Origin of the sequence: Oceanihabitans sediminis (assembly GCF_003337215.1) — a bacterium.
GTDB lineage: Bacteria > Bacteroidota > Bacteroidia > Flavobacteriales > Flavobacteriaceae > Oceanihabitans > Oceanihabitans sediminis.
This window is the reverse complement of sequence record NZ_QPIG01000001.1, coordinates 1,095,755-1,211,097: the sequence shown is the minus strand read 5'-3', so window position 1 is coordinate 1,211,097 and position 115,343 is coordinate 1,095,755. Positions and strand designations below refer to the sequence as shown.

Here is a 115,343-nt window from a genome sequence, read left to right as displayed (position 1 = left end):
TACTGCTTCTTATATCTAATTTACATCTAGTTTTTTCACAACAATATGATGTTCAAGCAATAAAGCTATCTGGAGATGATGATAAGAGAATTAACTTAGTAATAATAAGCGAAGGGTATCAATCGAGTGAGTTTTCGAACTTCGAAACAGACGCTACCAATTTCATGAACGCTATGTTTGGTCAGGAACCTTTTGCTAGCTACGAAAACTATTTTAATGTCTATATTATTAAAGTTCCTTCATTAGAAAGTGGGGCTTCACATCCAGGAACAGCTTATGATGAAAATCAGTATAATGTACCAACGCAAACTGTAGATAATCATTTTGGAACAACTTATGATAGTTATGATATTCATAGATTATTATATACTATGAATCAAGGAGCTATAAGTACTGTTTTGGCTAATAACTTCCCACAATATGATCAGGCCCTTATTTTAGTAAATTCACCTTATTATGGAGGAAGTGGTGGAGAATTCCCTATTACATCTACCGGTCAATATGCAGAGGAAATCGCAATTCATGAACTAGGTCATTCATTTGCAGATTTAAAAGATGAATACTACCCTGGTGACAATCAAGTTGCAGAAGCTGCTAATATGACTCAAGAAACAAATCCTAATTCCGTGAAATGGAAAAACTGGATGGGTGTAAACGGAATTGGAATATATCCGCATGGTACAACAGGAATATCAGCTACTTGGTACAGACCACATCAAACATGCTTAATGCGTTATGTTGGATACAACTATCCCTTTTGTGCTGTATGTAAAGAAAGAATTATTGAAAAAATTCACGACTTAGTTTCTCCTATAGATTCTTATACTCCGGCAGAAAATACTATTAGTGAATTGACTTACCCTATAGAATTTCAACTAAATACCATTCAAACACTTCCAACAAACACATTAGAAACCACTTGGACACTTAATGGCAACTATCTTGCTGAAAATACGGAGACAGTTACTCTTGAGGAAAATGACTTAGTTGAAAATTCAAATAATACCCTAACAGTTGTTGTTCATGATGCTAACACACAAATTAACATAGATAGTCATGAAACTACACATGTTTCAACAGTCACTTGGGTTATAGATAATACTTTAGGAGTCCATGATATTCAAGAAAATGATTACAGTTTAACTATGTACCCTAATCCTTCTAGAGATTTCGTAAATATTACGTTAGAAAACTCTTTAAGTAAAGATGTTGTAGTAGAAATAATTAGCATAGAAGGAAGAAGTATCCAAACTGTCAACTTATTGAACAATCAAAATTCACAAATAGACATTAGTTCTTTAAGTCAGGGAGTATATATTACAAACTTTTACTCAGAAGGTGTTTTAATTGCAACTAAAAAGTTAGTTAAAAACTAGAATCACTTAGCTACCGGAGGGTAGTTTTTCATCACTTTTTCAACTACAGATTGTAAAGCAGCTTCTCGCTTTTCTGGTGTTGCATTAGGGTTAAAACTACCTTCACTTATGGCTTGCCAGAAAAGTTGATTGGTTTTAGCATCCACAAAGTCAAATTTAATTTGTCTAGTAACATTTGCTTGACCTATAGGAATTCCTACAGAAATGCCTCCTCCAACATTTCCACCTCCGCCTCCAACACCTACTCCAACAGTAGAGTTACTTCGGTTATCTTGGTAAGTAGAACTTTCAATATTTATAATGAAATCAGAATCTTCTGCAAGTGAAATTCCTTTTAGAGCCATAGTTTCATCTATAGCTTTAAACAATCGCTTAGCATCTAGTTCGCTTAAGCCTGTATTCATATTTAAAAAATAGCTGTAAGACTGATACTGGGTGAAGTCTGTTGTTTTCTCGTAGTCATAATGCACTCGAACACCACAAGAAAAACATATAAATAGAAATATTACAGGAAGTAACTTTTTCATTTTTATTTTAAAGATAAGGAATCTGTTATAGAATAAAGCCGATTTACTTTTCTTCTTCGTGCGGATCAACAGATTTAGTTAGTGCCGAAGAAATAATTCCTGTAGGAATAGCAACAATACCTAAACCTATTAAAAGGATAAAGAAAGTGAATATCTTTCCTCCTGCCGTAATTGGATAAACATCACCATATCCAACGGTAGTTAATGTAATAATTGCCCACCAAAGACTATCTAGAATAGAAGCAAAATGCTCTGGTTGCGCTTCGTTTTCAAAATAGTAAATACCTACAGCAGAAAAATATATTAAGATTAATGTGATGAATAAAAATAGAAATATTTCTTCTCTAGAAGACTTTATAGCTCTACTAAAATGATTTAACGCTCGATTATAACGAACCAATTTAAACACCCTAAACAGCCTTAAAAAGCGTAAAGCCCTTAGTGCACGTAAATCGAAACCAAAGCTTAAATAGAATGGCAAAATAGCTAGTAGATCAATAATTCCGTAGAAACTAAAAATAAACTTCAACTTTCTTTCTGTTACATAAATACGTAAGAGATATTCTAGCGTAAAAACAAGCACACAAAAAACCTCTATTATATTGATAATAGTATAGGTTCTTGGTTCTAAATTTGGTGTAGTCTCTAAAGTAAAAGTTACAATAGAGATTAGAATAAGTACTTGAATAAAGATAGCAAAGAACTTACTGGCTTTGCTATCATTTATTTCCACAATGTTTTTTATACGTTGCTTCATAACGAACTATTCGTTCAACATATTCCAAAGTCTATCTTTAAGCTCTTTTAAGCCTTGTTGTGCTACAGATGAGATAAACATATAGTCAATTGGCAAATTGTTATCTAATTCTTCTTTTAACTCTGCTTTAAGTTCATCATCTAACATATCACATTTAGTAATTGCGATCATGCGCTCTTTGTCAAGCATTTCTGGATTGTATCGCTTTAATTCGTCTAACAGAATATCATATTGTTTTTTGATGTCTTCTGCATCGGCAGGAATCATAAACAACAATATGGAGTTACGCTCTATATGTCTTAAAAAGTAATACCCTAAGCCTTTTCCTTCTGCAGCTCCTTCAATAATTCCTGGAATATCTGCCATTACAAAAGTTTGAAACTCTCTATGCTTTACAATTCCTAGATTTGGTTTTAAAGTAGTAAACTCATAATCTGCAATTTTAGGTTTTGCAGAAGTTAATACGGAAAGTAAGGTTGATTTTCCTGCGTTAGGAAAACCTACTAAACCTACATCTGCAAGTAATTTAAGTTCTAAAGTAATATCCTTTTCTTCCTTAGGAATTCCAGGTTGTGCGTAACGAGGTGTTTGGTTTGTAGAACTTTTAAAATGCCAGTTACCACGACCACCTTTACCCCCTTCGGCAATTATTCTTTCCTCACCATCTTCGGTGATTTCAAAAATTACTTCATTGGTTTCGGTATCTCTAACTACAGTTCCTAAAGGCACTTCTACATATTGATCTTCTCCGTCTGAACCTGAACTTCTTCCACTAGATCCATTTCCACCATGTTCGGCGCGAATATGCCTCTTAAATTTTAGGTGTAAGAGCGTCCATAAGTTAGCGTTTCCTTTAAGAATTACGTGACCACCACGACCTCCATCTCCACCATCTGGGCCACCTTTTGCCAAATATTTTTCACGATGTAAATGCGATGAACCTTGACCTCCTTTACCAGAAGATACGTGCATTTTTACATAGTCTACAAAATTTCCTTCAGTCATGCTTACTTCCCACAAGCGTGGGGATCTTATTAGTTAAATCTTTATGATTTGGTTATTATTGAAAGCCTATGACATTTAGATATCATAAAATTCCTTTTCAATAATTAAATATATTTCAGGAATTATAGCTTATCAATTACTTTGTTTAATCTTTCTGTTATCTCTTCAATACTACCAACACCATCTACTCCATAATATTTATCTTGTGCAGTATAGTAGTTTTTAAGAATAGCTGTTTTATTATAGTATTGCTTTATTCTGTTTCTAATAATGTCTTCATCTGCATCATCTGGTCTTCCACTAGTTTTTCCGCGTTCTAGTAATCTTTCTACTAAAATTTCGTCATCTACTTCTAAAGCTACCATAGCATTTATTTGAGAATCTTTCTCTTCCATAAAAGCATCTAAAGCTTCTGCTTGTGCGTTTGTACGTGGAAAACCATCAAAAATAAATCCTTTTGCGTCTGCATTTTTCTCTACTTCCGCTTTAAGCATATCTATAGTAACTTCGTCTGGAACTAACTCGCCTTTATCCATATAAGATTTAGCTAACATACCTAATGCAGTTTCGTTTTTGATATTGAATCTAAAAACATCTCCTGTAGAGATATGTACTAAATTATATTTTTCTTTTAAAAAATTAGCTTGTGTTCCTTTTCCAGCTCCTGGAGGTCCAAAGAGTACTATACTTGTCATGTGTTGGGTTGTTTTAATTTGATATACTTCCGGCAAATCTCTTCCTAATCCATTATAATCTAGTCCGTAACCAACTATAAATCTATCTGGAATCTCAATACCTACATAATGTAATTTGAAATCTTTCTTATAAGCTTCTGGTTTATGAAACAGCGTAGCTATTAGTAAAGACTTTACATTTTCGTTCTTAAAAATTCGGTGTACTTCTGCTAATGTTTTTCCTGAATCGATGATATCTTCAAGAATAACAACAGTACGACCCGTTAAATCTTGTGTCAATCCTATTAATCTTTGGATATCTTCGGAAGATTTTATGCCTTCATAAGAAGCTAACTTGATAAAAGTTACCTCACAAGGCTTCGGGTATTTCTTAACAAAATCACTAACAAGCATAAAGGAACCATTTAAAATTCCTACAAATACAGGGATTTCGTCTCCTAAATCTGCAGCAATCTCATCTACCATTCTTTGTATGGCAGCATCAATCTCTTTAGCAGATATAAATGGTTTGAAATATAAATCATCTAACTTTATCATGTAAAAGACTAACTTGTTTTTTGTTAATTGTTTGCAAAGATAATTCTTTTAGATTTAAGTGAGAAGCTAGAAACTAGAAGATTTTAAAACTCATTCTAATTTTAAATGTATTTTTGTACTATAAAACAACTTTAAAATACATTTCACACTAAAAACAAATTGCTGTTTTGACAATAAATACTATGAATTATTTCTCTTCTTCTTTTAAACTCGGAATTCTTGGTGGCGGACAACTAGGTAAAATGCTACTTACAGAAACTAGAAAATACGATATATACACTTGTGTTTTAGATGCAAGCAACGATGCTCCTTGCAAAATAGGAAGCAACGAGTTTCATTTAGGAGACCTTTTAGATTTTGACACTGTATATCAATTTGGAAAAAAAGTAGATGTTCTTACTATTGAAATTGAAAACGTAAATGTAGATGCTCTTGAAAAATTAGAAAAGGAAGGAATTACGGTATATCCTTCTGCAAAAACACTGCGCACTATTCAAAACAAAGCGAAACAGAAACTATTTTATATAGACAACAATTTACCAACAGCACCATTTTCACGATTTGCTTACCTATCTGAAATAGAAGATGCTGTAAACAATGGCGGCTTACATTTTCCATTTGTGTGGAAAGCAGCTCAATTTGGATATGATGGTAATGGGGTGAAAATTGTTAGAACTTTAGAAGATTTAAACGGTTTACCTAAAGGAGAATGCATAACGGAAGAACTTATTCCTTTTAAAAACGAATTAGCTGTTATTGTTTCTAGAAACGCAAAAGGCGAAGTAAAAACTTTCCCTGTAGTAGAAATGGAATTTCATCCAGAAGCAAATCAAGTAGAATATGTAATTTGTCCAGCTAGAATAGATCCTGAAATTGCTAAAAAAGCGGAAGAAGTAGCATTAAAAACTTCACAAGCTTTTAAACACGTTGGTTTATTAGCAGTGGAAATGTTTCAAACAAAAGATGATAAAATATTAATAAACGAAGTAGCGCCAAGACCTCATAATTCTGGGCACCAAACCATTGAAGCAAATTACACTTCACAGTTCGAGCAACATATTAGAGCCATCTTAAACTTACCTCTAGGAAGCACAGCAAACAAAGGCGGTGGTATTATGGTTAATCTAGTTGGAGCTGAAGGTTATACCGGAAACGTTGTTTATAAAAACATAGAAGAAATCATGAGTATGGACGGTGTTACTCCGCATATCTACGGAAAAAAAGAAACTCGCCCTTTTAGAAAAATGGGCCATGTCACCATAGTAAACGAAGACATAAACGAAGCACGTAAAATCGCTGAGAAAGTAAAAAACACCATTAAGGTAATTAGCAAAAACCAATAACACAACAAACAAAAACAAACATAATATGAAAGTAGGCATAATCATGGGAAGCAAAAGCGACCTTCCTGTAATGCAAGAAGCTATAGACATTTTAAAAGGATTTGACATACCTGTAGATGTAGACATTGTTTCTGCTCACAGGACACCAGAAAAAATGTTTGATTATGGTAAAAACGCACATAAAAATGGGATTGCTGTAATTATTGCAGGAGCTGGAGGTGCAGCGCATTTACCTGGTATGATAGCATCCTTGTCTCCTCTACCTGTTATTGGAGTTCCTGTAAAAAGTAGCAACTCTATAGATGGTTGGGATTCAGTTTTATCTATACTTCAAATGCCAGGAGGAGTACCTGTAGCAACTGTTGCTTTAAACGGAGCAAAAAATGCCGGAATTCTTGCAGCGCAAATTATAGGAACATCAGATGCTTGTGTATTAGATAAGATTGTTACTTATAAAGAAGGATTAAAGCTGAAAGTTATAGAGTCTGCAAAAGGGCTATAAAACAAAAACCCCAAGATTTCTCCTGAGGTTTAAGCGCTATTAATCAATTTTCAATTCAGAGATTATATCTCACATGAAAAAACTTTATTCAAAGATTACAATAATTCATCGCATTCGAATAAATTAAAGCAAGCCATTGACTATTATCGATAAAATACAAATAAATCCGTTAAAACAAAATATATGTGAGTTTTTTCCATAAAAAAACCTCGACTTACGTCGAGGTTTTCTAGCTATTAATCAATAATTTTATTAATGAGTAACCAACTCATATGAAAAAAATCATGGCAAATATATAAAACTATTGCTATGCACGCACAACAAAATTTTAATTTAACAAAATTTTAAAACATGGTCAAGAATATACTCACACAACCTTTTAATACAGAATTTCAAACTGCACCTTTTTCAAAGATAAAAAACGAAGATTTTCTTCCTGCTTTTAAACAAACAATCCAGGATGCAAAAGCTGAAATAGAAGCTATTACAGCAAATCCTGAAGCACCTACATTTGAAAATACGATAGAAGCTTTAGATTTCGCCGGAGAACAATTAGACAGAATTTCTAGTATATTTTTCAATTTAAATTCTGCTGAAACAAATGATGAAATTCAAAAAATCGCTCAAGAAGTTTCTCCTTTACTTTCAGAATTCAGTAACGACATTACACTAAATGAAGATTTATTCAAAAGAGTAAAAGCTGTTTATGAAGCAAAAGACGCTTTAACATTAACTACAGAGCAAGCAACGCTTTTAGATAAAAAATATAAAGGTTTCTCTAGAAACGGAGCAAATTTACCGGAGGACAAAAAGCAAGAACTTCGTGAAATAGACAAGCAACTAAGCAAATTGAAATTACAGTTTGGCGAAAATGTTTTAGCCGAAACCAACAAGTTTGAAATGCACCTTACAAACGAAGAGGATCTATCTGGATTACCAGAAGGTGCTAAAGAAGCTGCAAAACAAGTTGCGGAATCTAAAGGAAAAGAAGGTTGGGTAATTACTTTAGATTACCCTAGCTATATTCCGTTTATGACCTATGCAGATAATCGAGAACTAAGAAAAAAACTTGCCCTAGCTTCCGGAAGCAAAGCGTTCAACAATGATGAATTAGACAACCAAGATATCGTTTTACAAATTGCTAACTTACGTCATAAACGTGCTAATTTATTAGGTTATAAAACACATGCTCATTTCGTTTTAGAAGAAAGAATGGCTAAAACTCCTGAAAAAGTAACCGACTTTTTAAACGAGTTATTAGAAAAAGCGAAACCAGCCGCACAGGAAGAATTCAAAAACCTTGAAAAGTTTGCTAAAGAAGTTGATAATATAGATGCGCTTCAAAAATGGGATTCGGCTTATTATTCTGAAAAATTAAAACAAAAACTCTTCAGCTTAGATGACGAACAACTAAAACCATACTTCAAACTAGAAAACGTTATTGATGGGGCATTTACCGTAGCTAACAAATTATTCGGTTTACAATTTGAAGAAATTCATACGATAGACAAATACCATGAAGACGTATTAACCTACCAAGTAAAGGATGAAAAGGGAGAATTAGTTTCTATTTTCTATGCAGATTTTTTCCCTAGAGCAGGAAAAAGAAATGGTGCTTGGATGACTAGTTACAAATCACAAAGTATTAAAAACGGAATCAATGACAGACCGCATGTTTCTATTGTTTGCAATTTCACTAAGCCAACAAAAAGCAAGCCTTCTCTCCTAACCTTTAGCGAGGTAACAACTTTATTCCATGAATTTGGCCATGCGCTGCACGGTATGCTAGCAAATACAAACTACCCAAGCTTATCAGGAACTAGTGTTTATTGGGATTTCGTAGAACTTCCTAGTCAGGTTTTAGAAAACTGGTGCTACGAAAAAGAGGCTTTAGAACTTTTTGCAAAACATTACGAAACAGGCGAAGTAATTCCGATGGAATTAATTCAGAAAATAAAAGAATCTGCTACTTTTCATGAAGGTATGCAAACGCTTCGCCAATTAAGCTTCGGTTTATTAGATATGTCATGGCATGCCCAAGATCCTTCCGGAATAACAAATGTAAAAGCTCACGAAAAAGAATCTTTTTCAAACACAAGGCTTTATCCAGATGTAGCTGAAAACTGTATGAGTACCGCTTTCTCACATATCTTTCAAGGAGGATATTCTTCCGGATATTATAGCTATAAATGGGCAGAAGTTTTAGATGCAGATGCATTTGAATATTTTAAAGAAGAAGGAATTTTTAATAAAACAGTAGCTTCCAAATTCAAAGAAAACGTATTAAGCAAAGGTGGAACAGAAAACCCAATGACCTTATACAAACGTTTTAGAGGACAAGAACCAAAACCAGAAGCACTTTTAAGAAGAGCTGGATTAATTAAATAAAATTTATGAAAATAGACATTCCAAATTGGGTAATTGTTCTTGGCGGAATTGGACAGATTTTCACTGCGCTAATTTATCCGTATATTAGACATAAGGTTTTTGACTGGTATAATGATGTAAAACAACTTAAACCATTAAATCAGGAAATAGCAAAAACCTACGGAAGATATATTCAAGGTTTAAATTTCTCATTTGGAATGATTGCTATTTTAATGCCTGCAGATTTAAAAAACCATACAAACCTAGCAATAGCTCTTACCGGATTAATTGCTGCATATTGGGTAGGAAAAGTTTTAACACAAATTGCTTATTATCCTATGTATGATATTCCGCAGAAAAAGATATTTAAAATAGGAAGCTATTTCATGAATACTTTGTTTGTGTTTTTCGCAGTAGTTTATGCACTTTTATTTACAGTAAACATAACAAACACCTAACTATGAAAACGATACTTATTGCCGGCGGAACTGGTTTTATTGGCCAAACTCTAGAAAAACATTTTACAAACAAAGGCCACCAAGTTAAAATACTTAGTCGCCACCCAAGTCGTGAAAACGAAATATATTGGAATGCAAAAGACCTAGAAGATTCATGGGTTTCGCATCTTGAAAACCTGGATGTTTTAATCAATCTTACCGGAAAAAACATTAATTGTAAGTTTACTGAAAAGAATAAAGAATTAATTACGAAATCCCGTATAGACAGTACAAAGATTCTAGGAAAAGCAATTGACACTTGCCAAAACCCTCCGAAACTTTGGATGAACTCCTCCACCACTTCCTTGTATAAAGATTCTTTCGACACAGAAATGAGTGAAGAAAATCACGAAATTGGAAACGATTTCGAAAAAGAAGTTGCTGAAGTTTGGGAAGAAGCATTTTACGCAAGTGAAAATCCTAAAACCAGGAAAATTATTATTCGTACTTCACTGGTATTCGGTAAAGGTGACGGAGCCTTTGTTCCCCTAAAAAAACTAACACAATTTGGTTTAGGTGGAAAACAAGGTAGCGGAAAACAAAAAGTAAGTTGGATTCACCAAACAGATTTTGCAAGAGCCATAGAGTTTTTAATGAATAAAGAAGATGCAAGTGGTCCATTTAATTTCTGTGTACCAAATCCGATAAGTAATAATTACATGATGGAAGCTTTCCGAAAAGCTATAGGTATTCCTTTTGGACTTCCTAGCCCGGAATTCATTCTGAAAATTGGCGCTTACTTTATACAAACAGAGCCTGAGCTAATTTTAAAAAGCAGAAACGTAATTCCTAAAAAACTTCTTGACAGCGGTTTTGAATTTCAATACTCTACAATAGAAGCAGCATTAAAAGATTTGATAGATTAAAAGCTATTAATTGCTTACTTTTGATAAGAACTAGCAAAACAGATTATGCCAAAGCATAAAATAGACCCTAATAATTGGATTGATTTATATTCCGATTACCTCTTCAATTATACGATTACCCGTGTAAACGATAGAGATTTGGCTAAGGACTTAATTCAAGAAACCTTTTTTGCTGGTTTAAAATCTATGAAAAACTTTAAAGGCGAAGCTAGTGAACGCACTTGGCTTATTTCAATTTTAAAACGTAAGATCATAGATTACTACCGAAAAATCAATTCGAACAAAGCTAAGGCAGAAGTTAGAATAAAATACAATTCTGATACCGAATCTGAAGGCGATTGGTTAGAAGAACGCGTAGCAGATCCATTTGACAAAACTGCTGAAGACACTCTAGAAAACGAAGAACTTGGCGAAGCAATTTACAGCTGCCTAGAAAAACTACCCGAAAAACATGCTGCTGTTTTTAAAATGAAAACCATAGAAGGTATGGACACAGAAACAATTTGTAATGAACTAAATATCACTGCGTCTAATCTTTGGGTGATAATTCACCGAGCAAGAACAGCAATGGCTACCTGCATGGAGAAAAACTGGTTTTAATATGAATACAGAAGATACAAGAAGAAAATCTTGTCAAAAAGCAAGTCTTATTTGTGATAAAGTACAATACCAAGAAGCAACTTTTTTTGAAAAAACGAAGCTTCTTTTTCACGTTTTGATGTGCAGAATGTGTCGTAAATACACACAGCAAAACAAAAAACTTACACAAAGCATAAATAAGGCACAAGTTACTTGTATGCAGAAACAGGAAAAGGAAACATTAAAAGAAACTTTAAGCCGTGCCATACAAGAGCAACAAAGCTAACCATAATATTGGCAAGCCTTCCACCCAAAAAGAACTATAATATTTCCTTTGGTTTTCTTTAGAAAACACAATAAAAAGCATTGTTATAAAAACTACAACAGCCAGTATAAACACCGCATTATAATTCATAGTATCTTTAAAAAACTCTAAAAACAAAAACATACCTAAGAGACAAACTCCTATGGCTTTTGTTTTATAAATCCCTATTTTTTGAGGTAAAGTAGAAAGCTTCAAGCTATCATAACTTAAATCTCTTATTTCAAACGGAAGCATCAAAACTAATACAAACACAAAACGTTGTAACATCATAATAAACACGTCTGCAGAAAATAACACACCATTTTCAACTACCGGAAGCAAGACTGTTGCAACAGACCAAACAAGAGCAATAATATAAATTTTTAGTCCTCCTATCTCCCGAAGATTTTGCTTACTATCCACAAAAATATTTCTTGGTAAAAAAGGAATTGCATACAAAAATGTAATAGTTGCTAAAACTAAAATATAACACCAGGTTACAGCTTCTAATTTAAAAGCAAAATACACTAAAGCAAAAAAACAAATAAAAGAAAAAAGCTGCACAGCCTTTAGCCAATTAGTAAGGCTTCTATGGTGAAATTTCGCTAAGCCAAAATATTTCACGAAATTATATCCCGTAATAGTAGCAAAAAAATTGAACAATAAAACAGAGAAATCGCACGGAATTTCAAGCCGAATGAAGCTAACCCAAGTTAAAGCAAGCACACTTGAAGCCACATGAATACTAGCGTTGATATAAAAATCGAAAAGCTGTTTTAACATTCGCATTCTACAAAAATACACAAACTGTTAATAAAGAGTTTATTTGGTTAAAAACTTTCAATCTAGACAATTAAAAAACCACAACAATTGCGTATTTTTGCACCACAAAACACAACTCATTAAGAATGAATACAAACACATTTGCACTTCGTCATATTGGTCCGAGAGAAGCAGACCAAAAACAAATGCTGAAAACCATTGGTGTGGACAGTTTAGACCAACTTATCTACGAAACAATTCCAGATGATATTCGTCTACAAAAAGAACTTGATTTAAATGAAGCAATGAGTGAGCAGGAATACCTAGATCACTTAAATGAAGTTTCAAATAAAAATAAAGTTTATAAAACATATATTGGTTTAGGATACCACCCAACCATTTTGCCTGCAGTTATTCAACGTAACATTTTAGAAAATCCGGGTTGGTATACAGCTTACACACCTTACCAAGCTGAGATTGCTCAAGGACGTTTAGAAGCACTTTTAAACTTCCAAACCATGATTTCAGACCTTACAGGAATGGAACTTGCTAACGCATCACTTCTAGATGAAAGTACAGCTGCTGCAGAAGCTATGAGCTTACTTTTTGCTGTTAGAGAAAGAGAGCAAAAGAAAAACAAAGTAAACAAGTTTTTTGTTTCAGAAAACATTTTACCACAAACACTTTCTTTATTAGAAACTAGATCTAACCCAATTGGAGTAGAATTAGTTGTAGGTAAAGAAGAGGATTTCGACTTTTCTTCAGAATTCTTCGGAGCTATTTTACAATACCCAGGAAAAGACGGACAAATTACAGACATCGAAACATTTATCGCAAAAGCGAAAGATGCACAAATAAAAGTAGCTGTTGCTGCAGATATTTTAAGCTTAGTAAAACTTGAAGCTCCTGGTAAATTTGGTGCAGATGTAGTAGTTGGAACCACACAACGTTTCGGAATCCCGATGGGTTACGGTGGACCACACGCTGCATATTTTGCAACAAAAGAAGCATACAAGCGTGATATTCCAGGACGTATCATTGGTGTAACCAAAGATGCTAACGGAAACAGAGCTTTACGTATGGCTTTACAAACTAGAGAGCAACATATTAAACGTGACAGAGCAACTTCAAATATTTGTACTGCACAGGTATTACTTGCTGTTATGGCAGGAATGTACGCTGTATACCACGGACCAAAAGGTTTAGAGTTTATTGCTAATAATGTACACAATGCAGCTTCAACTCTTGCAGATGCATTAGAAAAATTAGGATTCAAACAAACGAACACTTCTTACTTCGATACGCTTCAAATTAAAACGAAAGCTAAAAAAGTAAGAAAAGCAGCTTTAAAGAAAAAAGTGAACTTCTTTTACCCAGATAAAGAGACAGTAACTATTTCTTTAAACGAAACAACCACTGTTAAAGATTTAAATCATATCATTTCGATTTTTGTTGAAGTAGCTAAGAAAGAAACTATCACAGTTTCTTCATTTACTGAAGCTAATAATATTCAAAAAGGACTAGAAAGAAAAACAGAGTTCCTAACTTTAGATGTATTTAACACGCACCATTCTGAAACAGAATTAATGCGTTATATCAAAAAGTTAGAGCGTAAAGATTTATCGCTTAACCATTCTATGATTTCACTTGGTTCTTGTACCATGAAATTAAATGCTGCAGCAGAAATGTTACCATTAAGCTGGAATAAGTGGGGTAATATTCACCCATTCGTTCCTTTAAAACAAGCTAAAGGTTACACTACTGTTTTAAGAGAATTAGAAGAACAACTTACAGAAATCACTGGTTTTGCTGCAACTTCATTACAGCCAAATTCTGGTGCACAAGGAGAGTTCGCAGGATTAATGGTTATTAGAGCTTATCATGAATCTCGTGGAGATCACCACAGAAACATTTGCTTAATTCCTAGTTCTGCACACGGAACAAACCCTGCAAGTGCAGTAATGGCAGGAATGAAAGTGGTAGTAACAAAATCTACGGAAGAAGGAAATATAGACGTTGAAGACTTACGTGAAAAAGCAATTTTACACAAAGACAACTTATCTTGTCTAATGGTAACCTATCCTTCTACTCATGGAGTTTACGAAGCTTCTATAAAAGAAATCACTAAAATCATTCACGATAATGGTGGTCAAGTTTATATGGATGGAGCAAACATGAACGCTCAAGTAGGATTAACAAACCCAGGAAATATTGGTGCAGATGTTTGTCACTTAAATTTACATAAAACATTTGCTATTCCTCACGGAGGTGGAGGACCAGGAGTTGGACCAATTTGTGTTGCTAAGCAATTAGCTCCGTTCCTACCTGGAAACCCTGTAGTAAAAACTGGAGGAAAAAATGCAATTTCAGCTATTTCATCAGCACCATTTGGTTCTGCTTTAGTTTGCCTAATTTCTTATGGATATATAAAAATGCTTGGTGCTAAAGGACTAACAAACTCTACAAAAGTAGCTATCTTAAATGCCAACTATATCAAAACAAGATTAGAAGGTCATTTTGATACTTTATATTCTGGAGAACGCGGTCGTGCTGCACACGAAATGATTGTTGATTGCCGCGCTTTTAAAGCAAACGGAATTGAGGTTTCTGATATTGCAAAACGTTTAATGGATTATGGTTTCCATGCTCCAACTGTTTCTTTCCCTGTAGCAGGAACACTAATGATTGAGCCTACAGAAAGTGAAAGTAAACCAGAAATAGACCGTTTCTGTGACGCATTAATTTCTATTAGAAAAGAAATTGACAACGCTACTAAAGAAGACGAAGTTAACGTGCTTAAAAATGCACCACATACATTAGATATGCTAACAGCAAGTGACTGGGATTTCCCTTACTCACGTGAAACTGCAGCTTATCCGCTAGACTTTGTAAAAGACAATAAATTCTGGCCTACAGTAAGACGAGTGGATGATGCTTACGGAGACAGAAACTTAATTTGTACTTGTGCTCCTATTGAAGAATATATGGATGCATAAGACAATGTGAATTTTAATTATAAGAAAGCCTTCAATTTTTGAAGGCTTTTTTTATCATATTTTAAATTTCCTTCTTAAATTTAGGTTTTAGAAAAATAAGCGACTAATAATAGTAAAACATGATTTAGTTAAATTATTATTAACTAATTTCGTATAAGTAGTACAATTAATCAATAAAAGATCATGGCAATAAAAATAACAGGAACTGGAAGCTACGTACCAGACGTTGTTAAAAAAAATGAGGATTTCAACCAAAACGAATTTCTTAATACAGATGGTAGTTCCATCAAACAGAAAAATGAGGTTATTATTCAGAAATTTAAAGCCATTACTGGAATTAAAGAGCGCCGTTATACTGAAGAGCATCTAACAACTTCAGACCTTGCTTTTTATGCCGCAAAGAAAGCCATTGAAGACGCAAATATAAATCCAGAAGAGCTAGACTATATTATTGTAGGGCATAATTATGGAGATATAAAACACAATACTGAACAAAGTGATACGGTACCTAGTATTGGCTCACGAGTAAAGCATTTATTAGGAATAAGAAGCCCTAAATGTGTGGCTTACGATTTACTTTTTGGGTGCCCAGGTTGGAACCAAGGAGTTATTCACGCTAGTGCTTTCATTAAAGCCGGTTTAGCAAAAAAATGTTTAATTATTGGCGCTGAAACCTTATCTCGCGTAGTTGATAAACACGATAGAGACTCCATGATTTATAGTGATGGTGCAGGAGCAGTTATTCTTGAAGAAACAAAGGAAGAAGGAGGAATAATCAACCAAGTAAGTGCTACCCATACAGTAGATGAAGCACATTTTATTTACTTTGGTGAAACAAACAACCCGGAAAGTAAAGACCATCGTAAATACATCAAGATGTATGGTAGAAAGATTTACGAATTCGCTTTAAACCAAGTACCAGCAGCTATGAAAGCTTGTTTAGACAATAGCGGTTATGAGATAAAAGATTTAAAGAAAATACTTATCCACCAAGCCAATGAAAAAATGGATGAAGCTATCGTACAACGATTCTACAAGTTATATGATATGGAAATGCCTCAAGATATCATGCCCATGACCATAAGCATGCTTGGAAATTCTAGCGTTGCTACCGTACCTACCTTATACGATATGATTTTAAAAGGGAAGCTAGAAGGGCAAAGCATTAACAAAGGAGATCTTATTATGTTTGCTAGTGTTGGAGCTGGAATGAATATCAATGCTATCGTTTATAAATATTAATTAGTATGGACATACTAATTTACAGAAACTGAAGATGTACGAAAAAACATACCCCAACAAACGCTTTAAACTAACAGCAGAATTTCTAACCAAACATATTGAACCTCAAGCTAAAATCTTAGACCTAGGAGTTGAAAACCCATTTTCTAAAATCATGAAAGATAATGGATACTCGGTGGAAAACACCAAGGGTGAAGATTTAGATTTAGACACACAAACAATAGAAAAATCGGATGCGACGGTAGTTACAGCTTTTGAAATTTTCGAGCATCTACTTTCACCATTTACTGTCTTACAAAGCATTAAAGCAGACAAATTAGTCGCTAGTGTACCGCTTAAACTCTGGTTTGCTTCTGCATACAGAAGTAAAACCGATATGCGAGACAGACATTTTCACGAGTTTGAAGATTGGCAGTTTGACTGGCTTTTAGAAAAAGCTGGTTGGAAAATCATAGACATGCAAAAATGGACCAATCCTACCAAGAAAATTGGAATTAGACCTATTTTACGTTTCTTCACCCCTAGATATTATATTGTTTATGCTGAAAGAGTAGAAGAATCCAACCTCTAAATGCTAATCAACAATATGGATTTCTATATCGTTATACCTGCACACAATGAAGAAAAGTTTATAGAACAAACGCTAAGCTCTCTAGCGAATCAAACTTTACTTCCTAAGAGATTAGTGGTAGTTAATGATCATTCTACCGACAATACCGAAAAGATTGTATCTGATTTTCAGGAAGAACACAATTGGATTTCTTTAGTAAATAGTAATTCCTCAGATAAACATCTTCCTGGAGCGAAAATCATCAATGCCTTTTATAAGGGCTATGAAACGCTAGATGAGGATTATGATGTGATTTGCAAATTTGATGCGGATTTAATATTCCCTAGCAATTATTTAGAAAAGTTAGCCGATCATTTTAAGGCAAACAAAAGACTTGGCATGGCTTCTGGTTTCTGCTATATTAAAAAAAACAAGGAATGGATTTTAGAAAACCTAACAAGAAAAGACCATATTCGAGGAGCTTTAAAAGCTTATAAAAAAGAGTGTTTTGAACAGATAGGAAAACTAAAACCTTCAATGGGATGGGATACTATTGACGAGCTATTATCTAAATATTACGATTGGGAAATACTTACAGACGAAACCCTACATGTAAAGCATTTAAAACCTACTGGCATTAGCTATAATAAAGCCTCAAAACACCTACAAGGAGAAGCTATGTACAAAATGCACTACGGATTTACAATCACTCTTATTTCCGCTATAAAATTAGCTTATAAAAAAGGAAGCTTCGAACTGTTTAAAGACTATATGGCTGGTTATTTAAAAGCAAAAAGAGAAAAGGTAGATTATTTAGTATCCGAAGAACAAGGAGCATTTATTAGAAAACTCCGATGGAACGGTATGCTAGAAAAATTGAAAAAACAAAAAAGCCCTTTCAGTACTTAACTAAAAGGGCTTTTTATATTTCATTCATATAATTTCTAGAACTTCACAAACTTGATATTATCACTTGCTCCGTTCTTCATTTCTAATTTTAGGATATAGACTCCGTCACTTAAATTAGACACAGACAATACTTTGGAATCAAACACACTATAAGAACTCACCAACTTACCATCTATAGAATATATAGAAGCAGCCTTAAGGTTATTTAAATCTGCTATACCAAGTAACTCAAGTGTATCTGCGTTTTCGTCAAACATTACAGAAACAGACTTGACTTCTTCATGATTATCAATACCTAAATTTTCTTGTTGATATACAATAGCATATTGATCATTATAAGTTCCTGCCTCAAAATGAATAGTTGCATCCCCTTCTTTTAAGTTATAATATACATCCGAATGTAAATCTTTTAAAAAGATTGGAGTGTTTTCTGGGAAGTTTAGGGTGTCATTTAAACCAATAGTATAGGCACCTGGTGTTGTTACTTTAATAGTAAGAGGAATCACGTCTTCTATATTAAAAGAGCTTAACCCTTGAATAACTAAAGCGTGTTCTGGAAGATACCATAACATACTATCCGGATAATCACTATAATCAATAGCATCGTAACCATCATCATATCCACTTGATGCGTTTTCATCATATCCTAAAGCAATTTCTCTAGACCTACCTGCAGGATCCGTGAAAAACAACCAGAATTTGGTTCTAGTGTCTTCAGAGTTTATATTGGTTTCATTTCTATAAAAAACAGATTCGTCTAATGACTCTTTTGCAAAAACACGTATATCGTTATTGAATTTCAATGAACCGACAGGGTTACTTTTAGTATTTACAAAAAATCCTTGCCCCACAGCAATATTATCTGTTGGAGCACCTTTAGATTGACTTCCTAAACCACTTCCATATTCATGAGGACTCGCCGCTGCAGCAACACCTGTTAATAAATTTATGGTAGCATAACCTCCCTGGTACTGCCTCCAAACATGTGTATCATTATTTTCAAACTGTTCATAAAAATACAATGCTCCATTTATTACACCTTTATTCAGTTCTATAAAACGGCTAGCACTTATTGCTGAAGGATATGGGTTACCTACTAAGAAGTCATGATTTGCTGTTATATTAGTATATTCATAATCCCCACTATTTGCTTCTCCTGAAAACACATATTCCTCTTTCTGAGTATGGTCATAAACCTCATCATCTCTAAATCGTTTAGGACCTTTCATAGTATAACCAATTCCAGGTTCTATAGGAGTATTTTCATTTATCCTACTCCAACCTGTTATTCCATTAGCAAGATTTTCAGATGCATTATATGTATACAACCATCTCCTGGTTATTTCTACTGATGTATCAGAAAAAGGTGTGTAGGTAGGATCATGTCCATTTACAAAAACAGCAGACCCGTTATCCTTTGCTAAATCACCAATTTTCCATGTACCATCTGTATTTACTGGTGAACTCCAATAATTATAATTATAATGATTCGTAGTTCCTTGCTGTCTTATTTTAAGCTTTCCAGAACCAGAATTTTGAGACTCCCCTTCATGCTTTTGAATAAGTTGAGCTTCTCCTAGCAAATCAATAGTTCCATTATTTTTAATATGAATTCCATTCTGCACAGTTAATTCAACACCATCTGCAACATTTAAAGTAGCTCCGTTCTTAACTTCTATCTCACAAACGTATGCATTATTAGATAACTCTGCAGGCTGACCACGTTTAATTATTAAGAGTTTATCATAATCCGACTCATTAGGTGCTCCACTAACCCCAGAGCCTCCAGTAAAACTTGTGCCGTCCCAAATTATAACTTTCTTTTTATATCGTAAAGTAAAGTGACTGTTGTTCCCAATATCTAAATCATTAACAGTAGCTAAATGTCCATCTTCGCTAATTTCTAAAACATGATGTGTTGTTTCAGAAAACAAAGAATTATAATCGTAATCAGTTATTGTTGCTGTGTTATAATTATAAGAATCACTACCAATAACTAGTTCTAATCCTTCAAAATAACACTTTTCAAAAATATCTGAAAGGTTAATAATATTTGAAATATCAATTGACATATTGATAGAGCCAAGATTGGTTCCTCCATTACCGTTTCCTCCTCCATTACCGTTTCCTCCTCCATTACCGTTTCCTCCGCCATTATTGTTTCCTCCGCCATTATTGTTTCCGTTGCCTCTACTATTTCTACTAGCACTTTTACTAACCCTCCATATTGTATTTAGGTATGTATAACCATCATCTCCATCAACAGTTTTATCAAACTTATAGTCTTGCTCTTTTCTATTTTGCCCCCAAAAAAAATATTTAGGTTTTCCATTATTATTAATATTTCCATCAGGTCTCTTTACACGTATTATTCCTGTACCCTGAGATTCAAAATGCTCCTCGTTATTAACACTAGCAATACCAGCTACATGATGATCAAAATTTCCGTTTTCATGTTTATCATGTACATACAAATCATTTTCTTCAAGTGGAATATTATATTTTGCTGATAAGTAATTATGTATAATTATGCGTTCTGCATCATTAACATTTCTTTTTAATATTATAGTTTCAGCAATGTCTCCATCTAAATAATGCCCTCCATATGCCCCATCTACCCAACCAAGCCATAACTTTTCACTACTATGATTAATTCGATTAAAATAAACACGGTCATTATCCTCAAAGTTTTCATTTTTAAACAAACGAACATAATCTTTATCGTAGTCTAAATTAAGTATATAGTTCTGCTCATAAGAAACTGCAGTAGTAACTTTATTTAAATTCCAATCTCTCACATAGCCTCCAACTGATGCTTCACCATTATTTCTAACCAAAGCAAAACCATCTAGCCAAGTAGAATTAGAAGTTTTACTCACAAAACCACCCCACTTATCTGTATTACTAGTTAAATTTCCAACAACAAACACCGATATAGTATTTGGCTTTAATGATACAGCATCATTCACTCCTAATCTTTCTGAATTATATTTATCGAAACGAACTTCAGGGTATCCATTAATCTGGTTTGAAATAAACATTGGCCCAGTTCCTAAAGGTGCTCTAGCCGTATTTACATAACCAGAATTATCACTCCAAGTAGTCACTTCAGAATTATCTGCTTGATTAAGTGAATTTGCATCCAACCACAACACTAAATCTGAAGCCCCATCTGTTGAACCAACCCCACCAGGTCCGTTTGGAACTTGGGCTTGAGAAAACAATGGGTTAAATAAAAAGCTAAATAAAGTTAAAGTGAAGATTTTAAGGTACTTGTTCATCATATTTATCAAAAATTTTGGGCCTGCAAAAGTACCAATTAATATATGATGTTAATTGAGAATTAAATCTTTTCGATGAAGCACGGATATTCCCGACAAAACACACAAAAAACTCCCCTAACTCCTTTTAATCAAAGGAATTAAGCTTCATAAAAAGTAAAAAGCATTAGATTTCTACTAAAAACTCCAATGTTTATAATCTGCTGAAGCTTCTAAAGTATTTTCTATAGAGTCCTCTAATTGATGGAAGAAATCAATTCCTGTTAGTTCTTCAATTTTATCTACAGAAACCACGAAGTTGTAGAGTGGTTCATTAGAATCTTTATGAGGTATTAAGAAAGCTAACATTTTCGTTTTCCCGGTATTATTATCTATTAGCACTTTATAGAAATAATTAGGTACCGCTACATTTTCTTCGCCTATGGTTTTCATATCTCCTTTTAAAACTCCGCCAGTAACAACAAATACCCCATCGTACTTACTTGCCCAATAACGAGTTTTCTGTTCCAACCTATTCCATATTCCTGCGTTAAACTCATGCTCTTGCGGAGAGATATTAGATGTTAAAAATGTCTCATCGTGTGCAGCCTTACTATATCTTCTGTCTCCTGCCGGACAAAGATGTCCGCGATCATAACCAGATTGCTTATAATTTCGCCAATGTGCGGCCTTAGTTTTTACTGCTTTATCTACTTCAAAATAAGGTCTTTTAAAATTGGAGTTAGATAGGTGGGATTTTTTCAACTCATAAGCAACCCACTCTGCTTGTTCATGTGCTTCACTATAACTTAAAGAATAACCTTCATGGTGTACTACTTGCCCTGTTGTACTTGTAGGGAGGAAAAACTCGTTTGTATCTGTTTTTACAGCAGCACCACTTTCTATATGTTGAACCTCAATCTTTTTATCAAAATATGCATCATAGGCATAAACTGCAACAAGAATTAATAAGGCTAGTAAGGAGTATAGTTTTCTTTTCATTAAAGTAAAAACCCACAAACTTGAGGTAAGTCTGTGGGTTTGCGTTTTATTTTAAACTAGCTAAACTAGTTTTAAGTGTTTCAATTTTCGCTAAAGCATCCGCTTCTTTTTTACGCTCGTTTGCAATTACTTGCTCTGGAGCTCCTGCAACAAATCTTTCATTAGATAGCTTCTTTTGAACAGATTTCAAGAAGCCTTCGGTATAATTTAATTCTTCTGTTAACTTCTTAATTTCAGCTTCTACATCTATTGCTCCAACCATTGGAATAAAATACTCATTAGATTTTACTCTGAAAGTTAAAGCGCCTTCTACAGCTTCAGAAACATAGTCTACACTTTCTAGGTTTCCTAATTTCTGAATTACAGCATCGAAAGTTGCTTCTGTGTTTTCATTATTTATTACAGAAAAACCAATCGCATCTTTAAAAGCAATATTTTTTTCTTTTCTAATGGTTCTAATTCCTGAAACTACTTCTTGCGTGAATTCAAACTGAGAAATTATAGTTTCGTTAATAGGTTTAGCTTTTGGCCATGTTGCTACAATTAAAGCTTCTTCTGGCGTTCTTTCTGCAATAGTTTGCCAAATTTCTTCAGTAATAAACGGCATAAACGGATGAAGTATTTTTAATATATCTTCAAAATTTGCTATTACAGAATTATATGTTTTCACATCAATTGGCTGTTGGTATGCTGGTTTAACAATTTCTAATAACCAAGATGCAAAATCATCATAAATAAGTTTATAAATAGCCATTAAAGCATCGCTTAAACGATATTTACTAAAGTGATCTTCAATTTCAACAAGTGCTTTTTGGAATTTTGCTTCAAACCACTCTATAGCAATTTTACTGGATTGCGGTTGTTGGATATCTGCTACTTCCCATAAGTTTGTAAGATAGAAAGCAGACCATATTTTGTTTCCTAATCCTTTTCCTTGTTGACAAAGCGCTTCGTCAAACATCAAATCGTTTCCTGCAGCTGAACTCAGTAGTAAACCTACACGAACACCGTCTGCTCCATAATCTTCAATAAGTTTTAAAGCATCTGGTGAATTACCAAGAGACTTACTCATTTTACGTCTTTGCTTATCACGAACCAATCCTGTTAAATACACATTATTAAAAGGTTTTTGGTCTTTATATTCGTAACCTGCAATAATCATACGAGCAACCCAGAAGAAAAGAATGTCTGGTCCTGTTACTAAATCATTAGTAGGGTAGTAATATTTTATTTCTTCGTTTTCGGGATTTCTTATTCCGTCAAAAACCGACATTGGCCATAACCAAGAAGAGAACCAAGTATCTAAAGCATCTGTATCTTGATTTAAGTCCGATGCTTTTAAATCTGGATTATTGGTTGCTTTTTTAGCTTTTTCAAGAGCTAATTCGATGTTTTCTGCAACTACAAAATCTTCTTTTCCTTCGCCGTAGAAATACGCAGGAATTTGTTGCCCCCAAAGTAACTGACGAGAAATATTCCAATCACGGATATTCTCCATCCAGTGACGGTAGGTATTTTCGAATTTCTTTGGAAACAGTTTAATTTCTGCATCTTCCCCTAAAACTGCTTTAATAGCTGGTTTTACAAGATCTTCCATTTTTAAGAACCACTGATCGCTTAACCTAGGCTCGATAACAGCTTTGGTACGTTCTGAAGTTCCTACCTTATTTAAATGTGTTTCGGTTTTTACTAAAACACCTAATGCTTCTAATTCTTTAGCGACATTTTTTCTTGCCACAAAACGATCTTGACCTTCAAATTGTAATCCGAAGCTATTTAAAGTAGCGTCCTCATGAAAAATATCTATAACTTCTAATTGGTGTTTATCCCCAAGGTTTTTATCATTCTCGTCATGCGCTGGAGTAACTTTTAAACAACCAGTACCAAACTCTACATCTACATATTCATCTTCTATAATCGGTATTACACGATTACAAATTGGCACTATTGCTTTCTTTCCACGTAATTGAGCAAAACGTTCGTCTTCCGGATTGATACAAATTGCAGTATCTCCAAAAATAGTTTCTGGTCTTGTAGTCGCAATTGTTAAAGTATCGTCGCTTCCTTCTATTTTATAATTGATATAATATAGGTTACCTTGACGCTCTTCGTGGATTACCTCTTCATCAGAAAGGGTTGTTTTTGCTTCCGGATCCCAGTTTACCATACGGTAACCCCTATAAATCAATCCTTTTTCATACAAATCAACGAACACCTTGATTACTGCTTCAGACATATCGTCATCCATAGTAAATTTCGTTCTATCCCAATCGCAAGAACATCCTAGTTTTTTAAGTTGCTCTAGGATTACACCTCCGTATTCATTTGTCCAATCCCAAGCATGAGATAAAAATTCATCACGAGTTAAATCGTTTTTATCTATTCCTTGTTCTTTTAATTTTGCTACAACTTTTGCTTCTGTAGCAATAGATGCGTGATCTGTTCCCGGTACCCAACAAGCATTTTTACCTAATAATCTAGCACGACGGATTAAAACATCTTGAATAGTATTATTAAGCATATGCCCCATATGTAAGACTCCCGTAACGTTTGGCGGAGGAATTACAATGGTATAAGGTTCTCTTTCGTCTGGTGTAGAATGAAAATATTTATTCTCTAACCAGTAGCTGTACCACTTGCTTTCTACACTATTTGCATCATATTTTGATGGAATGTTCATACTTTGGAATAGTTTTTGAATGATAATATCATACAAAAGTACTTATAATTTATATTTTGAAAAATATTAATAGAGGTTAATGTAACTTCAGCGTAAAAGTTTAGAGAAACTTAATTACTGTAATACTTCTAATAATTTTGTAGAATGTATAAAAAGTAAGTAAATTTACAATCAGATTATAAATCAAAAAATGCAAAACCTTAAATTACAAGACGATGCATTTTATGAAATAACAATTAAATTTAAAATGATGAAACATTTAATTACAATTTTATTTATCGGGATATTCAGTTTATCCATTAACGCTCAAGAAAAAGTAGCTAAGATTGAATTTAAAGAAACTACTGTAGACTACGGTACTATTGAAAAAGGTGCTGACGGCGTTAGAACTTTTGAGTTCACAAACACTGGAGACGCTCCTCTTATTATCTCTAAAGTAAACTCTAGTTGTGGTTGTACGGTTCCTAAAAAACCAGAAGGACCAATTATGCCTGGAGAAACTGGAGAGATTCAAGTAAAATATGACACAAACCGTGTAATGCCAATTAGAAAAACAATTACAGTTCTTTCTAATGCAGAAACACCAACGGTAGCTTTAAAAATCAAGGGGGAAGTAATTAACCCAGATAAAACAAGCGTTTTAGAAAAAAGAAAGAAAAGTGTAATGGAAAAATAATTTTCTATTCTCTATATAAAAAGGGTTGTTTGCTAACATAGTAAACAACCTTTTTTTATTACAATAAACTTTCTAGTTTAAATTCAAAATCTAAGATTTCACCTAAGCGTTCTACTTTTAATCGAATTCTATCACCTTCCTTTCCGTAAAAATAATGCGTTAATTCTTGCAAACTAAACTGAAAGGATTCTTTATTATTTATCTTTAAAATAATATCGCCCACCTCTAAACCTGCTCTTTCTGCTGGTGAATCTTTACGTAATTCTATAATAGTAAATGCAGGTTTAACAGATAGCTTATAATTCGTTTCATAAACCACTCTGGCATCACCTTTTTTCACAACCTCATTGCCGTCATCTAAACTTAGTAATCTACTAATACTATTTTTCTCGGCTACTAACCTTATGCCATTTTGCTCTAATTCAATCCCACTTTTATTATAGCTAAAATGCTCTTTAAAAAACCTATTCTTTTTTAATCGAATTAAGGATTTTTCATAATCTAGAACAACATGAAATCTTTTTAAAATGTTTCCTGCAAGGCTTCCGTTTCTAGCTTCGTGCTGCTTTGCAAATAATATAGAAGCATCTTCAGGAAAGGCTACATTTACATTTTCAAGAACAAAGTTATTAATAGATAAAGACTTTAGTCTTGTTCTTTTTCCGTAAACACTTCCACTTAAACCGTAGCCCAAAAAATCGGTAAAATTATTATCAGATGGTATTAAACCTAATTCGGCATCTTCAAACAACCAAAGAGAATCACTTCCGCCAGAATCAATTAATAATTTCACTGGTATCTCTCGTCCATCTATTGTAACTAAAACAGTTATGTATGGTTTTTTATTATGAAAATCCAACAAAACAGATTCGCACTTTTTACAGTTGGAATATTTATATTTTTCGGGTTCATGGAATTTGAGGCTTTTAGAAGAGTAATATATTTCCACCACAAAATCTTTAAAAAAGTCATAACCTATGATGCCATGAATAGGAATCCCAAGCCTTGGTGCAAAATTTAAATTGGAATTGTACACCACATATAATTCTTGATTTATATTTAAAGCTTCCCCAATTTCAACAATGTTATTTTTAGAATGTAATGCTTCAACCGAAGCTCCTTCACCTAAACCTCGAATTGCGATTTCTTGGGCGTTTTTAATATTTAAAGTTTCTTCTAAATTGAAAATATTAAACAAAATGGTTTTACTAACTCCGGTATCTAAAATAAACGACATCTCTACGCCATTTACTTTCACAGGGATAATCATTAAATTATTAATGAGTTGAAACCTAATCTTATCACTTTTTCGTTTGTTTTGTATGATGAAATTACCCTGAGATAAGATTTCTAAAGGAAGGATAAACAAGCATATAAGAACAAAAACTACTTTTTTCATATATCAAGAAAAAGATTCTTCCTTCAAGGTACGACTCTTTTTTTAAAATCGGTATTTAGTTCTGCTTTTTAAATAAACTTTCATATAATTTTCGCAAATTTGCAGCCTAATACTTATACAATGCCAAGAATTTCAAGAAAAGGGCAAATGATGCCTCAATCGCCAATTAGAAAACTAGTTCCTTTTGCTGAAGAAGCTGCAAAAAAAGGAAAATCTATATATTATTTAAATATTGGTCAACCAGATATTAAGACGCCACAAATAGCATTAGACGCTGTTAAAATTCACTCCCTAGAGGTTTTAGCGTATACTAGATCTGAAGGTTCTGAAGAATACAGAGTAAAGATTGCTAATTACTATCAGAAGAACGATATTTTCGTAAAACACGATGACATTATTGTAACTACAGGTGGTAGTGAAGCTCTACTTTTTGCTTTTGGAAGCATCATGGATGTAGATGACGAAATTATTGTTCCGGAACCTTTTTACGCAAACTATAATGGTTTTTCAACTGCTTCAGGAATAAACATTGTTCCTGTAATATCTAAAATTGAAAACAACTTTGCTTTACCTCCTATTGAAGAGTTTGAGAAATTAATTACACCTAAAACTAAAGCAATTCTTATTTGCAACCCAGGAAACCCTACCGGGTATTTATATTCTAAGGATGAAATAAAAAAGCTTGCTGCTATAGTTAAAAAACACAACCTGTTTTTAATTGCCGATGAAGTATATAGAGAGTTTGCTTATGACGGAGTTACTCATTATTCTATCATGCAAGAAGAAGGTTTAGAAGATCACGCAATCATGATTGATTCTGTTTCTAAACGCTATAGTATGTGTGGAGCAAGAATTGGCTGTTTAGTTTCTAGAAACAAAGAAGTTATTGCTACTGCATTAAAATTTGCTCAAGCGAGATTAAGTCCGCCAACCCTAGCACAAATTGCTAGTGAAGCTGCCTTAGGAACCCCACAAAGTTATTTTGACGATGTTATTGAAGAATATGTTGAAAGAAGAAATATTCTAATTTCAGAATTACAAAAAATTGAAGGTGTACAGGTAGCAACACCAAAAGGTGCTTTTTACTGTATCGTACAACTACCTATTAAAAACAGTGATGATTTTGCACAATGGCTTTTAGAGCATTTTGATGTGAATGGCGAAACAGTAATGGTTGCTCCAGCTGCTGGTTTTTATTCGACTCCTGGAGTTGGTTTAAACCAAATTCGTATTGCTTACGTACTTAAAAAGGAAAGCCTTATCAAAGCAGTAAACATTATTAAAGAAGCATTAAAAGTTTATAAAGACTAGTGCAAATACACCACAACATATCATTAAAAGAATACAACACATTTGGTATAGATGCAAAAGCAAAACACTTTGCATCTATATCTTCAAATGATGATTTAATAAAAACACTTCAACTATCAGAGTATCCTAATAGATTTATACTTGGTGGCGGTAGCAACATGCTTCTCACCAAAGATATTGATGCATTAGTAATGCACATTAATATTAAAGGAATAAATATTATTTCTGAATATGAAAGCTCTGTTTTAGTTAAAGCAAATGCTGGAGAAAACTGGCACGAATTTGTTCTTTGGTGTTTACAAAATAATTTTGGTGGTATTGAAAACCTGTCTTTAATCCCAGGAAATGTTGGTACTGCCCCAATCCAAAATATTGGTGCCTATGGTGTAGAGGTAAAAGACACGATTGTTTCTTGCGAAGCTCTAGAAATAGCTACTTTGAAAACTAAAACATTCACCAATAACGAATGTAATTTCGACTACAGGAATTCTGTTTTCAAACAGGAACTAAAAGGAAAATACATAATTACAAGTGTTACTTTTAAGCTGACAAAAAATAACCATGTACTCCGCACCCAATACGGAGCCATCACTACAGAATTAGAAAATATGCAGGTAGAAGCACCTACTATTCAAGACATTTCTAAAGCTGTAATTGCCATTCGCGAAAGCAAATTACCAAACCCAAAAGAAATTGGTAATTCTGGTAGTTTTTTCAAAAACCCAATTATTCCTATAGAAGATTTCAACAGTCTAAAATTAAATTTCCCTGAAATCCCTAATTATCCTGTTTCCACCGACTCTATAAAAATTCCAGCAGGTTGGCTCATTGAAAAAGCAGGTTTTAAAGGAAAGCGTTTCGGAGATTATGGCGTTCATAAAAACCAAGCCTTAGTTTTAGTTAATTATGGAAATGCTAAAGGCTCAGACATATTAAATCTTTCAAAATTAATTCAAGAAACCATAAAACGAATCTTTAATATTTCTATCGAAGCTGAAGTAAATATTATTTAGCTTTAAAAATAAACACGTAACTTTACTCTACACAAATAAGTTAAACACTAAAACCTAACATCTTTTGAGTACTGCAATTGAAGAACAAATAGTTGGTTTTTTAAAAAATGGCGACAAAAAAGCTATAACGCTGCTGTATGAAAACTATTCAGACTCTCTGTATGGTGTTATACTAAAAATCATTTCAGACCCTGATTTAGCACAAGATGTTTTACAAGAAACATTTATCAAGGTTTGGAAAAAAGGGAAAACATACGACACAAAAAAAGCAAAGCTTTTTACTTGGCTATACCGCATTGCATATAACACGGCAATAGACAAAGTTAGATCGCAAACGAATAAGCGACAAAAAGAAATCCAAATAGAAAGTTCTAACGTATATACATTAAAAGCCAAGGATTTAAATCAAGACGTTATTGATATTAAAACCCATCTAAAAACAATAGATGAAAAATATCAAATAGTTATAAATGCACTCTTTTTTGAGGGCATGACACAACAAGAAGCAAGTGAAGAATTAGATATTCCGCTTGGCACCATTAAATCAAGATTAAAAATAGGATTACGTGAATTAAAAAAGATTTACGACCCAGAAAAGAAAAAGTCATGAATGAAAAAATAACTACATTTTTAAATTCAGATCTATTAGAGAGATATACAATAGGTGCTACCACACCGGCTGAAGCTGAAAAGGTAGAAGCCTATATTTCTAAATACCCTGAAGTTGAAGATGCCTACAACACCTTACAGCAAAACTTAGAGATTGTTGCAAAGAGCAATGCTGTTGAAGCCCCTAAACATATTTTAGACAATATATTAGAGGAGCTAGACGATAAACCCGTAATCGCATTACAAAGTAAGCCAAAACAAAAATTCTGGTATAAGTATGGCGTTGCCGCAAGTATAGCTGCTTTAGTTTTTGCAGGTTCTACGATTATGTTTTACATAAACAATCAAAACTTACTACGTGAAAACAACGTAATTGCAGATGAAGTTTTTGATTTACGTAGCGATATTGAAAAAAACAATCAGTTGTTAAGTGATATTATGTATCAGTTTAAACAACTTAACAACCCAGAAACTCAAAAATATATCATTACAGGAAACGAAAGAGCAAAGAATTTAAAAACCGTTGCTTATATCAATCCTGTTGAAAAAACATCGATGATAGATGTTGTTTCGCTCCCACAATTGCCAGAAGAACAATGCTACCAAATATGGGCAGAAGTTCAAGACAAAATGGTAAGCCTAGGGATTTTAAACGAAACAGATAGCCAGTTGGTTCCAATACCTTATGCTGAAAACGCACTTGGGTTAAGCATAACTATTGAGCCTAAAGGAGGAAACAAAATAGCTTCTGTTGATAAATCTGTAGCAGAAATAAGCTTAAAAAAATAAGTAACACATCCATAACACAGTAAAAGCCACGTTTTAAAACGTGGCTTTTTTATTCTTCAATATCTTAAAAAATCGTATCTTTGCATATATAAACACAAGAAGCATACACACATGAAACTACTAGCAATTACATTAGTACTTTTAGGTTTAGCAATCGCAGGAATAGCAATAAAAATCTGGTCTAAAAAAGACGGCAAATTTGCTGGTACTTGCGCTAGCCAAAACCCAATGTTAAACAAAGACGGAGAAGCTTGTGGATTTTGTGGTAAAACTCCTGAACAATACAAAGACTGTAGCGAACCTCAACATTCTTAGGATTACATGATAGTACTGAATATTATCTTCTACAGTTTTATAATTGTAGTAAGTATTCAAATTGCATATTATCTTTTTATATTTTCAAAATTCGCGTTTTTAAAACCAACCAAAGAAACAGCCAACAACAAACCTGTTTCTGTAATTGTTTGCGCTAAAAACGAAGCAGAAAACTTAAGAACCTTTCTTCCATTTATACTATCTCAAGAATACCCAGGTTTTCAAGTGGTATTAATAAACGACAATTCTCATGACGAAACTTTAGATGTCATGGAGGAGTTTGCCGAAAAGCACAACTGCATTAAAATTGTTAACGTAAGACCTACAGAAGCTTTCTACGGAAACAAAAAGTACGCATTAACACTTGGAATAAAAGCTTCTAAACACGAATTACTACTTTTCACCGATGCCGATTGCAAACCAAGTTCTAAATATTGGTTAGCAGATATGAGTTCGCATTTTAACGATAAAAAAAGTGTTGTATTAGGCTACGGAGCATATGCTAAAGTGAAAAATTCATTTTTAAATAAATTAATCCGATTTGAAACCCTTTTAACTGCCCTGCAATATTTCTCTTTCGCTAAAGCAGGAATCCCATATATGGGAGTTGGAAGAAACTTAGCATACACTAAAGAAGAGTTTTTTAATGCCAATGGTTTTATAGGCCATATTCAAATACGCTCTGGAGACGATGATTTATTCATCAATCAAGTAGCAACAGAAGAAAACACCGCTATTGCTTTTTCTAAAAAAAGCTTTACCATCTCAAGTCCTAAAACAACTTTTTCAGATTGGATTCTGCAAAAGAGAAGACATATTTCTACTGCTAAACATTACAAACCAGCACATAGAGCCATGCTTGTGGCTTTCTATATTTCGCAATTTCTATTTTGGTTTTTATTAATCCCATTACTTATTAGCACCTTCAACTGGGAAATCGTAGTAGTACTAACAGCTTTAAGACTTATATTTTTCTATATTATCTTTGGTAAAACTTCAAAAAAACTAAACGAAAAAGACCTAATATTTTTCCTTCCGTTTTTAGAGATTTTTTTAATTGGAATGCAATTAACTATATTTATAAAAAATCTAATTGCAAAACCTAAGACTTGGAAATAGAAGAAGCCATTCAACAAGCAAAAAAGAACGAGCAAAAGGCATTTAATTTCTTATTAAACACCTTTTGGGATGACGTATACGGTTTTCAGTTAAAACGAATTCAGAATGAAAATGATGCTGAAGACGTAACTATCCAAACTTTTTCTAGAGCTTTTGACAGAATTGAAACCTATAACAGCGACTATAAGTTTAAAACTTGGCTGATTACAATTTCTAAAAACATCCATGTAGATATTCTTCGGAAAGAAAAAAACTCCATAAACACAAGAATTTCTAAAGATGATGAAAACTCTGTTTTTCAAATTCTAGACGAAACACCTTCTGCAGAAGACAAACTAATTACAGAACAGAATTTAGCTAAGCTGCTTCGCGATATAAAAAAACTGAAACCGCATTACCAAGAAGTAATCAACCTTCGCTATTTTCAAGAGTTAAGCTATAAGGAAATCTCCGCCCAACTTAATGAGCCAATAAATAACGTGAAAGTAAAACTATTACGAGCTAAGAAATTATTGGCAGAGATTATTCAAAAGAAGCAGTAACTTCCGCTACGATACAATTAGTTTTATAGAATACTTTGTATCTTTGCCATTAGAAAATGCAAACTAGATGAATACAGATACAGCTTCTAATATATTACCTGGTAAAATACAAAAACCTAAATGGCTTCGTGTAAAACTACCAACAGGAAAGAAATACACAGAACTTCGCGGACTAGTAGATAAGTACAGCTTAAATACTATTTGTACTTCGGGTAGTTGCCCTAATATGGGTGAATGCTGGGGAGAAGGAACTGCAACCTTTATGATTCTTGGTAATGTTTGTACACGTTCTTGCGGATTTTGCGGGGTAAAAACGGGAAGACCAGAAACTGTAGACTGGGATGAACCTGAAAAAGTTGCTCGTTCTATTAAAATCATGAAAATTAAACATGCCGTTTTAACTAGTGTAGATCGTGATGATTTAAAAGACATGGGAAGCATCATGTGGGCAGAAACTGTAAAATCTGTTAGAAGGATGAATCCAGAAACAACTCTAGAAACTCTTATCCCAGATTTTCAAGGTATAGAACAGCATATTGACAGAATAATAGATGTTGCCCCAGAAGTAGTATCTCATAATATTGAAACCGTTAGAAGACTTACTCGTGAAGTACGTATTCAGGCTAAATACGACAGAAGTTTAGGTGTTTTAAAATATTTAAAGCAACAAGGACAAAGACGTACAAAATCTGGAATCATGCTTGGTCTTGGTGAAACAAGAGAAGAAGTAATTGAAACCTTACACGATTTAAGAGACAACGATGTTGATGTTGTTACTATTGGGCAATACTTACAACCAAGTAAAAAACATTTACCAGTAAAACAGTTCATCAACCCAGAGCAATTTGATGAATACAAAGAAATAGGTTTAGGTCTAGGATTCCGTCATGTAGAAAGTAGCGCTTTAGTACGTTCTTCTTACAAAGCACAAAAACACATTAACTAATGGTTAACGTTGCTTTAAACGGATTTGGTAGAATTGGAAGACGCGTTTTTAGATTACTACAAAATAATCCTGAAATTCAAATTGTTGCTATAAATGACTTGGCAGATGCTAAAACATTAAGTCATTTATTAAAATACGATAGTATTCATGGTATTTTTAAGGAAGACATCTCTTCCGATGAAAATCATATTATTGTAAACAACAGGAAAGTTCCACTACTAAACCATACACATCCTAAAGATATCAATTGGAAGCCTTATAAGGTAGATTTCGTTATTGAGGCTTCAGGAAAATTCAAGGATAAAGAAAGCTTAAACTTCCATATAGAAAACGGAGCAAAACGTGTTATTCTTAGTGTTCCTCCAACAGATGATTCTATAAAAACAATTGTTTTAGGTGTCAATGATCATATCCTAGATGGAAGCGAAAAAATAATATCTAATGCTTCCTGTACCACCAATAATGCTGCACCTATGATTGCTATTATGCAGGAACTTTGCGGTATTGAACAAGCATATATTACAACGGTACACTCTTATACTACGGATCAAAGTTTACACGATCAACCGCATAGAGATTTACGTCGTGCAAGAGCCGCAGGACAATCTATTGTACCTACAACAACAGGTGCTGCCAAGGCTTTAACAAAGATTTTTCCAGATCTAGCAGATGTTATTGGTGGTTGCGGAATTAGAGTTCCAGTTGCAAACGGCTCTTTAACAGATATTACTTTGCACGTTAATAAAAACCTAAGCATTGAACAAATTAACGAAGCGTTTAAAAAAGCAGCACAAGGAAAATATAAAGGAATTTTAGAGTACACCGAGGATCCAATTGTTTCCATAGATATAGTAGGAAACACGCATTCTTGCATATTTGATGCTCAAATGACCTCAACCATTGGTGATATGGTAAAAATTATTGGTTGGTATGATAATGAAACCGGTTACTCTAGCAGAATCATAAACCTTATAAGGGATTTAAGCACAAAAATATAGATGCTAGCGAATAAATATTTATATTTGTTTATGTCCTAGTAATATATGTTCCGAATCAAAAGCTTCATATTTGTTATTTTAATGTTTTTGAGTTTCAGTGTTTTCTCCCAAGTTAATACTACTCAAGATGAGCTTACGCTACAAAAAAATGTAAGTGATTATATTCAATTTGCTCAAATAAATCTTGAAAACAAAAACTACTTTGAAGCACAAAAAGATCTAGAAAGTGCACTTGCAATTGCAATTACAATAGGCGACAATAAAAGCATTGGCTTAATACATTCTAAGCTAGGGAAAATCCAATATATATTTGAAGAACTAGACGAAGCTATAAAACATCTCATGCAAGCTGTAGCAAAGCAACGCTACGTAAATGATAGAGTAAACTTAGCGGAAACTTATAAGGTTTTTGGTAATGTATATTATGCAAAAAAAGAGTACCAAACTGCTTTAGAGTACTTTAAATCTTCAAAAGTTATATTCGAACAAGAAGAGTTATTTGAATTTGTTGCTGAAGTAACTTTAAACCAAGGAAAAGCTTATATCGCTCTAGGGGACTTTGAAAACGCTCAGCTATACTTAGAAAAAGCGATTAACGTATCGACTAGATATAACTTAAAAAAAATCCTTTCAAGTGCACAAATTCAGCAAGGTATCGCATTCTCTAAAACAAAGGATTTTGATAGAGCTATAGAAATAGCAGAAATGGGTACCAATGAAGCACAAGCAAACAAATTCTCCAATGTATTAAGTGACGGTTTTTTGGTTTTAAGCGAATTATATCAAGATGTCGAGAATTATAAACAAGCCAATACCTACTTAAAAAAACACATAAAATTATCTGACTCCCTACTAAATGTCAAAAGACAAAGCTTGTCTCCAGAAAAACGTTTGGAATTTCAATTAAAAAATCAGACAGAATACCAAAAAAAACAAGCGGCAGATCTTGTGGAACTACAAGACTCTAAAAACCTAAGTAAACTTACCGCTATACTAAGCGTAGCATTAATCACCATATTATCGCTTTTAACCTTATCGTTTTACAAAAACAACCGAATTAGGTTAAAAACAAACAATATGCTGCAGCTTAAAAACAAAGAACTTCTTCTTGCTAAAGAAAAGGCCGAATTGGCTTCAAAAACTAAAGCAAACTTCCTTTCTACAGTAACACATGAGCTAAGAACTCCTCTGTACGCCGTTACAGGATTAAGCAGTATGCTATTAGATGAAGACCCTAAACCAGAACAAGTACAACACCTTAAATCTTTAAAATTTTCAGGCGATTACCTGTTAACTTTTATTAATGATATTCTTCAAATAAATAAAATTGAAGCAAACAAAGTTGAGATAGAACCTGAGGTTTTTAATTTAAAAATGAAGGTAGCAAATGTTGTTTCTGCGCTTCGCAATTCTGCATTAGACAATAATACTACTATTCATTACGAATACGACGAGGAACTTCCGGATACTTTTAATGCAGATCAACTTAAAATATCTCAAATTCTAATAAACTTAATTGGTAACTCTATTAAATTCACAAAAGACGGAGATATTTGGGTTCGCGTTAAGAAAATTAGTAACACACATAACAACTATTACGTAAAGTTTGAAATTGAAGACAACGGTATTGGAATAAGTTACGAAAAACAAGAGCATATGTTCGAGAGTTTTTCGCAAGGCTCTATTCAAATCAACCGAAAGTACGGAGGAACTGGGCTAGGTCTTTCTATTGTCAAAGGTTTAATTGATATTTTACAAGGAAAAATATATTTAGAAAGTGAATTAGGAAAAGGCTCCACTTTCACTTTTGAACTTCCGTTAAAGCACACAGATGATATTATTGAAGAGAAAAAAGGCAAACAAGAGTTTAAATCTATAGATGAGATAGACTTAGATAAAATTAAAATATTGGTAGTAGAAGACAATAAAATCAACCAAATGATTACTAAAAAGATTTTAAGTAAAATGAATCTTGGTTGTGATATTGTTGATAACGGTGAAAGTGCTGTTGAAAAAGTTCAAGAAATAGATTACGATGTTGTATTAATGGATATCCACATGCCTGGAATAAGCGGACTTGAAGCAACAAAAATGATAAGATCCTTCAATAAAGACCTTACTATTTTTGCATTAACAGCTGTTACTATCGAAGATAGAATGCCAGAATTTGAAGATGCAGGCTTTAACGATATTATCTCAAAACCATTTAAGCAAGAAGATTTTGAAAGCAAATTATTCAAAGCTTTAATGGGGCAAAAAAACAGTATGTTTAAATCGCAACAAAATCAATAACCTTCTTATTAAACACTGCAGGATTATCTAGTTCAATAACTATTGGTAAATAATACACTTTACCTTTCAAATCCGGATATTGAAGTAGCCTTACATAATCTTTTTCTGTAGTAATAATTAAAGATTTCTCCTTAAAAAGCTCAATATCTTCCACTGTATAATCATAATGATCTGAAAAGTTTAAGTGCTCAAACTGCAGATTTTTTGATTTCAAATGATGCACGAAAGGACTTGCATTTGCAATCCCCGTAACTAACGTAAATTCTTCTAAAGAGTCCATTGCCATTTTATTTTCTTCGGAAACAACTTCATTCCCATATTGAATAAAACTAAAGAAAACATCTTGATAAGGCTTGGGATTAATCTTCTTAATTATTCGCGCTTTTTCTGAAGCACTTAAATCCAACGGACATTTAGTTACCACAATAATATTAGCTCTCTTTGCCCCTGCTCTAGGTTCACGTAAATTACCCGTTGGCAACACCCAATCGTCTGTATACAAATCTTGATAGGTACTAAGCAATATATTAAATCCCGCTTTCACTTTTCTATGCTGAAAAGCATCATCTAGCAGCACAAGCTCTGGAGCTTCTTTTTGCTGCATTAAATTAGCAATACCATTTTGTCTATCGGCATCAACAGCAACCTGAATTTCTGTATGGAATTTTCTGTAAAACTGAAATGGCTCATCTCCCAACTCACTTGCATTAGCATTTGCATCGGCCAAATAAAAACCCTTCGAGCTTCGTTTATACCCGCGACTAAGTGTTGCTATACGCTTTTCGTCTTTAAGCAAACGAATTAAATACTCAATCATAGGTGTTTTTCCTGTTCCTCCTACACTTAAATTCCCCACACAAATAACAGGAAAATCATAAGATTTAGACTTCAGTAAACCCTTATCAAAAAACACATTTCGCAACCAAGTAACTATATAGTAAATCGGTACAAAAGGAAACAAAATATATCGTAGTATTTTCATATAATCGAAATCGAAAAGGTTTAGATAACTTTTAAAAATCGAAGATAATATTTTTTTAAACCAATAGACTTTTCAAGGAACATTAAATGAATATAGGCAGAAAAATGAAGCTAAATATTTTATATTTGTTTGAAAACTAAAAATTAAAAAAATGCTTGTTCAAGATGTTATTAATCACTTAGAAGAACTTTCTCCTTTAGCTTACGCTGAAGACTTTGACAATGTTGGTCTCCTAGTAGGCGATAAAAACACTAAAGTAACAGGGGTTTTGGTAACATTAGACACTTTAGAAGAAGTTGTTGATGAGGCAATACAAGAAAATTGCAATATGATTGTTAGTTTTCATCCAATAATCTTCAAAGGATTAAAAAAACTTACAGGTAAAACCTATGTAGAACGTGTGGTATTGAAAGCTATTAAAAACGATATAGCTATTTACTCTATGCACACGGCATTAGATAATTCGTGGCAAGGTGTAAACCATATGATTTGCGAAAAATTAGAATTAAAAAACCAAAATATTTTAATTCCGCAAAAACAAACCATTAAAAAACTCACCACTTTTGCACCTATAAAAGATGCAGAAAATATCCGAGAAGCGCTATTTAATGCTGGCGCAGGAAACATAGGGAATTATAGTAATTGTAGCTTTAATACCGAAGGAATTGGCACCTTTAAAGGCAATGAGCATTCTAATCCTGTAATTGGTGAAAAGGGAAAAATACATCACGAAACCGAAACACAAATCACTGTAACCTTTGCAAAACATGCAGAATCCTCTATCCTAAAAGCACTTTTTAGTGCACATCCGTACGAAGAAGTTGCCTATGAAATTATAAGCCTAGAAAACACCAACCAACATATAGGAATCGGAATGATAGGCGAGTTAGAGAACCCAATAAAGGAGACAGAATTCTTACAATATTTAAAAACGAAAATGCACACCCCTTGCATCAGACATTCAAAATTACGCAACAAAAACATTAAAAAAGTTGCTGTTCTAGGTGGGTCTGGTAGTTTTGCTATTTCTGCTGCAAAAGCCTTAGGAGCAGATATATTAGTAACTTCAGATTTAAAATATCATGACTTTTTTACTGCAGAAAACAGCATTGTTTTAGCAGATATTGGTCATTATGAGAGCGAACAGTACACAAAAAATGGTTTAGTAGCGCATCTTACAAAAAAAATTACTAATTTTGCAATCGTTTTATCAAAGACAAACACCAATCCTGTTCAATATTTTTAAAGTATGGCAAAAAAGAAAGAAGTAACTGTAGAAGAGCGATTAAGAGCATTGTATGATTTACAACTCATAGACTCTCGTATAGACGAAATAAGAAATGTACGTGGAGAGCTTCCACTAGAAGTTCGCGATTTAGAAGATGAAGTTGCTGGTTTAAATACAAGATTAGAAAAACTTGAGTTAAGTTTAGATGCTGTTAATAATGACATCAGTGATAAGAAAAATTTAATTGAAGAAGCAAAAGCTTTAATTAAAAAATACGCTGAACAACAAGAAAATGTTAGAAATAACAGAGAATTCAATTCGTTATCAAAAGAAATTGAATTTCAAGAATTAGAAATCGAATTAGCAGAAAAGCATATTAAAGAATTCAAAGCTCAAATAGAGCAAAAGAAAGAAGTAATTGCTGAAACTAAAGGCCGTTGTAAAGAACGCGAAACACATTTAAAACACAAACAAGGTGAATTAAATGCTATTTTAGCTGAAACGGAAAAAGAAGAAAAAGCGCTAATCAAAAAATCGGAAGAATATAAAAATTCTATCGAAGAGCGTTTAGTTTCTGCCTATACTAGAATTAGAACAAACGTAAAGAATGGTTTAGCGGTTGTACCAATCGAAAGAGGTGCTGCTGGAGGTTCTTACTTTACAATTCCACCACAAGTACAAGTAGAAATAGCTGCTCGTAAAAAAATCATCACAGATGAACATAGTGGTCGTATTTTAGTAGATCCTGCTTTAGCAGATGAACAAAGAGAAAAAATGGAAAAACTGTTTGCTAAACTTTAGTCCAACTTTTTAAATATATTTAAAAGCCTTTACATAACTTGTAAAGGCTTTTTTAGTTCTAAGCCTAAGAAAACCTATTAACCTTTGACTAACTTAATAATTACACCCTATGAGAGTTCATAAAACCTTAATCACAACCTTTGTTCTAGTTTTAATGTTCAGTTGTAAAAACAATGCGCAACCTAATTTAGAGCAAGAATCCATTATACAGTCAGAACCCGTACAGGTTGCTACAGAGAACGGAAAAGCAAAAGCCCACTTCGCTAGCGGATGCTTCTGGTGTGTAGAAGCAATTTACGAAAGCGTAAAAGGCGTAGAAGAGGCCATTTCCGGTTATGCAGGTGGTCACACTAAAAACCCTACATACGAATCAAGCAACACAGGTCAAACCGGACATGCTGAAGCTGTCGAAGTAATTTACAATCCAAAAATCATAAGCTTTAGCACGTTAGTAGATGTGTATTTCGCCTCTCAAAACCCGACCCAATTTAACGGACAAGGACCAGATCACGGATCACAGTATCGCTCTATTATTTTTTATCAAAATGAAAAACAAAAAGAAATCATTTTACAAAAGAAAAAAGCTCTAGCTAATAAGCTAGGCAAGCCGATTGCTGCAGAAGTATATCCTTTTCAGAAATTCTGGGTAGCAGAAGAATATCATCAAAATTATGAAAAGCTACACCCGGAAAACAGCTATATACAAGGAGTATCCATTCCAAGGCTAAAACGTTTCCAAGCCAAAATGCCTGAAGTTCTAAAGGAAAAACATCAAAAATAAGATTATATATAAAAGTTCATTTCAAAACATCCAAAACACCACTTCTATACGTATATATAGTAATCGTCCGCAATACTATAATAGTATTGTGTCTATATATATCAAAAACGCCTTATAAAATTGTTTATAAGGCGTTTTTTTGTTCTCTATTTCTTCCCGTATTCCTAAAATAAAATTCTTATTTTTGTTGGAAACCAAAAAACAAATTCACTTTGACCAACTATACTGAAGGTCTTGATTACGCTAAGGAACAAGACAAAAACGACACTTTATCACACTACAGAAATCAGTTCCATATCCCAAAAGATAAAGATGGAAATGATTGGTTATATTTCACAGGAAACTCCTTAGGCTTACAGCCAAAAGCTACGCAAGATTATATACAACAAGAACTTAATGACTGGGCAAACCTTGGAGTTGAAGGTCATTTTGAAGCAAAAAACCCTTGGATGCCATACCACGAATTCTTAACCGAGTCTATGGCTAAGATTGTTGGGGCAAAACCTATAGAGGTAGTTGTAATGAATACACTTACTACCAACCTGCATTTGTTAATGGTAAGTTTTTACCAACCAACCAAGAAAAAATATAAAATTGTAATTGAAAGCGATGCTTTTCCTAGTGATAGATATGCAGTACAAACACAATTAAATTTTCATGGATTTGATGCTGATGAAGGTTTAATAGAATGGAAACCACGAAAAGGAGAAGATCTTTTAAATATAGAAGACTTAGAGACCATACTAGAAGAACAGGGTGACGAAATTGCCTTACTTCTTATTGGAGGCGTAAATTATTACACCGGACAATATTTAGACTTAAAACGTATTGCTGAAATTGGACATGCAAAAAACTGTATGGTTGGAATAGACCTAGCTCACGGAGCAGGAAATGTACCGTTAGAGTTACATGATTCAGGAATTGACTTTGCTGCATGGTGCACCTATAAATACCTAAACTCTGGACCTGGAAGTTTGGGTGGACTTTTTGTTCATGAAAAACACGCACATAATAAAGAACTAAAGAAATTCGCTGGATGGTGGAGTCATAATAAATCTACACGATTTAATATGCGTCAACCATTAGATATAATTCCTGGTGCAGAAGGATGGCAATTAAGCAACCCTCCTATCCTATCTATGGCAGCAATAAAAGCTTCCTTAGACATGTTTGAAGAAGTTGGTATGAAAGCCCTTCGTGAAAAATCAGAAAAACTAACAGGCTATTTTGAATTCTTGTTAAAAGGTTTAAATAACGATAAAATTAAAATTATCACACCTTCCAATCCAAAAGAGCGAGGTTGCCAATTGTCTATACAAGTTCAAGATTCAGACAAATCTTTACATAAAAAATTAACAGAAGCTCATATTATTACAGACTGGCGTGAACCAGATGTAATACGTTGCGCTCCTGTACCATTATACAATACCTTTGAAGATGTTTATAGAATGGTTGAAAAACTAAAAGAAATACTATCATAAGTCTGAAGAGGTTTCAAAATGAAGAGGTAATAGTTAAAATCAAAAAGAAAACTGAAATTTCATTTTGGGAATATCAAATACTGGGTCTTCTTAGCTTCTTTACAAAAAAATCGAATGACTACTTATTTATAACAGATAAAAGGGTATTAGTTATAATAAATGAAGAAACATAACAGATATAGCATACCAAGATTTCAATAAAATAAGATTCCCCCCTTTAAACGACACATTAAAGGTGTTTACAATTAACAACAAAGAGATAAAAATATCCTTAAAAAAGCTTAGATTATCATACGAAGAAATTCAGCTGCTAAAAACCATATAAAAACAAATGACTAAAAAAGACAACATAATAATTATTGGAGCTGGACTATGCGGTTCTTTATTAGCTTTACGTTTAGCACAACGAGGATACACAATAAACCTTTACGAAAGCAGACCAGACTTACGTACTACAGATATTTCTGCTGGAAGATCTATAAATTTAGCGCTTTCAGACCGTGGTTTAAAAGCTATGAGGTTAGCTGGAGTCGAAGACAAAGTAAAACCACTATGCATTCCTATGTATGGTAGGTTAATGCACGATAACAAAGGAAACACTTTCCCTTCAAACTACTCTGGTCGTGAAGGCGAGTATATTAATTCTATTTCTAGAGGGGACCTAAACGGAATGCTCCTTACCGAAGCCGAAAAACACAAAAACCTGCAAATTCATTTCAATAAAGAATGTGAGCATGTAGATATAGAAAACAACATCGCTACTTTCTACGATCACGAAACGAAAACAAAAATAGAAGCCAAAGGAGATGTTATTTTTGGTACAGACGGAGCAGGTTCTGCATTAAGAAAAAGCTATTATTTAGAGCGCAAGTTTCTTTTTAGCTACGCACAAAACTATTTAACACACGGTTATAAAGAATTAGAAATTCCTGCTTCAAAAGATGGAAAACACCTAATAAGCAAAGATTATTTACATATTTGGCCACGAGGGGAATACATGTTAATTGCGCTTCCAAATTTAGACGGAAGCTTTACCGTTACTTTATTTTTAAGCTATGAAGAAGGAGAATATAATTTCAAAAATCTAACTTCAGAAAAAACAATAAAAGAGTTTTTCCAAGCGCAATTCCCCGACGCATTGACTTTAATTCCAAACATCGTTGAAGAATTCGCAAACAACCCTACTGGTGCCTTAGGTACAGTTAAATGCTCTCCTTGGCATTATCAAAATAAAAATGTTTTAATGGGAGATGCTGCACATGCAATTGTTCCATTCTACGGACAAGGAATGAACGCTTCTTTTGAAGATGTAAGTGTTTTTGATGCTATACTAGACAAACATGAAGGGGATTGGGAAACCGTCTTTAAGGTTTATGAAAAAACGCGTAAAGCAGATGCAGATGCTATTGCTGATTTAGCAATAGACAACTATTACGAAATGCGTGACCACGTAGCAAACCCAATTTTTAAAGAAAAACGCAGTATAGAAATGACTTTAGAAAAACAGTTTCCAAAAGAATATTTTTCTAAATATTCCTTGGTAACTTTCCATGAAGACATTCCTTATTTAGATGCTATGAAAAAAGGAAGAGCGCAGGATAAAGCTATTTTAAATATGTTAGCAGACAAGGAGATTAACCCTCAAGAGGCCCCTGAAGTTTTATTGAAAAAAGTACAACAAGCAACAGAAGCTATTTTAGAAGACGATAGAATTGCAGGACTACAATACTAACAATTCAAAAAAATAATATTTCAATTTTATAGAAATAAAACATTATGGAAAAAAAAGTAACACCTAGAGGAGCATACCCACATACAAAACGCGTAGGCGACTTTATTTTTGTTTCTGGAACAAGTTCTAGAAGATCAGACAATACCATTGCAGGAGTAGATATTATTGATGAAATGGGAACAAAACGTCTGAACGCAGAAGTACAAACAAGAGAAGTTTTAAAAAATATAGATGCCAACTTACAAAAAGAAGGAGCTTCCTTAAAAGACGTGGTAGATGTAACCTCTTTCCTTGTAAATATGAATGACTTTGCTGGATACAACAAAGCATATGCTGAGTTTTTTGATAAAGAAACTGGACCAACAAGAACCACCGTTGCTGTTCACCAATTACCACATCCAGATTTGGTAGTTGAAATTAAAGTAATGGCTTACAAAAAAGCCTAGTTACCTTCCTATATTTACAGGAAGCCAAAACAAATTATAATTAAAAAGCAGGCTCTTGCTTTCGTAAGAATGACAAAATGGAAAACATCAAAAACTTCATAAACGGAAACTTTCAAAGTCCTATTCAAGACAATTGGCTAGACAACTACAACCCTGCTAACGGGGAAGTTTACAGTCGAATACCCAATTCTACTAAAGAAGACGTAGAAAATGCTTATATCGCTGCAAAATCGGCTTTCCCAAGTTGGTCACAAACCACTTTGGAAGAAAGAAGCAGGATTCTCATTAAAATTTCCGAGTTATTAGAAAGTAATTTAGATCGTTTTGCAGAAGCTGAAAGCAAAGACAATGGAAAACCAATAAGTTTAGCAAAAGCTGTAGATATACCTAGAGCAGCAAGCAACTTTAGGTTCTTTGGAAATGCTATTACACAATTCGCTAGCGAAAGCCATGAAAGTGTCGGTCAACAGGCAGTAAACTATACGCTACGCCAACCAATTGGTGTTGTAGGCTGTATTTCCCCTTGGAACCTCCCACTCTATCTTTTTACTTGGAAAATCGCTCCTGCTATTGCTGCAGGAAACTGTGTAGTTGCCAAACCAAGCGAAGTAACACCAATGACCGCCTATTTATTAGGCGAAATCTGTAATCAAGCTGGTTTACCTAAAGGAGTTTTAAATATTGTTCACGGATTAGGAACAACGACCGGTCAAGCCATTATAGAACACGAAGATATAAAGGCAATTAGTTTTACAGGAGGTACATCAACAGGAGCTCATATAGCAAAAGTAGCTGCTCCAATGTTTAAAAAACTATCCTTAGAATTAGGCGGAAAAAACCCAAATATCATATTTGCTGATTGCGATTACGATGATATGTTACAAACAACGGTTCGCTCCTCTTTTGCCAATCAAGGACAAATATGTTTATGTGGAAGTAGAATATTTGTAGAAGCTTCCATTTATGAGAAATTTAAAAAGGATTTTGTCGAAAAGATAAAAGCACTTAAAGTAGGTCATCCTTCGGAAGCAGAAACAAATATAGGAGCTCTAGTTTCTAAACCGCATCTAGAAAAGGTGTTAGAATATATAGATATTGCAAAGGAAGAGAATGGAAAAATTCTTTGTGGCGGAAATAGAGTTACCATAAATGGTTTTGAAAACGGCTACTATTTAGAACCAACGGTCATAGAAGTTCCAAATGATGAGTGTAGAGTAAATCAAGAAGAAATATTTGGTCCTGTAGTTACAATTATGCCTTTTAATAAGGAAGATGATGTTTTGCAAATGGCAAACAAAGTTAAGTATGGTTTATCTGCTACATTATGGACAAATAATTTAAAACGAACCATGCGCATGAGCAACCAACTACAAGCTGGAATTGTTTGGGTTAACACTTGGATGATGCGTGATTTACGAACACCTTTTGGAGGAGTAAAAGCCTCTGGAGTTGGTCGTGAAGGCGGATTTGAAGCATTACGCTTTTTTACAGAAGCTAAAAATGTATGTATAAAATACTAGTTTTCTAATATCTAGAAAACCAAGAAATAAAATAAATATGGACTTAAAAATCAACAATAAATACGCATTAGTTTGCGGAAGCACGGCAGGAATAGGAAAAGCAACAGCTATTGCTCTTGCAGAAGAAGGTGTACAGGTAACATTAATTGCTAGAAATGAAGATAAGTTAAAAGCAACTTTAAAAGAATTACCTCAACAAAGAAATCACGATTATATAGTTGCTGACTTCTCTAACCCAAAGGAGTTAAAAGAAAAAGTAGAAGCTTATATTAAAAAAAATCACGGATTCCATATTCTAGTAAATAATACAGGAGGACCAAAAGGAGGCCCTGTTTTCTCTGCAGAAATTGAAGAATTTGAAGATGCTTTTACACAACACTTAAAATGTAATCATGTATTGGCTCAAGCAATTGTTCCGTTTATGAAAGAAGAAAACTACGGAAGAATAGTGAATGTTATTTCTACTTCTGTAAAACAACCTTTAGACGGATTAGGAGTAAGTAATACAATTCGAGGAGCAGTTGCAAACTGGAGTAAAACATTAGCAAATGAGCTAGGAGCTTTTGGTATTACCGTAAACAATGTGCTTCCTGGAGCAACAGGAACAGAACGCCTTGCGGAAATAATTAAAAACAAATCGGCTAAAACTGGTACTACAGAAGAAGAATCTGCAAATGCTATGAAAAGTGCAGTACCAGCAAAGAGATTTGCTAAACCTGAAGAGTTAGCTAGTGCTATTACCTTTTTAGCTAGTGAACGTGCAGCCTATATAAACGGAATTAATCTACCGGTTGATGGTGGAAGAACAAAAAGTTTGTAACTTTATATTCCGTAATAAAAATCGACAAGCTAAGCAAAGTATCAGCTTTCTTGGATTGGACACAAAACATAACAAAAACCTGCGTTAAGGATTGTAGCGACATCCTTTTTTTGCTTCGATAAATGGCAAAAAAAGATACAGTGAAAAGCCTGACCTGATAAGGTAACGCCCAAAAAATAAAATCATGAGTAAACTAGTTTCGCCTTTAAATTTTAAAGCTTGGATTGAAGAAAACAGACATCTTTTAAAACCACCGGTTGGTAATAAAGTGGTTTGGAAAGATGGTGATTTTATTGTTATGGTTGTTGGCGGACCTAATAGCAGAAAGGATTATCATTATAACGAAACTCCTGAATTTTTCTACCAAGTTGAAGGAGATATGGTTTTAAAAATCATAGATAATGGCACGCCTAAAGATGTACATATTAGAGAAGGTGATATTTATTTATTACCTCCAAAAGTGCCGCATTCACCTCAAAGAAATGCTAATACGGTTGGATTGGTTATTGAGTACAAAAGACCAGAAGGCATGCGAGATGCGTTACTTTGGTTCTGCGAAAATTGTGTCACGAAACTTTATGAAGAAGATTTTACTGTGGAAAATATTGAAACAGATATGCCAAAAATCTTTGATAAATACTACAACGATAAAGACAAAAGAAGTTGCCCTAATTGCGGGGAGGTAATGCAACCACCAAAAAAAGCACAGATAGATTAGAACTGTCATTCCAGCGAAAAAGGAATGCATTATAATTTTAACTAAAAAGTAGATTCCTGCCAAAACAGGAGTGACAAATATGGAAAAACGCAAATTAAGAATAAACGGTCATTCTCACTTACTTCCTTACCCAGAGGAAATTCCTCAATTTATGAAAGACAAAGGTATTTTTTGGGTGGACAAAGACCGAAAATACATGCTTCAGAAAGATTGGAATAGACCAATTACTGATTCTAGTTTCTTTTTAAATGAGAAATTAGCTTGGATGGAGCGTTATAAAATAGATCATGCTGTTGTTTTAAACCTTTCTCAATTATATGGAAATGGGTTGCGTGTAGAAGAAATGAAGAAAGCTTTACGTTTTCAGAATGATTTTAATGCCAAGGTACAGCAGGAACACCCAAGCAAATTTACCTGTGGATTTGTTGTGCATCCAGGCTTTGTTCAAGGTGCTTGTTGGGAAATTGAACGCTGTGTTGAAGAATTAGGTATGCAGTTATTGTGTTTACCAACACATTATATGGATACTATTGGAACTTGGCGTTGTATTTTTGATGAGGAAAATGAGCCTATTTTTGAACTTGCGAGTAAATATAATTTAGCGGTAGAAATTCATCCTTATGATGGTGAAAAATTCATTAAACTAGAAAATACTTCTTGGCGTTTTCACTTGATATGGATGCTTGCACAATGTGCAGATGCCTACCACTTTTTAACCTTAAATGGTTTTCAAGACAAATTCCCAAACATGCGTACTTGTTTTGCCCATGGAGGACAGTTGGCACAAATAAATTTAGGAAGACGTATTCAAGGCTTTGATGGAAGACCAGATTTATTTGAAGGGAAAAGTCACCCAAGAAAAGCTGTAGGACACAAAAACATCTTTTTTGACACACTTGTACACGATACTGGGGGATTAGAACTACTTATCAAAAACCAAGGCTCTAAACAGGTATTAATGGGCTTAGATGACCCTTACCCATTAGGAGAAATGGAAAGCGAAAAGCAATCTTCTTATCCAGGTAAAATTTTAGATTTAGCTATTGATAGAAATATTATTACAGAAACCGAACGAGATAATATCTGGGAAGACAATGTCATACAATGGCTGTGTGGCGATGATCAAGCGGCTAAAGATAAATTGATAAAACGAATATTAGGTTAATATCTACAAGTATAAAAAATGCACTTTCTACCAGAAAAACTAGACGAATACGTTGTTGCTCATTCTGAAGCAGAACCAGAATTACTACAACAACTTACTAGGGAAACCTATCAAAAGATATTACAACCAATTATGCTTTCTGGTCCGTATCAAGGACGCGTTTTAAGCATGATTTCTAAGCTTATTAATCCGAAAACCATATTAGAGCTTGGTACTTTTACGGGTTACGCTACGCTTTGCTTAGCAGAAGGATTACAAGCCGATGGAGAAATTCATACTATTGATGTAAATGAAGAATTGGTAGATTTTCAACGAAAATATTTTGACAAATCTGCTTATGGAAAGCAAATACACCAACATTTAGGGAATGCCTTAGATATAATTCCTGAGTTAGATAAAACTTACGATTTGGTTTTTATTGATGCTGATAAGCCTAACTATGTAAATTATTTTCATTTAATCATAGATAGAATGAATCCCGGGGGAATCATCTTATCGGATAATGTATTATGGCATGGAAAGGTTATTGAACCTTTAAACGAAAAAGACACATCGACTAAAGCGGTATTAGAGTTTAATACGCTTCTTAAAAATGATGATAGAATTGAAACGGTTTTATTACCTATTCGAGATGGCTTGACAATAAGCAGAAAGAAATAGACTAAAGTTTTCTTCTTACAGAACCTGTAAACTCTTCTAGTTCGTCTTTTACCTTTTTAAGCTCTTCGTCTACTCCTTTAGTAATAGAAGTATCTATACCATGATCTTCTGCACTCTTAGATATTTCGTGCTTAATGTCATTGGTTGCGTCTTTAAGTGTACGCATACCTTTCCCTAGACCTCTTGCAATCTCAGGAATTTTATCTGCACCAAATACCATAACCACTATAAATAGGATTAAAGCTATTTCTGGTCCACTAATAAACAAATATGTTGCCTGTATATTCACAATGCAAATATAGTGAGTAGTTTAATACAAATAAAAAAAGCCAACTCAAAAGTTGGCTTTTTTTGAAAATATTTTTCGTTTAGTTCTTAACTCCTTCTTTAAAAGAATCAAATTTACTTTTCACTTCTTCTCTAGGCCAAGAATTATTAGAAGTATCTACGTCTGCAGTTTCTAAATTTGGATCTACTTTAATAGAAACAATTTCTTTTTCTGAAGCTATAGTTTTACTTACTTCAGCATCGTTAAGTCTCCATATTTGCGCTGGATATTTTTCCATTTTAGAGGTTCCGTCTGCGTAAGTATATTCAACTATAATAGGCATAACCAATCCACCTGGCTTTTCAAAAGTAACACTATAGAAATATTTAGGCTCTTTGATTTTCGCTCTTTCTGCCGAAGAGAAATTATCCATTATATACTCGTTTAAAGTAGTAGAGTTTTCTAAAACAGATTTCCCTTTTAAAGACTCATTAAAATCTACACTCCCTTCTTCAACAAAGTATACTAAAGGAGGTAAATCATTTAAATTAATTCCTCTTTGCTTAGCTATTTCTCTAATTTCTGCATTAGGCTCGTCTGATACGTAGTATTTCTTAACGTCTTTAATTCCTATATCTACATAATCTGTTGTATAAAACCATCCTCTCCAAAACCAATCTAAATCGAAGGCAGAAGCATCTTCCATGGTTCTAAAGAAATCCTCTGGTGTTGGGTGTTTAAACTTCCAACGGTTAGAATATTCTTTAAAAGCATAATCAAACAACTCACGTCCCATTACAGATTCTCTTAAAATATTAAGAGCTGTAGCTGGTTTACCGTAAGCATTGTTTCCAAATTGGTAAACGTTTAATCCTTTTGTCATGATAGGAGCAATATAGTTTTGATCTCCTCCCATATAATCTACAATCTTAGCTGCTGGTCCACGACGAGAAGGGTATTTATCATGTCCTTCGGATAAAGCATCTGGATACCACTCTGCAAAATCTTGCTCAGCTACATACTGTGTAAAAGTATTTAAACCTTCGTCCATCCATGTCCATTGACGCTCATCACTATTTACAATCATTGGGAAGAAATTATGCCCTACCTCATGGATAATTACACTAATCATTCCGTATTTTGTTCTATCACTATAGTTACCATCTTTATCAGGACGACCATAATTCCAGCAAATCATAGGATATTCCATCCCTTGGTTTTTAGCATGTACTGAAATTGCTTTATGGTACGGATAATCAAAAGTCATTCTAGAGAAAGTCTTTAAGGTACTAGCAACTGCTTTGGTAGACCATTGTTCCCATAATGGGTTACCTTCTTTAGGATACATAGAAACCGCCATTACATCTTTATCTCCTAACTTTACAGCCATCATATCCCAAATCCAACGTCTTGAAGTTGCAAAACCAAAGTCACGAACGTTTTCCGCATAAAGCTTCCATGTTTTAGTTTCTTTAGATTTTGTTTTTTCTGCAGCTTCAGCTTCTTCTTGTGTTACTATTAAAACTGGTTCGTCATAAGATTTTTTAGCTTTCTCATAACGCTTCATCATTTCTTTAGAAAACACTTCTTTTCTATTCATTAATTTTCCTGTACCATCTAAAATATGATCTGCAGGAACGGTAATATTTACTTCGAAGTTTCCGAAAGGAAGCGCAAACTCATCTCTTCCCCAGAATTGAGAGTTTTGCCAACCTTCAACATCATTGTAAACCGCCATTCTTGGGTGGAATTGAGCTATTACATAAGCTCTATTATCATCTTCTGGAAAATATTCATATCCAGATCTTCCTCTTCCGTTTACGTGGTCGTTAATATTATACCACCATTTTATAGAAAAGGAGAATTTTTCTCCAGTTGCTAATGGTTTTGGCATTTCAACACGCATCATGGTTTGGTTAATCATGTGTGGTAAATCACGCCCATTAGTATCTTTTACTTCTAAAATATTGAATCCTCCATCAAAAGGTTCTGTTAAAAAAGTATCTGCAAAACTACCTGGTGTATCTGCAGGTTGTGCTGCGTCATTTTCAATTAAAGGAGATGGAGAGTCTTTTGCTCTTACGTTTTGATCTAACTGCACCCATAAATAATTTAAAGTATCTGGTGAGTTATTTGTATAGGTAATGGTTTCGGAACCTGAAATTCTTGCATTTTCATCATCTAAAACAATGTCCATCTTATAGTCTGCTTGCTGCTGGTAGTAAGCAGGACCTGGAGCTCCAGATGCAGTTCTAAACATGTTTGGTGTAGAAAACTCATCATAAAGTTGTTTAAATTTATTGTTATTGGTGTGACCTTGCTGTCTTTCTGTTTTTTCTTGGGCTTGAGCAAAAGCTCCTACCGCTACAAAAACTGCCGAAAGCAATACAGACTTAAATTTATTCATGTTGTTTTTTTTAATTAGTAAGCGATGCCTAAAATAATAAAATTTTAAATAATTGGGTTTATTAATTGTAGTTTAACTCTCCTTTATTGTTTCCTTTTCTTAAAATAAAGCTTTTATTTTTTCCGTTAATCTTGGTTCTAATTACGTTTTCCTGTTCTTCAAAAAGGTCTTGAAGCACTTGGTTTTCAATAGCAAAACTTTTAATTTCCTTTACATTTTCTACTTCTAAATAAAAGTAAATAACATCATTTTCATATTCTTTACCTAAATAATTATAAGTAACTGGTTTTCCGTTAATGTGAATTTGTATTTTCTCATTTAAGTATCGCTTTGTATACATTTCTACTGTCGATAGTTCATTTGGAATACTCAAAGTAATATTTTCATCATAACGTTCTCGTAGTAATCTTTCAAAATCATCTACAAAAACGTTGGTAATTATTTGAAGGGATTGTTTTTCTTTCACATATTCTATATGAGTTACACTAACATAATATTTGTGAGCTGCAGTAAATGCGAAAATAGGTAAGAGCAATAGAATAAATGTACGTTTTAATGTTTTCATATGTATTTCCTAAAAGTGGAAGTTTTATTTTTTGATACTAAAGTAATTCTTTTTTATGTTTTCAAAGATTATTCCAATATTGCTTAATCAGTTGGCGGCATATAGTTTGCTTTATATTCTATGAGTTTGTCTTTTAAAAACACTAAAATTTCTAAATCGCTTTTAGTAGTACAAATCTCTTTAAAGTTTTCAGCATCGCTTACAAAATAAAAATAATCCATGATATATTCTTGTTCTAAAGGCGAATCGAAAAACAAGTCTTCAGATAATCTAGTTTTAATAGCAAACATTAGCGTTTTGCGTTTATCTATTTTTACTCTGTTTTTTAATCTTTTAGTTCTTCCTGAAATAGCGTTTAAGATTGGGTTTAATGGAATAAAACCTCCTCCTGTACTTGCTTCGTTTAACAATCTTTCGTTATGTGTTTTTAATACTCCTTGATAACTTTGTATTCCTAGCTTTTGTGCAGTAATTGGCTCTCCATCTGCTTCGATAATATCTTGCATCAAATTACCAGATAGCATTTTACCTATAACAACCTCATCAAGCTCATTAACTTGTTCTTCTAAAGTAATAGTTACACTCTTAGAAAGTGTGTTCTCGATATTAATGACTATGGTTTTCAGTTTACTTTGTACTGAAGAAACCACTAAAGTATCATTTAGTTTCCCGGAAATCATAAATTCACCTTTAGCATTGGTTACGGTAAATTTCTGAAGCGTTTTATTAATGATGTGAATGTTTTCTACATCATTTTCACTTTTAATTATTCCGTGGATTTCAACCGTTTGCGACCAAGAAAATTGGATACAAATCAGTAAAATAGCAAGAAAAAAGAATTTGGTTTTCAATTAGTTGGTTTTGGTTTTATAAAGAACGTATTTCAAATCTTAAAGAAAATGAAATGGGTGTATAAACTTATGTTAAAAGCAATTCTGTATTTTTACAGAAGTTAAATCGAAAAAAAAAAACGTTTACACGAAAAATAAATATGAAAAACATACTTATAGCAAGCACTTCTACCATTCACGGAAGTGGATATTTAGAATATCTTTTAGAGGAATTAGAAACATTTTTTAAAAGCGCTTCTAGCATTTTATTTATTCCTTATGCAAGACCTAGCGGAATTTCACATGATGATTACACTAAAAAGGCAAGCGAAGCTTTTTCGAAAATCAATAAAAAGGTAATAGGAATTCACACTTATGAAAACACTTCAGAGGCAGTAGAAAAAGCGGAAGCTATTTTTGTTGGTGGCGGAAACACTTTTGTATTAGTAAACCAACTATATAAAAACAACCTAATTACAGCACTAAGTGACGCAGTAAGAAACGGCACGCCTTATTTAGGAACAAGCGCAGGAAGTAATATTTGCGGACTAACCATGAATACTACCAACGATATGCCAATTGTGCAACCTCCTAGTTTTAAAACTTTAGGTTTTGTGCCTTTTAACATCAATCCGCATTATTTAGATCCAGATCTTAATTCCACACATAAAGGAGAAACACGTGAAACTAGAATAAAAGAATTTCATGCATTTAATTCGCAACCAGTTGTTGGTTTACGTGAAGGAAGTTGGTTAGAAGTAAAAGGGAAAACTATTACTTTGAAAGGGAAGCTTACAGCTAGAATCTTTGAGCAGAACAAAAACCCGTTTGAAATGGAGCCTGAAACATTATTAAACGATCTAAAATAAAAAAGCTTCATCCTAACAGATGAAGCTTCTAGAGCGAGAGACCGGGTTCGAACCGGCGACATTCAGCTTGGAAGGCTGACGCTCTACCAACTGAGCTACTCTCGCATTCCGGGCGCAAATATAGAAAATAAGATTACTATTATAAAAATATTTTTGAGATTTTTTTTAAAAAATTTTAATTTGAAATATTAGGCTAGTCTAAACCTAAAACAAAACACTGATTACAAACTAAATACAAATATTCAAAAGAGATAACTTGCAATTAAATCTTCTGAAATAAATTTCAGAATAATAGCTTTATTTAAGCCTATCATATAATTTCAAGCAATAAGGGATTCTTTTTTTATCTTTGATTTCACAAAAATCACACCCATGAACAAGAAAGTTATTTTAATGATTCTTGATGGTTGGGGGAAATCTCCAGACCCAAAAGTTTCAGCAATAGACCACGCAAACACTCCTTTTATAGATTCACTTTACCATACTTATCCAAATGCTACTTTACGTACAGACGGCCTACATGTTGGCTTACCAGAAGGACAAATGGGAAATTCTGAGGTTGGACATATGAATCTTGGAGCAGGGCGAATTGTTTATCAGGATTTAGTAAAAATCAACCTAGCTGTAAAAAACAAAACATTAACGCAAGAAAAAGCGCTAGTAAATGCTTTTAATTATGCTAAAAACAACAATAAGACTGTTCACTTTTTAGGTTTAGTAAGTGATGGCGGCGTACATTCTCACATCAATCATCTATTAGGGTTGGTTGAAGCTGCAGAAGACTTCGGTATTGAAAAATCATATATTCATGCCTTTACAGATGGTAGAGATGTAGACCCAAAATCTGGCTTCGGATTTATTACTGCTTTAGAAGAATTTCTTGAAAGCAAAAAAACGAAAATTGCTTCGATTACGGGAAGGTATTATGCCATGGACAGAGACAAGCGTTGGGAGCGAGTTAAATTGGCTTACGATGCTATTGTTCACGGAAAAGGAAAAGCTTCCAATAACTTATTGAAGTCTATTGAAGAAAGTTACGACGAAGACATTACCGACGAATTTATAAAGCCGATCATCGCAGTAGATAATTCTAACAAAGCTATTGCAACCATTCAAGAAGGGGATGTAGTAATCTTTTTTAATTTCAGAACCGATCGTGGAAGACAATTAACCGATGCCCTAACGCAGAATGATTTTCATGAACAAAATATGCACAAATTAAACCTGCATTATGTTACCATGACAAATTACGACGACTCCTTTTCCGGAATAGAGGTAATTTACGATAAAGACAATCTTACAGAGACTTTAGGAGAGGTTTTAGCAAAGCATAATAAAAAACAAATTCGAATTGCCGAAACGGAAAAGTACCCACATGTCACCTTTTTCTTTTCAGGCGGAAGAGAAGAAGTCTTTAAAGGAGAAAGCAGAATATTAAAAAATTCTCCAAAAGTAGCTACCTACGATTTAAAGCCAGAGATGAGTGCCTACGAACTTACAGATGCATTAATACCTGAAATAGAAAAAGAGGAAACCGACTTTGTATGTTTAAACTTTGCAAACGGAGACATGGTAGGCCATACAGGAGTTATGGAAGCCGCAATAAAAGCTTGTGAAGCTGTAGATACTTGTGTAGAAAAGCTAGCAAACACTGCTTTAAAACACAATTATACGACAATATTAATTGCAGATCATGGTAATTGCGAAACCATGATAAACCCAGACGGAACACCAAACACAGCACATACTACAAATCCAGTACCTATTATTTTAATCGATAAAGATTTAAAACATATTAAAGACGGAATTCTAGGAGATATTGCACCAACGGTCTTAAAATTAATTGGTATTGAGCAACCAGCAGCTATGACAAGAGAATCTCTAGTTTAATTAGCACACTAATATTTTACACATCTCGTTTTCTAATGAAACTATGGCTTATCACGATACCACTTTAAGAACCAAACACAAAACCCTAACGCTTGAAGAATTACATTTAAGCGAAGAGGTTAGAAATAGTATCCACCAGCTTATTGAAGAGTTCACCTATTTAGAAGCTCTTAAAAAGTATGACATTCCGGTAGACAATAAAATTCTATTACACGGAAAAACAGGATGTGGAAAAACAGCAACAGTACACGCCATTGGGAAAGCCTTAAACAAAGAGGTAATCACTCTTAATTTGGGTGGGTTTGTTTCTTCTAAGTTAGGAGAAACCGGAAAAAACATCACCGAACTTTTCAAAAAAACATCCTATAATAATGCTATCTTGTTTATTGATGAATTTGATTTTATAGGAAAACTAAGAGATTACGACAATAAAGATTCTGGAGAAATGCAACGACTAGTAAATACTATCATCCAGCAAATAGATAATATGTCAGATACCGCTTTACTTATAGGTGCAACAAATCACCTAGAAGTAATCGACTCTGCTTTATTAAGAAGGTTTCAAATAAAATTAAAATACAAATTACCAACTAGTGAACAATTAGACAACTATTATGATAGTCTATTAGCTAAATTTCCAAAAGAAATCAATTCCATAAAAAGAGCTTATGACCTATCCTATGCTGAAGCCAAAGACATCGCTTTACAGCAGATAAAAGCAAACGTCATTCAAATTGAAAAACGAAATAAAGCGTAAACGGAAGCTATAACAAAACTTATAGGCTTTAATGTCTTTCTTAAACAACTATATTTATTGTAGATTTGCAATCTATTTTTGTAACTATGAATTTAAAAGACAAACTTATTCTTGCCATCGATTTTGATGGTACCGTAGTAGATGATGCTTACCCTAAAATAGGGAAGCCAAAATTATTTGCAATTGAAACCCTTAAAAAGCTTCAATCAGATGGTCATCGTCTTATTTTATGGACATACAGAAGTGGCAAATACCTAGACGAAGCTGTTGAATTTTGCAAAAGCAAAGGCATTGAGTTTTATGCTATAAACAGCAGTTTTCCTGAAGAAAAATTTGACGAAGCTACAAAGAGTAGAAAAATACACGCAGATTTATTTATAGACGATAGAAATATTGGCGGATTTATAGGTTGGGGTGAAGTTTACCAAAAAATTGCAGACCCAAATGCTAGTCCGATTAACCTTCCTAAAAAGAAGAAGAGTCTCTTCTCCTTTTTAAGAAAGAATCGTTAATTATTAATTAACCTTTAATTAGTTCAAAATACTCTTTATCTATTGCTTCTCTATGATCTGGATGCGCAATATTAACTAATGCTTTTACGCGTTGTTGAATTGTTTTTCCATATAGATTTGCTATACCATATTCTGTCACAATATAATGTACATGAGACCTTGTTGTAACAACACCTGCCCCTGGTTTTAATGTTGAAACTATTCGGCTAATACCGTTTTTAGTAACCGATGGTAAGGCAATAATTGCTTTTCCCCCTTCACTTAAAGAAGCTCCTCTTATAAAATCCATCTGACCCCCTACTCCAGAGTACATATGTGCTCCTATAGAATCTGCACAGACTTGTCCGGTAAGATCCACCTCAATAGCAGAATTTATTGCTACCATATTAGGGTTTTTTCTAATGTTTGAAACATCATTAGTATAATTAGAAACCTGCATTTCAACAAAAGGGTTATCATCTACAAAATCATATAAACGTTTAGACCCCATTAAGAAAGTTGTTAAAGCACGCCCTCTATTTACACCTTTATAATTTCCGTTTATAACATCGCTAAGAATTAAATCTATTACACCATCAGAAAACATTTCGGTATGTAAACCTAAATCTTTATGATTGGTTAGTCTAGTTAATACCGCATTCGGAATACTACCAATACCCATTTGAAGGGTGCTTCTATCTTCAATTAAACTCGCAACATAGTTTCCTATTTTGTTTTCAATTTCTGAAGGTTTCACCATATCATGTGCTGGTAATGGCTGATTGGACTCTACTAATAAATCTATTTCAGAAACATGAATAATACCAACACCATGGGTTCTTGGCATTTGATCATTAACCTGAGCTATAACATATGTTGCATTGTCAATTGCAGCTAAAGTAGCTTCTACCGAAACCCCTAAAGAGCAATACCCGTGTTTATCTGGTACAGAAACTTGAATTAAAGCAACATCTAGATCGATGATATTTCTTTTAAAAAGCAGTGGTAATTCACTTAAAAAAACTGGTGTATAAGAGCCATTCCCTGCTTTTAAGGTATGTCTAACATTTTTTCCGATGAAAAAGGAATTCACATGAAAGCTATCTCTTAATTCTGGATTAGCATAAGGAGCTTCGCCTTCGGTATGTAAATGACAAACCTCTACATTTCTTAATTCTTCATGACGCGCTGTCATTGCCTGTATAAGAGCTTGCGGAGCTGCTGCTGCCGCTTGAATATAAACTCTATTATTAGACTTGATTACTTTTACTGCTTCTTCAGCACTTACTGATTTAAACATATTCTTTTATTTGAAGTGCAAAATTATGAAATTAAAAAAGTATAAAAACTGCTAAATATCATGTTTCATTAAAAAATTACACATTGTTATTTTTAAGTATATTTGCATCATATTTTATTGCATATGATCATTGTAAAAACAAGAGAAGAAATAGAGTTAATGCGCGAAGCAGCATTAGTAGTGTCTAAAACCTTAGGAGAGGTTGCCAAAGCTGTAAAGCCTGGAGTAACATCATTAGAACTAGATAAAATTGCAGAAACTTGTATTAGAGACCAAGGGGCTATCCCTGGTTTTTTAGGTTTATACGACTTTCCTAATACACTATGTATGAGTCCGAACTCACAGGTAGTGCACGGAATTCCTAATAATACACCTTTAGAAGAAGGAGATATTATTTCTGTAGATTGTGGTGCCATCTTAAATGGTTTTTATGGCGATCACGCCTACACTTTTTCTGTAGGTGAAATTGCTCCTGAAACGCAAAAATTATTAGACGTTACCAAAGAATCTCTTTACGTTGGAATAAGAGAACTTAAAGTTGGTAATCGCGTTGGCGATGTTGGTTATGCTATTCAAAAGTATTGTGAAGATCATGGCTACGGAGTAGTAAGAGAGTTAGTAGGTCATGGCATTGGTCGTAAAATGCACGAGGATCCTGAAATGCCTAACTACGGAAAACGTGGTCGTGGAAAGAAATTTGTTGAAGGAATGGTTGTAGCAATTGAGCCTATGATTAACTTAGGAACAAAAAGCATTAAACAACATAGAGATGGGTGGACTATCACTACTTTAGACGGAAAACCTTCTGCTCATTTTGAACATGATGTTGCTATTGTAGACGGAAAACCAGAATTACTTTCAACTTTTGCTTATATATATGAAGCTTTGGGTATTAAAAGTGATGAAGAAAAGGAATTCCGCCAGAAAGCATTGGTGCTTTAATAATGAAACGACTTTTTAAAACGATTCTTAATATTATTCCTAGGCCTATATTAATTAGGCTAAGTTATATAGTACGCCCTGTTTTAGCTTTCTTTTTAAAAGGAAGCAATTTTACAGACCCAATAGACGGTAAAAGTTTCAAATCCTTTTTGCCTTATGGCTATGGTACGCAACGTAATAATGTATTATCGCCTTCTACCCTTTCGTTAGAAAGGCATAGATTATTATGGCTATACCTAAAAAGGGAAACTGATTTTTTTACAGCAAATAAAAGCGTATTGCATTTTGCTCCAGAACAATGTTTCTTGAATCGTTTTAAAAAGTTGAAAAACTTAGACTACACAACAACAGATTTAGAATCTCCTATCGCCGATGTAAAAGCGGATATCTGCAATCTTCCTTTTGCAGACAATAGCTACGATGTTATTTTATGTAATCACGTATTAGAGCATATTCCGGACGACACGAAAGCCGTGCAAGAGCTTTACCGAGTTTTAAAACCTGGAGGCTATGGTATTTTACAAATTCCGCAAGACCTATCTAGAGAAAAAACTTTTGAAGACGATAGTATCACAGATAAAAAAGAACGCGCTAAAATATTTGGACAATACGATCACGTTCGTGTTTATGGAAGAGATTATTTCGATAAACTTAGAAGTATTGGCTTCCAAGTAGCAGAAGTAGATTATACTAGCAATTTTACTAAGGAGGAAATTGAAAAATATTGCTTAGCCAAAGGAGAGATTATTCCAGTAGTTTATAAATAAAACCGAACTAAAAATTATATAAATGACACAGCAAGTTATAATATTTACGGCTACACTCTTAGGAATGCTATCGGTTATTTTTGGTGCCTTTGGAGCACATGCTTTAAAGAAAATTTTATCTTCAGATCAATTACAGAGCTTTGAAGTTGGAGTTAAATACCAAATGTATCACGCAATAGTATTATTAGTTTTAGGTTTTAATAGTGATATGGTAACTTCTGCTACCTATTGGTGCTTCACCTTAGGGGTTTTATTATTCTCTTTTAGTATTTACGGACTCGTTTTATCGGATGCTAAAGGAAAAAAACTTCGATTTTTAGGTCCCGTTACACCTATAGGCGGACTACTTTTAGTGAGTGGTTGGTTCCTATTGTTGCTAAGTGCATTTTAATACATATAACACTTTCTAGTTTCAAAATTATTCAGGAAATCCATTTAAGCTGATGGTTTCTAATTCTTGTTTTTCATTTTCAAAAACTAAAAACACTTTAAGTTCTGGATGGTTTGTTAAAAAAGTTTTTATTTTATCCATTCCCATCGCTTGAAAGGCTGTTGCATAAGCATCTGCCGTCATACAATTAGGAGCTAATACTGAAACTCCCAAAATATTCGTTTTACTAGGATAACCTGTTTTAGCATCAATGATATGTGCATACCTATTACCAGCTTCGTCTATTTGAAACTTTCTGTAAGTACCAGAAGTAGCCATGGCGTTATCTTGTAGAGGAATTGCCTTTAAAATAGACTGAGTTCCATCAAAATTAGGCTTATCTATTCCAACTGTCCATGCCGAATTTTTTTCTATATTGTTTCCTTTAGAACGTATCTCTCCCCCTATTTCAACTAAATAATTTGAAACATTTTTAGATTCTAAAAATTCTGCAACTACATCAACCGCATACCCTTTTGCTATTGCATTAAAATCAATAAAAGTTTCAGGGTGTTTTTTATAAACAGATGTTCCTTCTATATAAATTTTGTCTAAACCCACATACTGCATCAAACTGTCAATCTTAAGACTATCTAAGCTCTTTATTTTCTTTTCTGGACCAAATCCTAGCGCATTAACTATAGTACCTATAGTAGGGTCAAAAACACCTTCAGTTTGCTTGTGAATACGCTTTGCATCCTCTAGAACTTTTATAAAATGTGTATCAACTGTTTTAGATTCATTTCTATTTACTTTTGAAATATTTGAATTAGTCTGATAAGTGGACATCGATTTATTAATGACATAAAACAAACTATCAACTTGCTTTTGATAATTAGTATCTACATCATAAATTAAAGAATAGCTAGTACCAAAAACAGCTCCGGAAAGTCTGGTGTTTTTTGGTTCTTGCTTACAAGAATAAAATAACGCAACAGTTAGTAATAGAAAAGAAAAGTGTTTCATGTAGTATATTTTTCGGTTATTTTATTTGATTGATTCTTCTTTTAAGAATATTAATTAAGGTTCATATCTATTACTTGAATACCGTTATATTCAATTAAATATTCTTCATTTAAATAAACTGGCAATTCTTCTCCTTTAGGGTTTCCCAATCCAACACCGGCATATAAAACTTTAGCATCTTTTTCAAAAGCATGCTTTTTAAAAGATTCCATCCAAATAACATCATAGTTATTAGGGTTTTCTGGTAGAATTACAGCGCGAACTATCACAAAATAGTACTGACTGTTTTTATCTATACATACAAACTGAGGATGTTTTTTTAGTTTGCTATTGATTGCTACAAATTCAAAACCACGTTTCTCAAGATCTTTTCCAACATGATTCATTGCTAAATTATGTAATTCTTGTTCGGTAAGTGCTTTGCTCATAATCTTGATAAATGTTTTAACAGTTTAGATAGTACGTTTAATACTAACTTTCTTGCTAGAAAAAACCGTAAATAACTAGGTCTTTTAAAGTATTGCAAAAATACTATAAATACCATTGAAAATAAAAAAGGCTGCCTTAAAAGACAGCCTTCATATTATATTAAAAAAGCAATTATTTAATAATTAACTTTTTAGTTGTTTTCTTGTTTCCACTTTCAAATTGGATTAAGTATAATCCTGTAGAAACAGTTTCTAAGTTTATAGTTTTATTAAAAGTAGCTTGGTCATTACTAAAATTGTTAGTGTAAACCTCTCTTCCTCTAATATCATATAAAGTTACTTTAACATCTTCGTTAGAGTTTAACTGAACAGTAACCTCTCCTTTTGAAGGATTTGGATATAAAGCAAAATTCTCGAAAGTATTTTCTTTAATACTTAAAGCTTCTGGTGGTCCAAAATAGTAATCTCCATTAGCTCCAGAGAAAGAAGCTTCGAATGTTACATCAGAACCATAAGAACCAACAGTAGCAGCAACGCTTTCTACAGCATTTCCATCTACCTCTCTAATTATTACTATTTCTGAACGGTTTCTACCTGTTGCAGCTTCCCATCCAGCAATTTCTGCTTCTGTAAAGTAAAAAGCTAAAGTTGTATCTCCAGTAACATTTGAATTTGCTGAAGTAACACTAAATGCTTTATCTGCAACATAGTTTGAAGAAGTCGCACTTTCATATACTTGTGCTGCAGTACCATCACGTAATACTGATACGTTTGTACAACCATAATCGAAAGAATCATTATTCTGAACTTTCGCCATTACGTTTCCTGTTGAAGAATCAAAAGCATAAGCAGTACCTGCTCCTTTAAGATTCATACTTGCTGAAGTTGCAGCGTTAACTGTTGTTTGTACTTCGTCTTGACCAAAAGTTGTTACACTAATATCGTCTAACATCAGTACATAAGAATCATTCGATACACAATGAATAGCTACATAAATATTTTGACCATCATAAGCAGATAAATCATATACATACTCAGTCCATTCCGTTGGAGCATCATGATGAGGCGTAGCAGATCCAGACAGCGGCTGAATAGTTGTGAAACTAGATACATTAGTGTTAGTAGTTGAAATTTTTACATTAAAACGATCTGCACCCCACTGATCTGTTAAAGAACGCATCCACAAACGTAGTTCACTGTCTGTACCATTTAGACTAATTTGCTCTGTAAAAATGTGATCATTATTTGGTGGCGTTGTTGCTGCAAAGCAATAGTATCCTTTAGAACCACTATGTGGTGCCCAGTTAGCAGATGCTGCAGGAGTTGTTTGACTTGGATTAAATACAATAAAGGTTCCTGTATAGTATGCATTTGGAAAATCAATATCAGCATCTCCATAGTGAGGTGCACCATCACCATCATTCATAGTCCAACCACCAATATTACCTATGTCGAAATCATCATAAGATTCGAAATCATCACTAAACAAAGTAACGGTTCCTCCTTCTAAAGGTGTAGAATCATCATCTTGAATTGTAAGTATTACTGTATTATTCGCACTTAACTCAGCATCTCCTGTAGTAGATAATGTCATATTTATAACAACTGTTTCATCTGCCTCTACAAAGGAATCTTCATAAACTCTAATTGTTAAGGTTTGACTTGCTGTTGCACCTGCAGAAAAAGTAACATTAGGTGTCATTATTTCATAATCTACCATATTTGTTGCTGTTCCAGATGCTGAAAAAGTAACTGTAGCATCTGCTGAAGGTGCTGCACCTATATTTACAGATACATTTATATCTTTAAAACCACATCCTGTTCCTTCGTACTCGGTAAGAGTAGTAGTTTGAAAAACTATTGTTGGAGAAGAATTTCCTGTTGTAGAGTTTACTAAATTATCAAACCCGTCTGCATTTTCTATAACCGTAATTATACGAGCAACTTGATCAAAGGTAAATGTATCCATACAAGAATCATCAGTATAGTCCATATAGTTTTCCACCATATCATTTCCTAATCCATCAGAAGGACAACTATCTAATGTAGGGCATCCATAATTAGCATCGGTAGCATCTGGAGTATCTGCACAAAAATCATCGTTTGAGCATGAAGAAGAATCTCCCCAAATATGACGTAAGCCTATCCAGTGTCCAAGTTCATGAGTTAGGGTACGTCCCTTATTATAAGGTGCACCCGCTGGATTAGGCATAGCTACGGACCCAACGGTCACAGTACCTATTACAACTCCATCAGTTTGAGCAGAACCCCCATTTGCTGGCATTCCTGGCAAGGTAGAATTAGAAGGAAATTGTGCATAACCTAGTAACCCCCCTGAAAGGTTTGCAACCCATATATTAGCATATTGATTTCTATCCCAAATAGTGGCTTGCTTAACACCACCGTCCATACTTCCTTGGGATTGCGCATTAGGGTACCCATAAACTCGATCTATTCCAGGCTCTGCTAATGGGTTTCCATTTGGATCAACCTGTGCAGGGACAAAGTTGATATCTGCGGAATGAGCTACTGGATACGAACTTCCTGCTTGATTATTAAAATCTAAATTTAATTGATCTATTTGAGCGTAAATAGCTGCAGAATCAATATCATTAGCATCCCCTACAGATCCAGTAATAACATGAAATATAATTGGAATATTATATACTTGCCTAGCTGTAGAACCATTATTAATATCTTGTAACATCTGAACCTTTTTAGCTTCTACTAAAGGTGCCAACCAGTTTTCAAATGCATCCATAGACTGAACCGATGGATCATTTTGCATTCTTAATTCATGTGCTTCAACAGTTGCACATCTCACAACTCCGTGCGCATCATAAAATCTTTGATTTACGTCATTAAGTTGTAGTTCTTGAATAGGGTTTTGTTGTTGGTTTTGCGTTGTTTTTGTTTGTGCATGAAGCCCAAAAAAAGCAAGACTCAAAAAATAAAACCATATTTTCTTATTGTAAATATGTTTCATAAATATATAGGTGTTAAAATTTTCACAATATAAAATATTTTTCGTGTACTTGAAAGGTATTTATTAAATATTACAACTTAAATTAAGTAATTAAGTGATAATAAAACATTATAACTCTCTAAATTATTGATTTTACATAATGCCTATATTTTTTAATGTTCAATTATAAAATAATTTGTAGACAATATACTTTAAGAGTTTTAACAAAAAAAGCCCAACACATATGTGTTGGGCTTTAATTAATCATTTTAAACTAAGAAGTATAATTACATCTTAACAATCTTTTTCGTTGTTTTCTTAGCTCCACTTTCAAATTTAATTAAATATAATCCTGTAGAGAAAGACTCTAAGCTTATTGTTTTATTAAAAGTAGCTTGGTTATTACTAAAAGTATTCATATAAACCTCTCTTCCTCTAATATCATATAAAGTTACTTTAACATCTTCATTAGAGTTTAATTGAACTGTAATTTCTCCTTTTGCAGGATTTGGGTATAAAGCAAAATTCTCAAAGGTATTTTCTGTAATACTTAAAGCTTCTGGTGGTCCAAAATAGAAATCTCCATTAGCTCCAGAGAAAGCAGCTTCTAAGATAACATTTGAATCGTAAGCTCCTAGTGTAGCAGCTACACTTTCTACCACATTACCATCAACTTCTCTAATAATTACTATTTCTGAACGGTTTCTACCTGTTGCAGCTTCCCATCCTGCTATTTCAGCTTCTGTAAAATAGAATCCTAAAGTAACATCACCAGATGTTGTTTGATTATCCGTAGTAATATTAAACGCTTTATCTGCTACATAATTTGAAGAAGTAGCATTTTCATATACTTGCGCTGCAGTACCTGCACGCATAACAGAAACATTAACACAACCGTAGTCAAAAGTATTATTGTTTTCTAATTTTACTACAACATTATTAGTTGCTGCATCATAAGCATAAGAAGTTCCTGCTTCTTTAATGCTCATACTAGAAGGAGAATCTGTACTTACAGCTGTCTGTACTTCAGCAGTAGCATTTGTTGTAACAGATACATCATCAAGCATAAATACAAACTCATCTGCAGATACTACATGAAACACAACATAAACATCCTGTCCATCAAAAGAAGATGGTATTGAATAACTATACTCAGCCCATTCTAAAGTTGGTTGAACATATGGGAAATCTGTTAAATAAGTAATTCCAGTTCCATCGTTTGAGGTAGATACACCTACACGGTAACGCTCACCTCCACCATAATGATTTGTTAAACCTTTAGCCCAATATTTTATCATACTATTGGTACCATCTAGGGTTATTTGCGGAGTAAAAATCATGTCGTCATTTAAAGCTTGTCCACTTACATCTCCAGAAGAGTTGAAACAATAATAACCTTTTGAACCACTATGAGGGTCCCATGCACCTCCTGCAGCAGAAGGTGAGGTCGCACTTGGATTAAATACTATAAAAGTACCTGTATATTGCTGATTAGGAAAAATATAACCATCAGCTCCATAAGTAGAATCACCATCACCATCAATCATTGTCCATCCCCCTATAGCTTCAATGTCAAAGTTTGTATAACTTTCAAAATCGTCTTCAAATAATGTCACTAAAGAACCTGCTTCTGGTGCAACATCATCATTTTTAATTGTAAATGTTAATGTTTCAAATCCATTTGTTGTTAACTCTGCATCACCAGTTGTAGATAATGTCATATTTACAATTACAGTTTCGTCATCTTCTACTAAAGCATCTTCGTAAACTCTTAAGGTAAAAGTTTGACTTGCGTTAGAACCTGCTGCAAAAGTAACAGAAGGTGTTAAAACTTCATAGTCAACCATATCTGTAGCAGTTCCTGATGCAACAAAAGTAACAGTAGCATCTGCTGAAGGTGCTAATCCAATAGAAACAGGAACATCAATATCTCTAAAATCACAACTAGTACCTTCTGATTCCTCAAGGGTAGAAGATTCAAATGCAATTACAGGTCCAGCATTTCCTGTTGGTGAATTAATCAATGTGTCAAAACCATCTGCATTTTCTATAACTGTAATCATACGTGCTACTTGGTCAAAAGTAAAGGTGTTCATACATGCATCATTTGTATAATCCATATAATTCTCAATCATATCAGGCCCTAAACCATCAGCCGGACAGCTGTCTGTAGGAGTACAACCTCCATTAGGTCCATCAGAATCAGGAGTATCTGCACAGAAATCACCAGGTCCACCACAAGATTCTGTATCACCCCATATATGACGCAAGCCAACCCAGTGACCAATTTCATGAGTTAATGTACGTCCTAAACCGCTAGCCCCCCCATAAGGATTTGGATTAGCAACAGAACCAACACTTACTGTAGTTACAACTACACCGTCTGTTGATGCTGAACCTCCATTGGTAGGCATTCCCGGTAAGGTAGAATTGGAAGGAAATTGCGCATATCCTAATAAGCCAGGTTGAAGTCTAGTTACCCAAATATTAGCATACAAACCTCTATCCCATACAGTATAAGGCTTAACATTATTATTGAATGTTGTCATTGTATATGGACCTGAATAACCATATACTCTGTTAATTCCAGGCTCAGCTAAAGGATTCCCATCAGGGTCAACTTGAGCTGGCACAAAAGTGATATCTGCGGAATGCGCAGCTGGCTGCAAACTACCCGCCATGTTATTAAAATCTATATTAAGTTGCTCTATTTGTGCATTAATATATTGAGAATCTAGATCATAAGCATCTCCTACAGACCCAGTAATTACGTGAAAAATTATAGGAATTGTATAAGATACTCTGCTTGTAGAACCATTATTGATATCTTGAATCATTCTAGCTTTCTTAGCTTCTACTAAAGGTGCTAACCAGTTTTCAAAAGAATCCATAGACTGAACTGATGAATCATTTTGCATTCTCATTTCATGAGCTTCATCTGTTACACAAGGCACATAACCATGCTCATCAAAAAACCTTTGGTTCACTTCGTTTAAATACTGTTCTTGAAGTGTGTTTGTTGCTTGCTGCGAAGCAGATTTTGTTTGCGCATGAAGGCTAAAGGCAAACAAAAACAAAAAGTATACTAATACTTTTTTAAGGTAAAATTGTTTCATTGTTTAATTTATTAAAAATTTTCACCGAATATACTTAAAAATGTAAAGTAAGCAAAAGCCTTTGATGATTAAAGAGTGTTACATACAAACTTTTAACATACTGAATGAAATTGCTAGTATAAGTAAAATTATTACAAGATAACAACACTGACTGAAAGAACTATTATAAAACAAAAAACCCAACACTTTCGCGTTGGGTTTTAGCTTTATAATCAAAGGTATATTAACCTCCAAAGTCATCAAATCTAATATGCTCATCTGGGATACCAAAATCCTCTCCCATTTTCTGAACAGCTTTGTTCATTAATGGTGGTCCACAGAAATATAATTCAATATCCTCTGGAGTTTCATGATGATTTAAATAATTTTCAATTACACAATTGTGAATGAATCCTACGAATCCATCACCTGGTGCATCAATATTTTCTTTTACTTTCCAGTTATCTTCTTCTAACGGCTCAGAAAGTGCCATATAGAATTTGAAGTTAGGGAAGTCTCTTTCTAATTCTTTAAAGTGCTCTATATAGAATAACTCACGTTTAGAACGTCCACCATACCAATAAGTTACTTTTCTACCAGTTTTAATGGTTTTGAATAAGTGATATAAGTGAGAACGCATTGGAGCCATACCAGCACCACCACCAACGTACAACATTTCACTTTCAGACTCATTGATGAAGAACTCACCATAAGGACCTGATATAACTACTTTGTCTCCTGGTTTTTGGTTGAAGATATAAGAAGAAGCAATACCTGGATTAACATCTGCCCAACCGTTTTTATTACGGTCCCATGGCGGCGTTGCAATACGAACGTTAAGCATAATCTCACGCCCTTCTGCTGGGTAAGAGGCCATAGAGTATGCACGCTCTGTAGTTTCTGTATTCTTCATTACTAATGGCCATAAATTAAATTTATCCCATTCAGCTTGAAACTTATCTGGAGTGTCATGCTCTTCTGGGTGAGCCGTAATATCTATCTCTGAATATTTAATTTCACATGGCGGAATTTCAATTTGAATATATCCACCCGCTTTATATCCCATATCTTCTGGAATCTCCACAACGAATTCTTTAATGAAAGATGCTACGTTATAGTTACGTACCACTGTTGCTTCCCATTTCTTAATTCCGAAGATTTCTTCTGGAATAGAAATTTCCATATCATGTTTTACTTTTACCTGACAAGATAAACGTGCTCCATCAGCTAACTCTTTCCTTGTAAAGTGAGGAGTTTCTGTTGGAAGTGCTTCACCTCCTCCAGATAATACATGACATTCACATTGAATACATGTTCCACCTCCACCACATGCAGATGGTAAAAATATTTTTTGATTTCCTAAAGTAGATAATAAACTATCTCCTGAAGATACTTCGATTTCACGTTCTCCGTTAATAGTAATTTTAACCGGTCCTGAAGGTGAAAGTTTTTGTTTTACAAATAATAACAGGGCTACTAATAATAAAGTTACTAGTAAAAAAGCTGCTACAGTTACTCCTATGGTTCCTAATGTACTTGCTGCTAATATCATGTTACTCGTTTATTGTTGTGTTGTTAGCTAACTCTTTTGCGCTTTCCGTTTCAACAGCTTCAACTTGAACTGTAGTCTCTTCTTTAGCTTCTTCTTCGTCTCCTCCTGTTAACATTCCACCAAAGCTCATAAAGCCAATTGCCATTAAACCTGTAATGATGAATGTAATTCCTAGTCCTCTAAGTGCTGGAGGTACGTTTGAATATCTAATTTTCTCACGAATTGCTGCAATAGCTAAAATAGCTAAGAACCATCCTATTCCTGAAGAAATACCATAGTTTAATGCCAATCCTAAGCTTGCTATTTCACGAGACTGCATAAATAATGAACCTCCTAAAATCGCACAGTTTACAGCAATTAATGGTAAGAAAATACCAAGTGAGTTATATAGTGAAGGTGAAAATTTTTCAACTATAATTTCTACTAACTGTACCATGGTTGCAATAGTTGCAATAAACATGATAAAAGATAAGAAACTTAAATCATAAGATGCATACTCTGCTCCTAACCATGATAAAGCTCCCGGTTGTAATATATACTGATCTAATAACCAGTTTAAAGGTACCGTAATTGCTAGTACGAAAACTACTGCAGCTCCTAAACCTACTGCTGTACTAACTTTTTTAGATACTGCAAGGTAAGAACACATTCCTAAGAACGTAGCAAATACCATGTTATCTATAAATATCGATTTAAAAAATAATTCTATATGTTCCATATTCTTTTAGTTTTCAGTTTCAACTCCAACAAATAGTAAAACTATGCGTTTGAACTGATTACTGCTTACATATTAGTCTTCGATTAATGCTTTATTTCTAGTACGTTGTACCCAAATAATGATTCCTACCACAATTAAAGCCATTGGTGATAATAACATGAATCCGTTATTTTCATATCCTAATGCATATAATCCAGTTTTTTCAACAGAATCTCCAAGTACTTTATATCCTAATAGAGTACCAGACCCTAAAAGCTCTCTAAAGAAACCTACTAAGATTAAGATAATACCGTAACCTGCTGCGTTTCCAATTCCGTCAAGGAAAGATCTCCATGGTCCATTTCCTAAAGCAAAAGCTTCAAAACGTCCCATAATGATACAGTTTGTAATAATTAATCCAACGAAAGCTCCTAGCGTTTTACTTAATTCATAAGAATACGCTTTTAAAACTTGATCCACTATAATTACTAAAGTTGCAACTACAGTAAGTTGTACAATAATTCTAATTTTTGAAGGAATAATATTTCTCATTAAAGAGATAACTACGTTACCAATTCCTAATACAAAAACCACAGAAATTGCCATTACGATTGACGCTTTTAACTCTGCAGTAATTGCTAAAGCGGAACATATACCAAGTACTTGAATTGTAATTGGGTTATCGTCTGCTAAAGGATCTTTAATTAATGCTACGTCTTTTTTTGATAAAAGTCCCATAAATTAATTCTTTTTTAAATTTTCAAAATAAGGCACATACAACTTTAAGTCGTTTTTAATCATCGCTGCAACACCATCACCTGTAATGGTTGCTCCTGCAATTGCATCTACCGCATTATCTGTTTTGTTTTCGTTCTTAGGGTCGTTGTTGCTTTTAGAAACAGCAACACCTTTGAATTCTCCTGTTGGTGATAATAAGTGCTCTCCAATAAAGTCGTCCATAAAGTAACGCTCTTTAATGTTTGCTCCTAGACCTGGAGTTTCCCCTTGGTGATCAAAATAAGCTCCTTGAATAACCATGTTTTCATCCATAGAAATATAAGCCCAAACTGCGTCCCAAAGTCCTTTTCCTCTAATTGGTGCGATATAATATGTTACACCATCTTTCTCTCCTACAAACAATGGTAATCTTCTAACGTTACCTGCTTTTGCACTTGCTTGTTCTTTTTTAACATCGATTAAGTATGCTTGATCATCTTCAGTGATTTTATCACCTTCAATAACTAACTGTTTTGTAATATGTTTTTCAAACAATTCTGGAGCTTTTGTTGTAGAAACGAAATTTGCAGATGTTCCTTCATTTTCATTAACTCCCATAGCATACAAAATGTTTTGTTGCTTTTCTAATCGTCTATTCTCATCAATTGTTGGTTTCAAACCTGAGGCTAAAGATGCTAACAAGGTTCCAACAACAACTACCATTGCTACAGCAAAAAATAGTGTGTACGAATTTTTATCTGTTCTTTTTTCCATCTTCTTAGGCAGTTTTTGCTTTTAGACGTTTCATTCTTTTCTTTACGTTTCCTTGCACTACATAGTGATCGATAGTTGGAGCGAAAACATTCATTAATAGAATTGCTAACATTACTCCTTCTGGGTATGCAGGGTTGAATACACGAATTAATATAGAAATGAATCCGATTAAGAAACCGTAAATCCATTTTCCTTTATTAGTTTGAGATGCTGTAACTGGATCTGTTGCCATAAAAACAACCCCGAAAGCAAATCCACCAATAATTAAATGATGCCACCATACAGTGCTCATTAATCCGTAGAATTTACTACTTTCTGTAATCCAACCAGAATCTACTGTTAAATTGAAAATTAATCCCATTACGATTGCTCCTAATACAGAAGACAACATAATTCTCCAGCTTCCTATTTTAGTAAAGATTAAGAATAATGCTCCTAATAGAATAATTAATGTAGATGTTTCTCCTACAGACCCCGGAATAAATCCGAAGAACATATCTGCTATTGAATGAGAAACTTCTTGGTTTTGCGCTAGAGTTCCTAAAATGGTTTCTCCTGAAATTGCATCAGGTGTACCAGCTGTTTCTACAGCTCCGTGAACCCATACTTTATCTCCAGACATCCAAGTTGGATATGCAAAGAATAAGAAAGCTCTAATAGTTAATGCAGGATTTAAGATGTTCATCCCTGTTCCTCCAAACACTTCTTTTCCAATTACAACTCCAAAAGCTACTGCTACTGCAAGCATCCATAATGGAATATCAATTGGTACAATAAGTGGCACTAACATACCAGTTACTAAGTATCCTTCTTCTACTTCATGACCTTTAATTACTGCAAAAATGAATTCGATTACTAATCCAACTCCATAAGAAACAATAATAAGTGGTAACACTTTCCAAAGACCAACTACTAAGTTATCTATAGACCAGAATGAATAACTAAAAAATCCTTCTGCTGCTTCTATAGTTCCTGTAGCTAGGTGATGCTGATAACCAGCATTAAACATACCGAATATTAAACATGGTACTAATGCCATGATTACTGTATTCATTGTACGTTTTAAATCATCTGCCGCTTTAATATGAGTCCCGTTGTGCGTAGTCTCATTTGGCAAGTATAAGAAAGTATGAATCGCGTTAAACGCAGGAGCCATCTTGGTTCCTTTATACTTTTCTTTTAAATTATGTAATGTATTTTTTAAACCCATTATCCTATTTCTTTTAGCATTAAGTCTAAACCTTTTCTAATAATCTCTTGATGTGGCTGTTTAGAAACACAAACAAATTCTGTTAAAGCGAAATCTTCAGGTGCAACTTCATACATTCCTAAAGCTTCCATTTCGTCTAAATCCTCATATAAACAAGCTTTTAGAATTTGCATTGGGTAGATATCTAAAGGAAAAACCTCTTCGTACGTTCCCGTTGTTACAAAGTTTCTATGCTCTCCGTTTGTATTTGTTGTCAAGTCGTATTTCTTGTTTGGTGATAACCAAGAGAAAGTTAATGCTCTAGATGTAGAAACTTTATCAAATACTGGCTTATTCCAACCGAAAAACTCGTAATCATTACCTTCAGGAATCACAGTTATTATATTGCTATAATAATCTAAGAATCCGTCTGGTTGTACTTGTTTACCACTTAATACGTTTCCAGAAATAATTCTGATATTATCGTTTTTATCAACACCGTTATCATAAATAACAGAAGCAACCTCAGCACCTAACTTTGTTACAAAGTATCTAGGTTTTTTAACTGAAGAACCTGCTAAAGCAACAACACGCTCTGCGTTAAATTTACCAGTAAGTAATAGCTCACCAATAATCACAAGGTCTTGTGCGTTAACTGTCCAAACCACTTCTCCTTTATTAACAGGATCAATTTTATTGATTTGCGTACCTACATTCCCTGAAGGGTGTGGTCCTGAAACTTTATGAATAGTAGCTCCAGAAACATTAGCTAAAGGTGATTTTCCGTTTTTAGCAACAGAAACGTGTACTTTTCCTTCGGTTAATTTGGTTAATGCAGTAATCGCAGCTTGTAACTCTGCCTCTTTACCTTGAAGGGTAAAATCCAAGTCTGCAGCTAAAGGTGCAGAAGCATAAGCAGAAACAAAAATTGCTTTAGGTGCTTTTTCTGGGTTTGCAATAACATCATAAGGACGTTGTTTAATAAAAGGCCAACATCCTGAAGCTAACAAATGCGCTTTAACGTCTTCTGCTTTCGCAGTATCCACATTAAATTTACCATTGTCTTGGTAAGTTTGCTCTTTGTCTGCCTGAATTTTTACTGCTAAAATTCTTCTCTTTTCTCCACGTGGAATGTCAATAATTTCACCAGAAACTGGAGAAACAAATTTAACCGCTTCATTAGACTTGTCGTAAAAAATAGGCTCCCCTGCTTTTACTTTAGCTCCAACTTTTACTGTTAATTTTGGAATAACACTGTGAAAGTCCTCTGGTCTAACAGAATAAAAGTTGCTGATTATGGCATTTTCTTTTGCCAATTCCGCAACTCCTTTTAGCTTAATCTCTAGACCTTTCTTAATCTTAATGTCGTTTGACATATTTATAAATCTATTTGTTAATAGTTATAGTTCTAATTTTTAAGTGCCTTAAAAATCCGTGCAAATTTAGGAATAACAATTCCTAAATCATAATAATTTCATAAGAATTTTACTCTCAAAGGTTCTACAAGATTTTTAGGCATAAAAATTGTTTATATTTACTCCTTCAATGCAATTGCCATCTAATGAATTTAAAATATATCCTACTAAGCCTTCTTTTCACCTCAACTATTTACAGCCAAGTTGCTACAGAAGTTGCTCCACCCGATTATATAAAAACAATAAATTTTAAAGGAAATACTCCAGAAAGTCAGCTTCCTGTTTTAAGACTTGGCGAATATTTAGAACTAGAATTTGATGCTTTAAACGGCTATGAAGACGACTATTATTATGTAATTGAACATTATAATTACGACTGGACACCTTCGGTTTTATCCAAAATTGAATATATGGAAGGTTTCGATAAACAACGAATAAGAACTTACGAAAACTCCTTTAATACCCTTCAAATTTATTCTAATTACAAACTAAGGATTCCGAATCAACAAACTCGAAAATTAAAAGTTTCAGGAAATTATATGTTGAAGATTTATGATGATTATGACGAATTGATTTTTTCTAGAAAATTCATGGTTTACGAAGAACTTGCCAATGTAGGCGTAAGCATTAAACGTCCTCGCGACATTAAATACATTCAAGAAAAACAAGCAGTTAATATTTCTATATCCTCTAATCGACTTACGTTTAACAACCCAAAACAAACGGTTAAAACTGTAATTATTCAGAATAACAATTTAAAAACAGCCATTTCCGGTATCAAACCCATGTACACTTTAGGAAATGAACTGATTTACAAATACGATACAGAGACTAGTTTTTGGGCTGGAAATGAATTTTTATGGTTTGAAAATAAAGACGTAAGAGCTTCAAATACCGGCATTCAGTTTATAGATCTTAAAGAACTATATCACAATTATTTATACACAAATATTGAAAGACATAACCGACCATACACCTACAATCCTGACATTAACGGAAACTATTTAGTAACCGTTTTAGACGGTGAAGACCCAAGTATTGAAGCTGATTATGTTTGGATGTTTTTCTCTTTAAAAATAGATGAACTACCAGCAGGCAAGGAACTTCATGTATATGGGAATTTTAATAATTACACTACAAACGAAAGCACGCTAATGACTTATAGTAGCGAACATGGGGTTTACAAAAATCAACTACTTCTAAAACAAGGTTTTTACAATTACAAATACGTTGTTGTAGGTGCAGACGGAAGCTTGGACGAAGGCGCTATCAGCGGAAACTTTTGGCAGACAGAAAACAACTACAAAGTTCTAGTTTACTACAGAGACCTAGGCGCTAGATACGACAGAATTATAGGCCTGGGTGAAGCTAGTTCTGTTAATATTTCAAATTAAATAGAATAATTCAGTATCTTTCAATTACTAAAGAAATACTAATAATATAAAGCTATTAATTAATTTTAGTATTTTTAAGCAAACAAACAATTGATTATCAAGAATTAAAATGGTACAGCAAGTTACAAAAGGCATAAAAATCACAGTAGACACTTCTTTTGAAGGCACACTCTATAAAGATTACAAAATACAGTATGCTTTTGGATATCAAGTAACTATTGAAAACCAAAGCAAAGATGCGGTGCAGCTTAACGCTAGACATTGGACAATTCTAGATGCATTAAATCATGTAGAAACTGTTTCTGGAGAAGGTGTCATTGGAAAAAAACCTATAATAAGACCAGGGGAATCTCATGTGTATACTTCAGGGTGTTTACTAAACTCTCCTTTTGGAGCTATGCTTGGTTTTTACGAAATGATAAACTTCAGCAGTTCTAAAAAGTTTTTTGTTGACATCCCTAGATTCAAGCTAAGCGCTCCTTTTGCTATCAACTAAAGCTCTTCCTATTTTATAAATAAAATTATTCTTCAATCGTAGAAATCTAAAAAGTAGTTTCGGTTATATGCGGTTCTAGTAGATTTTCAAAACGCATGGAAACAACATCCTTCTTTTTCTCCACCTGTGTTACACTTGTTGTTTTAACAAAGCCTCTATCTATAATTACACCGTATTCCGTATTGTTACTCTGTGTATTTTTATGAAATTCCAAAACTCTCTCTGCAGACAATTTTTTTCCCTTTTTTAATTCTTCAAACCAACGATATCGTTCCTGCTTCATTTCCTTAGTATACAAAGGAGAAGAAGACCAAATCCTAGGCTCTAAAGGCAAATCACTAAAATGTTTTACTTCACCATCCCAAACAAATTCATAAAACTTTAAAGTAGAATTCCAATCTGCTATAACTAATGTAAATGGCTCTACACCTATAAGATTGTACTCATCTATTGCAACATCTATTTTCTCCGAAGCTAATAAGTCGGTTAAAACAATTCCTCGACTTATTCTGTAGCTTTCTTTTCTTTTATGTCTTTCAAAACCGCCGTTCAACAAACAGATCAACCTATTCTTATCACTCAGCCCAACCCAGGTGCCACCTGCTTTTTTATCTTTAGGAAAAAGCATTTTAGCATGATGAATATTATAAAATTCTGGAGCAAGAGCTACTCTATTAGGAGCTTCGTCTCTATTAGAAGTTAAAATAAAATCACTTCCTCCTTTTGGTATAATAGTAACTGTACACATGAATCTTATAGTCTGTAAGCCTAACAATAAATTACAAAAAAGTATTCCTTTTAACTTGTATTTAGGATATTAAAGAATTTCTAATCTATAAAAATATTGTAACTTTGGTTTCTTAAAATGTCAACCTAGTTTTCCACTAGGATGTTATTCAAAAATATTCAATTTCCGAAATTTTTCGGAACACAAAACTAAAGTAAATATGGGAAAAGGATTTTTTAACGTACCAATCGCTGTCAATGAGCCTGTTAAATCATATGCTCCTGGAACTCCAGAGCGTGAAGCAGTTCTAAAAGCATACAAAGAAATGTATAATAGTCAAGTGGATGTACCAATGTACATTAACGGTAAAGACGTAACTACTGGTAACACCAGAACTATGTCACCTCCACATGATCATAAACACATAGTTGGAACGTACCATCTTGCCGAAAAGAAACATGTTGAAGAAGCAATTGCTACAGCTTTAGAAGCTAGAGAAGCGTGGGCAAACACTCCTTGGGAGCAACGTGCAGGAATCTTTTTAAAAGCAGCTGAATTAATCGCAGGTCCTTACAGAGCTAAGATTAACGCTGCAACTATGATTGCACAGTCTAAAACTGTTCACCAAGCTGAAATTGATTCTGCTTGTGAGCTTATTGACTTCCTACGTTTTAACGTTCAATTCATGGCAGATATTTACCATGAGCAACCAGAAAGTACAAGCGATGCCTGGAACAGAGTTGAATACAGACCATTAGAAGGATTTACATATGCTGTAACACCTTTTAACTTTACAGCAATTGCTGGAAACTTACCATCTTGTATGGCTTTAATGGGGAATGTTGTTGTTTGGAAGCCAAGTAACAACCAAATTTACTCTGCAAAAGTAATTATGGATGTATTTAAAGAAGCTGGTGTACCAGATGGTGTTATTAATGTTGTTTTTGGAAACCCAGGAATGATTACAGATACTGTTATGACTAGTCCGCATTTCTCTGGATTACATTACACAGGTTCTACTCCAGTTTTCCAAGACTTATGGAAACAAATTGGAAACAATATAGCAAACTACAAAACGTACCCAAGAATTGTTGGAGAAACAGGTGGTAAAGACTTTATCGTAGCTCACAAATCTGCAAACGCTAAACAAGTAGCTACTGCAATTTCAAGAGGTGCTTTTGAATTCCAAGGTCAGAAATGTAGTGCTGCTTCTAGAGTATACGTTCCTTCTAACTTATGGGGAGATGTTAAAAAGTATTTAATTGAAGATTTAGAATCTTTCAAAATGGGATCTCCTGAAGATTTAAGCAACTTTATTACTGCTGTTATCAACGAAGGTTCTTTTGATAAATTAGCTTCTTATATAGATCAAGCAAAAACGGATGCAGATGCAGAAATTATTGCTGGAGGAAATTACGATAAATCTAAAGGTTACTTTATTGAACCAACGGTAATCGTAACAACAAATCCTAAATACGAAACTATGTGTACAGAGTTATTTGGACCTGTAGTTACTATTTATGTATATGAAGAAGACAAATTCACTGAAACACTTAAGTTAGTTGACGAAACTAGTGAATACGCTTTAACAGGTGCTATTCTATCTACTTGTCGTTACGCTATAACAGAAGCTACAACTGCATTACAAAACGCTGCAGGTAACTTCTATATTAACGATAAGCCAACTGGAGCTGTTGTTGGACAACAACCATTTGGTGGAGCAAGAGCTTCAGGAACTAACGACAAAGCTGGTTCTGCACAAAACTTAATGCGTTGGATTTCTCCTAGATTAATTAAAGAAACATTTGTAACTCCTACAGATTACAGATACCCTTTCTTAGGATAAGAAATACCAACTAACAAATATTCAAAAAACCGAAGCAGTTGCTTCGGTTTTTTTGTTTTTAATAATTAAAATAGCAGCAACAGCTAAAGAGCAGAACAAGAATACACCTTAGAAGTAACTACTTGGAATTTTTTAATAAACACTGACAACATAAGCTGGAATGCAGATGTTACATTTAACGCAGATGGAACAACAGTATACGACGAACCATCTGAACCTGGTGTTTTCCCAACTTATGGTACTTGATCCTTATCTGGAAACACCTTAAGTTATGATTTAGATGCATCGTAATCAACCAATACTTCTTATCATTTTACAGGAACATTTTCAGGGAAAACTATAAACGGTACCTATACGTTTGGAACAAACCCAGATAGATCATGGAGCGCTGTTAAAATATTAAGGCAATAAAAAAGGCTTCTCAATGAGAAGCCTTTTACTTTTTATACTAATATGATTTAGTCAAAATCTACACTAGAGCCAACATGAGCTTCTTGTACATTATAAATATCATAATGAGGAGAATCTACATGCGTATTTCCGAAAAAGTCTACAAAAGTTTTTGTATATGTATTTCTAACAAATGCAATAACCTTTAATTGGTTTTGGTTATCAATATTTGCCGGTAAATCTAAACCTGTAATGGTTCTTGTGTAAACACCACCAACACCAATATGTGAAGTAGGAATAACATCTCCAAACTGATCTGTGTACACTTCACGTAAAACATCTCTATGAACATAACCTGCTCCTAAACTAGATCCTGCTTGTGGAGAAGAAGTTGTTACATAATCTTCTACTAAATAAATCATAAGTTTGATTTCTTCATTAATAGCATGTGCATAACCTACTTTTACTTCTAAATCTAATTTACCTCCTACGATATTTGCTTCAACAGCTAAACCTACATCTGCCGTTTCAGCTAATTCTGCATTCACCTGACTCATGTTAGGGAAGTCCCATATAGTATCAGGACCATTTATATATACTGTTGGAAAACCTGTTACATTATAATAAGATGACCAATACCCTGTTTCAGGAATCTCCATTGGATCTGGGTAACTAGACATTCCATCATGATAACCAACACCAAAAACATTAGCATTTGCATTTGTAGCAGCATCAATAGCAGCTGAAGCCGGAGGACAGTTAGGACACCAAGTACCAGTAAAATCTTCTAATAAAGCTTTTTTAGTAAAATTTGTTAATGCGCCTGTTGCATCAAAAGTTGATTCATCACTATATGCACTTGGGGCAGCAACAGTAATATCTAAAACATTAGACACTAATCCATTATATGAAGCTTCAACACTAAATACACCACCAGCAGTATCAAAAACAAAAGGATTAGTAGCACTTACACCATCCACAGTATAAGTAGCCATATTTGAAACGTTTCTACCAAGATCATCTACTACGAAAAAAGTAACTGAGTCACCTAAAGTAATATTTGAAGCGGAAGCTGATAATAGAATAGAAGTTGCTACAGCAGGTCCATCATCAGGAGTATCTGCAGGAGTATCAGAACCGTCATCCTCTGAGCCACATGAAGTTAAAGAAAGAGCCATTACAAAGAATGACATGAAGAATAAATTAAAAAGACTTTTTGTTTTCATTATGCTATTAAATTTGATTATTTTGCCGAATATAGCACAATTAAATAAAAGTCTTTTACAATACTTAAAAATTATGAAAAAAATCTCTCTAATTGTTATCTTAATGATAACCTCATTATCATTTTCACAAAGTCAAGCTTTAGAAACTTCTATCAAAACTTTAAAAGGTGAAACCACAAGTTTAAGCGAGTTTACTGCGAAAAACGATTTAGTAATTGTTTCACTTTGGGCAACCTGGTGCGTACCATGTAAAAACGAATTAGATGCCATTAATGAAGTTTACCAAGACTGGCAAGATGAAACAAATGTAAAATTAGTAGCTGTTTCTATAGATGATTCAAGAACAGTAAACAGAGTTAAGCCATTAGTAAACGGTAAGGATTGGGATTATACCATACTACTAGATACAAATAATGATTTAAAAAGAGCTTTAAACACTGCAACAGTGCCTTTAACATTAATCGTGAAAAATGGCGAAATAGTATATAGACATTCTGGCTATACTCCTGGAGCAGAAGATGCTTTATACGAAGAACTAAAAAAGCATATCTAAGCCTCTAAAAAAACCACAAAAACCAACCAAAAATTACAATTCCCAAAATGAAAAGCACTACTAAATTAGTACTAGCTTGCTTACTTCTACCTACATTCTTATTTAGTCAAGAAGAACAAGACTCAACAGCGACTGAAACATCTACTTTTAATAAGTTCATGGACAATCTAACAGGAAGCTTTGAAAGTAATGCACAATGGTATTTAAACGATAAAGAAACTGGTAGATTTGAAGAAGATGAGCACCTTAGAGCTAACAGCTATTTAAAACTAAACTATTACTTCTTAAACAATTTCTCTGCAGGTGTGCAAGTAGAAAGCTATGCACCTCAAGCGCTATTAAACTACGACAAGGAGCTAAACAAAGAAGTAGGCTTAGCCGAATATTATATTAACTATAGAACAGACAAAGTTGATGCTACCCTAGGGCATTTTTACGAGCAGTTTGGTAGCGGATTAATTCTTCGTGCATGGGAAGACAGAGCACTAGGAATGAATAACTCTATTAGAGGTGGTAAAATAAAGTATACACCTTTTAGTTTCTTACAAGTTACAGGTTTATACGGTAGCCAAAGAAGAGGTTTTGATGTATCAGACTCAGAAATCATGGCTTTTAATGCAGAGTTAAACATAAATGAAATAGTAAAATCTAACTTCTTTGATCAAATAAGCTTAGGTTTGAGCTATGTAAACCGAAACGAGGATTTCACAAGCACTAGCACGAATACCGAAAAAATTGAAATCCCAAAAAATGTAGGAGCATACTCTGCAAGATTAGGTCTTAGCTTTAAAGACATTTATACCAATGTAGAATATGTTATGAAGGACAAAGATGTTAGACTAAATAACATCCAACCAAATAAAGTTTCTTTTTCTGAAAATAAACTTTTTGACGGAAGCGCTTTATTATTCAACTTAGGATATTCTGCTAGAGGATTCGGAGTTAATTACACCTTTAGAAGGTTAGAAAACATGAGTTTTTACTCGCAAAGAGAAGACAAAAACTTAATTAATAATCCTACTAATAGAGCAACTCTAAACTATTTACCCGCTTTAACAAAACAACACGACTATACTCTTGCTAATATTTATATATACCAAGCACAACCAGGTTTATATATTGAAAACTATGAGTCTCCACGAGCTAAAGCAGGAGAGATAGGAAACCAAATAGATGTATTTTACAAATTCAAAAGAGGATCTTTACTTGGTGGTAAATACGGGACAAAAGTTTCAGCTAACCTAGCTTATTGGGCTGCACTAAATGTAAAAATTTCAGACCCAGATGGCATCCCATATTTTAGTAGCGATAACCTTACTTACGAAAGTGATTTCTTAAACTTTGACAATAAAATTTATTCGGAATTTAATTTAGAAGTAAACAAAAAATGGACTAAAAACTTTAGCTCTATTTTTACATTCATAGACTTACATTATAATTCTGACTACCTAGTTGAAGCAAATGGAGCAAAAGTAGATGCATGGATTGGTGTGGCAGAAGGAACATACAAATTTGGAAAAGGAAAATCTCTAAGAGTAGAAGCACAACATCTATCTACAGATGATGATGCTAGAAATTGGCTTGGAGGTACCGTAGAGTACTTCTTCAACTCTAATTTTGGAGTTTATTTAAATGACTCGTATAACTATGAAGATAGTCCTATTGAAGAAAATTCAAAAATACATTTCTTTAATTTAGGAGGTAGTTTCACAAAAGGAGCAACTAGAGTTTCATTAAATTACGGAAGACAAAGAGGTGGTTTAATTTGTGTTGGTGGTGTTTGTAGACCTGTAAGTAAAAACACAGGGGTTACCTTAAACCTAGCAACTTCTTTCTAAAACAAATAAACATACTTTTAAAAGCCCTTAAAGAAATTACTTTAAGGGCTTTTTAAGTTTACAACGCTAATTGGAGAGTTCGAAAAAAGAACATCAAGAGGTTTATTATCAATATCTTAACACATAAACTAGATAAAAATCACTAACTTTATTTTCTCTCCCTTTATTAACTAATTTTTAAAAAATAAGATTAGTTCCAATCTAAAAAAGTTGACTTCACCTAATATTACTAATTCTTAAAACCAACAAAATTATGTTGAATATTTTATCAAATGCTATGTTGGGAATAAGCCGAAAAGCCAACTAAATTTTGAAGTAGGTGTCATTTAAAACACCTTAATCATGAAAAATTTTATCTTAAAAGGTATTGCATTGTTTTTGTTTTCTTTTATCACAATCAGCTGTTCTAATGAAGATGATAACGAAAAATTAGCGTTAAACATTACAAGTAATACAACGGAAAAGAATGTGAAAATCACCTTCACATCAATTGAAATCAATGGAAACATCACTTCAAGTGGCAGAGAAGAAATTATATCACGAGGGGTAAGTTGGGGTACAACTCCGCATCCAACTATTAATGAGAACAAAGTAGAGGAATCAAACAACACGTTCACTAGTAAAATAAGAGGATTAGCTCCAAATACGCTTTATTATTTCAGAGTGTATGCTTCATCTAAGGCAGAAACAGTTTATGGCCCTGAATTAGTATTTAGCACTTCTAACTTAGATGGGACAAAGTGGGACTTCTACTTTAACCACGATCCTCCACATCAAACATGGCATGCTGATGTAACTTTTAATATAGACGGCACTACCGTATATCATGATGCAACATCACCATCAGACACATATTTAATTTATGGCACATGGATGATTACTAGAGATAGACTCCTATACGATTTGGAATCTGATATAAAAGACAACAATGACTTTCATTTTACAGGAACATTTACAGGGAACACCTTAAGCGGTACTTATACTTACGGTGTAGAAAATGATAAAGAATGGACAGCTATATTACTTCCAAAATCATAACCTATCTAACACAAAAAAGGCTTCTCACAGAGAAGCCTTTTTTTTTTAAAATTATCCTTTATATTTTAATGGTAAGTGTACCACCTTTTTGGTTTCAAAAAAATCTTCTGAATAAAAATCAGAAATATTATAAATAGTAGCCTTCGGGTAATCCTGTAGTTCTTCTGCTAAATCACCACCTTTTAAATAAACAATACCATTTTTAAGTTCATGATTTTGTTTTTTAGCTACCTTCCCTTTAACCCAATGAACAAAAGTTGGCATAGCCGCTACAGCTCTACTCACAATAAAATCATAAGTATCATGAATCTCTTCTACTCTAGAGTGGGTGGTTTTTACATTTTCTAAACCTAAACCTTCTACAACCTCTCTTACCACATTTAGCTTTTTATTAATGCTATCTACCAAATGAAAAGAGCATTCTGGATATAAAATCGCTAAAGGAATTCCAGGAAAACCTCCACCGGTACCAACATCCATGATTTTAGTGTTCGGTTTGAATTGTATCACTTTTGCAATAGCTAAAGAATGTAATACATGACGCAGGTACAACTCATCAATATCTTTTCTAGAAACTACATTAATCTTCAAGTTCCAATCTTGGTATAGCGCTTCTAGCTTGGTGAATTTTTCTATTTGATCTTCGGTTAAATCCGGAAAATACTTTAAAAGGAGTTCCATTTTACACTTTAATTTACGCAAAAATATGGATTTTAATTTGCATAATTTTATGAAATTTTATATTTAATAAGCAGTTATATTATTTATCTTTGGTATCTATAATATTTAACGCCTTAAAAAACGTTATCTTAAAATTAATCAAATTTAGTATGTCAAAACAAACAGTATCGTTCTCAAGAACAGACTCTGCAAAATTTTTTAGAACTTTAAACAAAAGAGTCAACAATTATTTTAAAGAGAATAATATTAAAAAAACAGGAAACTGGAAATTATACCTTAAAACTATAATAATGTTCACATTATTACTAGGTCCATTAATATTATTATTAACAGTAGATTTACCAACCTGGTTACAAATTATATCTGTAATCGTTATAGGTTTTGGAATAGCCGGTGTAGGAATGAACGTAATGCACGATGCAAACCACGGTTCCTTTTCTAGTAAAAAATGGGTTAACAAATTAATGGGAAGCAGCATTCATATTTTAGCTGGTAACGATTATAATTGGAAAGTACAACACAACGTTTTACACCACACTTATACAAATATTCAAGGTCATGATGAAGATATTGACGCAGGAAGAATCATTCGTTTTTCGAAACATTCTAAATGGTTAAAAATTCATCAATACCAAAAGTACTATGCCTTCCTTTTATATGGTTTACTAACTGTGAACTGGGCTATCACAACCGATTTTAAGCAAACATATGTTTACCTTAAAAGAAAGCTTTCTTATGGCGATTTCCCAAAACCAGCTACACAATGGACCAAGTTAATTATAGGTAAAATAGTTTATTATGCCGTTTGGGTAGTTTTACCTTTATCTTTAGGATACACTTGGTGGCAAGTATTAATAGGCTTTTTAATCATGCATTATACAGCAGGAATTATCTTAAGTGTTATTTTTCAATTAGCACATGTTATGCCTAATACCGAAACACCTTTACCTGATGAAAATGGTAATATGAAAAATACTTGGGCTATCCACCAATTATATACTACCTCTAATTTCTCACCAAAAAGTTGGTTTGTGGAGTTTTATACTGGTGGACTAAACAGACAAGTAGAACATCATTTGTTTCCACATATTAGTCATGTACACTATAAGAATATAGCTAAAATTGTTAAAGAAACTGCAAACGAATTCAGCTTCCCATATAACGAGTACGACTCTATTTGGACAGCAATTGCAGAACATTACGAACAATTAAAAGAACTAGGAAGAAAACCTAGTATGGCTTAATTCCATTCGCTTTACCATAAACATATTTCATAATGAGCCTACTTTCAGATAGAATAGTAAACATGTCCACTTCTGCTACCCTTGCTATGGCAGCAAAAACAAGAGAATTAAAAGCAGAAGGGAAAGATATTATCGGGTTAAGTCTTGGGGAACCTGACTTCAACACACCAGATTACATTAAAGACGCAGCAATTCAAGCTATTAATGATAACTACAATTCTTATACACCAGTAGATGGTTATGTAGAGTTAAAACAAGCAATCATTACTAAGTTTAAGCGCGACAACAATCTAAACTATACCTTACCACAAATTGTAGTATCTACAGGAGCAAAACAATGCTTATCTAATGTTGCTATGGTTTTACTAAACAAAGGTGACGAGGTTATTTTACCTTGTCCGTATTGGGTAAGCTACAGCGATATTGTAAAAGTTGCTGAGGGTACTCCGGTAGAAGTTCAAACTTCTATTGAAAATGATTTTAAAATGACAGCTGAACAGTTAGAAGCTGCCATTACACCAAATACAAAAATGCTTTGGTTCTCATCTCCATGCAATCCTAGCGGATCTGTGTATAGTAGAGAAGAATTAGAAGCTTTAGCTGAAGTTCTAAGAAAACATCCTAATATTTATGTTGTTTCAGATGAAATCTACGAACACATAAACTTTATTGGCGGCCACACAAGTATTGCAGAAATAGACGGAATGTTTGACAGAACTATTACCATTAACGGAGTTTCTAAAGCATTCGCTATGACGGGTTGGAGAATTGGTTATTTAGGTGCACCAGAAGCTATTGCTCGAGCTTGTAACAAAATGCAAGGACAGGTAACTAGTGGCGCAAACTGTATTGCACAACGTGCTGTAATTACTGCATTAAACGAATCTCCTTCTAGAGTTCAATTCATGATAGATGAATTTAAAGTTCGAAGAGATTTAGTTTTAAATCTACTTAATGACATTCCTGGATTCCAAACAAACACTCCAGAAGGAGCGTTTTATGTGTTTCCAAATATCTCAACTTTCTTCGGAAAAACTTTAAGAGGAAAAAAGATAAACAATGCAACAGACTTTTCTTTGTATCTTTTAGAAGAAGCTCTAGTAGCAACAGTTACAGGAGATGCCTTTGGAAACCCTAACTGTATTAGAATCTCTTATGCAGCAAGTCAAGAACAAATTATTGAAGCTATAAAAAGAATCAAAGAAGCAGTTAGCTAGACATATTCTTTTATAAAATATAAAACTCCTTCTCTAAGCAATACTTCGTTAAAAGAGAAGGAGTTTTTTTATTCCAAGAAACTAAGGTTTATCTGTTTCTCCAGAAGAATGGTGTAAACAAAATAAGTACCGTAAACAACTCTAACCTTCCTATTAGCATTAAAAAGCTACTCCACCACTTCCCTATATTTGGTAATGCCGAATAGTTGTCTACAGGTCCAAACTGCCCTAAAGCAGGTCCAACGTTACCTAAACTAGAAGCTGCTAATCCAATAGAAGATTCAAAATCTATTCCCATCATAGAAAAAACTAAAGCTCCAACTATAAAGGATAGCATATAAAGTATGAAAAAAGCCAGTATGTTAAATACAATCTTTTTTGTAATAGCTTTTCTATTATATCGAACTGGTAAAACTGCATTAGGATGTAAAGTTCTTTTAAACTCTAAAAACCCATTTTTAATTAAAATTAAATGTCTCACCACCTTTACTCCCCCAGAAGTAGATCCTGCAGAACCACCAAGAAACATGATCCCAAAAAAGAAAACAACTAAGAATGGTGTCCATAAAGTATAATCTGCAGAAATAAACCCTGTTGTAGTTACTACCGATAATACTTGAAATAATGCATGACGAAAGGCACTTTCACCCTCTCCGTAAATCATTGGGTGCTCTATAGAAGAAATGGATAAATCTGCTTTAAAGTAAATTATAAGCGACACTATTGCTGTAAAAATAGCTATAAACTTAAAGTATAACTTAAACTCGTCATCATGAATGATCTTCTGTACTTTTCCTTTAAAAGCAAAATAACTTAAGACGAAGTTAGTTCCTGCCAAAAACATAAAAGCAATAATAATATATTGAATCATCGGTTGGTCATTCCAATAGGCTACACTAGCGTTTTTGGTTGAAAACCCTCCAGTTGATAAAGTAGATAAAGAATGATTTATTGCATCAAAGAAAGACATTCCTGCTAGTTTTAACAGAATTGTTTCGGCAATAGTATAACCAAAATAGATTAACCAAAGTCGTTTTGCTGTATCTGTAATTCTTGGATGTAGCTTATCGGTACTTGGTCCAGGTGCTTCAGCTGCAAAAAGCTGCATTCCTCCAATTCCTAATAAAGGTAAAATAGCAATAGCAAGAACTATAATTCCCATTCCACCAATCCAATGGGTCAAGCTTCGCCAAAACAATACACCTTCCGGCACAACTTCAATATCATTTAGAATAGTAGCTCCAGTTGTGGTATAACCAGACATGGTTTCGAAAAAAGCATTGGTAAATTGCGGAATGGATCCTGTAAATATATATGGTAGAGTTCCCGAAAGCGCCATGACTATCCATCCAAAGGCAACAACAATATATCCTTCGCGTTTATTCATTTCCTTGCTATGCTTTCTTGTAGAAACCATAAGAAAAACTCCGACTAAAAGAGTGAAAATACCAGAAATGGAAAGCTCATAGGTTACACCATCTTTATAAATAAGACTTATTAGTGCAGATAAAAGCATAAAACCACCATTAAATAATAGTAGTAATCCGAAAAAATGAATTATTATTTTATAATTAAGTCGAACACCTTTCATTTACAGGAAGAATTTTTCAACGCGTTTTATAGATCTAGGCAAACAGCAAACTACCACCTTATCATTCTCTTGAACTCTAAAATCACCCAGCGCAATGATTCCCTCTCCTCCTCTAATAATTCCACCAATAATAGCAGAGCGAGGAAAATCGACATCCTTAATAAGTTTGTTGTTAATTTTAGAAGTTGCTTTCACTTTAAACTCTAATATCTCTGCATTCATATTATTCAGTTTCGTCATAGCAACTACTTCTCCTTTTCGTATGTATCTAAAGATATTATTTGCGGCAAGTAACTTTTTATTAATCAAGGTGTCTATTCCAATAGATTGAGAAAGTTCAAAATAATCCATATTCTCAACAAGCGCTATGGTTTTTTTCACCCCTTTGGATTTTGCTACTAAGCAAGACATGATATTGGTTTCCGAGTTACCTGTTACAGAAATAAAAGCATCCATATCACTAATATTTTCTTCATCTAACAAATCTACATCTCTTCCATCACCACTAATAACAAGTACTTTTTCTAATTCATCAGCCAGGTCAAAAGCTTGATCCTTATCTTTTTCAATTAGTTTCACATAAAAACCATTGTTACTTAAATCGCGCGAAGTTTTATAACCAATCTTACTTCCACCAAGAATCATAACATTTTTTATTTCGGCATTAATCTTACCGGTCATCTTACACAGTTCCTCTCCACCACCTTTACTAGTGATAAAAACAACATTATCTCCCTCTTTAAATCGTGTATCTCCCCTCGGAATAATAGTTAACTGCGTTCCAAAACGCTGAATAGCGATTGGCACAAAGTGAATTTCGTTAAATAACTCTGCAGCCTCTTTAACGGTTTTACCAACAAAGGAAGCAGTTCTTGACAAATTCAACCCAACCATAGTTAAGGCTCCTTCGTCAAACTCATAACTATCTTTAAAAGCAGACTGACTAAGTAATAAGTTAATTTCGGCCGCTGCTAAAGATTCTGGTGAAATCAGCTCGTCAATACCTAATTCGGTAAAACCAACAGTATCTTTATGTTGAATAAATTCTGTGTTAGAAATTCTTGCAATGGTACGCTTTGCTCCTAATCGTTTTGCAAGCACACAAACCGTAATATTGGTAGTTTCTGAAGCTGTTACAGCAATTAACAAATCGGCTGTATCAATTTTAGCTTCCTTTAAAAGCGCAATAGAAGTTGCATCTCCTTTAATAACCTTTATGTCTAAATGATTATCTGCGTATACAAGACTGTCTTTATTTGTGTCTATTAATGTAATTTCTTGCGACTCATAAGACAATAATTTTGCTAAATGAAATCCTACTTCTCCTGCCCCAGCAATAATTATTTTCATCTGTTATTAAATATGGTTTTTAACATTCAGATGGCATACACATTTCATTAATCAACAAAACATTGAAAAGTTTCAACGCATGTTTCATCTGTTTTTTTAATTTAAAAAAGTACGACAAAGATACTTTAAAATATTAAAACATAAATAAGTTGCTGGCATTGATTTGATAGCTACAGAAGTATATAAATAAAAAAAAATATGTAGGTTTGTCAAAAAAATAACTGTGTCGAAAATAAAACCATACAAGGATAGCGATTTAGGTAAGAAAGAACAAGTTACCAAAATGTTTGATACCATTTCAGGAGATTATGATGGCTTAAATAGAGTTATCTCTTTTGGAATTGATATTTCATGGCGAAAAAAAGTAGTTGCAATGGTTAAAGAATCTCAACCAAAAACTATTTTAGATATTGCCACAGGAACAGGAGATCTTGCCATAAATCTAGCACAAACTAAAGCCGAAAAAATAGTAGGATTAGACATAAGTAGTGGGATGTTAGAGATAGGAAAAACCAAGGTGAAAAAACATGGTTTAGAAAATACTATTGAAATGGTTTTAGGCGATAGTGAAAACATGCCTTTTGAAGACAATTCTTTTGACGCTATTACCGTTGCATTTGGAGTAAGAAACTTTGAAACCCTAGAAAAAGGTTTAAAAGAAATTCTTAGAGTTTTGAAACCTGGAGGAACTTTTGTGATCCTAGAAACTTCTATGCCAACAAAAACACCTTACAAACAAGGCTATAACTTTTACACAAAAAATATTTTACCTTTCATAGGAAAGGTTTTTTCTAAAGACAGAAGCGCATACAGATATTTATCAGAATCTGCATCGGCATTTCCTTTTGGAGAAGCTTTAAACAATATTTTAAGAGAAACAGGGTTTACTAATGTGAAAGATTATCCGCAAACCTTTGGTGTTGCAACAATTTATAAATCATCAAAATAATGAAAAATATACTTGCTATATTAATTACACTATTTGTTTTTCAAACAGCTTCTGCTCAATTATTTTCTAAAGAGCGAATAAAAAACAATGAGAATGTAGATAAAGCAAGACTGAGTTATGGCTATTTTCTTGGACTAAACAGCTACGACTTTAATTTTGATTATTATAGAGACAGAAAAGATATTGAAGTAGAAACTACATTAGGTTTCAATGTAGGTTTAATAGGAAACTTAAGAATTAACGATTATATCGATGTTCGATTAGAGCCTGGTTTATATATTACATCCAGAAATTTAATTTATGACGAAAGCTATTTTAACGGAATAGAATTCACAGAACAAGATTTAATTAGAGAGGTTAAATCCACCTATATTCACGTTCCACTTTTATTAAAATTTTCTACAAAACGAATTAATAATATCAAACCTTTTGTGGTTGGTGGAATTTCTACCGCATTAAACCTTTCAAGTAATCAAGACAATCCTGACGATAACTCTTCGGGAGAGTTTAGAATGAAGAAGAACAACTTATTTTACGAAATTGGTTTCGGAATAGACTTCTATCTATACTACTTTAAATTTACCCCTTCTATACGTGGTGTATTCTCTTTAAACGACGAGATGATTCGGGATGTAGATCCAAATAGCCCTTGGACAGGTAATGTTGCAAACATGAAAACTAGAGGTTTGTTTATCAACTTTACTTTTCAATAGGAAGTTACACTTGTTAAGCTAGCTTCTCTTAAACTCACTTAGCAAAATAGCTCCAGCTGTTGCAACATTCAAACTTTCTGTAGCTTGTAAATCTCCAAACCTAGGAATACTAATTCTTTTAGTTACCAAAGCTTCAACCGCTTCCGAAATTCCATTTGCTTCATTTCCTAAAACAAGAATACCCTTTTCTGGCAAAGTACTTTTATAAACATTTTCGCCATCCATAAAAGCACCAAAAACTTCAGTTTTATTTTCTTTCAGAAATTTTTCTAAGTCTAAATACTTCACATTAACCCTAGTTATAGAACCCATAGTTGCCTGAATAACTTTCGGGTTAAAACAATCTACCGTGGTTTCACTACAAACCAAATCGCTAATACCAAACCAATCACAAAGCCTAATGATGGTTCCTAGGTTTCCTGGGTCGCGAACCGCATCTAAAGCAACAATTAGTTTATTAGCCTTTACATCAACTTCTTTAGGTATTTCAAAAACTGCTAAGGCTTTGTTTGGCGTCTTTAGAAAACTTATTTTTTTCAATTCATTTTCTGAAATAATAGTTTCCTGACCCTTATTAAGTTGGAACGACTCTGTACTATATACATGATGCAGGTTTAACGTAGAATTTAAAAGCTCTTTAATGGTTTTTATTCCTTCAGCAACAAACAAGCCTTCTTGCTGTCTGAACTTTTTTTGCTTTAATCTGTTTATTAATTTTATTTGGCTTTTGGTTAACATGTAAATAATGTATTTTTGAAACTAATTAGGGTTTGGCATACTAAAGTTGCACCTTTAAATTCATTTCAACAAAACTAGTATTAATTTATCATATAATATTCTTGAAATTACATCCTTTTAAAATAGTATTTCTTGTTTTTATAGCTGTATTTATTTCTTCTTGTAACACCATTAAAAGAGTTGGCAAGACAGAACACTTATTGGTTAATAATACTATTACTGTAAATGATAAAAAGAACAATACTGAGAGAATTAACAACCTTATAAGCCAAAAACCTAATAGGAAGATTCTTAAAGTACTTCCTCTAAAATTACATATATACAATCTAGCAAGACCGAATATAGATTCTATTGTTAACGAACAAATCAATAGAAATCCTAAAAGAAAGGCTAGAATGGAGCGTTTTTTATCTAAAAAACAATTAGATAAATATATTGAAGCAAAAGTTAGATTTAATGCTTGGTTAAAGAAAACTGGGGAAGCTCCAGTTATAATAAATGATGCTAAAACCGAAAAATCTTTAAGACATCTAGAAGCTTTTTATATTAACAACGGTTGGTTTAACGCAGAAGCTACTGCAAAAATAGATACCCTAGAAAACCAAAGAGCCACTATCAATTATACCGTAAAAACAGGAAAACCTTATTTTGTTGATACCTTAACAACCAGCATCGCATCCCCTGTTTTAGATTCCTTATACAAACTAAGCGAAAAGAACTCTTTCATTAAAAAAGAACAATATAAAACAACCACGTTTGAGCAAGAAAAAGACCGACTAACAGATTACTTTAGAAATTCTGGAGTATATCATTTTAGCCAAGATTATGTCTTTTTTGAAATGGACTCTATTGCGAACGACCATAAGGTAAAAGTAGATTTACAGATTAATAATAGAGTGGTAAGAAAACTAGATTCTAATTACCAAATTCCGTTTACAACCTATAAGGTAAAAGACGTGAATATTTTTACTACTAGCTCCTACGAAAACAGAAACAAAACCATAAGCGATACACTTTCATACAAAAACTACAACCTGTTTAGTATTGGAAAAATGCGTTTTAACCCAAAAGCCTTAACCGATGCTATTTTTATTACCCCAAACAATACTTTTAGAGATATAAATAGAACCAGAACCTATAGACACATAAGTAATTTAAAGACTTTTAAATATCCAGATATTGAGTATATAGAAAACAACGATTCTACGCTTACAGCCAATATTTATTTAACCCCTTTAAAGAAATTCAACCTTAGCTTTAGAGCCGAAGTTTCACAAAGTAACATTCAAACCGTTGGTTTTTCGCTAAACCCAAGTCTGTTAATGCGAAATGTTTTTAGAGGAGCCGAAACCTTAGAGCTTTCAGCTATTGGATCTATTGGATCTTCAAAGGATGCAGCAAACGACAGAGATCATTTCTTTGATATTAATGAAATTGGAGCAAATTTAAGATTAACCATCCCTAGATTACTCTCGCCTTTTAATACAGAGAGAATTATACCTAAGCACATGTTGCCTAGTACTAGAATTACTCTTTCTACTACAAGTCAAACAAATATTGGTCTAGACAAACAAACCCTTTCTGGAGTATTCAACTATAAATGGCTACCTAATAAAACAGCTACTCATAGATATGATGTATTCAACTTACAGTATGTAAGAAACTTGAACATTGCTAATTATTTTCAAGTTTATGAAACATCCTTTAACAACCTAAACAATATAGCTCAAGGCTTAAACTATACAGCAGACGGAAGCGATTTAAGCATCCCTACACAAACCAACCTATTCATTAATGATGTACTAAACGGAAACACTACATTAACTCCAGATGACCCAGACTTCAAATCGGTTTCTGCAATAAACGAAAGAAAAAACAGACTAACCGAAAACAACCTTATTATAGCTTCCAACTATAGTTATACGAAGGACAAACGTGAAAATCTATTTGATGAAACCTTCTCTATCTTTCGTTTTAAATTAGAATTAGCAGGAAACATCTTTTCTGCAGCAGCAAACACGCTTGGTTTAGAAAAAAATAACAACGACCAATACGAACTCTTTAACGTTGCCTTCTCGCAATATGTAAAAACAGAATTCGATTATATACGTCACTGGGACTTAGGAAAGAAAAACGTTCTAGCTGCTCGCGGATTTATAGGTATTGCTATTCCGTACGGAAACTCAAAAAACATCCCCTTCTCAAAGAGTTTCTTTGCAGGAGGAACTAACGACAACCGTGCATGGACAGCCTACAATCTTGGTCCAGGAAGCTCTAAAACTAATAACGAGTTTAACGAAGCCAACTTAAAAATAGCATTCAATTTTGAAAGCAGATTCAATATTTTTGGAGATGTAAACGGTGCTTTGTTCGTAGATGTAGGGAATATATGGAACGTACTTGACGATGTTGAAGACCCAAAAGCAACTTTCAATAATCTTTCTTCGCTTAAAGACATAGCTATAGGAACCGGTTTTGGTATAAGATATGATTTCGGTTTTGCAGTAGCAAGATTAGATTTAGGGTTTAAAACCTACAACCCTGCCCTTGAAGGTAACCGATGGCTAAAAAACTATAGCCTAAGCAAAGCTGTTTATAATATTGGTATAAACTATCCTTTTTGATACAGCTAATTTAAAATTTAGCACACCCCATTTCCCTCAAGAAAGCACAATTTTAATACAGATTATTTAAAAATTACGTACTTTTGAACAATCTAATAAATCAATAAGAAATAACATTTTAAAATGGCACATAATATAAAACCAGGAGTTGCAACAGGACGTGAAGTGCAAGAAATCTTTAAACTAGCTAAAGAAAAAGGATTTGCACTTCCAGCAGTAAACGTAGTTGGATCAAATAGTATTAATGGTGTTTTAGAAACAGCAGCAGCTTTAAACGCTCCAGTTATTATCCAATTCTCAAACGGAGGTGGAGTATTTAACGCAGGAAAAGGACTAAGTAACGACAACCAAAAAGCAGCTATAGCAGGTAGTGTTGCAGGGGCAAAACACGTGCATTTAATGGCGGAAGCTTATGGTGTTCCAGTAATTTTACATACAGATCACTGTGCAAAAAAACTACTTCCTTGGATTGACGGTTTATTAGATGCAAGTGAACAACACTTTAAAGAAACAGGAAAACCACTATACAGTTCTCACATGATTGATTTAAGTGAAGAGCCTATAGAGGAAAACATAGAAATCTGTAAACAATACCTAGCTAGAATGAGCAAAATGGGTATGACTCTAGAAATAGAATTAGGTATTACAGGTGGTGAAGAAGATGGTGTAGACAACTCAGATGTTGATGAGTCTAAACTTTATACGCAACCAGAAGAAGTAGCTTACGCATACGAAGAGCTAATCAAAGTTAGCGACCAATTCACTATTGCAGCAGCATTCGGAAACGTACACGGAGTTTACAAACCAGGAAACGTAAAATTAACTCCAAAAATCTTAAAGAATTCTCAAGAATTCCTTTCAAAAAAACACAATTTACCACACAATCATATTGATTTTGTATTCCACGGTGGTTCCGGTTCTTCTCTAGAAGAAATTAGAGAAGCAATTAGCTACGGAGTTATAAAAATGAATATTGACACAGACATGCAATATGCATTTATGACTGGCGTAAGAGATTATATGGATGAGAAAAAAGACTACCTACAATCACAAATTGGTAATCCAGAAGGTCCAGATTCTCCAAACAAAAAACATTACGACCCACGTGTTTGGTTACGTAAAGGGGAGCAATCGTTTGTGGAGCGTTTAAAACAAGCTTTCGAAGATTTAAACAACGTGAATACTTTATAATATAATAAGGGCGTTACCTAAAGGTCGCGCTTTCGGCAATCGCTTTTTTAATTATTGCCTTTCTTATTGTAAAGGCAATAATTAAAAAGAGCTCCAACAAAGCCTCAATCGCTAACGCAAACTAAAGCTATTCCTTATTTATAGTACAAGCAGAATACTTAGTAGCGTCAATTTTTGAGGGATATTGATAAAAAGATTATTTTTGTCGGCTTCTAGTTTGTAAATTCGTTAAAAGAATTTCAAGCGCAAAGCAAAAAAACATAAAAACAAAACCTATAATAAATGGCTTGGTTTAAAAGAAAAGAAAAAGGTATTACTACCTCAACACAAGAGAAAAAGGACACACCAAAAGGGTTGTGGTACAAATCTCCAACAGGAAAAATAGTAGATGCCAAAGAATTAGAGCAAAACTTCTACGTAAGTCCAGAAGACGGTTATCATGTAAGAATTGGTAGTAATGAATATTTCCAAATTTTATTCGATGACAATAACTTTAAAGAGTTAGATACTAAATTAGAGTCTAAAGACCCTTTAAAATTTGAAGACACTAAAAAATACCCAGAACGTTTAAAAGCTGCTCAAGAAAAAACCAAACTTAAAGATGCTGTTCGTACAGCGGTTGGTAAATCTAAAGGTAAAGACCTAGTTGTAGCTTGTATGGATTTCAGCTTTATTGGTGGATCTATGGGTTCTGTTGTAGGAGAAAAAATTGCACGTGCTGCAGACTATTCTCTAAAGAACAAAATTCCATTCATGATCATATCAAAATCTGGTGGAGCAAGAATGATGGAAGCAGCATTATCATTAATGCAATTAGCTAAAACTTCTGTAAAACTTGCACAATTAGCAGATGCAGGTATTCCATATATTTCATTATGTACAGATCCTACTACAGGAGGAACAACAGCTTCTTTCGCTATGCTAGGTGACATCAACATTAGTGAACCTGGAGCATTAATTGGTTTTGCAGGACCTAGAATTGTAAGAGATACTACAGGAAAAGAACTTCCAGAAGGATTTCAAACATCAGAATTCTTACTTGAACATGGTTTCTTAGACTTTATTACACATCGTAAACACTTAAAAGACAAAGTAAACCAATACATTGATTTAATTACAAATCAGCCAGTAAGAGCGTAAAGATTTAAAATAATTTAGTTTTTAATAATTTTTAATTACTATATTTGCCGATCGGAAGATAATCTTTCGTGTACATAAAAATCATTTACAAAAATATTAGCATGTATTTAGATCAAAAAGCAAAAGAAGAATTATTTAAAAAACACGGTGGTAGTGCAAAAAATACTGGTTCTCCAGAAGGACAAATTGCATTATTTACAGAAAGAATTAACCACTTAACTGAGCACTTAAAAAGAAACCGTAAAGATTTCAACACTGAGCGTTCATTAGTGAAATTAGTAGGTAAACGTCGTGCTTTACTTGATTACTTAACTAAGAAAGATGTCTTAAGATATCGTGCTATAGTGAAAGAATTAGGGTTAAGAAAATAATCACAATATTAAGAGGCTTCGCGCCTCTTTTTTTGTTTTTATAACAACTCATTCGGAAGAGTCTAAAAGCCGTAAAATAAGAAGCTTATTACAGTTTTTCATTGGTCCAAACAACAACTACACAACAACACAACGACCATTGTTTAACATTGTTCTAGTCAGCAATAATGGGCTAGAATTTAGAATTAAAATTATGATTCCAAAAGTATTTAAAGAGGTCATAGACCTTGGTGATGGAAGAGAAATCTCTATCGAAACCGGAAAATTAGCAAAACAAGCGCATGGTAGCGTTGTAGTGCGATCTGGAAAATGTATGTTACTATGTACTGTTGTTTCCAATTACAAACAATCTGATGTTGACTTTTTACCGTTAACTGTAGATTACAGAGAAAAATTTGCTGCCTCAGGGCGTTACCCAGGCGGTTTCTTCAAAAGAGAAGCAAGACCTAGTGATGGTGAAGTATTGACAATGCGTTTAGTAGACAGAGTTCTACGTCCGTTATTCCCAAAAGATTACCACGCAGAAACACAAGTAATGATTCAGTTAATGTCTCATGACGAAGACGTGATGCCAGACGCTATGGCTGGATTAGCTGCTTCTGCTGCAATTCAATTATCAGATTTCCCTTTTGAATGTCCAATCTCTGAAGCAAGAGTTGGTCGTATTAATGGCGAATTCATTATCAACCCAACACGTGCGCAATTGTTAGAGTCTGACATCGATATGATGATTGGAGCTTCTGCCGATTCAGTTATGATGGTTGAAGGTGAAATGGATGAGATTTCTGAAGAAGAAATGGCGGAAGCTATTAAGTTTGCTCACGAAGCAATTAAAGAACAATGTGCTGCTCAAGTAAGATTAGCAGAAGCATTCGGAAAGAAAGAAGTTCGTGAATACGCTCCAGAAAGAACAGACGAAGATTTAGCGAAGAAAATTCGTGATATGGCTTATGATAAAGTGTATGCAATTGCAAAAGCTGGATCTGCTAAACATGAAAGAAGCGCTGCATTCGATGCAATCAAAGAAGAAATTAAAGCTACTTTCAGCGAAGAAGAATTAGAAGACTTCGGTGGAATGGTTTCAAAATATTACTACCAAGCTGAAAAAGAAGCTATTCGAGATCTAACCTTAAACGAAGGTTTACGTTTAGATGGTAGAAAAACTGATGAGATTAGACCAATATGGTGTGAGGTAGATTATTTACCATCTACACACGGTTCTGCAATCTTTACACGTGGAGAAACGCAAGCATTAGCAACAGTTACTCTAGGTACATCAAGAGAAGCAAACCAAATAGATATGCCATCTTACGAAGGTGAAGAGCGTTTCTATTTACATTATAACTTCCCTCCTTTCTCAACAGGTGAGGCAAGACCAATTCGTGGAACATCTCGTCGTGAGATCGGACATGGTAACTTAGCACAACGTGCACTTAAAGGAATGGTTCCAGACGATAGCCCTTACACAGTAAGAGTTGTTTCTGAAATCTTAGAATCTAACGGTTCTTCTTCTATGGCAACAGTTTGTGCAGGTACAATGGCACTTATGGATGCTGGTGTGCAATTAATTAAGCCAGTTTCTGGTATTGCTATGGGATTAATTTCTGATGGTAATTCGGGAAAATACGCGGTATTGTCTGATATCTTAGGTGATGAAGATCATTTAGGTGATATGGACTTTAAAGTAACTGGTACTGCAGATGGTATTACTGCTTGTCAAATGGATATTAAAGTAAAAGGATTGTCTTACGAAATTTTAGTGAATGCACTAAAACAAGCTCGTGACGGTCGTTTACATATCTTAAACAAGATTACAGAAACTATCGATAAGCCAAATGCTGAAGTTAAAGAACACGCTCCTACAATGGTAACTAGACGTATTCCTAACGAATTCATTGGTGCTTTAATCGGACCTGGTGGAAAAGTAATTCAGGAAATGCAAAAAGAAACCGATACAACCATCGTTATTAACGAAGACCCTGTAACGGAAGAAGGTATTGTAGAAATTTTAGGTGTTGGTAAAAAAGGAATTGATGCTGTTTTAGCAAAAATAGATTCTTTATTATTCAAACCAGAAGTGGGTAGCATTTACGAAGTAAAAGTAATTAAAATGTTAGATTTTGGTGCTGTTGTAGAATATACACAAGCTCCAGGAAACGAAGTTTTATTACACGTATCTGAATTAGCTTGGGAACGTACAGAAAATGTATCGGATGTAGTAAACATGGGCGATGTATTTGATGTGAAATACTTCGGTATCGATTCTAGAACTCGTAAAGAAAAAGTTTCTCGTAAAGCTATCTTACCAAAACCAGAAGGTTTTAAAGAAAGAGCTCCAAGAGAAGATAACCGTTCTAACGGACGTGACAACAGAGGTAGAGACAATCGTAACAACAAACGTGACGATAGAAAACCAAGAGAAAATAACTAATTAATTTTCTTTATATAATGAAGACCTCGCAAGAAATTGCGAGGTTTTTTTGTTTCAAGACGCAACCTTTTGAAATTTTACAGACTATAGGTAAATACCTAAAGTCAAAATCATGAAAAACACACTTCCTAAATTCTATTTATTCTTATTAATAACTCTTGCGCTTACAACTTGCAGCACAAATGACGACAACATTGAAGAAGTAAATAATGAAGAATTAAAAGGAAACCTTCAAGATTGTGTAGAAGAACTAGAGTTAATAGAAGCAGAAGAATGCATACAATTAATACAAACTGCATTTAAAAAGTTGGCTTTACACTAAAAACTATCCTTAAATATAGATGCTGTATTCAAATATCAACTAATGAGTTTAGATAATAAAAACAGTAATTACAATCCTTTTATTCTTGGTTTACAATCTGGACTAACGTACAAATTCTAGAAAAACAGATTCTAAAAAAGAATTTATTTTCAAACACAAACATCTTATAATTTATTTAGTATAACTATTTACTTATAAGCAACTTCACTTCTTTAGACTAAAAACCACTGAAAATGAGCACTTTTCAGCAGTTTCCACAAGAATAAGCACTAAATAATCCGCAACAATATTTAGTCATAATTGTTAATCTGTTAAAAATTTGCGCAAAAACACCCATAAATTAGTAATTCTTAAAAATTACCCTGCTTTTATTTAGTAAAATTCAATCTTTTTCTTATAATACTAATAGGATTATTTAAATAATTAAAAAAACACAAGAATGAAAGTATTAGTTATCGGAGCAGGAAATATGGGTTTAACCTATTCAGAAGGAATGGCAACATCCTCCTTTTTAGGAAAACAAAAACTGAAGATATACGATACAGATCCAAAAAAAATCGAACAATTAAAAAAAGAACCACATTTTGAAGTATATGATTCTCTAGATAACTGCTTACCAAAAGCAGATATTATTTTTGTAGCAGTTAAGCCATACCACAGTGAAAGTCTATTTGAAGAAATGGCTCCTAAAATACATGGCCACCAAATTATAGTTTCACTTATGGCCGGAGTAACTATTGAAACAATTAAAGAGCAACTTGGTGCTAAAAAAATAGTTAGAGCAATGCCTAACTTACCAGCAAAAGTTGGAAAAGGAGTTACCTCTTATACCGCATCGGAAGATGTTTCTAAAGTAGAACTTATTATGGTTCGAAATTTATTAGACACTACAGGAACTTCTATTCATGTAGATACCGAAAAATTTATTGACGCTTCTACAGGTATTTCGGGAAGCGGACCAGCTTATGTATTTTACTTCATGCAATCTATGCTAGAAGCTGCATTAAAAATGGGCTTCTCAGACAACGATTCTAAGATACTAGTAGCAAACACCTTCGAAGGAGCAATCGAACTCTTTAATCAGTCTAATATCACGCCAGAATCATGGATAGACCGAGTAGCTTCAAAAGGTGGAACCACACAAGCAGCCATAGACTCTATGGAAGACAATAATGTTAAACAACTCATTCAAGATGCTGCTTATGCCGCATTTGATAGAGCAATAGAATTAGGAAAAGAAAAATAAAATGATGGACGACGACATTAAGCGCGTAGTAGTAAAAGTAGGAACAAACGTATTAACAAATAAAGATAACAGAATATTAGGACCTGTTTTAAGAGAATTAGTCCGCCAAATAGCCGTGTTATACGAACGCGACATCATGGTGGTTTTAGTTTCCTCTGGTTCCTCCATTGCTGGTAAAGAAGTAGTAGGTAAGCTTAATATCACAGACAAATCTATAAGAAGACAAGTCTACTCTGCTGTTGGACAACCTCGAATGATGCGTCACTATTACAGTCTTTTTCATGATTACGGAATGCGATGTGCACAAGTATTGGCAACAAAACGAGATTTTGACCCAGGGAAACATCGTGAAAACATGATTAACTGCTACGAAGGTTTATTATCAGAAGGTATTATTCCTATAGCAAACGAAGATGATGCCGTTTCTGTAACCATGTCTATGTTTACAGACAATGATGAGTTAGCTAGTCTAATTGCTAAATTAATTGATGCAGATAGATTAATCATATTATCAGACACCGATGGTTTATACACTGGGCATCCAGACGACGAAGATTCTGTAAAAATCAAAGAGGTTACCTACGATCAAGATGTAGAACAATATGTTAAAGCTTCTGGTAAAAAAGAAGGAGAAGGTCGTGGAGGCATGGCTTCAAAATTACGTATTGCCAAAGGAACAGCAAAAAAGAATATTCCAACGTACATAGCAAATGGGAAACGTGAAAACGTAATTGTTGACATTATTGACAACAAAGAAGTTGGAACAAAATTTATTCACTAAAAAGAAAAACATGGAATTATTACATACAGATAAAAAAAATAACGTTCTAAATGCAATGATAAATATTATTGACAGAGAACGTAAAAATATAATAAAAGCAAACCAACAGGACTTAGATGCTTTCAATAAAGACGATCAAGCCTTATACGACCGTTTAGTGGTGAATGAAGCCAAAGTAGACGGCATGATTCAGGCTATTAAGGAAGTGCGTGATCAAGAAGATCCTGTTGGAGCAACCATTTCTGATATGACATTAGATAGTGGTTTACAAATTACCAACAAAACAGCTCCTTTTGGAACGATTATGATTATATACGAATCGCGTCCAGATGTTACTATAGAAGCTGCTGTTTTAGCTTTTAAAGCCAACAACAAAATTTTACTAAAAGGAGGAAAAGAAGCTATTAATAGTAACCTTATTTTAGAAAAATGCTGGCACGAAGCGTTAGAAGAAAACGGTTTAACTAAAGATTGGATTAGATTACTACATCTAAAAAGAGAAGAAACTCAAGAATTTTTAAGAAACCCAACCGAAAAAATAGACTTGATTGTACCACGTGGTGGCGAACGTTTAATTAAATTCGTAAAAGATCACGCTAGCTGTGCTGTATTAATTTCTGGTCGTGGAAACAACTTTTTATATGTTTCTAAACTTGCAGATTGGGAAAAAGCAATAAAAGTAATTATTAATGCAAAAACAGATAAAATCTCCGGTTGTAATGCTTTAGACAATGTGCTGATAGATAAAAATATTTCAGATTACGAAGCTAAAGTCGAAGAGCTTCAAAAAACATTAAACCATGTAGGCGTTTCATTAGTAGTAGATAAAAAAATCGGTCAGATTTTAAAAGATGAAACACAAATTCCTAGTGAAGACACTTGGTACGAAGAGTTTCTTGCAATGAAACTTTTAGTTGCAGAAGTAGATGGTTTAGAAGAAGCTATTAAGATGATTAATAAATATTCTGGAGGACACTCCTCTTCTATCTTAACAGAAAACAACGAAGAAGCTGCTACATTTATGGAGCAAATAGATAGTGCTGCAGTTTACCATAATGCCTCAACACGATTTACCGATGGTGGACAAATGGGTGTTGGTGCAGAGTTAGCTATTAGTACCGATAAGTTACACCACCGCGGACCTTTAGGCTTAAAACAACTGGTTACAAATAAATATTATGTTTTTGGTGACGGCCACGTAAGAGTGTAATACAATATTTAAATAATTCACAACCGGCATTGGGTTCTAAGAATCCAATGCCGGTTTTTATTATATACTGTTTATATTGCTAAAAACACATTTATTCAAAACTTTCAATTGTCTCGCAACCAACATATTACACAGCATTCAAAATAAAGTTCATATATTTTGTAACATTTATTGCTATTCCTCCGTATAACTATATAGAACGTTTTATTCACACTTAATTTACACGAGAACTTTAGATGAGACAACTTAAAATTACCAAGCAGGTTACCAACCGTGAGACCGCATCATTAGATAAATATCTACAAGAAATAGGAAAAGTTGACTTAATTACAGCAGACGAAGAAGTAGAATTAGCACAACGTATCAAAGCAGGAGATCAAGTTGCTTTAGAGAAGTTGACAAAGGCTAACTTACGTTTCGTTGTATCTGTAGCTAAGCAATACCAAAACCAAGGTTTAACATTACCTGATTTAATTAACGAAGGTAACTTAGGTCTTATTAAAGCGGCACAACGTTTTGATGAAACTCGTGGTTTTAAATTTATATCCTATGCTGTTTGGTGGATTAGACAATCTATTTTACAAGCATTAGCAGAACAATCTAGAATTGTACGTTTACCATTAAACAAAATTGGTTCTATTAACAAGATTAATAAAACATTCGCATTTTTAGAACAAGCACACGAGCGTCCGCCAAGTGCAGAAGAAATTGCAAAAGAATTAGATATGACTATTAACGATGTTAAGGAGTCTATGAAAAATTCAGGTCGTCACGTAAGTATGGATGCTCCTTTAGTAGAAGGGGAAGATTCTAACCTATATGATGTATTAAACTCTGGTGAGTCTCCAAACCCAGATAAAGATTTATTACACGAATCTTTACGTACAGAAATAGAGCGTGCACTAGAAACTTTAACACCTCGTGAAGCAGATGTTATTCGTTTATACTTTGGTTTAGGAAACCAACACCCAATGACTTTAGAGGAAATTGGTGAAACTTTCGATTTAACTCGTGAGCGTGTAAGACAAATTAAAGAAAAAGCTATTCGTAGATTAAAACATACGTCTAGAAGTAAAATATTAAAAACGTATTTAGGATAGGTTTTTAAACACAACAAACAGTTACAGGTTTTCGCTTTCGCGGAAATTATACTGTTCGTTTTTTGATTGATGAAAGAAGCCAGAGCTGATTACTCTGGCTTCATTCATTTAATAAACTCCCACTTCCAACAGTAGTTTTGTTTTGAAAAACTGAGGGCTCAAAACTTCTTCTTGAAAACAGATGTTTTATCTATCTTTGCAAAAACAAACAACAACACAACAATGAACTCAAAACTAATTGCACCATCCATGTTGGCTGCCGACTTTGGTAACCTACAACGAGATACAGAAATGGTTAATAATAGTGATGCAGATTGGTTTCATATTGATGTAATGGACGGACATTTTGTTCCGAATATATCATACGGAATGCCAGTTATTCAAGCTATAAAAAAACACGCTACCAAACCATTAGATGTACATTTAATGATTGAAAAACCAGAGCGTTATATTGAAGAATTTGCTAAAGTAGGCGCAGACATCATAACCGTGCACTACGAATCTACAGTACATTTACACAGAACGCTTACACAAATTGAAGATGCTGGCTGCAAAGCCGGAGTGGTTTTAAACCTAACAACTCCAGTTTCTGTTTTAGAAGATATTTTACCAAAATGTTATATGGTACTACTTATGTCTATTAATCCTGGATTTGGCGGACAAAAATTTGAAGATATCACTTACGACAGAGTTAAGAAACTTCGTAGAATGATAGACGAAAGAGGTCTAGATACAAGAATAGAAATTGATGGTGGTGTTACCGATAAAAACATTAAACAACTAGTAGAAGCAGGAGCAGATACTTTTGTTGCAGGTAGCCACGTTTTTAAAAGCGAAGATCAAACCAAAACAATTGCTACACTAAAAACATTAGCTAATTCTTAATATAACATAAGAAAGCTTTATATAAAGAAAAGCCATATCTGAATCTTCACAGATATGGCTTTTTTATTGTAGCTAACTTGTATTTATATTTAAGTAACTTATTGAAATTTATAATTGGTTCCAGGAACGGTTGAAAAGGAATTCACCCCTAGGAACTCACAATACGCTCTTCCATCTATTGTAGGAGAAATAGGAGAATGCTTTTGAAGATACTCTTCTACCACTTCATGAATGGTATAATCTTTTACTTCCACATCTTTTACATTTGCCATTCTACATAAATTATCTATTGGGTCTCCAGGACGAACACATGCAGAAATAGTATAATATTCTGCATCTTGCATTGGCTCTCCTTTTACAGTAACAGAAGTAATTCTTTCTCCTTTATTATTCTGACTATTAAACTGTACTTCCATTCCAGAAAATCGAACCAACCAACCACCAAAACGCTCCATTGGATTTTGAGACAAAGCGTTATGCATTTCCTTTTCTAACCAATCTTTAATTTGTTTCCCTGTAGCTTTACCTGTTTTTACTGGCTCATTTACAGGAAGCAAATTCCATAAATTAGCTCTAGTAATAGCTGCTGGTTTTCCATCATGAGGAACTATAGGGTTTCCAAATCTAAATCCATTAGAAATAGATATATCTGCACCTGTTTTCCAACGAGCAGCATCTGTAATCATATTATCCATAGGGTTTTCTACCGTTAAATACCTATAAATAGGAGTCGTTGTATACCCCACTACAGTTTCTAAATATTCTTTATAAGGAGCTTTCGCAGTATCAACTAAGTCTTGAATTTTCTTATCAGCCGGATACACTTCTGGATCTACATCTAAAAGCTCATAATCATCTCCCACAAGCTTTCCCTTAACAAAATGAAGTGTTAGCTTTCCTACAAACGAACCAAAGGCTCCAGGCTCTGTAACCTTTGCGTATTTACCTTGAATAAGTTCGCGAACGCGTTCATGTGTATCGTTTCCTAAAATATAATCTACATTTTCTGCAATTGGATTACTAGCTAGTTCAACCTGTTTAAAAATTCCAATATGAGTAACCAAAAACATAACATCTACATTTTCCTTTACTTTGATATCATCAATCTGCTTCTTTAACGCTGAATCCAGTCCGCTAAAGCGAATCCCTTTACTAAAAATAGGATTTTGTCTTACCGGTACATCAGGATCGTTTACCCCCACAAAACCTAGACGTACTCCTTCTATTTCCTTTACCCAATAAGATGGAAACAAAGGCACTTCATTTTCATCATGATACATGTTCTGTACGATAACTTCTGTATCATAGTCTTTCATTACATCCATCATAATATCTTTTCCATATACTACTTCCCAGTTTCCTGGTATAATAACATCGTAACCCATGTTTTTAATTACTTCTGGCATTACTTTTCCTTCTGATAAAGCAGCATAACCACTACCTTGAATTAAGTCTCCACCATCAACAATTATGGTGCGATTCGGATTTTTATCACGCTCTTCATCAAATAGTGTTTTAATATTTGCTAGTCCGCCACGATCTTTAAAAACCACTTGATCATTCTCCCAAAATAATTCTGGGTGCGTATCTAACTGTCCGTGAATATCTGCTGTTTGCAGAATAGTAATACTTAAAGTATCTTTTTCTGTAATATTACTTTTTTCTGTAGGTGATTTTTCGCTTTTACAAGAAACCGAAACTACTAGAATTCCTAAAAGACAAAAAGCTGCCAGTATATTTTTCTTTATTGTTATCATCTTTATAATGTTATGCTTTTATATCCTTGCTTTTGCAATTGAAGATTATGAAGTATGCCATTTTCTATTATTTTTAATTCCGTTGGCACCTTTGATTTGTCTACATTAAATTTATTTAAAGAAAAACCACAGGCAATTAGCTTCACTCCGACATTTTGAGCACGTTTAATATGCTTTCTCATAATTTCCTTATCTGTTATCGCTCCAATTTCTTTTCCGCAGATAACCACTTGAAAATCGCCAAAGGAATCTCCATCCTCTGCCTTAAGTGCTTCGGCAGCCAAAATTATAGGTTGTAATTGTGGAACCTTCTTTGTTAAAACCACATAATTGTTTTTATTAAAATCTACTTCTTGTGCTTTTAAATTTGCTGATGCAAACAAAGTGATTAAAAATAGAAAGCTAAAAATATATTTTTTCATTGTTATTTATTTTAAAAGTTTTTCGGTATTATTCATTATAAAAAATGTGAGTCCGCCTAATATGGCAATATTTTTAAAAAGTGGCCCAAGGGTTGCTGTTTGCCCTACTTGAATTGTTAAGGTAATAGGTATTAATACGGCAACTAAAACCATTGCTGCCCACTTAGTTTTATAGCCTATTAAAAATAGTAATCCAGCTATGAGCATAACAAGCCCAGACAGAATTACTAATAGCTGAGGATCTCCAAAAAAATATGCTATCCCTTTAAAACTAGCTTTATCTATACGTTGCGCTGTTTTTTCAACATGTAGCAAGTGATTTGCACTAGCTATAAGAAATATACCACTGAGCGCAATACGTAATATATGTATTGAAACTCGGCTTATAGGAACATTTGTTCTCATTATAAGATTATTAAGAATGTGTGATAAAATTAGATGTCTTTACGAAAAAGCAATTTGTTTTAAATATCTATGGAAAACAAAAAGCAACGAAAGCATCTTATAAATTGTCGCGAAGAGTAGATTAAACCAACCTAGGAGGCGGAGAGAGTTTCTCTAAATAAAGAAAACGTAACTCTGAAGTGAGGTAATCATTAAAAGCCGAAAAAGCTTCTATAGAATGAAACTTCCATGAAAACAGTTCGATGGAAAACTGTGAAGTGCATATACTAGCAAATACAATATTTTGTGAATCTGAAAAATTGTCTTGCTGGTAATTTGTTTCGGTATTAGAGTTTTTTAATTTGTTTTTCTTCTTACAATACTTGTTAACGAATGACAGATCATTGGCATTAAAAACAAAACTCAAAGCATTAGCATCTACCACAAGGAATTTCCCCATGAAAACGGTAAGCATTATTATTGCGATGTAAGATTTTAAACTCATACGAAATTCAAAAATAGAATAATTATGTATTTCTATTTGTAACCTTTGTTACTTAAGTTGCTTAACAGCTTTCCATTTAAAGTTATTTTTGTTAATAGCCAGCAAAATAGAAGTTGAGCATTTCTTTTACTTTCTTATAAATTTTTGGAAACTTAGATCGAAATTCACTAGGTGTTTCCACAAAGTTTTCTGCTATGACCGAAATAAATTCAAAATGATTTTCAAATGCATATTCTCTAAAATACCCAGAGCTTATTAGTTTTTCTTTTAAAGCTTCATTATTATCTAACATATGCGTTAGCTCATAAAAAGAGTCTAAAAAGATTGCTGCACTAGTGCTATATCTTCTAGATTTTAAAAAAGTAAAATGTAAAGCGTGAATAAACTCATGAACACCTAAGTTTAAATTATCATCGCTAATTTTGTATCCTTTTAAAAAGTCTTCCCAAGAAAAAACCAAGGCTTTATATGCTGGGTTGAATTCTCCTTTATGTTTTTGTTTATTGATAGTAGAATAATATTCTCTAGGGTATAAAATTACTTTATCAATGCTTTCTATTTTATAATTCCTAAACCCAAAAGTGATTTTTGCAGCAGTTGCAGCGATTAAAACTTTCATTTTTTTAGTAACATCCATATCGTTACCAATAAACTGCCAAGAGTTTAAATAGTAATACAAGCGGTGCTCAAAGTTCTTTTTTTCTGAAGTTGTTAATCTGTTATAAAAATCAAATTCTTTTTTAAGAATAAGTCTTTCTTCTTTAGTTACCGTTTTTCTAATAAGGTAAAAATGCGTGTAAAATTGTTGCTTAGTAAAGTATTCCACGCGAGCCATTTCAAAGAAATTGAAAATGCCTCGAAAGACTACAAAGGCAACAAGAACAGCTGTAATTAAAACTAAAGTAAGCAGAATAATAATAAACACCAAAGGAGGCTCTTGCTCTTGAAGCAAACTTATTGTCTTTAGTGTAATATGAATCATCTAGTAGTTTTATATCTTTTGCTTTGTGTTTGAATGCTCTTTAGATTAAAACAAACCTACAAAGTACTTACATAAAAAAACGCTCAAGAAACCTCGGCGTTTTTTTCTTAATAATTATTTGTGACCGCGAAGGGATTCGAACCCCCAACCCTCAGAGCCGAAATCTGATATTCTATCCAGTTGAACTACGCAGCCATTTATCCTTGAAAAACAAGGATGACAATCTATTTGTATTAAGCTAATTTTGCTTTTACAATAGTTGAAATTGTTTTTCCATCAGCTTGACCAGCTAATTTCTTATTAACCATCCCCATAACTTTTCCCATATCTTTCATTCCTTCTGCTCCAACTGCTTGTATGATATCTACAACAACTTTTTCAATTTCTGCTTCACTTAATTGTGCAGGCAAAAACTGACTAATTACTTCTGCTTGTGCTAATTCTGGTTCTGCTAAATCTTCTCTGTTTTGTTCTGTGAAAATAGCCGCGCTATCCTTACGTTGTTTTACAAGCTTAGATAGAATTTTAATTTCTTGTTCTTCTGAAATTTCTTCTTTAGAACCTGTTTCCGTTTGCGCTAAAAGTAATTCTGATTTTATAGCTCTTAAAGCAGATAATGCTGTTTGATCTTTGGTTTTCATTGCAGCTTTCATTGCTGTCATGATATCTTGTTGTAAGCTCATATTGTATATTTTTTTGTGTTGCGAAGATAAAATAAAAAACCCGAAAAACCTTTTTGTGAGTTCTTCGGGTTTACTAAAGTTTATATCACTAAACTTAATCTACATTATCGTGTAAAAATGAATTATTACTTCGTAATTGTATATCATCATTATCGTCTGTACTTATACTTGTTCCTGAAATACTAGTACTTTGAGAAGAATGTCTTACGTTATCTAAATCTAGACCTTGACGTTTGTATGCTGGAATTTTTTCTATATCATCAATTTTTGAATGATTGAATTTATAGTTAAAATCCTTCATTTTACGTCTGCGCTCATCTGCTCTTTCTTTTAGCATTTCTGAAATAGGATCGTTCATAGGGTCTATCTCCTCTGCAACTTCTTCATTTTTTGGCTCAGGAACAGGAGTTCCTACAACTCTTCTTTCGAAAGAAATACTGTTATCCTCTATTTCTAAAGCAGGCTTTTCTTTTTTGCCTTTACTAATTGTAGACTCAAATTCGTCGTCATAATCTTCAAGGATATAACGCTTTTCGCCATCTTTATTAACTTCTGTTACATTAACAATTTCTACATGTTCTCTAACTGGAATATTTTTAATTTCTTCCTCGTTTAGTTCATGTACTACTTTAGTTTCTTTAACTTCATTTACCGGAGCAGACTCTTGTACTGGCTCTGGTTCTGGCGTAGTTAAAGGTAAATCGAAAGATAGCGTTATTTGTTGCTCTTCTTCGTGAATAACTTGAGGTGCTTCTACTTTTGGAGCAGCATCTGTAATAACAAAATCGTCTTGCTCTTCCTCTTCATAAGAAGCTTCTTGCGAACTTATTGAAACCTCATCATAAACCACGTTTATATTTTTAATAGCTTCTGATGTTGGAATAATTTCCGGTTCATTCGTTATCTTTTTTTTTGGTGGCTCGATGGTATCTAATTCATCCAAATCTAAAGTATGCTTCACTACTGGAGCTTCTTCTTTTTTCTCGAATTCGATAGTTGGAGCGACAGTATTTTGAGGTGCAGCAGGTTTTTTTGGCAATTCCTTATTAGGACTTAATTGTTCTTCTAGTTTATGAATAACTTTTTTAGTTTCTGTATTAGAAATTTCATCTTGTTGTTCCACATCAAATCCAGTAGCAATAATAGTTACAGCAATAGACTCATCTAATGATTCATCTTCACCAACCCCCATAATAATGTTTGCACCATGACCAGCTTCGTTTTGAATGTGGTCATTGATTTCTCCTATCTCATCAATAGTAATTTCTTGTGCGCCAGAAACGATTAGCAACAGTACATTTTTGGCTCCTGTAATTTTATTATCATTAAGCAACGGTGAATCTAAAGCCTTACGAATAGCATCCTGAGCACGGTTTTGGCCAGAAGCTGTAGAAGAACCCATAATGGCAGTTCCGCTATTACTTAAAACCGTTTTAGCATCACGTAAATCTATATTTTGTGTATAGTGATGTGTAATTACCTCTGCTATACCACGTGAAGCAGTAGCTAAAACTTCATCTGCTTTAGAGAATCCAGCTTTAAAACCTAGATTACCATAAACTTCACGAAGTTTGTTGTTATTAATTACAATTAAAGAATCTACAACATTACGTAATTTCTCTATTCCATCTTGCGCTTGTTTGTTACGCATTTTTCCTTCAAACTGGAAAGGCATAGTAACAATACCAACCGTTAAGATATCTAAATCTTTAGCCATTTTAGCGATTATTGGCGCCGCTCCGGTTCCTGTTCCACCACCCATTCCTGCAGTGATAAATACCATTTTTGTGTTGGTATCTAACATGCGTTGTAGGTCGTCAAAACTTTCTATTGCCGATTGCTCTCCTATATCTGGATTTGCACCTGCACCTAAACCTTCTGTTAAGCTAATACCTAACTGAATTTTGTTTGGCACACCGCTATTTTGTAGTGCTTGTGCATCTGTATTACAGATGACGAAGTCTACACCTTTTATTCCTTGTTGGAACATGTGGTTGATGGCGTTACTTCCTCCACCTCCTACTCCTATCACTTTAATTACATTAGATTGATTTTTTGGTAAATCAAATGCAATGTTGGTCTCGAATTCTTTGTTGCTGCTCATGAATTTCGTATTTATTTTCTTACTGTTTACTCTACTTTATCTAAAAAATCTCTTACGCTTTCTGTTAGTTTATCTAAAAACGAACGTCTGCGTTTTGGTTTGGTTGTTTCTGTTACTGTTTCTTGTGGTTGATCTTCACCTTCAACTTCTGTTTCTGTTTCTGCTTCTTCAAGCACTATTTCTTCTTCTTGTAACTCTTCGGTCTTTTTTCTTTCGTTTCTTTTTAAACCGTCCATAACCAAACCTACGGCTGTTGCATATAAGGGACTCGTAATTTCTTCATCACTTCCTCCTGCTAAATGCTCATTAGGAAAACCAATTCTGGTATCCATTCCTGTAATATATTCTACTAACTGCTTTAAATGTTTTAATTGTGCACCACCACCGGTTAAAACAATTCCTGCAATTAGTTTCTTTTTTTGTTCTTCGTGGCCATAATTTTTAATCTCTAAATACACCTGCTCAACAATTTCTACTACACGAGCATGAATTATTTTTGAAAGGTTTTTTAAAGAGATCTCTTTTGGCTCTCTTCCTCTTAAACCTGGAATAGAAACAATCTCATTTTCTTTATTTTCTCCTGGCCAAGCTGAACCGAATTTTGTTTTTAAAAGTTCGGCATGTTTTTCAATGATAGAACAACCTTCTTTTATGTCTTCTGTGATTACATTTCCACCGAAAGGTATAACCGCTGTATGACGAATAATTCCGTCTTTAAAAATCGCTAAATCTGTTGTACCGCCACCTATATCAATTAGGGCAACCCCAGCTTCTTTTTCTTCTTGGCTTAAAACTGCGTTTGCTGAAGCAAGTGGCTCTAAGGTGATGCCTTCTAAATCTAACAAGGCAGTTTTTATACATCTTCCTACATTTCTGATAGAAGCAACCTGACCAACTACAACATGAAAATTCGCCTCTAGTCTGCCACCATACATACCAATTGGTTCCGTAATTTCAGCTTGACCATCTACTTTATATTCCTGTGGTAAAACGTGGATAATCTCTTCACCTGGAAGCATTACCAACTTATGTACTTGGTCAATTAATCTATCGATATCATCTTCATCAATTACCGTTTCAGAGTTTGACCTGGTGATATAATCACTATGTTGCAAACTACGTATGTGTTGGCCTGCAATACCTACGGTTACTCCTTCAATCTTTTCGTTAGCTGCAGCTTCTGCTTCTTGAACTGCAGTTTGAATAGACTTGATGGTTTGCGTAATATTATTTACAACACCACGATGCACACCTAGACTCTTAGATCTACCAATGCCTAATATTTCAACTTTTCCGTATTCATTTTTACGACCAATCATTGCCACTATTTTTGTGGTTCCAATGTCTAGACCTACTGCTATATTATTCTCCATAGTTTACGTTTTGGTGCACACTACTTGGTTATCAAACTGTAAATTAACTTTACTGTAATCATTAAGTGTTTTTTCTTTTAATGCCTTTTGATAAAATACTTTTAGGTTGTTTATCTTTTTATCTAATTGTTTTAAATCCCCCAAATGCACTATAAAAGTGCTCTGTCTTAATTTTAGTTGAATAGTACTATCCTTGCTTTGATTTATTTGGATTACATATTTTTTCAGAAAGCTATCTTCATCTACTTTTTTAGCGATTTTATATATGTTTTCTAAAGCATTTTTATCTACAAATCCTGTTACAAGTGGTACTCTTGCTGCGTGATTTGTTGACAGCGGCATATACCCACCTTCATCATCTAAATAGTAGGAAGTATTTGTGCTTATTCTTGCTATAGGATTTTTCTGTTCTACTTCTGCTTTAAGCTCCCCATTTACGGAAACATACACTTCCGCAGACTTGATCATTGGGTTAGAATTCAGGGCAGATTCCATTTTATTCAAATCTAAAATTTCTTTTGGTGCATTAGAAGCTATTTGTTGACTTTGTATCAACAACTTACTAACATTTGCATGGGTTATAAATAGGTTATTATCGCCCAAAAATTGAATCTCTGGTTCCGAAACTATTCTTTTGCTGTTTTTAGCTGAAGAAAAGGCATACAGAAACACTACTAATACTAGTAGAACAAACATTTTTATGTAGTTCCAATTAATTCGCATTTAATAACGATTCTCTAATTTGTTTAACTTCTACTCCAATATCACCTGCACCCATGGTTAAAACCACCTGTGCATCACTTTCTTTAATTTTAGCAACTATATCTTTTTTTGCAATAAGTTGCTTGTTTTTATTTTCTATTTTTTGCAATAGCCAATTAGAGTCTACTCCTAGAATTGGCAATTCTCTAGCCGGATAAATATCTAGCAATAAAACCTCATCAAATTGCGATAAACTCTTAGCAAATTCATCTGCAAAATCTTTAGTTCTTGAAAACAAATGCGGCTGAAATATTGCTAACACCTTTTTTCCTGGGTACATTTCTCTAACCGCTTGGTGCACCGCGTTGATTTCTTCTGGATGATGTGCATAATCATCTACATATACCAAATCCTCTGTTTTAATTTGATATGTAAACCTACGTTTCACTCCTTTGTATGATGCTAACGCCTCGACAAGCTGTTGGCAAGGGCAACCAAATTCTACAGCCATTGCCAAGGCGATTAAAGCATTCGACAAATTATGTCTACCTGGTAGGTTAAATTGAACATCTTCTAGCGTTGCGTTTGGCATTTTCACATCAAACACATAGGCACCATTTTCTATTTTTATATTTTGTACGGAGTAATCTGAATCATCTTCAATCCCGTATGTTATCCCTTCTAAAGGCAAGCCGTTTCTAACAAACAACTTTCCTCCTGGTTTTA

The 115,343-nt window shown here is 33.7% G+C and carries 103 protein-coding genes and 2 tRNA genes (2 of these 105 running past the window's edge); 62 read left to right on the top strand and 43 right to left on the bottom strand.

Translation table 11 applies throughout. The annotated features are described in order from the left end of the window. Positions 1 to 1,376 carry the 3' portion of a T9SS type A sorting domain-containing protein gene (locus DU428_RS05440; RefSeq protein ID WP_072349834.1) on the top strand. The gene continues 19 nt to the left of window position 1, outside the view, so the window shows 1,376 of its 1,395 coding nt (coding positions 20–1,395); its start codon lies beyond the left edge, outside the window; it ends in the stop codon at positions 1,374 to 1,376. A gap of 2 nt (positions 1,377 to 1,378) precedes the next feature. Here the strand turns inward: DU428_RS05440 and DU428_RS05435 are convergent, their stop codons facing one another. From DU428_RS05435 to DU428_RS05420, 4 genes are all read right to left on the bottom strand, one after another. Then, complete coding sequence (locus DU428_RS05435; RefSeq protein WP_113966277.1) at positions 1,379 to 1,903, bottom strand: DUF4136 domain-containing protein; 525 nt, start codon at positions 1,901 to 1,903, stop codon at positions 1,379 to 1,381. A gap of 43 nt (positions 1,904 to 1,946) precedes the next feature. Further along, positions 1,947 to 2,660, bottom strand: coding sequence for an ion transporter (locus DU428_RS05430; protein ID WP_072349836.1), 714 nt, complete (start codon positions 2,658 to 2,660; stop codon positions 1,947 to 1,949). Between the two features lie 6 nt (positions 2,661 to 2,666). Continuing rightward, positions 2,667 to 3,665: a GTPase ObgE gene (gene obgE / locus DU428_RS05425; RefSeq protein WP_072349837.1), complete on the bottom strand. Its 999-nt coding sequence runs from the start codon at positions 3,663 to 3,665 to the stop codon at positions 2,667 to 2,669. Between the two features lie 122 nt (positions 3,666 to 3,787). Further along, positions 3,788 to 4,897 carry an adenylate kinase gene (locus DU428_RS05420; protein WP_072349838.1) on the bottom strand — a complete coding sequence of 370 codons (1,110 nt, stop codon included), beginning with the start codon at positions 4,895 to 4,897 and terminating at the stop codon, positions 3,788 to 3,790. Between the two features lie 182 nt (positions 4,898 to 5,079). On the opposite strand from DU428_RS05420, the gene DU428_RS05415 reads away from it, so the two are divergent. The 7 genes from DU428_RS05415 to DU428_RS05385 all read left to right on the top strand — a co-directional run bounded on the left by DU428_RS05415 (position 5,080) and on the right by DU428_RS05385 (position 11,337). Continuing rightward, on the top strand, positions 5,080 to 6,240 hold the full coding sequence (locus DU428_RS05415) for a 5-(carboxyamino)imidazole ribonucleotide synthase (protein ID WP_113966276.1): 1,161 nt from the start codon (positions 5,080 to 5,082) through the stop codon (positions 6,238 to 6,240). Positions 6,241 to 6,265: 25 nt separating this feature from the next. After that, positions 6,266 to 6,742, top strand: coding sequence for a 5-(carboxyamino)imidazole ribonucleotide mutase (gene purE / locus DU428_RS05410; RefSeq protein ID WP_113966275.1), 477 nt, complete (start codon positions 6,266 to 6,268; stop codon positions 6,740 to 6,742). A gap of 351 nt (positions 6,743 to 7,093) precedes the next feature. Beyond that, the gene (locus DU428_RS05405) at positions 7,094 to 9,130 is read left to right on the top strand and encodes a M3 family metallopeptidase (RefSeq protein WP_113966274.1); all 2,037 of its coding nucleotides are present in this window, start codon (positions 7,094 to 7,096) and stop codon (positions 9,128 to 9,130) included. 5 nt (positions 9,131 to 9,135) lie between these two features. Then, a complete protein-coding gene (locus DU428_RS05400; protein ID WP_113966273.1) occupies positions 9,136 to 9,567 on the top strand; it encodes a hypothetical protein in 432 nt (143 codons plus the stop codon). A 2-nt stretch (positions 9,568 to 9,569) separates the two neighbouring features. After that, positions 9,570 to 10,472 (top strand): TIGR01777 family oxidoreductase, encoded by a 903-nt coding sequence (locus DU428_RS05395; protein WP_113966272.1) that lies wholly within the window; start codon positions 9,570 to 9,572, stop codon positions 10,470 to 10,472. Positions 10,473 to 10,517: 45 nt separating this feature from the next. Beyond that, positions 10,518 to 11,072, top strand: coding sequence for a sigma-70 family RNA polymerase sigma factor (locus DU428_RS05390; protein WP_072349844.1), 555 nt, complete (start codon positions 10,518 to 10,520; stop codon positions 11,070 to 11,072). Position 11,073: 1 nt separating this feature from the next. Next, positions 11,074 to 11,337, top strand: a complete 264-nt coding sequence (locus DU428_RS05385) for a hypothetical protein (RefSeq protein WP_113966271.1) — start codon at positions 11,074 to 11,076, stop codon at positions 11,335 to 11,337. On the opposite strand, the gene DU428_RS05380 is transcribed toward DU428_RS05385, so the two are convergent. Next, positions 11,305 to 12,138: a UbiA prenyltransferase family protein gene (locus DU428_RS05380; protein ID WP_243633449.1), complete on the bottom strand. Its 834-nt coding sequence runs from the start codon at positions 12,136 to 12,138 to the stop codon at positions 11,305 to 11,307. The genes DU428_RS05385 and DU428_RS05380 overlap by 33 nt on opposite strands. 125 nt (positions 12,139 to 12,263) lie before the next feature. On the opposite strand from DU428_RS05380, the gene gcvP reads away from it, so the two are divergent. From gcvP to DU428_RS05360, 4 genes are all read left to right on the top strand, one after another. After that, positions 12,264 to 15,113, top strand: coding sequence for an aminomethyl-transferring glycine dehydrogenase (gcvP, locus tag DU428_RS05375; RefSeq protein WP_113966269.1), 2,850 nt, complete (start codon positions 12,264 to 12,266; stop codon positions 15,111 to 15,113). A 183-nt stretch (positions 15,114 to 15,296) separates the two neighbouring features. Further along, complete coding sequence (locus DU428_RS05370; protein ID WP_072349848.1) at positions 15,297 to 16,355, top strand: 3-oxoacyl-ACP synthase III family protein; 1,059 nt, start codon at positions 15,297 to 15,299, stop codon at positions 16,353 to 16,355. Positions 16,356 to 16,389: 34 nt separating this feature from the next. Continuing rightward, complete coding sequence (locus DU428_RS05365; protein WP_113966268.1) at positions 16,390 to 16,926, top strand: methyltransferase domain-containing protein; 537 nt, start codon at positions 16,390 to 16,392, stop codon at positions 16,924 to 16,926. Between the two features lie 15 nt (positions 16,927 to 16,941). Continuing rightward, a complete protein-coding gene (locus tag DU428_RS05360) occupies positions 16,942 to 17,814 on the top strand; it encodes a glycosyltransferase family 2 protein (protein WP_072350015.1) in 873 nt (290 codons plus the stop codon). A gap of 35 nt (positions 17,815 to 17,849) precedes the next feature. Here the strand turns inward: DU428_RS05360 and DU428_RS05355 are convergent, their stop codons facing one another. The 3 genes from DU428_RS05355 to DU428_RS05345 form a co-directional block, all read right to left on the bottom strand. Further along, positions 17,850 to 21,098: a T9SS type A sorting domain-containing protein gene (locus DU428_RS05355; RefSeq protein ID WP_113966267.1), complete on the bottom strand. Its 3,249-nt coding sequence runs from the start codon at positions 21,096 to 21,098 to the stop codon at positions 17,850 to 17,852. A 174-nt stretch (positions 21,099 to 21,272) separates the two neighbouring features. Beyond that, complete coding sequence (locus DU428_RS05350) at positions 21,273 to 22,076, bottom strand: DNA/RNA non-specific endonuclease (RefSeq protein ID WP_113966266.1); 804 nt, start codon at positions 22,074 to 22,076, stop codon at positions 21,273 to 21,275. Positions 22,077 to 22,122: 46 nt separating this feature from the next. After that, positions 22,123 to 24,756: a valine--tRNA ligase gene (locus DU428_RS05345; RefSeq protein WP_113966265.1), complete on the bottom strand. Its 2,634-nt coding sequence runs from the start codon at positions 24,754 to 24,756 to the stop codon at positions 22,123 to 22,125. Between the two features lie 250 nt (positions 24,757 to 25,006). Between DU428_RS05345 and DU428_RS05340 the strand changes: the two genes are divergently transcribed. Next, a complete protein-coding gene (locus DU428_RS05340; RefSeq protein ID WP_072350016.1) occupies positions 25,007 to 25,432 on the top strand; it encodes a DUF1573 domain-containing protein in 426 nt (141 codons plus the stop codon). 58 nt (positions 25,433 to 25,490) lie between these two features. Here the strand turns inward: DU428_RS05340 and DU428_RS05335 are convergent, their stop codons facing one another. Further along, positions 25,491 to 26,831 carry an aspartyl protease family protein gene (locus tag DU428_RS05335; protein WP_113966264.1) on the bottom strand — a complete coding sequence of 447 codons (1,341 nt, stop codon included), beginning with the start codon at positions 26,829 to 26,831 and terminating at the stop codon, positions 25,491 to 25,493. A gap of 120 nt (positions 26,832 to 26,951) precedes the next feature. Between DU428_RS05335 and DU428_RS05330 the strand changes: the two genes are divergently transcribed. The 10 genes from DU428_RS05330 to DU428_RS05285 all read left to right on the top strand — a co-directional run bounded on the left by DU428_RS05330 (position 26,952) and on the right by DU428_RS05285 (position 36,765). Continuing rightward, a complete protein-coding gene (locus DU428_RS05330; protein ID WP_072349854.1) occupies positions 26,952 to 28,142 on the top strand; it encodes a pyridoxal phosphate-dependent aminotransferase in 1,191 nt (396 codons plus the stop codon). Beyond that, positions 28,142 to 29,155 (top strand): UDP-N-acetylmuramate dehydrogenase, encoded by a 1,014-nt coding sequence (gene murB / locus DU428_RS05325; RefSeq protein ID WP_072349855.1) that lies wholly within the window; start codon positions 28,142 to 28,144, stop codon positions 29,153 to 29,155. Before DU428_RS05330 ends, murB begins: the two co-directional genes overlap by 1 nt. 64 nt (positions 29,156 to 29,219) lie before the next feature. Continuing rightward, positions 29,220 to 29,765, top strand: a complete 546-nt coding sequence (locus DU428_RS05320) for an RNA polymerase sigma factor (protein WP_072349856.1) — start codon at positions 29,220 to 29,222, stop codon at positions 29,763 to 29,765. Then, positions 29,762 to 30,553, top strand: coding sequence for an anti-sigma factor (locus tag DU428_RS05315; protein ID WP_072349857.1), 792 nt, complete (start codon positions 29,762 to 29,764; stop codon positions 30,551 to 30,553). The genes DU428_RS05320 and DU428_RS05315 overlap by 4 nt, the downstream gene beginning before the upstream one ends. Before the next feature lie 111 nt (positions 30,554 to 30,664). Continuing rightward, the gene (locus DU428_RS05310) at positions 30,665 to 30,868 is read left to right on the top strand and encodes a membrane or secreted protein (RefSeq protein ID WP_072349858.1); all 204 of its coding nucleotides are present in this window, start codon (positions 30,665 to 30,667) and stop codon (positions 30,866 to 30,868) included. 6 nt (positions 30,869 to 30,874) lie between these two features. After that, a complete protein-coding gene (locus DU428_RS05305; protein WP_072349859.1) occupies positions 30,875 to 31,987 on the top strand; it encodes a glycosyltransferase in 1,113 nt (370 codons plus the stop codon). Next, complete coding sequence (locus DU428_RS05300) at positions 31,978 to 32,529, top strand: RNA polymerase sigma factor (RefSeq protein ID WP_072349860.1); 552 nt, start codon at positions 31,978 to 31,980, stop codon at positions 32,527 to 32,529. Before DU428_RS05305 ends, DU428_RS05300 begins: the two co-directional genes overlap by 10 nt. A 67-nt stretch (positions 32,530 to 32,596) precedes the next feature. After that, on the top strand, positions 32,597 to 33,475 hold the full coding sequence (lipA, locus tag DU428_RS05295; RefSeq protein ID WP_072349861.1) for a lipoyl synthase: 879 nt from the start codon (positions 32,597 to 32,599) through the stop codon (positions 33,473 to 33,475). Beyond that, the gene (gene gap, locus DU428_RS05290; protein WP_072349862.1) at positions 33,475 to 34,473 is read left to right on the top strand and encodes a type I glyceraldehyde-3-phosphate dehydrogenase; all 999 of its coding nucleotides are present in this window, start codon (positions 33,475 to 33,477) and stop codon (positions 34,471 to 34,473) included. The genes lipA and gap overlap by 1 nt, the downstream gene beginning before the upstream one ends. A gap of 45 nt (positions 34,474 to 34,518) precedes the next feature. Beyond that, positions 34,519 to 36,765 (top strand): ATP-binding response regulator, encoded by a 2,247-nt coding sequence (locus DU428_RS05285; protein WP_072349863.1) that lies wholly within the window; start codon positions 34,519 to 34,521, stop codon positions 36,763 to 36,765. Here the strand turns inward: DU428_RS05285 and lpxK are convergent. Further along, positions 36,743 to 37,747: a tetraacyldisaccharide 4'-kinase gene (gene lpxK / locus DU428_RS05280; RefSeq protein WP_113966263.1), complete on the bottom strand. Its 1,005-nt coding sequence runs from the start codon at positions 37,745 to 37,747 to the stop codon at positions 36,743 to 36,745. The two genes, DU428_RS05285 and lpxK, sit on opposite strands and share 23 nt — an antisense overlap. 151 nt (positions 37,748 to 37,898) lie before the next feature. Here lpxK and DU428_RS05275 point away from each other — a divergent pair, with 151 nt between their 5' ends. From DU428_RS05275 to DU428_RS05225, 11 genes are all read left to right on the top strand, one after another. Beyond that, positions 37,899 to 38,993, top strand: coding sequence for a Nif3-like dinuclear metal center hexameric protein (locus DU428_RS05275; protein WP_113966262.1), 1,095 nt, complete (start codon positions 37,899 to 37,901; stop codon positions 38,991 to 38,993). Positions 38,994 to 38,996: 3 nt separating this feature from the next. Beyond that, positions 38,997 to 39,776 carry a zinc ribbon domain-containing protein gene (locus DU428_RS05270; RefSeq protein WP_072349866.1) on the top strand — a complete coding sequence of 260 codons (780 nt, stop codon included), beginning with the start codon at positions 38,997 to 38,999 and terminating at the stop codon, positions 39,774 to 39,776. 109 nt (positions 39,777 to 39,885) lie between these two features. Then, the gene (gene msrA, locus DU428_RS05265; protein WP_113966261.1) at positions 39,886 to 40,557 is read left to right on the top strand and encodes a peptide-methionine (S)-S-oxide reductase MsrA; all 672 of its coding nucleotides are present in this window, start codon (positions 39,886 to 39,888) and stop codon (positions 40,555 to 40,557) included. A 212-nt stretch (positions 40,558 to 40,769) separates the two neighbouring features. Next, positions 40,770 to 42,038 carry a kynureninase gene (gene kynU / locus DU428_RS05260; RefSeq protein WP_113966260.1) on the top strand — a complete coding sequence of 423 codons (1,269 nt, stop codon included), beginning with the start codon at positions 40,770 to 40,772 and terminating at the stop codon, positions 42,036 to 42,038. A gap of 331 nt (positions 42,039 to 42,369) precedes the next feature. Further along, a complete protein-coding gene (locus DU428_RS05255) occupies positions 42,370 to 43,770 on the top strand; it encodes an FAD-dependent oxidoreductase (RefSeq protein ID WP_072349869.1) in 1,401 nt (466 codons plus the stop codon). 44 nt (positions 43,771 to 43,814) lie between these two features. Continuing rightward, a complete protein-coding gene (locus DU428_RS05250) occupies positions 43,815 to 44,216 on the top strand; it encodes a RidA family protein (RefSeq protein WP_207802359.1) in 402 nt (133 codons plus the stop codon). Positions 44,217 to 44,293: 77 nt separating this feature from the next. Next, entirely contained in the window at positions 44,294 to 45,736 is a 1,443-nt protein-coding gene (locus DU428_RS05245) for an aldehyde dehydrogenase (RefSeq protein WP_072349871.1), read from the top strand. Positions 45,737 to 45,773: 37 nt separating this feature from the next. Continuing rightward, a complete protein-coding gene (locus DU428_RS05240) occupies positions 45,774 to 46,556 on the top strand; it encodes an SDR family oxidoreductase (RefSeq protein WP_113966259.1) in 783 nt (260 codons plus the stop codon). Between the two features lie 184 nt (positions 46,557 to 46,740). Beyond that, entirely contained in the window at positions 46,741 to 47,274 is a 534-nt protein-coding gene (locus tag DU428_RS05235; protein WP_072349873.1) for a 3-hydroxyanthranilate 3,4-dioxygenase, read from the top strand. A gap of 79 nt (positions 47,275 to 47,353) precedes the next feature. Beyond that, positions 47,354 to 48,439, top strand: a complete 1,086-nt coding sequence (locus DU428_RS05230; RefSeq protein ID WP_072349874.1) for an amidohydrolase family protein — start codon at positions 47,354 to 47,356, stop codon at positions 48,437 to 48,439. A gap of 18 nt (positions 48,440 to 48,457) precedes the next feature. After that, positions 48,458 to 49,099 (top strand): O-methyltransferase, encoded by a 642-nt coding sequence (locus DU428_RS05225; protein ID WP_072349875.1) that lies wholly within the window; start codon positions 48,458 to 48,460, stop codon positions 49,097 to 49,099. A gap of 1 nt (position 49,100) precedes the next feature. Here DU428_RS05225 and DU428_RS05220 read toward each other — a convergent pair whose 3' ends face one another. The 4 genes from DU428_RS05220 to DU428_RS05205 all read right to left on the bottom strand — a co-directional run bounded on the left by DU428_RS05220 (position 49,101) and on the right by DU428_RS05205 (position 53,190). Continuing rightward, complete coding sequence (locus tag DU428_RS05220) at positions 49,101 to 49,388, bottom strand: Sec-independent protein translocase subunit TatA/TatB (protein WP_072349876.1); 288 nt, start codon at positions 49,386 to 49,388, stop codon at positions 49,101 to 49,103. A gap of 79 nt (positions 49,389 to 49,467) precedes the next feature. Further along, on the bottom strand, positions 49,468 to 51,774 hold the full coding sequence (locus DU428_RS05215; protein ID WP_113966258.1) for a M1 family metallopeptidase: 2,307 nt from the start codon (positions 51,772 to 51,774) through the stop codon (positions 49,468 to 49,470). A 61-nt stretch (positions 51,775 to 51,835) separates the two neighbouring features. Further along, the gene (locus tag DU428_RS05210; RefSeq protein ID WP_072349878.1) at positions 51,836 to 52,339 is read right to left on the bottom strand and encodes a DUF6702 family protein; all 504 of its coding nucleotides are present in this window, start codon (positions 52,337 to 52,339) and stop codon (positions 51,836 to 51,838) included. 83 nt (positions 52,340 to 52,422) lie between these two features. Further along, a complete protein-coding gene (locus tag DU428_RS05205; protein WP_113966257.1) occupies positions 52,423 to 53,190 on the bottom strand; it encodes a carboxypeptidase-like regulatory domain-containing protein in 768 nt (255 codons plus the stop codon). Positions 53,191 to 53,330: 140 nt separating this feature from the next. Between DU428_RS05205 and pepE the strand changes: the two genes are divergently transcribed. Beyond that, positions 53,331 to 54,038 carry a dipeptidase PepE gene (gene pepE / locus DU428_RS05200; RefSeq protein WP_072349880.1) on the top strand — a complete coding sequence of 236 codons (708 nt, stop codon included), beginning with the start codon at positions 53,331 to 53,333 and terminating at the stop codon, positions 54,036 to 54,038. A 32-nt stretch (positions 54,039 to 54,070) separates the two neighbouring features. On the opposite strand, the gene DU428_RS05195 is transcribed toward pepE, so the two are convergent. Then, positions 54,071 to 54,143, bottom strand: a tRNA-Gly gene (locus DU428_RS05195). Between the two features lie 267 nt (positions 54,144 to 54,410). Between DU428_RS05195 and gpmI the strand changes: the two genes are divergently transcribed. The 3 genes from gpmI to DU428_RS05180 all read left to right on the top strand — a co-directional run bounded on the left by gpmI (position 54,411) and on the right by DU428_RS05180 (position 57,197). Further along, positions 54,411 to 55,928 (top strand): 2,3-bisphosphoglycerate-independent phosphoglycerate mutase, encoded by a 1,518-nt coding sequence (gpmI, locus tag DU428_RS05190; RefSeq protein WP_113966256.1) that lies wholly within the window; start codon positions 54,411 to 54,413, stop codon positions 55,926 to 55,928. Positions 55,929 to 55,971: 43 nt separating this feature from the next. Then, positions 55,972 to 56,685: an AAA family ATPase gene (locus tag DU428_RS05185; RefSeq protein ID WP_113966255.1), complete on the top strand. Its 714-nt coding sequence runs from the start codon at positions 55,972 to 55,974 to the stop codon at positions 56,683 to 56,685. A gap of 86 nt (positions 56,686 to 56,771) precedes the next feature. Next, a complete protein-coding gene (locus DU428_RS05180; protein WP_072349883.1) occupies positions 56,772 to 57,197 on the top strand; it encodes a BT0820 family HAD-type phosphatase in 426 nt (141 codons plus the stop codon). 7 nt (positions 57,198 to 57,204) lie between these two features. Here the strand turns inward: DU428_RS05180 and DU428_RS05175 are convergent, their stop codons facing one another. Further along, a complete protein-coding gene (locus DU428_RS05175; protein ID WP_072349884.1) occupies positions 57,205 to 58,476 on the bottom strand; it encodes an acetyl-CoA hydrolase/transferase family protein in 1,272 nt (423 codons plus the stop codon). A gap of 123 nt (positions 58,477 to 58,599) precedes the next feature. On the opposite strand from DU428_RS05175, the gene map reads away from it, so the two are divergent. Genes map through DU428_RS05160 form a run of 3 tightly spaced genes read left to right on the top strand, consistent with a single transcriptional unit; the run spans position 58,600 to position 60,576 of the window. Next, on the top strand, positions 58,600 to 59,418 hold the full coding sequence (gene map / locus DU428_RS05170) for a type I methionyl aminopeptidase (protein ID WP_072349885.1): 819 nt from the start codon (positions 58,600 to 58,602) through the stop codon (positions 59,416 to 59,418). Positions 59,419 to 59,420: 2 nt separating this feature from the next. After that, positions 59,421 to 60,185 (top strand): class I SAM-dependent methyltransferase, encoded by a 765-nt coding sequence (locus DU428_RS05165; RefSeq protein WP_113966254.1) that lies wholly within the window; start codon positions 59,421 to 59,423, stop codon positions 60,183 to 60,185. A gap of 22 nt (positions 60,186 to 60,207) precedes the next feature. Then, a complete protein-coding gene (locus DU428_RS05160; protein WP_113966253.1) occupies positions 60,208 to 60,576 on the top strand; it encodes a DUF423 domain-containing protein in 369 nt (122 codons plus the stop codon). Positions 60,577 to 60,603: 27 nt separating this feature from the next. Here DU428_RS05160 and DU428_RS05155 read toward each other — a convergent pair whose 3' ends face one another. From DU428_RS05155 to DU428_RS05110, 10 genes are all read right to left on the bottom strand, one after another. After that, the gene (locus DU428_RS05155; RefSeq protein ID WP_113966252.1) at positions 60,604 to 61,581 is read right to left on the bottom strand and encodes an FAD:protein FMN transferase; all 978 of its coding nucleotides are present in this window, start codon (positions 61,579 to 61,581) and stop codon (positions 60,604 to 60,606) included. Between the two features lie 50 nt (positions 61,582 to 61,631). Continuing rightward, a complete protein-coding gene (locus DU428_RS05150) occupies positions 61,632 to 62,009 on the bottom strand; it encodes a Na(+)-translocating NADH-quinone reductase subunit F (RefSeq protein WP_072349889.1) in 378 nt (125 codons plus the stop codon). A gap of 172 nt (positions 62,010 to 62,181) precedes the next feature. Beyond that, positions 62,182 to 64,995 (bottom strand): T9SS-dependent choice-of-anchor J family protein, encoded by a 2,814-nt coding sequence (locus DU428_RS05145; RefSeq protein ID WP_113966251.1) that lies wholly within the window; start codon positions 64,993 to 64,995, stop codon positions 62,182 to 62,184. 266 nt (positions 64,996 to 65,261) lie between these two features. Continuing rightward, on the bottom strand, positions 65,262 to 68,090 hold the full coding sequence (locus DU428_RS05140; RefSeq protein WP_113966250.1) for a T9SS-dependent choice-of-anchor J family protein: 2,829 nt from the start codon (positions 68,088 to 68,090) through the stop codon (positions 65,262 to 65,264). 223 nt (positions 68,091 to 68,313) lie between these two features. Beyond that, positions 68,314 to 69,621 (bottom strand): NADH:ubiquinone reductase (Na(+)-transporting) subunit F, encoded by a 1,308-nt coding sequence (nqrF, locus tag DU428_RS05135; protein ID WP_072349892.1) that lies wholly within the window; start codon positions 69,619 to 69,621, stop codon positions 68,314 to 68,316. A 1-nt stretch (position 69,622) separates the two neighbouring features. After that, the gene (nqrE, locus tag DU428_RS05130; RefSeq protein ID WP_072349893.1) at positions 69,623 to 70,339 is read right to left on the bottom strand and encodes an NADH:ubiquinone reductase (Na(+)-transporting) subunit E; all 717 of its coding nucleotides are present in this window, start codon (positions 70,337 to 70,339) and stop codon (positions 69,623 to 69,625) included. A 72-nt stretch (positions 70,340 to 70,411) separates the two neighbouring features. Beyond that, positions 70,412 to 71,056 carry an NADH:ubiquinone reductase (Na(+)-transporting) subunit D gene (locus tag DU428_RS05125; protein ID WP_072349894.1) on the bottom strand — a complete coding sequence of 215 codons (645 nt, stop codon included), beginning with the start codon at positions 71,054 to 71,056 and terminating at the stop codon, positions 70,412 to 70,414. 3 nt (positions 71,057 to 71,059) lie between these two features. Next, a complete protein-coding gene (locus DU428_RS05120; RefSeq protein ID WP_113966249.1) occupies positions 71,060 to 71,809 on the bottom strand; it encodes a Na(+)-translocating NADH-quinone reductase subunit C in 750 nt (249 codons plus the stop codon). Positions 71,810 to 71,813: 4 nt separating this feature from the next. After that, the gene (locus tag DU428_RS05115) at positions 71,814 to 73,019 is read right to left on the bottom strand and encodes an NADH:ubiquinone reductase (Na(+)-transporting) subunit B (RefSeq protein ID WP_072349896.1); all 1,206 of its coding nucleotides are present in this window, start codon (positions 73,017 to 73,019) and stop codon (positions 71,814 to 71,816) included. Beyond that, positions 73,019 to 74,374, bottom strand: coding sequence for a Na(+)-translocating NADH-quinone reductase subunit A (locus DU428_RS05110; RefSeq protein ID WP_072349897.1), 1,356 nt, complete (start codon positions 74,372 to 74,374; stop codon positions 73,019 to 73,021). Before DU428_RS05110 ends, DU428_RS05115 begins: the two co-directional genes overlap by 1 nt. Positions 74,375 to 74,559: 185 nt before the next feature. Between DU428_RS05110 and DU428_RS05105 the strand changes: the two genes are divergently transcribed. Then, complete coding sequence (locus tag DU428_RS05105; protein ID WP_113966248.1) at positions 74,560 to 75,807, top strand: type IX secretion system plug protein; 1,248 nt, start codon at positions 74,560 to 74,562, stop codon at positions 75,805 to 75,807. Positions 75,808 to 75,916: 109 nt separating this feature from the next. Beyond that, positions 75,917 to 76,303 (top strand): Co2+/Mg2+ efflux protein ApaG, encoded by a 387-nt coding sequence (apaG, locus tag DU428_RS05100; RefSeq protein WP_072349899.1) that lies wholly within the window; start codon positions 75,917 to 75,919, stop codon positions 76,301 to 76,303. 46 nt (positions 76,304 to 76,349) lie between these two features. Here the strand turns inward: apaG and DU428_RS05095 are convergent, their stop codons facing one another. Continuing rightward, complete coding sequence (locus DU428_RS05095; protein WP_113966247.1) at positions 76,350 to 77,051, bottom strand: NRDE family protein; 702 nt, start codon at positions 77,049 to 77,051, stop codon at positions 76,350 to 76,352. Between the two features lie 199 nt (positions 77,052 to 77,250). Here DU428_RS05095 and pruA point away from each other — a divergent pair, with 199 nt between their 5' ends. After that, positions 77,251 to 78,876: an L-glutamate gamma-semialdehyde dehydrogenase gene (gene pruA / locus DU428_RS05090; protein WP_113966246.1), complete on the top strand. Its 1,626-nt coding sequence runs from the start codon at positions 77,251 to 77,253 to the stop codon at positions 78,874 to 78,876. A gap of 458 nt (positions 78,877 to 79,334) precedes the next feature. Here pruA and DU428_RS05085 read toward each other — a convergent pair whose 3' ends face one another. Further along, entirely contained in the window at positions 79,335 to 80,459 is a 1,125-nt protein-coding gene (locus DU428_RS05085; RefSeq protein WP_207802358.1) for an Omp28-related outer membrane protein, read from the bottom strand. A 106-nt stretch (positions 80,460 to 80,565) separates the two neighbouring features. Between DU428_RS05085 and DU428_RS05080 the strand changes: the two genes are divergently transcribed. The 3 genes from DU428_RS05080 (at position 80,566) to DU428_RS05070 (ending at position 83,921) form a co-directional block, all read left to right on the top strand. After that, on the top strand, positions 80,566 to 81,045 hold the full coding sequence (locus DU428_RS05080; RefSeq protein WP_113966302.1) for a TlpA family protein disulfide reductase: 480 nt from the start codon (positions 80,566 to 80,568) through the stop codon (positions 81,043 to 81,045). Positions 81,046 to 81,092: 47 nt separating this feature from the next. Next, the gene (locus tag DU428_RS05075; protein WP_113966244.1) at positions 81,093 to 82,883 is read left to right on the top strand and encodes a DUF6029 family protein; all 1,791 of its coding nucleotides are present in this window, start codon (positions 81,093 to 81,095) and stop codon (positions 82,881 to 82,883) included. Between the two features lie 342 nt (positions 82,884 to 83,225). Beyond that, a complete protein-coding gene (locus DU428_RS05070; protein ID WP_113966243.1) occupies positions 83,226 to 83,921 on the top strand; it encodes a hypothetical protein in 696 nt (231 codons plus the stop codon). A 51-nt stretch (positions 83,922 to 83,972) separates the two neighbouring features. Here the strand turns inward: DU428_RS05070 and rsmG are convergent, their stop codons facing one another. Continuing rightward, on the bottom strand, positions 83,973 to 84,602 hold the full coding sequence (gene rsmG / locus DU428_RS05065) for a 16S rRNA (guanine(527)-N(7))-methyltransferase RsmG (protein WP_072349902.1): 630 nt from the start codon (positions 84,600 to 84,602) through the stop codon (positions 83,973 to 83,975). Positions 84,603 to 84,751: 149 nt separating this feature from the next. Between rsmG and DU428_RS05060 the strand changes: the two genes are divergently transcribed. Then, the gene (locus DU428_RS05060; protein WP_072349903.1) at positions 84,752 to 85,846 is read left to right on the top strand and encodes a fatty acid desaturase family protein; all 1,095 of its coding nucleotides are present in this window, start codon (positions 84,752 to 84,754) and stop codon (positions 85,844 to 85,846) included. A gap of 32 nt (positions 85,847 to 85,878) precedes the next feature. Beyond that, complete coding sequence (locus DU428_RS05055; RefSeq protein ID WP_113966242.1) at positions 85,879 to 87,063, top strand: pyridoxal phosphate-dependent aminotransferase; 1,185 nt, start codon at positions 85,879 to 85,881, stop codon at positions 87,061 to 87,063. Between the two features lie 88 nt (positions 87,064 to 87,151). On the opposite strand, the gene DU428_RS05050 is transcribed toward DU428_RS05055, so the two are convergent. Continuing rightward, a complete protein-coding gene (locus tag DU428_RS05050; RefSeq protein WP_072349905.1) occupies positions 87,152 to 88,654 on the bottom strand; it encodes a TrkH family potassium uptake protein in 1,503 nt (500 codons plus the stop codon). Next, entirely contained in the window at positions 88,655 to 90,004 is a 1,350-nt protein-coding gene (gene trkA, locus DU428_RS05045; RefSeq protein ID WP_072349906.1) for a Trk system potassium transporter TrkA, read from the bottom strand. It lies immediately after the preceding gene. 223 nt (positions 90,005 to 90,227) lie between these two features. Here trkA and ubiE point away from each other — a divergent pair, with 223 nt between their 5' ends. Beyond that, the gene (gene ubiE / locus DU428_RS05040) at positions 90,228 to 90,953 is read left to right on the top strand and encodes a bifunctional demethylmenaquinone methyltransferase/2-methoxy-6-polyprenyl-1,4-benzoquinol methylase UbiE (RefSeq protein WP_072349907.1); all 726 of its coding nucleotides are present in this window, start codon (positions 90,228 to 90,230) and stop codon (positions 90,951 to 90,953) included. After that, positions 90,953 to 91,666, top strand: a complete 714-nt coding sequence (gene porT / locus DU428_RS05035) for a type IX secretion/gliding motility protein PorT/SprT (protein ID WP_072349908.1) — start codon at positions 90,953 to 90,955, stop codon at positions 91,664 to 91,666. The genes ubiE and porT overlap by 1 nt, the downstream gene beginning before the upstream one ends. Positions 91,667 to 91,684: 18 nt before the next feature. Here the strand turns inward: porT and DU428_RS05030 are convergent, their stop codons facing one another. After that, entirely contained in the window at positions 91,685 to 92,404 is a 720-nt protein-coding gene (locus DU428_RS05030; RefSeq protein WP_072349909.1) for a TrmH family RNA methyltransferase, read from the bottom strand. 101 nt (positions 92,405 to 92,505) lie between these two features. Between DU428_RS05030 and tamL the strand changes: the two genes are divergently transcribed. The 11 genes from tamL (at position 92,506) to rpe (ending at position 105,705) form a co-directional block, all read left to right on the top strand. Further along, the gene (gene tamL / locus DU428_RS05025; protein ID WP_072349910.1) at positions 92,506 to 95,028 is read left to right on the top strand and encodes a translocation and assembly module lipoprotein TamL; all 2,523 of its coding nucleotides are present in this window, start codon (positions 92,506 to 92,508) and stop codon (positions 95,026 to 95,028) included. A gap of 123 nt (positions 95,029 to 95,151) precedes the next feature. After that, entirely contained in the window at positions 95,152 to 96,219 is a 1,068-nt protein-coding gene (fbaA, locus tag DU428_RS05020; protein WP_072349911.1) for a class II fructose-bisphosphate aldolase, read from the top strand. A 282-nt stretch (positions 96,220 to 96,501) separates the two neighbouring features. After that, positions 96,502 to 97,359, top strand: coding sequence for an acetyl-CoA carboxylase, carboxyltransferase subunit beta (accD, locus tag DU428_RS05015; protein WP_113966241.1), 858 nt, complete (start codon positions 96,502 to 96,504; stop codon positions 97,357 to 97,359). A gap of 101 nt (positions 97,360 to 97,460) precedes the next feature. After that, positions 97,461 to 97,730: a 30S ribosomal protein S15 gene (rpsO, locus tag DU428_RS05010; protein WP_072349913.1), complete on the top strand. Its 270-nt coding sequence runs from the start codon at positions 97,461 to 97,463 to the stop codon at positions 97,728 to 97,730. 193 nt (positions 97,731 to 97,923) lie between these two features. Further along, complete coding sequence (locus DU428_RS05005) at positions 97,924 to 100,161, top strand: polyribonucleotide nucleotidyltransferase (RefSeq protein ID WP_113966240.1); 2,238 nt, start codon at positions 97,924 to 97,926, stop codon at positions 100,159 to 100,161. A 112-nt stretch (positions 100,162 to 100,273) separates the two neighbouring features. Then, complete coding sequence (locus DU428_RS05000) at positions 100,274 to 100,483, top strand: hypothetical protein (protein ID WP_072349915.1); 210 nt, start codon at positions 100,274 to 100,276, stop codon at positions 100,481 to 100,483. Positions 100,484 to 100,922: 439 nt separating this feature from the next. Further along, the gene (gene proC, locus DU428_RS04995; protein WP_113966239.1) at positions 100,923 to 101,729 is read left to right on the top strand and encodes a pyrroline-5-carboxylate reductase; all 807 of its coding nucleotides are present in this window, start codon (positions 100,923 to 100,925) and stop codon (positions 101,727 to 101,729) included. Positions 101,730 to 101,733: 4 nt separating this feature from the next. Further along, positions 101,734 to 102,510 carry a glutamate 5-kinase gene (gene proB, locus DU428_RS04990; protein WP_072350018.1) on the top strand — a complete coding sequence of 259 codons (777 nt, stop codon included), beginning with the start codon at positions 101,734 to 101,736 and terminating at the stop codon, positions 102,508 to 102,510. A gap of 10 nt (positions 102,511 to 102,520) precedes the next feature. After that, entirely contained in the window at positions 102,521 to 103,720 is a 1,200-nt protein-coding gene (locus DU428_RS04985) for a glutamate-5-semialdehyde dehydrogenase (protein ID WP_113966301.1), read from the top strand. A 236-nt stretch (positions 103,721 to 103,956) separates the two neighbouring features. Then, complete coding sequence (locus DU428_RS04980; RefSeq protein WP_072349917.1) at positions 103,957 to 104,820, top strand: sigma-70 family RNA polymerase sigma factor; 864 nt, start codon at positions 103,957 to 103,959, stop codon at positions 104,818 to 104,820. Between the two features lie 222 nt (positions 104,821 to 105,042). Then, positions 105,043 to 105,705 carry a ribulose-phosphate 3-epimerase gene (gene rpe / locus DU428_RS04975; protein ID WP_072350019.1) on the top strand — a complete coding sequence of 221 codons (663 nt, stop codon included), beginning with the start codon at positions 105,043 to 105,045 and terminating at the stop codon, positions 105,703 to 105,705. Positions 105,706 to 105,803: 98 nt separating this feature from the next. On the opposite strand, the gene DU428_RS04970 is transcribed toward rpe, so the two are convergent. The 11 genes from DU428_RS04970 to murC all read right to left on the bottom strand — a co-directional run. Beyond that, the gene (locus DU428_RS04970; RefSeq protein WP_113966238.1) at positions 105,804 to 107,462 is read right to left on the bottom strand and encodes a bifunctional metallophosphatase/5'-nucleotidase; all 1,659 of its coding nucleotides are present in this window, start codon (positions 107,460 to 107,462) and stop codon (positions 105,804 to 105,806) included. A gap of 2 nt (positions 107,463 to 107,464) precedes the next feature. Then, positions 107,465 to 107,884, bottom strand: coding sequence for a DsrE family protein (locus DU428_RS04965; RefSeq protein WP_113966237.1), 420 nt, complete (start codon positions 107,882 to 107,884; stop codon positions 107,465 to 107,467). A 6-nt stretch (positions 107,885 to 107,890) separates the two neighbouring features. Next, a complete protein-coding gene (locus DU428_RS04960; RefSeq protein ID WP_113966236.1) occupies positions 107,891 to 108,289 on the bottom strand; it encodes a DoxX family protein in 399 nt (132 codons plus the stop codon). A gap of 121 nt (positions 108,290 to 108,410) precedes the next feature. Continuing rightward, positions 108,411 to 108,773, bottom strand: a complete 363-nt coding sequence (locus DU428_RS04955; RefSeq protein WP_123796485.1) for a hypothetical protein — start codon at positions 108,771 to 108,773, stop codon at positions 108,411 to 108,413. Between the two features lie 91 nt (positions 108,774 to 108,864). Continuing rightward, the gene (locus DU428_RS04950; protein ID WP_113966234.1) at positions 108,865 to 109,755 is read right to left on the bottom strand and encodes a zinc-dependent peptidase; all 891 of its coding nucleotides are present in this window, start codon (positions 109,753 to 109,755) and stop codon (positions 108,865 to 108,867) included. 121 nt (positions 109,756 to 109,876) lie between these two features. Further along, a tRNA-Arg gene (locus tag DU428_RS04945) sits at positions 109,877 to 109,950 on the bottom strand. Between the two features lie 38 nt (positions 109,951 to 109,988). Then, the gene (locus DU428_RS04940; protein ID WP_072349921.1) at positions 109,989 to 110,438 is read right to left on the bottom strand and encodes a GatB/YqeY domain-containing protein; all 450 of its coding nucleotides are present in this window, start codon (positions 110,436 to 110,438) and stop codon (positions 109,989 to 109,991) included. A gap of 94 nt (positions 110,439 to 110,532) precedes the next feature. Next, positions 110,533 to 112,542, bottom strand: coding sequence for a cell division protein FtsZ (ftsZ, locus tag DU428_RS04935; RefSeq protein ID WP_113966233.1), 2,010 nt, complete (start codon positions 112,540 to 112,542; stop codon positions 110,533 to 110,535). A gap of 26 nt (positions 112,543 to 112,568) precedes the next feature. Continuing rightward, positions 112,569 to 113,915 carry a cell division protein FtsA gene (gene ftsA, locus DU428_RS04930; RefSeq protein ID WP_113966232.1) on the bottom strand — a complete coding sequence of 449 codons (1,347 nt, stop codon included), beginning with the start codon at positions 113,913 to 113,915 and terminating at the stop codon, positions 112,569 to 112,571. Positions 113,916 to 113,918: 3 nt separating this feature from the next. After that, positions 113,919 to 114,611: a cell division protein FtsQ/DivIB gene (locus DU428_RS04925; RefSeq protein ID WP_317047506.1), complete on the bottom strand. Its 693-nt coding sequence runs from the start codon at positions 114,609 to 114,611 to the stop codon at positions 113,919 to 113,921. Between the two features lie 16 nt (positions 114,612 to 114,627). Continuing rightward, on the bottom strand, positions 114,628 to 115,343 hold the 3' portion of the coding sequence (gene murC, locus DU428_RS04920; protein WP_113966230.1) for a UDP-N-acetylmuramate--L-alanine ligase. It continues 640 nt past the right edge of the window; 716 of the gene's 1,356 nt are visible here — the last part of the coding sequence; the start codon falls outside the window, past its right edge; it ends in the stop codon at positions 114,628 to 114,630.

What these genes read in the sequence shown, in the direction of transcription:
- DU428_RS05110 (WP_072349897.1), bottom strand. Translation starts at nt 74,374, where the DNA reads ATGTCAAACGACATTAAGATTAAGAAAGGTCTAGAGATTAAGCTAAAA.
- DU428_RS05400 (WP_113966273.1), top strand. Translation starts at nt 9,136, where the DNA reads ATGAAAATAGACATTCCAAATTGGGTAATTGTTCTTGGCGGAATTGGA.
- nqrF (WP_072349892.1), bottom strand. Translation starts at nt 69,621, where the DNA reads ATGATATTAGCAGCAAGTACATTAGGAACCATAGGAGTAACTGTAGCA.
- DU428_RS05185 (WP_113966255.1), top strand. Translation starts at nt 55,972, where the DNA reads ATGGCTTATCACGATACCACTTTAAGAACCAAACACAAAACCCTAACG.
- DU428_RS05120 (WP_113966249.1), bottom strand. Translation starts at nt 71,809, where the DNA reads ATGGAAAAAAGAACAGATAAAAATTCGTACACACTATTTTTTGCTGTA.
- DU428_RS05050 (WP_072349905.1), bottom strand. Translation starts at nt 88,654, where the DNA reads ATGAAAGGTGTTCGACTTAATTATAAAATAATAATTCATTTTTTCGGA.
- DU428_RS05085 (WP_207802358.1), bottom strand. Translation starts at nt 80,459, where the DNA reads ATGTCATTCTTTGTAATGGCTCTTTCTTTAACTTCATGTGGCTCAGAG.
- DU428_RS05115 (WP_072349896.1), bottom strand. Translation starts at nt 73,019, where the DNA reads ATGGGTTTAAAAAATACATTACATAATTTAAAAGAAAAGTATAAAGGA.
- DU428_RS05235 (WP_072349873.1), top strand. Translation starts at nt 46,741, where the DNA reads ATGAGTAAACTAGTTTCGCCTTTAAATTTTAAAGCTTGGATTGAAGAA.
- DU428_RS05215 (WP_113966258.1), bottom strand. Translation starts at nt 51,774, where the DNA reads ATGAATAAATTTAAGTCTGTATTGCTTTCGGCAGTTTTTGTAGCGGTA.
- DU428_RS05285 (WP_072349863.1), top strand. Translation starts at nt 34,519, where the DNA reads ATGTTCCGAATCAAAAGCTTCATATTTGTTATTTTAATGTTTTTGAGT.
- DU428_RS05350 (WP_113966266.1), bottom strand. Translation starts at nt 22,076, where the DNA reads ATGAAAAGAAAACTATACTCCTTACTAGCCTTATTAATTCTTGTTGCA.
- DU428_RS05270 (WP_072349866.1), top strand. Translation starts at nt 38,997, where the DNA reads ATGGCAAAAAAGAAAGAAGTAACTGTAGAAGAGCGATTAAGAGCATTG.
- rpsO (WP_072349913.1), top strand. Translation starts at nt 97,461, where the DNA reads ATGTATTTAGATCAAAAAGCAAAAGAAGAATTATTTAAAAAACACGGT.
- DU428_RS05315 (WP_072349857.1), top strand. Translation starts at nt 29,762, where the DNA reads ATGAATGAAAAAATAACTACATTTTTAAATTCAGATCTATTAGAGAGA.
- DU428_RS05430 (WP_072349836.1), bottom strand. Translation starts at nt 2,660, where the DNA reads ATGAAGCAACGTATAAAAAACATTGTGGAAATAAATGATAGCAAAGCC.
- rpe (WP_072350019.1), top strand. Translation starts at nt 105,043, where the DNA reads ATGAACTCAAAACTAATTGCACCATCCATGTTGGCTGCCGACTTTGGT.
- gap (WP_072349862.1), top strand. Translation starts at nt 33,475, where the DNA reads ATGGTTAACGTTGCTTTAAACGGATTTGGTAGAATTGGAAGACGCGTT.
- DU428_RS05405 (WP_113966274.1), top strand. Translation starts at nt 7,094, where the DNA reads ATGGTCAAGAATATACTCACACAACCTTTTAATACAGAATTTCAAACT.
- DU428_RS05310 (WP_072349858.1), top strand. Translation starts at nt 30,665, where the DNA reads ATGAAACTACTAGCAATTACATTAGTACTTTTAGGTTTAGCAATCGCA.
- DU428_RS05340 (WP_072350016.1), top strand. Translation starts at nt 25,007, where the DNA reads ATGAAACATTTAATTACAATTTTATTTATCGGGATATTCAGTTTATCC.
- DU428_RS04955 (WP_123796485.1), bottom strand. Translation starts at nt 108,773, where the DNA reads ATGAGTTTAAAATCTTACATCGCAATAATAATGCTTACCGTTTTCATG.
- DU428_RS05365 (WP_113966268.1), top strand. Translation starts at nt 16,390, where the DNA reads ATGTACGAAAAAACATACCCCAACAAACGCTTTAAACTAACAGCAGAA.
- DU428_RS04980 (WP_072349917.1), top strand. Translation starts at nt 103,957, where the DNA reads ATGAGACAACTTAAAATTACCAAGCAGGTTACCAACCGTGAGACCGCA.
- DU428_RS05240 (WP_113966259.1), top strand. Translation starts at nt 45,774, where the DNA reads ATGGACTTAAAAATCAACAATAAATACGCATTAGTTTGCGGAAGCACG.
- proB (WP_072350018.1), top strand. Translation starts at nt 101,734, where the DNA reads ATGGACGACGACATTAAGCGCGTAGTAGTAAAAGTAGGAACAAACGTA.
- ftsA (WP_113966232.1), bottom strand. Translation starts at nt 113,915, where the DNA reads ATGGAGAATAATATAGCAGTAGGTCTAGACATTGGAACCACAAAAATA.
- DU428_RS05230 (WP_072349874.1), top strand. Translation starts at nt 47,354, where the DNA reads ATGGAAAAACGCAAATTAAGAATAAACGGTCATTCTCACTTACTTCCT.
- DU428_RS05180 (WP_072349883.1), top strand. Translation starts at nt 56,772, where the DNA reads ATGAATTTAAAAGACAAACTTATTCTTGCCATCGATTTTGATGGTACC.
- DU428_RS05335 (WP_113966264.1), bottom strand. Translation starts at nt 26,831, where the DNA reads ATGAAAAAAGTAGTTTTTGTTCTTATATGCTTGTTTATCCTTCCTTTA.
- DU428_RS05160 (WP_113966253.1), top strand. Translation starts at nt 60,208, where the DNA reads ATGACACAGCAAGTTATAATATTTACGGCTACACTCTTAGGAATGCTA.
- DU428_RS05370 (WP_072349848.1), top strand. Translation starts at nt 15,297, where the DNA reads ATGGCAATAAAAATAACAGGAACTGGAAGCTACGTACCAGACGTTGTT.
- DU428_RS05245 (WP_072349871.1), top strand. Translation starts at nt 44,294, where the DNA reads ATGGAAAACATCAAAAACTTCATAAACGGAAACTTTCAAAGTCCTATT.
- trkA (WP_072349906.1), bottom strand. Translation starts at nt 90,004, where the DNA reads ATGAAAATAATTATTGCTGGGGCAGGAGAAGTAGGATTTCATTTAGCA.
- DU428_RS05380 (WP_243633449.1), bottom strand. Translation starts at nt 12,138, where the DNA reads ATGTTAAAACAGCTTTTCGATTTTTATATCAACGCTAGTATTCATGTG.
- DU428_RS05165 (WP_113966254.1), top strand. Translation starts at nt 59,421, where the DNA reads ATGAAACGACTTTTTAAAACGATTCTTAATATTATTCCTAGGCCTATA.
- apaG (WP_072349899.1), top strand. Translation starts at nt 75,917, where the DNA reads ATGGTACAGCAAGTTACAAAAGGCATAAAAATCACAGTAGACACTTCT.
- DU428_RS05105 (WP_113966248.1), top strand. Translation starts at nt 74,560, where the DNA reads ATGAATTTAAAATATATCCTACTAAGCCTTCTTTTCACCTCAACTATT.
- msrA (WP_113966261.1), top strand. Translation starts at nt 39,886, where the DNA reads ATGAGAGTTCATAAAACCTTAATCACAACCTTTGTTCTAGTTTTAATG.
- lipA (WP_072349861.1), top strand. Translation starts at nt 32,597, where the DNA reads ATGAATACAGATACAGCTTCTAATATATTACCTGGTAAAATACAAAAA.
- porT (WP_072349908.1), top strand. Translation starts at nt 90,953, where the DNA reads ATGAAAAATATACTTGCTATATTAATTACACTATTTGTTTTTCAAACA.
- DU428_RS05255 (WP_072349869.1), top strand. Translation starts at nt 42,370, where the DNA reads ATGACTAAAAAAGACAACATAATAATTATTGGAGCTGGACTATGCGGT.
- DU428_RS05150 (WP_072349889.1), bottom strand. Translation starts at nt 62,009, where the DNA reads ATGAGCAAAGCACTTACCGAACAAGAATTACATAATTTAGCAATGAAT.
- DU428_RS04970 (WP_113966238.1), bottom strand. Translation starts at nt 107,462, where the DNA reads ATGATAACAATAAAGAAAAATATACTGGCAGCTTTTTGTCTTTTAGGA.
- gpmI (WP_113966256.1), top strand. Translation starts at nt 54,411, where the DNA reads ATGAACAAGAAAGTTATTTTAATGATTCTTGATGGTTGGGGGAAATCT.
- nqrE (WP_072349893.1), bottom strand. Translation starts at nt 70,339, where the DNA reads ATGGAACATATAGAATTATTTTTTAAATCGATATTTATAGATAACATG.
- DU428_RS05435 (WP_113966277.1), bottom strand. Translation starts at nt 1,903, where the DNA reads ATGAAAAAGTTACTTCCTGTAATATTTCTATTTATATGTTTTTCTTGT.
- purE (WP_113966275.1), top strand. Translation starts at nt 6,266, where the DNA reads ATGAAAGTAGGCATAATCATGGGAAGCAAAAGCGACCTTCCTGTAATG.
- DU428_RS05175 (WP_072349884.1), bottom strand. Translation starts at nt 58,476, where the DNA reads ATGTTTAAATCAGTAAGTGCTGAAGAAGCAGTAAAAGTAATCAAGTCT.
- DU428_RS05030 (WP_072349909.1), bottom strand. Translation starts at nt 92,404, where the DNA reads ATGTTAACCAAAAGCCAAATAAAATTAATAAACAGATTAAAGCAAAAA.
- DU428_RS05125 (WP_072349894.1), bottom strand. Translation starts at nt 71,056, where the DNA reads ATGGGACTTTTATCAAAAAAAGACGTAGCATTAATTAAAGATCCTTTA.
- fbaA (WP_072349911.1), top strand. Translation starts at nt 95,152, where the DNA reads ATGGCACATAATATAAAACCAGGAGTTGCAACAGGACGTGAAGTGCAA.
- DU428_RS05060 (WP_072349903.1), top strand. Translation starts at nt 84,752, where the DNA reads ATGTCAAAACAAACAGTATCGTTCTCAAGAACAGACTCTGCAAAATTT.
- DU428_RS04965 (WP_113966237.1), bottom strand. Translation starts at nt 107,884, where the DNA reads ATGAAAAAATATATTTTTAGCTTTCTATTTTTAATCACTTTGTTTGCA.
- lpxK (WP_113966263.1), bottom strand. Translation starts at nt 37,747, where the DNA reads ATGAAAATACTACGATATATTTTGTTTCCTTTTGTACCGATTTACTAT.
- map (WP_072349885.1), top strand. Translation starts at nt 58,600, where the DNA reads ATGATCATTGTAAAAACAAGAGAAGAAATAGAGTTAATGCGCGAAGCA.
- DU428_RS05000 (WP_072349915.1), top strand. Translation starts at nt 100,274, where the DNA reads ATGAAAAACACACTTCCTAAATTCTATTTATTCTTATTAATAACTCTT.
- DU428_RS05145 (WP_113966251.1), bottom strand. Translation starts at nt 64,995, where the DNA reads ATGAAACATATTTACAATAAGAAAATATGGTTTTATTTTTTGAGTCTT.
- DU428_RS05095 (WP_113966247.1), bottom strand. Translation starts at nt 77,051, where the DNA reads ATGTGTACAGTTACTATTATACCAAAAGGAGGAAGTGATTTTATTTTA.
- DU428_RS05345 (WP_113966265.1), bottom strand. Translation starts at nt 24,756, where the DNA reads ATGAACATTCCATCAAAATATGATGCAAATAGTGTAGAAAGCAAGTGG.
- DU428_RS04985 (WP_113966301.1), top strand. Translation starts at nt 102,521, where the DNA reads ATGGAATTATTACATACAGATAAAAAAAATAACGTTCTAAATGCAATG.
- DU428_RS05005 (WP_113966240.1), top strand. Translation starts at nt 97,924, where the DNA reads ATGATTCCAAAAGTATTTAAAGAGGTCATAGACCTTGGTGATGGAAGA.
- DU428_RS05075 (WP_113966244.1), top strand. Translation starts at nt 81,093, where the DNA reads ATGAAAAGCACTACTAAATTAGTACTAGCTTGCTTACTTCTACCTACA.
- DU428_RS04940 (WP_072349921.1), bottom strand. Translation starts at nt 110,438, where the DNA reads ATGAGCTTACAACAAGATATCATGACAGCAATGAAAGCTGCAATGAAA.
- proC (WP_113966239.1), top strand. Translation starts at nt 100,923, where the DNA reads ATGAAAGTATTAGTTATCGGAGCAGGAAATATGGGTTTAACCTATTCA.
- DU428_RS05420 (WP_072349838.1), bottom strand. Translation starts at nt 4,897, where the DNA reads ATGATAAAGTTAGATGATTTATATTTCAAACCATTTATATCTGCTAAA.
- DU428_RS05070 (WP_113966243.1), top strand. Translation starts at nt 83,226, where the DNA reads ATGAAAAATTTTATCTTAAAAGGTATTGCATTGTTTTTGTTTTCTTTT.
- DU428_RS05395 (WP_113966272.1), top strand. Translation starts at nt 9,570, where the DNA reads ATGAAAACGATACTTATTGCCGGCGGAACTGGTTTTATTGGCCAAACT.
- DU428_RS05055 (WP_113966242.1), top strand. Translation starts at nt 85,879, where the DNA reads ATGAGCCTACTTTCAGATAGAATAGTAAACATGTCCACTTCTGCTACC.
- DU428_RS05250 (WP_207802359.1), top strand. Translation starts at nt 43,815, where the DNA reads ATGGAAAAAAAAGTAACACCTAGAGGAGCATACCCACATACAAAACGC.
- DU428_RS05355 (WP_113966267.1), bottom strand. Translation starts at nt 21,098, where the DNA reads ATGATGAACAAGTACCTTAAAATCTTCACTTTAACTTTATTTAGCTTT.
- DU428_RS05360 (WP_072350015.1), top strand. Translation starts at nt 16,942, where the DNA reads ATGGATTTCTATATCGTTATACCTGCACACAATGAAGAAAAGTTTATA.
- DU428_RS05210 (WP_072349878.1), bottom strand. Translation starts at nt 52,339, where the DNA reads ATGAAAACATTAAAACGTACATTTATTCTATTGCTCTTACCTATTTTC.
- gcvP (WP_113966269.1), top strand. Translation starts at nt 12,264, where the DNA reads ATGAATACAAACACATTTGCACTTCGTCATATTGGTCCGAGAGAAGCA.
- DU428_RS05225 (WP_072349875.1), top strand. Translation starts at nt 48,458, where the DNA reads ATGCACTTTCTACCAGAAAAACTAGACGAATACGTTGTTGCTCATTCT.
- DU428_RS05390 (WP_072349844.1), top strand. Translation starts at nt 10,518, where the DNA reads ATGCCAAAGCATAAAATAGACCCTAATAATTGGATTGATTTATATTCC.
- DU428_RS05140 (WP_113966250.1), bottom strand. Translation starts at nt 68,090, where the DNA reads ATGAAACAATTTTACCTTAAAAAAGTATTAGTATACTTTTTGTTTTTG.
- DU428_RS04925 (WP_317047506.1), bottom strand. Translation starts at nt 114,611, where the DNA reads ATGTTTGTTCTACTAGTATTAGTAGTGTTTCTGTATGCCTTTTCTTCA.
- DU428_RS05275 (WP_113966262.1), top strand. Translation starts at nt 37,899, where the DNA reads ATGCTTGTTCAAGATGTTATTAATCACTTAGAAGAACTTTCTCCTTTA.
- DU428_RS04960 (WP_113966236.1), bottom strand. Translation starts at nt 108,289, where the DNA reads ATGAGAACAAATGTTCCTATAAGCCGAGTTTCAATACATATATTACGT.
- rsmG (WP_072349902.1), bottom strand. Translation starts at nt 84,602, where the DNA reads ATGGAACTCCTTTTAAAGTATTTTCCGGATTTAACCGAAGATCAAATA.
- DU428_RS05305 (WP_072349859.1), top strand. Translation starts at nt 30,875, where the DNA reads ATGATAGTACTGAATATTATCTTCTACAGTTTTATAATTGTAGTAAGT.
- DU428_RS04950 (WP_113966234.1), bottom strand. Translation starts at nt 109,755, where the DNA reads ATGATTCATATTACACTAAAGACAATAAGTTTGCTTCAAGAGCAAGAG.
- obgE (WP_072349837.1), bottom strand. Translation starts at nt 3,665, where the DNA reads ATGACTGAAGGAAATTTTGTAGACTATGTAAAAATGCACGTATCTTCT.
- DU428_RS05385 (WP_113966271.1), top strand. Translation starts at nt 11,074, where the DNA reads ATGAATACAGAAGATACAAGAAGAAAATCTTGTCAAAAAGCAAGTCTT.
- ftsZ (WP_113966233.1), bottom strand. Translation starts at nt 112,542, where the DNA reads ATGAGCAGCAACAAAGAATTCGAGACCAACATTGCATTTGATTTACCA.
- DU428_RS05155 (WP_113966252.1), bottom strand. Translation starts at nt 61,581, where the DNA reads ATGAAACACTTTTCTTTTCTATTACTAACTGTTGCGTTATTTTATTCT.
- DU428_RS05330 (WP_072349854.1), top strand. Translation starts at nt 26,952, where the DNA reads ATGCCAAGAATTTCAAGAAAAGGGCAAATGATGCCTCAATCGCCAATT.
- pruA (WP_113966246.1), top strand. Translation starts at nt 77,251, where the DNA reads ATGGGAAAAGGATTTTTTAACGTACCAATCGCTGTCAATGAGCCTGTT.
- DU428_RS05080 (WP_113966302.1), top strand. Translation starts at nt 80,566, where the DNA reads ATGAAAAAAATCTCTCTAATTGTTATCTTAATGATAACCTCATTATCA.
- accD (WP_113966241.1), top strand. Translation starts at nt 96,502, where the DNA reads ATGGCTTGGTTTAAAAGAAAAGAAAAAGGTATTACTACCTCAACACAA.
- DU428_RS05415 (WP_113966276.1), top strand. Translation starts at nt 5,080, where the DNA reads ATGAATTATTTCTCTTCTTCTTTTAAACTCGGAATTCTTGGTGGCGGA.
- pepE (WP_072349880.1), top strand. Translation starts at nt 53,331, where the DNA reads ATGAAAAACATACTTATAGCAAGCACTTCTACCATTCACGGAAGTGGA.